A 115,343-nucleotide genomic window follows, 5' to 3' on the forward strand; every position below is an offset into this window, starting at 1 on the left:
AGCTGGTTATGTACTTGCGCCGACGACTGCCGATTACACTTAGCCGCTCACCACAACAAGGACAAGGATTCTGCTCCATGCTCCTAACAAAAAACACCGAGTTCGGTATTTTCAATCAGCTCATAATTTGTTACAATGATCATATCTTTTAGTTGGTGGACGTCCCTGGTGCTGCTGTTGGCGCAGTAGCACATTAACGGGGGCGTCTTTTCCTTTCTTATCAGATATGGTCATTATATCGAGCAACTTTCGATCAGGCAATCCCGTCAGCTTTCGGGCTTTTTATTTCAGCGCCAACAATAACGGTTTTTTTAAGAAGTAAACATTGAGAACCTAATAAGCTGTTTTTTACTTTGATTTCAGCCGCCTGCGGGGGTATTTTGTCATATATACCAATATATGCTGGAGAGATCGAATAGAATGTGAAGATAAGATTTTGTCGAAATTACTACTGCGATAAACAAAAAGATGTGTTATCCTATAAACAAGGTTAGGCTATTGTTGAAGCTAACTGCGCACGGAAATCGCGATGTGAGTTGGATATGAGATTCGTTATCCGCCGTCCGGTTTCTAACTTTTTACAGTGGGTAATCTTCAAGTATATAATTATTTAACAAAGATAAACTTACATTCTTTGACTGTGTGGGGGGGACTTCTAATGGCGAAACATAGCGAAATAATGAAACAAGTATTTGCGCATATGGCTGGTATGGTAGTAGTTGATCAGCAATCCCGAATTGTTTTTGTCGAGGAAACCTATGCAGCGTCAAGAGGGTTTGATCACCAGCAAGTCATAGGTCGTTATGTTAAAGATGTAATCCCAACAAGTAAGCTCCCGGTTGTTATTGAGTCAGGTAAACCAATTTTAGGTGACGTCTTTTACTATGAGGGGAAAACTGTAATATGCAATCGATACCCTCTGATAAAGGACGGGGTTATTATTGGTGCCATATCCTATCAGGTATTCGAAGGAGTTGACAAACTTTTTGAATCTATACAGGAATTGCGCACCCAACTTGACTACTATAAAGAAAAAATAAAGAAATATGCGGGAGTACGGTATTCCATAGGTGATATTATCGGCTCGAATCCTGCCACTGTTGCAATACGTACGGCAATATTAAAGACGGCGTGTACGAACGCTACGGTCCTGATACAAGGGGAAACGGGTACTGGCAAGGAGTTGGTTGCTCATGCTCTACATCAGGAAAGTCGCCGGTCGCCTTATCCTTTTGTAAAGCTCAATTGTGCTGCTATTCCACAAGAGCTTATTGAATCGGAATTATTTGGTTATGATGAAGGCGCCTTTACAGGAGCGCGTAGGGCGGGGAAAAAGGGTAAATTTGAACTGGCTGATAAAGGAACACTCTTTTTGGACGAGATAAGTCAATTGTCTATGTCGGCGCAGGCAAAACTACTTCGAGTACTGCAAGAAAAAGAGATCGAGCGGATTGGGGGAGCGGAACCAATCCCCGTTAATGTCAGAATAGTTGCAGCTACAAATGATGATCTTGAAGATATGGTAAAACAAGGTACTTTCCGGGCGGATTTGTACTACCGGTTGAACGTCATTCCAATTAAAGTTGCACCACTAAGAGAAAGAAAGTCAGATATACCTCTACTTGTAAATAAGTTTGCAGAAAAATATGGAGAGCAGGCGGGTTTAGGAACAGTTGCTGTAGATCCTGATGCTATGGCGTTGCTTATGGAGTACGAATGGCCGGGGAATATCCGGGAACTGGACCACGCTGTAGAAAGAGCGATTAATCTCTGTAGCTCCACCATACTTCAGCCAGTTCATTTTGAATGGTTGATGCCGAAGATACGAAACAAGGGAAAGTCAACTGCCGGAATGAGCATTCAAGATGCAAGGGCGGCGAGCGAAAAGGAAATTATTTTAAACGCTCTTCAAGCTACCAAGGGAAACAAAAAGAAGGCCGCAGAATTGCTGGGAATTGCGCGGCCATTACTGTACCAGAAAATGCATCGCCTTGGCATAACTAGTTGAATATATAATGTAAGCACAGAAGGACAGTGTAATTAATTACTTACACTGTCCTTCTGTGCTTTTAGGTACTGGAGAATGTAAGTATATAATGAATTTTCAAAAAAACAGTGTCATTATGCACTTACATCTCTGATTTTATTCTTATACTCATTATACTCGTAAGAATCGATCGGCCTGTACGCAATTTTTTCCTTACCGATTAGCTGCTTTTTAGGATGAAATAGTTAATGGTTTCCGCATGTTTACTCAATCCGAAGGATAGTGTATGTGTTTGTGTTTCATTCGACAGCCGGAATAAAAGTATGCTTACTTTACCTTCAAAATCGAGCACATTTAGTGCAGTTTAGGCTTTGGCACGCATTTTGCAATATAGTCTGATTGATCAGAAGAAAGGAGTAACGTGGAGTGAGGCCCAGACCTTAATCTGCGCTCCAGAGAGATCACTAAAATTACTACCTGGAGGAATTTACATGGCAAAGCAAAACAAAATCATTATCACTGCAGCGGTAACAGGAGCAACACATACGCCGAGTTTGAGTCCCTACTTCCCTTCTACACCGGACCAAATCATTGAGGATGCCGTAAAGGCTCACAAGGCAGGGGCTGCAGTGGTCCACGTTCATGCTAGAGATCCTAAGGATTGTAGTCCAACCCCAGACTTAGGCGTTATGAAGGAGATAGTTACCTCAATTAAACAACAATGTAACGCAGTGGTTTGTGTTACCACTGGCGGCGCAGTCTGGATGTCTTCGGAACAGCGTCTGGCCCCTGCAGTAGACTTACAGCCGGAGCTGGCGTCCTGTAATGCAGGATCGGTAAACTTTGTATTTGCTGATTTAGCAGCAAAGCTGGAAAACCCAAAATACGACTGGGAGATTCCTTACCTCAAGCGTACTAACGAGCTGGTTTTTACAAACACTTTTACAGGGTTAGAGTATTACTTGAATACTATGAATGAGCACGAAATACGTCCCGAGTTTGAGGTGTATGACGTAGGCATGATTAATAACATTGCCTATTTTATGAAAAAAGGATTAGTACAAAAACCAGTTTATCTACAATTTGTAATGGGAATATTGGGCGGAATTCCTGCGACTGTTGATAATCTCGTCTACTTGGTTAAGACAGCCCGTGAGCAGATTGGTGACTTTGTTTGGTCTTGTGCGGCAGCGGGTAAGGCTCAATTTCCTCTTGTTACTGCTGCCCTGACTATGGGTGGTAACGCACGAGTTGGGCTTGAGGATAACCTTTATCTAAAACCTGGGGTGCTGGCAAAATCAAGTGCAGAGCAAGTCCTTCAGATTAAGGAAATTGCCGAGCGACTTGGTTTGGAAATCGCCAGTTCTGATGAAGCTCGACAAATTCTTGATCTCAAAGGCATAGATAAAGTCAATTATTAATGTAGACTGGAGGAGATTTAATATGAGAACAGCTATTTTAGGAGCAGGAGCACTAGGTATTATTATTGGAGCAAGGATGACTGAAAAGGGCCAACAAGTAGATCTCATTGACTCTTTTAAAGAAAATGTGGATGCGCTTAATACCAATGGAGCTACCGTAACCGGTTTTCTTGAGATGCATCAAGCGGTTACAGCAGTAACACCTGAACAGATGGTCGGCACGTATGATCTAGTCTTGTTATTGACCAAGCAAACGGCTAACGAAACAGCCTTACCCAAGCTTCTACCCCATCTGCATAAAGATAGTATTGTTTGCACCTTGCAAAACGGCGTTCCGGAAGAAGCGGTAGCGGAGATCGTTGGGAAGGAGCGTACCATCGGCGGCGCAGTCGGATTTGGTGCAACTTGGCTTAAGCCAGGTGTGTCTGAGCTTACGTCAACCATGGAGGCAGTAGAAAAATTTGCCTTCGAGATTGGTGAGATAGATGGAGTGGTACGCCCACGACTGGAAAAGGTAAAAGAAGTTCTTAGTACTGCCGGTGGGACGACGATACTGACGAACCTGATGGGAATTCGTTACACTAAATTGTTGATGAATTCCACCTTCAGCGGCATGTCGGCTGCTCTTAATGGTAATTTTAGTGAGGTATTAGCTAATTCTAAGGCAATGGTTTGCGTTGCTCACATCGCTGATGAGGTTATCAAGGTTTGCCGCGGTCTGGGCTATCGTATGGTGGAGATGCAAGGGGTTGATTTCGAGTTCTTAGAGCTAAATAGTAAGGCTGATATTCCATCAAAGATGGATTTATACAAAAAAGTATGGGGCCGCCATAATAACAAAGCCAGCATGCTCCAGGACTTGGAGAAAGGTAAAAAGACAGAGATCGATTATATCAATGGTGTTGTATGCCGGGGCGGACGCAAGTGTGGTATACCTACGCCATTCAATGATAAGGTCGTTGAACTTGTCAAAGAAGCCGAGGCAAGAGGCGGAGTAAACGATTTTGGTTACCTCGATAGGTTTAATGATATTATTGACAGTGCGAAATAAATCGGACCGATAAAAGATTTGAATATAGGGAGGTAGAGTATTGATGGAAGTATTTGGTATTATCCTCAGTCTATTCTTATTAATGTTTATGGCATATCGTGGTTTTTCAGTAATTTTGTTTGCTCCGATTTTCGCAATATTGGCAGCAGCAAGTCAGGGTATGTCTCCAATGCCGACATATACGGAATTATTTATGGCCAAAACAGTATCTTATGTGAAGGTATATTTCCCAATCTTCATGCTGGGCGCTGTGTTTGGAAAACTGATGGAGGCAACTGGCTTCGCCAAGGCGATTGCGCTTAAAATACTGCAGATCGTAGGACAAGAGCGTGCTATCTTAGCAGTTGTCATTGCCGGCGGTGTTCTCGCCTATGGCGGCGTAAGCCTTTTCGTTATCGTATTCGTTCTCTATCCCTTCGCCGCAGCATTGTTCAAACAAGCCGGTATTCCTAAACGTTTGATACCGGCAATCGTTGTACTCGGCGGATGTACCTATACAATGGATGCCCTGCCTGGAACCCCGCAAATTCAAAATATCATTCCTACAAATTTTTACGGCACCGATGTTTATGCTGCACCTTTTATTGGCATCATTGGAGCTCTCCTGATCTTCTTCCCAGGTATGTATTATCTGGAATATCGTCGTAAGAAATTGAACGCCAAGGGTGAATTTTACGGCGATAACCGAGTCAATGAACCAATGGAAAGTGACGACAGCAATCTTCCCGACTGGAAACTGGCTTTATTACCGCTTGTTTCAGTACTTGTCATAAACTTCATAATGACTAACCTATTCCAGTGGAACCCTGATCTTCTCGCTCCGTTTATTGGTATGAAATTGCCTCTTGTATCTGCTGCCGTTAAAAACATTAAAGCAATCTGGGCTCTGATTATCGCAGTTGTCATCGGTATTACTCTGTGCGCTGCACTTGGCTACCGAAACTTGCAAAAAGGTGGTCTGGCTACAGCATTAAATGCAGGTGCTATCGGATCACTCTTGGCAATCATGAATACCGCTTCCGAGGTCGGTTACGGCAACGTAATCGCATCGTTGCCCGGATTTCGCTCGATCGCTGATGCGCTCTTGAGCATCAAAATCGGCGGCACACCGCTGGTTTCTGAAGCCGTAACTGTAACCACTCTGGCCGGCATCACTGGTTCCGCATCCGGTGGTATGTCAATAGCACTGGACCTGATGGCGAAAGATTGGCTGGCTTGGGCAAACTCTATCGGTATGTCACCAGAGATTCTTCACCGGGTAGCAGCTATGGCTTCTGGAGGTTTGGACAGCATGCCGCATAACGGCGCAGTAATAACTATACTGGCTGTATGTGGAATGACCCATAAGGAAGCGTATCCGGATATGTTTAGCATTGTTATTATTAAAACGGTAGCCGCGTTTGCTGTTATCGCTATTCATTTGGCAACAGGCATTCTATAAAGTGGCAGAAGCCGGAGCAATCCGGCTTTTCTTACCAATAAACATTGTGGAGGATATATATGTTCAAAGTTACTACGATTGCGCAAGCTTTGGAAACCGTACACGACGGTATAACTGTTATGATTGGTGGATTCCTTGCCGTAGGTACGCCTGAAATATTGGTAGATGCACTGGTAACTAAAGGAATAAAGGATCTCACCGTCATCGCCAACGACACGGCATTTCCTGATAAAGGCATCGGGAAACTTGTAGCTAACCGCCGCCTGAGAAAGGTAATAGTTTCCCATATCGGGACAAACCCTGAGACCTGGCAACAAATGAATGCCGGTGAGCTTCAAGTTGAACTTGTCCCACAAGGGACACTCGCCGAACAGATCCGCGCTGGGGGAGCAGGGCTTGGCGGTATACTTACGCCAACCGGGCTAGGGACGATTGTTGCCGAAGGTAAGAAAGTCATCAACGTTGACGGCAGGGAATTTCTCTTGGAAAAGCCTTTGCGGGCCGACGTGGCCTTGATTAAGGCGCATACAGCAGATACAGCCGGAAACCTGCTGTTTCACCGCTCAGCCCGTAATTTTAACCCATTAATGGCGATGTCTGCCAACGTCGTTATCGTTCAGGTGGAAAATATCGTTGAAGCGGGCCAGCTTGATCCCGATCAAGTAATGACGCCTGGAATATTAGTTGACTGGATTGTTCAGGAATAGGGGGATTAAAGATGGATGCAAAAACAATAATTGCTAAACGGGTTGCCCAGGAGTTCAAAGATGGTTATGTCGTTAATTTGGGTATTGGTATACCAACTTTGGCTGCGGATTTTCTGCCAGCTGGCGTGAGCGTTACCCTTCAGTCAGAGAATGGCTTTGTAGGCCTGACTCCCTTAGAAGGACGAGAAAATCCCGATCTCGTAAACGCGGGGGGCAAGCCTGTTTCGATTATCCCCGGCGGCGCGGTATTTGACAGTGCTATGTCTTTCGCTATCATCCGCGGTGGACATGTCGATGTGACCGTCCTTGGTGCGTTAGAAGTTGACCAGGAAGGAAATCTCGCTAACTGGATGGTTCCAGGCAAATTGGTGCCAGGTATGGGCGGCGCAATGGATCTTGTATCCGGAGCAAAGAAGGTCATTGTTGCAATGGAACACACCGCTAAAGACGGAGCACCCAAGATATTGAAAAAATGTACCCTGCCGTTGACCGGAAAAGGCGTCGTGAACTTAATTATCACCAATTTGTGTGTGTTTGAAGTGACGCCGGCAGGACTAATTCTTAAGGAGACCGAACCAGGCGTGACGGTGGACGAAGTGAGGGCCAAGACTGAGGCTGAATTTTTGGTTGGGTTAATAAGTGCATAAGGTCAACGTTAGGTGTTTGCCCAGGAGTTCTTTCTGCGGATTGGGGAGATGAGTATATGCGCTATGAGGAAAATTCCCTAATCTTCGAACAGCTTTTTTGTGTATTGCCATTGGTTAAGGACCTTATTCGTGGAGACGTTACAATCGGTGTTTGTGATCGGGAAAAGTATATTTAGTCTTATAAACCCGAAAATTGATACCGGGGTTAAAGCCGGAGTGTTGCTAAGGCCTGGTACAGCTATTGTTAAAGTAATGGAGGAAAAAAAGCTTATCCAGTTACGCGGCGACAAAGAAAAATTTGGAGTTCCCTATATTGGGGCTGCGGTCCCAATACTTGATGATAAAAAGGAAGTAATTGGAGCTATCGCTTTTGTAGAGTCAGTGGACACACAAGACGCCGTATACGAAATGGCCTCAGAACTGTCAGGTGCAATTAGCACCATAGCATCTACTACCGAGGAAGTATCGGCACAAACACAGGAAGTAGCTGTGATTTGCCGAGCACTTGGTCAGTTATCAGAGGATTCACGGGCGCGGGTCCGGGAAACTGGTCAGGTTTTAGAGTTAATAAAGCATGTTGCCGAGCAAACGAATTTATTGGGGCTAAATGCTGCCATTGAAGCCGCCCGAGTAGGTGCGCACGGGCGTGGTTTTGCGGTAGTCGCCGAGGAGATCAGAAAACTCGCAGACAGCTCAACTCTATCTGTAAAAAAGATCACCAAAATCATCCAGGGTGTTCAAGCTGATAGCGAACACAACCAACAGGAATTGAACCGTATCGGACAAATGACCTCGCAGATTGCCGAAGCTGTCACTCATGTTGCTGAAACTATACAGGCAATTGGTACAATGGCAGTCAAACTGGATCATATAGCAGAGCGACTTAGCAATAAATAAGGACGGTGTTTATTATGCGTGAAGCAGTTATTGTTAGTGCAGTTCGTACCGCCATTGGCAGTTTTAATGGTTCGCTGACGCCTTTGTCAGCGGCTGAACTAGGCGGTTTAGTTATTCAAGAGGCTCTTCAACGGGCCGGTATTGATGGCGCCGGTGTAAGTGAAGTTATTATGGGTAATGTTCTGCAAGCCGGTCTGGGGCAAAATCCGGCCCGTCAGGCAGCGTTAAAAGCTGGTATGCCGACAGAGGTTCCTGCGTTGACTATTAACAAAGTCTGTGGTTCTGGTCTGAAAGCAGTTAATTTAGCAGCACAGGCCATTCTTGCGGGGGATGCCGACATCGTTGTGGCTGGCGGCATGGAAAGTATGACAAATGCCCCTTATCTGCTGGAGAAAGCCCGTTCAGGGTATCGCATGGGCCATGGTAAATTAGTAGACTCCATGATTCAAGATGGGTTATGGTGTGCCTTTAATGATTATCATATGGGCATTACTGCTGAAAATGTTGCAGCCCAGTATGGAATTAGCCGCGAGGATCAAGACCAACTGGCGTTTGAATCTCAGGAAAAAGCCATTAAGGCTATTCAAAGCGGAGCTTTCAAGAAAGAAATAGTACCTGTAACCATAAAAGGAAAAAAAGGTGATAGTACCTTTGATACTGACGAATACGCAAAATCCGGTACAACTATCGAAAAGTTAGGCGGACTGAAAACGGCCTTTAAAAAAGAGGGTACCGTTACTGCCGGTAATGCTTCCGGTATTAATGATGGTGCTGCTGCGCTGGTCATTATGTCAGCAGACAAAGCCAAAGAATTGGGCATAAAACCGTTAGCCCGCATCCGTGGCTATGCAGCAGGCGGTGTTGATCCCAGCATCATGGGGATGGGGCCTGTACCTGCTGCCCGCAAAGCACTTGCTAAAGCTGGACTTACTGTCCAAGACCTTGATTTGATTGAAGCAAACGAAGCCTTTGCTGCTCAATTCCTGGCTGTAGGCAAACAGCTTGAGTTTGTTCGTGAAAAAGTGAATGTTCACGGTGGAGCGATCGCTTTAGGTCATCCTATTGGTGCCAGCGGCGCCCGGATTTTTGTAACCCTGCTGCATGCAATGGAGTTGCGCCAAGCAAAGATTGGTTTGGCCACGCTTTGCATTGGCGGCGGTCAAGGTGTTGCCACTATTGTCGAGCGTCTGTAATGCTGTTTTCCCACGCTCTGTGCTGGGATGCCTTTGACAGACCAATTAAATCAAATGGTAGGGAGGATTTTTATATGTTTTTTCAATTGAATGATGAACAAAAAATGATGCAAAAAATGGTCCGCGAGTTCGCTGAGAAAGAAGTGGCGCCAGGTGTTCTGACGCGGGATGAAGAGTGCTCGTTTGACCGCTCCCTGGCTGACGCCATGGGGGAAATAGGGCTAAACGGCATCTGTTTCCCCGAAAAATACGGCGGTGCCGGCAGCGATTATCTCAGCTACATTCTGGCAGTAGAAGAATTATCCAAGGTGGATGACGGTGTGGGCGTTACTCTTTCCGCTTCTGTATCTCTTTGCGCATGGCCTATTTATGCCTATGGTACAGAAGCGCAAAAAGAAAAATACCTGCGTCCCATTCTGGAGGGTACGCACATGGGCGCCTTTGGTCTTACTGAGCCTAATGCCGGTACTGATGCCGCCGCTCAGCAGACAGTGGCTGTGCTGGATGGTGATCATTATGTGCTCAATGGCAGCAAGATTTTTATTACTAACGCTGGTGAAGCAGAAACCTATATTGTTTTTGCTATGACCGACAAATCCAAAGGTCTGAAAGGCATAAGCGCGTTTATTTTGGAAAAGGGCATGCCAGGTTTTACCTTTGGTAAAAAAGAGCACAAAATGGGCATCCATTCCTCTATTACAATGGAGCTTGTTTTCCAAGAAGTGAAAGTACCCCAAGCCAACCTCTTAGGTAAAGAAGGCGAGGGGTTCAAAATAGCTATGACGACTCTTGATGGCGGCCGTATCGGTATTGCCGCGCAAGCTCTCGGCATTGCGCAAGCTGCCGTTGATCATGCCGTTAAATACTCCAAAGAGCGCGTTCAGTTTGGCAAGCCAATTGCTAGCAACCAAGCAATTGCTTTTATGATTGCTGATATGGGAACAAAAGTAGAAGCTGCCCGGCTGCTGGTGTACAAAGCTGCCTGGAACAAAGACCAAGGGCTGCCCTACTCCAAAGAAGCTGCTATGGCAAAAATGTATGCTTCTGATGTTGCCATGGAGGTTACTACCGACGCTGTCCAAATCTTTGGTGGTTATGGATATACCTCAGAATACCCTGTGGAACGACTGATGAGAAATGCTAAAATTACTCAAATCTATGAAGGCACAAATCAAGTTCAAAAAATGGTAATCTCCGGCGCGATGCTGCGCTAGCTGCAATTTACGCACTAACAATCAAACAGGAGGTATAAAGTATGGAGATTCTGGTATGTGTCAAGCAGGTGCCTGACACCACCGAGGTCAAAATTGACCCGAAGACCAATACCCTCATTCGTCAAGGGGTACCAAGTATTGTCAACCCTTTTGATAAGAATGCCGTTGAGGCAGCTATCCAATTAAAAGAAAAGCATGGCGGCAAGGTGACTGTCATCTCCATGGGGCCACCTCAGGCCAAAGATGCTTTAAAAGAATGTTTGGCCATGGGAGCCGATGAGGCGGCCTTGATCAGTGACCGTGCTTTCGGTGGCTCGGATACTCTGGCTACCAGCTATACGCTGGCAGCAGGCATCCGCAAGTTAGGTAAGTTTGATGTGATTATTTGTGGGAAACAGGCTATTGATGGCGACACCGCCCAAGTAGGTCCTGAGATTGCGGAATATCTGGACATTTCGCAAATTACTTATGTAGCTAAAGTAGAAGTAAACGGTGATACCGTCCGGGTTGAGCGGGAACACGAAGAAGGCTACGAGATCATTGAAACTCAAACACCGGTACTTTTGACCGTTGTAAAATCAATCAATGAGCCCCGGTTCCCTACTGTTAAAGGAACGATGAAAGCCAACCGTAAAGAGATTCCTGTAATTACTGTTAATGATGTGGACGTTGATCCTGACCGTCTTGGTCTAAAAGGCTCACCAACTCAGGTCCTCCGCATCTTTACCCCGCTGCAGCGGAAACAAGGCGAACTCATTCAAGCTGACAGCGCCCGCGAGTCAGTTACGGTACTAATCCGAAAATTATCTGAAGCAAAGATTGTCTAAGAGGGGGTAAACGACGATGGCAATTAAAATAATCCAAGATGAGTGTATCGGCTGCAGCGCCTGCGTCGCCGCCTGTCCTTTTGGTGCTATTACCATGCAAGACGACGCTAAAGCCTTTATTACTGAGGCTTGCACTGTCTGTGGGGCTTGTGTCGAAACTTGCCCGGTCAGCACCATTGTACGCGAAGAAGAAGAAAAAACAGTTGCAATGGACAAAGCAGAGTACAAAGGTGTTTGGGTCTTTATTGAACAAGTAGACGGTCACATTCGTGGCGTTTCTCATGAACTGCTTGGTGAAGGGCGTAAGCTGGCTGATGCAATGGGGCAGGAACTTGCTGGTGTTCTCATTGGCAATCATGTCGAAGATGTAAGCAAAGATTTGTTTGCCAGTGGTGCAGACAAGGTGTATCTGGTTGAAGGTGCTGAGTACAGCCACTATAATACCGATGGCTTTACCGTGACTTTAACGGATTTAATCAAAACATATAAACCAAATGTTATTCTAATCGGTGCAACTAACGATGGCCGTGATCTTGGTCCCCGGGTAGCCTGCCGTATTGGGACAGGTTTGACAGCTGACTGCACCAACTTGGATATTGATGCCGAGACTGGATTGGTAGCATGGACCCGCCCGGCCTTTGGCGGCAATATCATGGCGACAATTCTGTGTCCGGAGCACCGTCCACAAATGGGTACCGTTCGTCCGAAAGTATTTAAACGGCCTGTGCCTGACTTTACTCGGACCGGCGAAATTGTTCGCGTAGCAAGTAAAGTGAAGCCGGAAGATATTCGTACTAAATTTATTGAATTGCTGCAGGTATGCATCACTTCATGTAATCTGGAAGAAGCAGAGATTATTGTTTCCGGCGGACGGGGCATGTGTAAGCCGGAAAATTTCAAATTAATCGAGGACCTGGCTGAAGTGCTAGGCGGCACTGTCGGTGCTTCCCGGGCTGCTGTAGACGCAGGCTGGAAACCAGCCCTTCACCAGGTTGGCCAAACAGGCAAGACAGTAGGACCGAAAATTTATATTGCTTGTGGCATTTCCGGCGCCATTCAGCATTTGGCTGGGATGTCTTCTTCCGATAGTGTGATCGCTATCAACAAAGATGCTGATGCACCGATATTCAAAGTTGCCGACTATGGTATTGTCGGGGACGTCATGGAAGTATTACCGATCATGATTGAAGAATTTAAAAAATTGCGGCAGGCTTAATTCGATAAGCCGCGCTAAGAAGGAGGCATAAAGTAATGATTCAAGACGTGCAATTTGCTGACATACAAGTAGGTGACAAAGCCAGTATGACGAAAACGGTGACTGAATTCGACGTATATAGTTTTGCTGGGATAACCGGCGATTTCAACCCTGTTCACGTCAATGCCGAATTCGCTAAAACAACTATGTTTCAAGAGCGAATTGCTCATGGAATGTTATCAGCCGGGTTTATATCAGCTGTCTTAGGAACTACATTACCTGGGGCGAATACAATCTATCTGGGCCAGGAACTTGCATTCAAGGCACCGGTAAAAATTGGAGATACCGTAACAGCTACGGTTGAGGTTCTTGAAAAGATAGAAGCCAAAAACCACTTGCTTTTAAAAACTACTGTTACGAATCAAGCGGGTAAAGTGGTTACTGATGGTAAAGCCACCGTGATGAAGAAGTAACAGCATACACATATTTAGGAGGAAGAAAAATGCGGGGGTTAAAAGACAAAGTAGCTATTATCACAGGTGGAGCTGGCGGAATTGGGAAAGCAACTGCCCTGCGTTTGGCTGAAGAAGGTGCTAAAATTGTTGTTGCCGATTTTGCCAATGGCGCTGCTACAGTGGAAGAATTAAAGGCTAAAGGCGCTGAAGTTATTTACGTTCAAGTGGATGTAACTAACAGCGAAAGTGCCAAAGCTATGGTTAATAAAGTAGTGGAAGTATTTGGCCGTGTCGATGTGTTGATCAACAACGCCGGTATTACTAAAGATGCTATGATGAAAAAAATGAGCAAAGAAGCTTGGGATGCCGTTATTTCCGTAAACCTTACCGGAGTTTTCAATTGTACTTCAGCCGCCCTGCCGCAAATGCTTGAGCAGAAATCCGGCGTCGTATTGACAACCTCCTCGGTGGTTGGTATATACGGCAACCTGGGACAAACCAACTATGCTGCTGCTAAGTGGGGCGCTATTGGTATGACTAAATCCTGGGCAAAAGAGATGGCTAAAAATGGATTGCGCTTTAACTGCGTAGCACCTGGTTTCATTGGTACCGATATGGTGAAAAAGATTCCTGAGCAAGTGCTGAACGAAAAAATTCTTATTAAAGTTCCGACAGGCCGCCTGGGTGAACCGGAAGAGATAGCTGCAGCTTTCGCTTTCTTAGCTTCTGATGATGCCAAATACATCAATGGCACTGTCTTAAGTGTAGACGGAGCATGCACGCTGTAAGCTCACGCGCTCACGTCCGGCGCCGCTGACGCTTAGAGCCGTATCCTGCCAGGTGTATTCAGCAGCTTGCAGGGGTGCATTTAAATGATCAACTTTACGACACCATATTTTATGTGTTGACTTAGCCTAAGTTATGTGATAAGTTTTACTCATACCTTAGTGAAATTCTTGAAAGATGCCAATAATGTCTAGTGAGCACAAGCAATGATGCTGTAATAATTGCTTGTGCTTTTTGTTTTTTACTAAGATTGCAGCAGGCAATCGAATGCTACTGACGAAAGTTAAAAATACACCGTTGCTTTAAATAATGCTGTTAGCTGTGAGGAGTATGAGAAATATTTGTTGGCAATGCAGGACAAATGTAGTATCGTATCAATAAATACACGATTTGGAATATATTTCAAAAATAGCTAATCAGAAGACTGAAGGCTACAGCTTGGTTCCTTGTGGAGCTGTGCGGTAGCTTTTTCTGATGCCAGGTAATATTTACAGCAATTTTACTTGGAGATAACACTTAGATTCTAAAGTCGGTATACAATAAAATCAAATAGGAAAGAAAGGCCTGTGAAAACTATGGCGATTTGGCAAGTTAAACTCGACACTAGAGAAGCTGATCAACATCGGAAATGGTTAAAACGTAGGGGCTTTATTTCAGCAAATTATTTTTCTTCTAATGGTTTTTCCATAAACAAAATGAGACAGCTGGCCATGGATGGAAAGCTTCATGCCGTACAGTGTACTTATGGAAGTTCTGTCCGCTGGTACTACTTGGAAAGCCAAGCCGAGTTAGCTCGGATAAAAGGTGAGCTTTCATGATGGGCTAAGGCCTGGAGTTATATGGCTTCTCAGCTGCTTTTTAATCCTGTAAGAAAGTTAACTTTCTTACAGGATAAGGCAACATTGGCTTCCTCTGTCGCCAAAGGCTCGGCGCAAGCCGTGTTTTCTTTATAAAAAAAAGGCATATTCTAGAATAAACCGGCGATTATTGTAGATTTAGCAATTATTTACGAATAATGTGTGTTACAATAATAGTGTGGCAAGCATTATAGTAGCCTGGTTACATAGTGAACTGTTTGCTTGAGGTAGTAAAATAAACATTGACGAGGAGTGGAATATTATGTGCGATGAACAAGAGCTTGAAATGACTGATGAAATCCCGGTGCTATTTACCGATGACGTTGAACTCCTTGGAGACCGTTTGATGGACATTATTATTGCCATGGGCTTGCCGGAAGAGCAGACCAATGCAGTCCTCAGATTGATTAATGATGCAGTTGAAGATCATCATCAAAACATTCTCGATACCTTTGAGGATACTATCGAGATCGAAGATGAAGAAGAGAGTGAATAGTTTTCCTTAAAGCCGCGAAATTCGCGGCTTTTTGCTTTTTATATCATTCTCACAGATCCAATGATCTAAGGTTCAACCATAAGTCCAATTGTGTCTTAGGAAGATTAATTGGATATTTACCAATAGTACTTTTTCCTTTATCATAGGTTACATAGCAGTCCGAAATCATAATTCAGGAGGTTTGACTATGGCTACTTTTCCGGAGCCAATACTTAAATTGCCAGAAGCTGATATTCCGCTAAAGGGGATAAAGGCATATTTGTCCCAAAGTGAAACCCACCAAATTATCTTTATGGAATTTAGTGAAGATGTTGAACTACCCGAACATTCCCATGAAGGCCAATGGGGTATTGTCTTAGAAGGGAAAATTGAGCTTACCATTGATGGGGTGAAAAAAACATTTGTCAAAGGTGACCGTTATTTCATTCCCGAAGGTGTTAGGCATTCTGGTAAAATTTACGCTGGTTATGCCGATATGACGTACTTTGATCAAAAATCCCGATATAAAATAAAAGAACGATAAGCTAATTGCCGGTGGTATGTAAAAGGGCTAAGTTTACCTGTCTGAGGTGAACTTAGCCCTTTTACATGCTTATGCTAGATTGTCAGGATTAACCGGCCATTTACCATATTGTCGGGCGGCGTCCATCATAGCAATAACGTTTTTGGCCGGGGTGCCTACCGATAGTCCGCAGCCACTGGATAGAATGAACCCTTTCGGATTATTATAGGCTTTGCGTAAGCACTCTTTGACCTCCTCCAAAACTTCTTGAGGGGTTCCACGCCATAGGGTATAAGGTTTGACATTTCCGGCTAGACAGGCGCGGTGGCCTACTTTGTTTTTTGCCTCCGCCAAGTCAATCTGATTGTCTAAACTCAGTACTGTAGCGCCGGCATCAACCATATCATCCAAAATACTCATGGTATCACCGCAGATATGGACAAAAGGACCACTGCCACAGCGCTGAATAATACGATCTGAATATTGTTTCAGGTAGGGTTTAGCAAACTCCCGGAAATGTTTACTGCTGATCAAAGTACCGGATGCTGTCGGTTCGGCGATACTTGGTTTAATGCCCATATCGCATAGTACATCAATAAAGAGCAGGGCATTGTCGGTAACGTATTGTAATAGCCGATGCACCATTTCCGGATTGCGGTTCAGGTCCCTAAGAAGTTTGTCTGTGCCGCGGACAGCAGCAGCGGTTGTAATTGGACCGCCAAGTGAGCACCCTACAGCGGCGCGTTCTTTTACCGTTTCCTGGACAATCTTGAGAGCTTCGAGTATGATGGGCAATCGCCCTGACTGGTACGGGTTGATTAACTCTAACTTAGCGAGGTCTTGGTAACTTGAAATGGCTGGCGAGCAAACATAGGGAATGCCGTCATCAGGAAATGTTAACTTAGTACCAATGGCCTCAGCTATTCCAAACAGCCCTGGACCGGAACCGACCGAGTCTGTTTCGTAAGTCTCAAAAGCATTAATTTGAGCCTGCGCCATTAAGCGGGCTGAATGATAATACTGCGCCATTGGTCCACCTGCCAGGCTATAAGCATGGTCAGTAACTAAAGGCATGCAGGGTATCCGGTCTAACGGCTCACCGGCGGCAAAAGCTTTAAGCCGTTCTTTAGGCGTCATCTCATCTTTCCAATTGGTTTTCATGGCGATCCTCCCGACTCTCAACCACAGCAAACCAGTGTAGATAGAGAGTTTTTATATATTATCATTATAAATTATCTATATTTAATTAAAATCCTTCTGAAATTAAGAAGGGTTTTAGTTTATCTATATAGAAAATTTCGATACTATTAATATATTATTTAAAGGGAGAGTGCGGTTATGACAAATCAGCAGATTTTGGATGCATTAGCAGCTGCGGTTATCGAGATGGACGAAGAAGGGGCGAAAGTGGCAGCGCAAGCTGCGATTGACGTAGGTATAGGGGCATTTGAGGCTATTACCGAGGGCTTGGTTAAAGGCATGAATGTTGTTGGCGATAAGTATGAGGAGCAGGAATATTTTATACCCGAGGTTTTAATTTGCTCTGACGCCATGCTGGCAGGATTAGAAATTCTCAAACCTCATTTGCCTAAGGATTACAACCAGAGTGCGGAAAAAGTAGTCATTGGCGTTGTTCAGGGCGATACGCATGACATTGGCAAGAACATCGTTAAAATCATGCTGGAGGCAGGTGGTTTTGAGGTGTATGACTTGGGCCGGAACGTTCCCCTGATGTCTTTTGTTGATAAAGCTGAAGAGGTTGGGGCCACAGTAGTTGCCATGGCTACACTAATGACTACGACCATGGAGGGTATGCGTACCGTTGTCGAGGAATTAGAAAAACGTGGTATCCGGGATAAAGTTACGGTTATTATCGGCGGTGGGCCTATTTCGCAGGCTTTTGCTGATGAGATTAAGGCTGATCTGTATGCTTCAGATGCAAATGTTGCTGTACGGATATTAACTAACCGGCAGGAGGCAGTTGCGTGAGTGGGGTGATTAAAACTGACACAATGACGCCGAAAGAAAGAGTACTGGGTTGTTTGCAAGGTACTAAAATAGATAGATTACCTTCAGCCCCGCTTGTATTAAATCATTGCTCACGTGTAACAGGTGTTACTGTTTCACAGTTTAATAGTAATCCGCAAGTTATGGGGGAGGCCCAGGTGGCTGCGTGGAAGCGTTATGGTTATGACATTCCATTAATGTTTACAACTACCTCCAGTGTTGCCGAAGCCATGGGAACAGAACTCTTTTTTCCAGAAGATGACGCCCCCTGGGTAGAGCGACCGATTGCAGAAGACGCAAAAAATATTGACAAAGTTAAGGTGGCCGATCCGTGGAAGGATGGCCGTTTGCCTGTTTATCTTAACGCAGCAAAACACGTAGTGTCCGAAATCGGCGAGCAGGTTTTTGTTGGTTGTATCTATGCCGCTCCTTTTACTACAGCCTCCCACTTGCGTGGGACAGAAATGTTTATTCGTGAGACTTATAAAAATCCCGGTTTGGTCAATGAGCTGTTGGAACTTTCAAAAGCGAGTGCTTTGGCGATGATTGATGCCTTGGCAGAGATCGGTGTTGTACCGGTTATTGTAGATCCGGTAGCTAGCTCCAGTCTGATTAGTCCGCGTCAGTTCGAGAAGTATGCCATGCCCCATCTGACCGATATCGTTGCCCGCGCCCATGCAAAGGGGTTGCCAATATGCCTGCATATCTGCGGAAAGTCGACTCCGATCATCGAATTGATGGCCGAGACAGGTGCGGATATCCTTAGCATCGATATTATTGATTTGGCGCTGACAAAGAAACTGGTAGGTAGCAAAGCCTGTTTGCTAGGCAATATAAAACCAGCAGAGACAATGCTAAAAGGTACACCGGAAAAGGTTGCTGCTGAAGTAAGGGAAATTATCAAAAACGCGGGTGACAGTCCGCGCGGATTAATTGTTTCTACAGGTTGTGAGACACCTTTCAACGCACCGCCGGAAAATATTGACGCTATTATGACAGCCACTAGGCTGTACGGTCAATGCTAGAGGGAGGTTAATGTGAATTTCACTGAAAAGGCGCGGCTTAAAGCCGTATTGGCAAAGAAACAAGTTGATCGTCCACCGGTAATTTGTCCTGGAGGCATGATGAGTGCGGCAACGACAGCAATATTACGCAATTTTGCTGACGATTTCCACAGTAACCCAGTCGTAATGGCTGAAGTTGCTGAAGCTATCCGTTTAAATACTGGTTTTGAAAACCTGGGTGTTCCTTTTTGTATGACCGTGGAGGCTGAGGTTTTTGGCAGTGCAGTTGATTTGGGTAATGCTGGGGTTGAGCCATGCATCACCGAATATGGGGCAAAGGAATTAGCGGCCATAATCGCTCGCCCACTACCTGACCCAAGTAACGACGGCAGATCGCCGGTTATCCTTTCAGCAATTAGCGAATTGGCCTCACGCCATAGGGATGTACCCATCATTGGGAATATAACAGGTCCGATCAGTTTAGCTACTTCCATCATTGACCCCTTATGGTTTTTCCGACTCATGCGCAAAAAACCTGAAGAAGTATTGGCAGTACTTGATTATTTAACTACTTATCTGGTGAGATTCGCCCGTGAGCAGGTAGCGGCCGGAGCTGACGTCATTGCGATCGCCGATCCTACTGCTACCGGTGAGATTCTCGGCGGCGCAAACTTCCGTCGGTTTGTCATCCCGATGTTGTCGCGCCTGGTACAGGAGATCGGCCAGACGGGCGCAGGAGCCATTGTGCATATTTGCGGTGATGCTACTGTGCTGCTTGGTTCCTTGCAAGAGATACATGGTGCTACTCTCAGCTTTGACTCAATTGTGAATTTATCCAAGGCCAAAACTGTGTTAGGTAGCATACCGGTGATGGGGAATGTAAATACACAAATGCTGCATACTGGCGAGCCACAGCGGATTGTTCAAAATGCCGGCAATTTACTTGCACAAGGCATAGAAATTATCGCTCCGGCCTGTGGTATTAGTTTAGCAACCCCGCAGACCAATCTGATAGCCCTCACTAATGCCGTGAAAGGTTGGAGGTAGAGCAGCGTTGGCGTCTTGCTATGAAATAACTTTTTTGCCAGTGGGCAAAGCAATATCGGTAAATGAAGGTACAACCCTGCTGCAGGCAGCACGAGCTGCCGGTTTGCTTGTGGAGGCTCCTTGTGACGGACTCGGCACTTGTGGGAAATGCCAGGTTAAGATATTGGGAGAGCTTAATATCCCCGGAGAAATAGAAAGCAAGCAGTTGGGAAATCTACTTGCTGCTGGAGTAAGATTAGCCTGCCAGGCCAAGGTAATTGGTCCAGCACAGGTGGAACTATTGTCTAAGCATAATGATGGTTTTGTAACTTTAACAGAGGGTCAAAGTACTCAATGGCCACTTGACCCTCCTGTTCATAAGATTGTCTATAAGCGGCTTGACTCCGAGTACGATCAGAGTGACTTAGCAAAAGGCATTGAACCCCTGTTCCCGGGCAATTATCCGGGTATATTACAAGAACTGTCTGATCAGTATAAACAAGGAAGTTCGGCTAACGCGGCCATTGTCAAGAATGAAAAGCTATTAGATTGGCATTACCAACCCGGACAACCCTACTATGGTGTCGCATTAGATATTGGTACAACCAGTGTGGTAGCCGCGCTTTTTGACTTGGCAAGCGGCGAAAGTATGGGGGTATGTTCCTGTCTTAACCCGCAAACTGAATTTGGCGGCGATGTGCTGACAAGAATATCCTTCGCCAGTAAGCAAGCTGGTGGAACCCAGATACTTCAGGGCAAAATTATTGCAGGTATTAATCGGCTGCTTGAACAATTGACTACTGAAAATCAGCTGCACAGCGAAGATATTTATGAAGTTGTTGTAGCCGGTAATACCACTATGCAGCATTTACTGTTGGGAGTGGACCCTAGTTCGTTGGCCTATGCTCCCTACCAGCCAGTTTTTACTCAGCAAGTGGAAGTTAGTCCGGCTACACTTGGTCTTGCAATATCCCAGCGAGGGGTTGTTACTATCTTGCCTTCTGCCGCCGCCTTCGTTGGCGCCGATATTGTGGCAGGGCTGTTAGCTGTAGGCCTTCACCATGATAGCAAAACTACTTTGTTTATCGACATTGGTACCAACGGCGAGATTGTAGTCTGTAAAAATGGTTCACTGGTTGGGACATCTTCGGCGGCAGGGCCTGCACTAGAGGGGATGAATATTTCCTGTGGCTGCCGGGCCGAGCAAGGCGCAATTGAGAGTGTGTCAATAGCCGATGATGGCACTGTGGGGTTGAAGGTAATAGGGGAAGGCTTACCAAAAGGACTTTGTGGCAGCGGCCTAATTGATCTAATCTCAGAGCTTGCAAGGTGTGGAGTCATTACAGCAAGCGGGCGATTTGCGGCCCCGGAGAAGTTACCTGCGGCACTTGCGTCCCGCCTGAGCCATATTGATGGGCGGCCAGTTTTTGTAATCTCTAGCGATGAACACATTTGCCTAAGTCAAAAAGATGTGCGACAGGTCCAATTGGCAAAAGGAGCAATACATACGGCCATGAACCTGTTACTGAAAGAAATCGATATCTGTTTTGAAGATGTTGATGAGATTCTGGTGGCCGGTGCTTTTGGTTTTCATTTAAAGCCAAAGGCACTAGTCGGGATTGGGCTATTACCTCATTCTTGTCAACAAAGAATTCAATTTGTTGGTAATACAGCCAAAGAAGGAGCAAAGGCAGTTCTTTTGAATCGACACGCCAGTATTGAAGTACAAAAAATTGGACAAAAAATTAAGATTGTAGAGCTTTCTCTTCACCCGGAATTTCAGGACTATTTTGTCCAAGCTTTAGCATTTCCTGCTATTTCGCAATAAAGAGCAAATATATACGCCGCAGAAGAAGCCCAAGGCCCGCGCTAGCGGGTTTTCTTTATTTACCGTCGATTAGTAAAACGTAAAAAATTGACATAATTTAAAAGAAAGTATATATTTATGATAAAATAGTTTGTTGAACAATTATGTTTTCTAATGAGAGACATTATAACTGTAAAGGGGTATAACATGAGTAAGCAAACGGAAGCTGCCTATCATTATATTAAACAAAAAATAATAGACGGCTCCTACATGCCATATCAAAAGTTAACTGAGGCTCATCTTGCAGAAACAATTGGGGTCAGCAGAAATACAATAAAGAAAGCTCTGTTAAAGTTAGAGCAAGAAAAGCTTGTTACTATAGAGGAAAATAAAGGGGCCAGTATTAAGTCGTTTACTTTGGAAGAAGTCATGAATTATTTAGATATACGTGCGGTTCTAGAGGGGCTAGTAGCCAAATCGATTGCTAAAAATATAAGTAGTACTGAACTGGAAAAAATGAATGTTATTTTACAAGAAATGGCTATTCGGCTTGAGGCCAAAAAATATGATGAGTATGCAGACTTAAATAAAGATTTCCATAGCGTTATCTACAAAGCAACCAAGAATAATCAAGCGGTTGAACTTCTTGATATGATCAAAACCCAATTGAAAAGATTCCAATTTCGCATTATTCTAGTCCAAGGAAGAGTGCAAGAGTCCTATAAAGAACACATAAAAGTTTACGAAGCGTTAGCGGCTCATAATGAATTGGAAGCAGAAGAAGCTCTAAAAAATCATGTATTTAATATACGACGAACTATCTCCGAAAATTACCATTTGTTTCTATGACATAAAAGAGACTTGGCCACCATAACTCCCAATACCCTAAAGGGCACAGGTAGGTAGAAGATGGGAGTCTTAGATCGGCTTGGTCATCGGATAAACTAAATACAATGGATCTTTTCTGGCTACACCGCTTTTCGGAGGCAAGCCTAAAGGAGACTGCTGCTATCTCTTATGAGAAGCAGCTTTTTTTTACAGGTATAAATAGTGAATTATTTTAAAATTATGTGTATTAAAGGAGGAACTTTTAAATATTGACATATGTCTGACTTCAGTATAAATTAGTATGTATAGCAATATTGCTATACAATTATATTCAACAAAATTGAAATGCAATGTATCGCCGTCATTAAGGGAATTGTAAAAGAGGTGGAAAAATGTATGTATTGTGAACTCTTTGAAGAACGGGAGATTAGCCTTCAAAAAGAAAAAGAGGTGGTTGTGGTTAGGGAATTTCTTGCTCAGTTTGGGCTGTTACTTGATGCGGCGGTGGAGTATACCCTAGCGTTATACCGGGAAGGACGGATTATTGCCACTGGGTCCCTGGTTGGTGAAAAATTATGCTGTATCGCTGTTGATCCGGCTTTTCAAGGTAATGGGCTGGCCGCCAAGGTCGTTAGCAAGCTGATTCAAGAAGCCGGGCGTCGTGGGCACTATCATTATCTTATCTATGCTAACCTGGAAACGGAGCAGCTGTTCAGCTCTCTCGGCTTCATTGAAGTCACTCGGGTGGATCCGTGCACCGTTTTGTTGGAGTCAGGTCTAAATACTGCAGGGAGATAGCAGAAAAAGCAAAATATGACACTGGTTTACATAGAAATGAGAAGTTCAAAAGGTAAGGGAGGAGTATTTTTGAATAACAGTACGGGGCTCAATCGCCTCAGCCAGGAGAAGGGCGTATACATCATTGATACTACCTTGCGGGATGGGGAGCAAACGGCAGGAGTGGTATTCTCCAAAAAGGAGAAGGTATATATCGCAAAACTGCTAGACGAGATTGGGGTAGATCAGATTGAAGCTGGCACTCCTATCATGGGCGGTGACGAGGCGGAAAGCATTAAGGCTATTGCTAAGCTTGGATTGAAGGCTAGTATAATGGGATGGAACCGGGCTAATATCAATGACATCAAAGCATCGATAGACTGCGGCGTTGACGCGGTGGCTATCTCTATATCCACATCTGATATCCATATTAAGTATAAGCTGGGGACTACTCGGGAGAGAGTGCTGGAGAATATGGTCAAGGCGGCGGAGTACGCCAAAAGTCATGGATTATACATCTCGGTGAACGCCGAAGATGCCTCCCGCAGTGATGAAAATTTTTTGCTGGAGTTTGTCCGCGCAGCCAAACAAGCGGGAGCCAACCGAGTACGTTATTGTGATACCATTGGAATTCTAGATCCGTTATCCACCTTTCAGCGCATTCAACGCCTACGTCAGGCGTCAGATGTTGAAATCGAGATGCATACCCATAACGATTTCGGGATGGCTACAGCCAACACGGTCGCGGGAATGCAAGCTGGCGCCAGATTTCTTGGTGTGACGGTAAACGGCTTGGGAGAGCGGGCTGGCAATGCCGCATTGGAAGAGATAGTAATGGCACTGAAATACGTTTGTAATAACGTGATACCTTACGATACCGGGAAGCTAAAAGAGACCTGCGAATATGTCGCCCGGGCATCTGGTCGGATACTACCACCATGGAAAGCGGTTGTGGGCTCCAATATGTTCGCACATGAATCTGGTATCCATGCCGACGGGGCACTAAAGAATCCACAGACCTACGAGGTCTTCGATCCTGCGGAAGTTGGCCTGGAGCGCCAGATCGTCATTGGCAAGCATTCCGGCTCGGCGTCTATCATCAATAAGTTTAAGGGACTTGGTATTGAGCTTGACGAAGCGGTTGCCGGAGAACTGCTGATCAGGGTGCGAGCCTTGGCAGTTGACCTCAAGCGGACGCTGATTGATAAGGAACTCATTCACTTATACAATGAGTATTTGTATGAGAAAGTAAATGCAATATAGACAAGGAGAGGAAGCAGTATGTATAAAGTAACGTTAATCCCCGGTGATGGTATTGGGCCAGAAATATCGGAGGCCATGCAGAATGTTTTTGCTGCCGCCGGAGCACCAGTGACTTGGGAAATATGCTATGCCGGTCAGGCGGGAATCACCCAATATAGTGACCCGTTACCTGAACAAACACTAGCTAGTATTCGTCACAACAAGGTAGCGTTGAAAGGTCCACTCACTACTCAGGTGGGGGAGGGATATCGCAGTATCAATGTTTCGCTTAGGAAGACGTTCGATCTATATTGCAATTTGCGGCCGGTAAAGTCTTTGCCAGGCATTAAGACGCGCTACCCGGAAGGGGTAGATCTCGTGGTCTTTCGGGAAAACACGGAAGATTTATACAGCGGTGCTGAACACCGGATGGGAAGCCATGCCGCTGTTGGCCTCAAGATAATTACTGAGGACGCTTCCCGGCGTATTGCTCAGGCTGCTTTTGAATATGCCTCCGCTCACGGTCGTAAGAAAGTGACTGCTGTTCACAAGGCTAATATTATGAAGTTAACCGACGGCTTATTTTTGAACTGCACACGGGAAGTGGCAAAGAAGTTTCCGGATATACATTATGATGAAGTCATCATCGACAACCTTTGTATGCAGCTTGTGGTTCAACCCCAGAAATACGATGTGTTACTTGCCCCCAATCTGTATGGCGATATTATCTCCGATTTGTGCGCTGGATTGGTAGGGGGGCTGGGAGTTGTTCCTGGTGCCAATATCGGAACAGAATGCGCTATTTTCGAAGCTGTACATGGTACGGCGCCCGATATCGCCGGTAAGAATATTGCTAATCCCGCCGCGATGTTATTATCTGGGGGGATGATGCTGGATTATTTGGGTGAAAAGGTGGTAGCGAGTCGAATCAGGGCGGCTCTGGAAAAGGTGCTGGCTGATGGTGAAGTCCAGACTCCTGATTTAGGCGGAAAAGCGACCACTTCAGACATGGCGGCAGCCATTATCGCAAACTTGAAATAATGAAGGCGAGGTACTATCATGGTTGAATTAGTAAGAAAAGGGGTATTTCTTTTTAAGAGCCGGATGATTGTGGAGGCTGCAGATCAACTGAGTGAGTATGAAATCAATAATCGTCTGCTGAGTGCAGATCTTGGCCCTTTATCGGATTGCAGTATTTCCCAGGAAACTGCGCGTGCCAATACCATGGCATATCAAATTATGACTGCTCATAATTTGTCGGGGGATTGGCGTAAACTTAAGCTGCGTTTTGATTCCTTAGCCTCCCATGATATTACATATGTCGGTATCATCCAGACAGCTGCTGCCAGTGGCCTGAAAGAGTTTCCCGTTCCCTATGTTCTTACCAATTGCCATAACAGCCTATGTGCGGTAGGTGGAACTATTAACGAGGATGATCATGTTTATGGTGTTTCAGCGGCTCGTAAATATGGAGGAATTTTTGTTCCTGCTCATCAGGCGGTCATTCACCAGTATATGAGGGAAATGATGTCTGGTTGTGGCAAGATGATTCTTGGGTCAGACAGCCATACCCGTTATGGCGCTTTAGGCACGATGGCAATTGGCGAAGGCGGCCCTGAACTTGCAAAACAACTGCTCAATAAGACATATGATATGGATTATCCTGAAGTTGTGGCGGTTTACTTAGATGGTCACCCCATACCCGGAGTTGGACCACAAGACGTGGCCTTGGCGATAATCGGTGCTGTTTTTAAAGACGGGTTTGTAAAAAACAAAGTATTAGAGTTTGTTGGGCCAGGTGTTGGCAACCTTTCTGTTGATTTCAGAAACGGAATAGATGTTATGACAACCGAGACAACATGTCTTTCCTCAATTTGGTGTACCGATGAAAAAGTTTTGGAATTTTACAGGATTCACGGCCGACCGGATGCTTATCGTAAATTGGAACCAGGAGAAGTAAGCTATTATGATGGGCTGATAAAAGTGGATTTAGGCCGGATTGTGCCTATGATTGCGCTGCCGTTTCATCCCAGCAATGTGTGGTCTATCTCTGAACTTAATCAACACGCTGTTGAAATTCTTCGTGAAATTGAAATGATAGGAAAGAAACAGCTGGAAAACCCTAATGTAGAGTTACGTCTCAGCAATAAGGTGGTTAATGGGCGAGTAAAGGTAGATCAGGGAATCGTTGCGGGCTGTGCGGGTGGCACTTTTGAGAATATCGCAGCCATGGCGCAAATTTTAGAGGGGAAATCGACTGGCACAGATCAGTTTGCGTTAAGTATTTATCCTGCGAGTCAGCCTGTAAATGTTGAATTAATTAATAATCGCGCTATTGAAAAACTAATGATTGCCGGTGCTGTTTTAAGGTCTGCTTTTTGCGGGCCGTGCTTCGGGGCAGGTGATGTGCCGGCTAATAACGGTCTTAGCATTCGCCATACTACACGTAATTTCCCCAACCGGGAAGGATCCCGGCCGGGTGACGGACAGATTGCGTCAGTAGCCTTAATGGATGCCCGTTCAATAGCTGCTACTGCCTTGAATGGAGGCATACTAACTCCGGCAACTGAAATAGATTTTCCGGCGGAGATTCCTTCGTATCAATTTAATAAGCAAATCTATGATAATCGGGTTTATCAAGGGTTTGGCAAGGCTCAACCCAAGGAGGAACTAACCTTTGGTCCCAACATTGTAGCGTGGCCAAAAATTCGGGCACTTCCCCAAAATCTGCTCCTTAAGGTTGCGTCAGTTATCCATGACCCCGTTACTACGACTGATGAACTAATCCCTTCGGGTGAAGCTTCATCATACCGTTCCAATCCTCTGAAGCTTGCAGAGTTTACCCTTTCCAGAAAAGACCCCGGGTATGTTAATCGGGCTAAGGCGGTTCAGGCACTTGAACTTAAACGTCAAACACTATCCAATGGTGTAGTTATCCAAGAAGTGGAAGAGTTTTTTCGACCGGTTCTTAAAGATGAAAAACAAGATGTTAACCAATTGCAACAGATAATTAGAGATACCGGGATAGGCAGCGTAATTTTTGCAATCAAGCCTGGTGACGGCTCGGCGCGGGAGCAGGCCGCTTCATGTCAGAGAGTATTAGGGGGAGATGCTAATATTGCAATCGAATACGCCGCAAAGCGTTATCGCAGCAATCTGATTAACTGGGGAATGATTCCTTTTACTATTTCTACCGGAGATCAAGATAAACTTCGTGTTGATGATTATCTATATATACCGGGAATACGTCAAGCGATAATAAATGGTGAGGAAAAGGTTCAAGCCGTTGTTGTCGGGGCGAAGGGTACAACAATGCTTGAATTAAAATTAGAGGATATTTCCCAAGAGGAAAGAGATATTATTTTAGCTGGTTGTCTAATGAATTATTATGCCAACTAAAGGGCAATTTCTTTGGTCTACCAGAATTTATAACGCAATTCTGTTGACATAAGAACGACTAAGGCTTCTGCCGGCGTCCTGAAGGACTTGGCACAAGCCAAGTCTTTTCTTACAGAGATTCAGGTCATTTATTGACTTGACAGACGACTATCTGGATGATAAACTACTCACAACATCATTATAATGAAATAGCTGATCAGAGAACTGAAGGCTAAGTTAACCCCTGAGGGTTAACTTGGCCTTTTCTTTTTTTTCAATGGGTAGACAGCATGTACGGGAGGGAAATGTCAGTGAAGAAGGTATGGAATTTTATTACACGTGAAGTCAGGTTATTGGTGAAAAGTTTTGTTCAATATACAAAGATAGTTGAGTTATAAGAGGGAAAGCGGTTAGTGAACAAGTAGGATGTATTGCTCGAGTGACACCGGGCTGAAATAATAATAATTTATAAGGGGAGATTGGCATGTTTCAACTAAGTGCAAAACCAAGGTCAAAATCTGTAAAAATCTATCTTCTTATTATTGCGTTATCGCTCATAATAACCAGCCTTGCAGGCTGCGCTAAACAAGAGGCGACAGCCGATAAAGCTGGTAAACCAGCTGCTGAACCAGTTAAGCTGCTCAACGTTTCCTATGACCCGACCCGCGAACTGTACAAGGAATTTAATGAATCTTTTGCCACTCAATGGAAAAATAAAACAGGCCAAAGTGTTACCATTCAGCAGTCTCATGGTGGTTCGGGTGCTCAGGCGCGAGCGGTGCGTGAAGGTATTGAAGCCGATGTCGTGACATTAGCTTTAGCACAAGACATCGATGAACTGCAGAAGGCTGGGCTCATTTCTGCCGATTGGCAAAAGCGTTTGGCGCAGAACTCTACTCCCTATACTTCAACCATTGTTTTTCTGGTACGTAAGGGCAATCCCAAAAATATTAAAGACTGGGATGATTTAGTTAAACCAGGTGTAGCAGTCATTACCCCTAACCCGAAAACCTCGGGTGGTGCCCGCTGGAATCATCTAGCAGCCTGGGGCTACGCGTTGAAAAACAATAATAACGATGAAAGCCAGGCCAAAGATTTCATCGCCAAGCTATATCAAAATGTGCCGGTACTTGATACTGGAGCCAGGGGCTCAACAACTACTTTTGTTGAACGTGGTATTGGTGATGTACTACTGGCATGGGAAAACGAAGCCCTATTAGCAGAAAAAGAATTGGGCAAAGACAAATTTGAGATTGTAGCACCGTCATTAAGTATCCTGGCTGAGCCACCTGTCACTGTGGTTGATAAAGTAGTCGATAAAAAGGGAACCCGGCAGGTAGCTGAGGCGTATCTCCAATATCTCTATACCGACCAGGGCCAGGAGCTTGCTGCCAAGCACTACTACCGGCCGCGTGCTGAGGCGGTTGCTGCCAAATATGCTAACCAATTTCCTAAGCTAAACCTATTTACAATTGCTGAACTTGGTGGCTGGACGGAGGCTCATAACAAACACTTTAAAGATGGCGGTATCTTTGATCAAATCTATGCACCAAAAGCCAAACAATAACGAAGTGGGGAATAATCATGAGTCTTAAATCCCTTACAATAACTAAGCATAGTATACTGCCGGGCTTTGGACTCACTATGGGCTTTACCATGTTATACATTGGGCTCCTAGTATTGATTCCGCTATCTACCATTATTCTTAAAGCAGCTGGGCTAGGGTGGGCGCAATTTTGGGACATAATCACAGCTCCGCGACTGGTGGCTTCCTATAAACTCAGTTTTGGGGCATCGCTCATTGCCGCCGCCATTAACGCTGTATTTGGGTTACTGGTAGCTTGGGTACTGGTACGCTACTCGTTTCCCGGCAAACGAATTATTGATGGGCTTGTCGATCTGCCCTTTGCCCTCCCAACCGCTGTTGCAGGTATAACATTAACTACGCTGTATGCTCCCAATGGCTGGATTGGCAAGCATTTGGTGTTACTTGGCATCAAAGGCGCTTATTCGCCCCTGGGGGTTGTCATTGCTCTTACGTTTATCGGATTGCCGTTTGTGGTACGGATGGTTCAACCAGTCCTGCAAACATTAGACAAAGAAGTAGAAGAAGCGGCGGCCAGCCTGGGCGCTGGCCGCTTGCAAACCTTTACAAAGGTTATCTTTCCGGAAATATTCCCAGCCCTCTTAACCGGTTTTGCCTTGGCTTTTGCCCGGGCTCTGGGGGAGTATGGGTCGGTTGTGTTTATCTCAGGCAACATGCCGATGCAAACCGAGATTACACCACTGCTGATCATGACCAAGCTTGAGCAATATGACTACAGCGGTGCCAGCGCCATTGCCGCGGTTATGCTGTTTGTTTCATTCATCCTGCTGTTCTTAATTAATATTCTGCAGTGGTGGCAGGGGAGACGGCATGGCTAATTTTGAAAGGAGGCGATACTAATGGCCGGTAATATAGGACTACGGCAAGGGACAACAACTACACGGCAAACCCTGGGCTCAACAACCGAACTGCCGTTGGTTCGCTGGCTGCTTATTGCAATTGCCCTTGGGTTCCTAGGTTTAATGTTGATTGTCCCTGTTGTCGCCGTATTCATGAAGGCATTTGAACAAGGATTGGCACTTTATCTTAAAGCGATAACAGAACCAGATGCTTTGGCTGCTATCAAGCTTACTCTGCTGACAGTAGTCATTGCTGTACCGCTTAATACGCTGTTTGGGCTGGCGGCAGCCTGGGCAATAGCTAAGTTTGAGTTTAGGGGAAGAAACTTTCTAATTACATTGATTGACCTGCCGTTTGCCGTTTCGCCGGTTATCGCCGGCCTGATTTTTGTATTTTTGTTTGCTAAACCCGGTGTATTCGGTCCGTGGCTGGCTGCCCATGAAATCAAGATTATTTTTGCGGTGCCAGGGATTGTTTTGGCCACAGTTTTTGTTACTTTTCCATTTATTGCCCGTGAACTAATTCCACTGATGCAGGCTCAGGGAACAGCCGAGGAAGAGGCGGCGCTAACCTTGGGGGCGAGCGGTTGGAAAACTTTTTGGCATGTTACATTACCCAATATCAAGTGGGGCTTGATTTATGGCGTTATTCTTACAAGTGCCAGGGCAGTCGGTGAGTTTGGTGCCGTATCGGTCGTTTCGGGACATATTCGCGGCCTTACTAATACCCTGCCGTTGCATGTTGAGATTTTATATAATGAATACCAGTTTGTTGCGGCGTTTGCCGTGGCCTCCCTGATGACGCTGATGGCCATCATAACCCTAGTTGTAAAGAATATTGCCGAATGGAAAGTGCAGCAGCAAAGCCAGGAGTTAGAAGTTGAGTAGCGTACAGGGGGTTAAATCATGAGTATCGAGATTGTCAATATAAATAAGCAGTTTGGTTCGTTTACAGCCTTGAAAGATGTCAATCTAACAATTCCGACAGGAGAACTTGTGGCCCTTTTAGGGCCGTCTGGTTCAGGCAAGACAACGCTGCTCAGAATCATCGCCGGTTTAGAGTTAGCTGATCAGGGTTCAATACTCTTCAATGGGGAAGACACTTCTCAAAGAAATGTTCAGCAAAGGCAAGTAGGGTTTGTCTTTCAGCATTATGCATTATTTCGTCATATGACTGTTTTTGACAATGTCGCCTTTGGCTTAAACGTCCGTCCAAGCAAAGTACGTCCTTCAAAAAGCGAGATTCAGGAAAAAGTCCATAAATTATTGAGCCTGGTTAAGCTTGAAGGCCTGGCTAACCGCTATCCAACCCAGTTGTCAGGAGGGCAGCGGCAGCGGGTGGCGTTAGCCAGAGCGCTTGCTGTTGAACCACAGGTGCTGCTCTTGGATGAACCGTTTGGTGCGTTGGATGCCAAAGTCCGTAAAGAATTACGGCGTTGGCTCAGGCAATTGCATGATGAACTTCACGTTACCAGTGTGTTTGTTACCCATGACCAGGAAGAGGCGCTAGATGTTGCAGACCGCATCGTAATCCTTAGCAATGGCCGCATTGAACAAATGGGAACACCGGAAGAAGTGTATGAACATCCGAATAGTCCGTTTGTATACGACTTTTTAGGAAATGTAAACCTGTTCCGCGGGCGTATTCATAAAGGCCGGATCAGCCTTGGCTCGATTGAATTAGAAGCACCTGATCATGTTGATACACTGGATACACAGGCCGTAAGCTTTGTGCGTCCTTACAATATCGAGGTAGAACGGGAAGGCAAGGGGCAGGAATTTATTCCGGCACGTATCCTGTATATCCGGGCCGTAGGGCCAACTGTCCAGCTTGAGCTAAAGAGGGAAGATACCGGCGAGTTAGTCGAAGTAGAATTAAGTAAAGCGCGGTTTCGGGAGCTTGAGTTAAAATCCGGTGAAAAAGTATATGTCAAACCTAAAGACCTGCAAATATTCATTCCCGAAGATTATGTTATCTAATGTCAAGGGGACGGTTCTTTTGACATTAATTTTTGTCGCAGGGGGAAAGTAGTGTGAAGAAATGCATTTAGAGGAAAAACGCTTGGAGACAGATATTCTCATCATTGGCGGTGGGACAGCAGGCTGTTTTGCCGCCATAACCATTGCGGAGAATTCTGCGGCGAAGGTCATTATTGCTGAAAAGGCTAATATCAAACGCAGCGGCTGTCTGGCAGCAGGTGTGAATGCCCTCAACGCTTATATTGTCAAAGGTCAGACACCAGACACCTACCTTAATTATGTTAAAAATGATGCTGCCGGTGTGGTTAGGGAGGATCTTGTTTATACGGCGGCAGAGCGGCTTAATCAAGTCACCCGTAAAATGGAGAGCCTGGGGCTGGTCATCCAAAAAGATGAGAATGGCGAGTATGCTGCCCGGGGAACCAGAAATATCAAAATCAATGGTGAGAATATAAAACCGCTGCTGGCTGAGGCCGTGCTGAACAGCCCTAGCATTATAGTACTCAATCAAATCAATATTACTGATTACATGATCAAGGATGGCAAAGTAGTAGGAGCGTACGGTTTTTCCATCAACTCTCCTATCTTTTATGCTATCTCAGCCAAAGCTGTGATCTGTGCTACCGGTGGAGCGGCTGGTCTCTACCGACCCAATAACCCTGGTTTTTCCCGGCATAAAATGTGGTACAGCCCGTTTAATACCGGGGCAGGTTATGCCATGGGAATTAGGGCTGGCGCGGAAATGACCACATTTGAAATGCGGTTTATTGCCCTGCGATGTAAGGACACCATCGCTCCGACCGGCACCATTGCCCAGGGCGTTGGTGCGCAGCAGGTAAACAGTCAGGGTGAAGAATATGAGCAGAAATACGGTAGTATGAGCACAGCTAACCGCCTGTATTCTACTGTCATGGAAAACAAACACGGCCGGGGGCCTTGTTATTTAAAAACTGCAGGGATTAGCACAGAGCAAGAGGCCGAGTTATACAAAGCCTATCTCAATATGGCGCCGGCTCAGACGTTGCGCTGGTTTGAGCGCAAGGGTCCGGCGACAGAAAATGTAGAGATTGAGGGCACCGAGCCGTACATTGTCGGCGGACATACTGCTAGCGGTTATTGGGTAGACACGAAACGGGCGGCAACCATTGACGGACTTTATGCAGCAGGTGATGTGGCCGGCGGCAGCCCGCAAAAATTTGTGACAGGGTGTTTTGCCGAAGGAGAAATTGCCGCCTTTTCGGCCGTGGACTATAGTCAGGATAAAAGCAATTCCTGGCCTGAACCAAGTGAGATACACAAGCAAACGGCAAGAGTACAACAAATGTTGCAGGGAGATCCGGTACTGTATACTGCAGAAACTATCGAAGAGGCCATGCAAAAAGTTATGGATGACTATGCCGGAGGAATTTCATCAGGGTATGCCTATAATTATCAAAAGCTCCAGGTAGCAAAACAATGCATTGAAGAGTTGCTGGAAATGAGCAAGCACATAAGAGCAAAAGACATGCGCCAGTTAATGCATAACCAGGAAGTCATCGATCGGCTATATGTTTGTAAGGTCCTTATCTGTCATCTGGAGGCCAGACAGGAGACCCGCTGGCACTCATTTCAGGAAAACACCGATTATCCGGAAAAAAATGATAGCGACTGGCTAAAATACGTTAACTCCAGACTAGTAAACGGTGAAGTCAAGATTGTACTCCGAGACTTAGTAAAGAGGGATGAAATCTATGAGCATCAGGATTGATAGCCATAAGTGTATTGGGTGTGGCAAGTGCCGGGAGGTATGTCCCGGGAGTCTGCTCCTGGCGACAGATTCTGGTCAAACAGATATTAGCGAGCCGAAGGACTGTTGGGGATGTACCTCCTGTCTGAAGGAATGTAATTACAACGCAATTCAATATTACCTCGGTGCCGATATGGGCGGGCGGGGCAGCACACTGTATACCCGGCAGGAGGGGCAGCTCATGCACTGGGTTGTCACAGCGCCGAATGGCAGCGAGAAAACAATTACTATCGATACGAAGCAAGCCAATGCATACTAAGGAGGATTTTAACGATGGATCATTTGGATCGTTTGGAAGCGCAAAGTATATTTATCTTGAGAGAGGCATATAAGAAGTTTGGTAAGCTAGGTATGCTGTGGTCAATAGGTAAAGATTCAACTGTTTTATTATGGCTGGCCAAAAAAGCCTTTTTCGGGCACTGCCCGTTCCCGTTTATTCATGTGGATACGACCAACAAAATCCCTGAGATGATTGCCTTTAGAGACAACGTAGCCAAAGAATACAATCTGGATCTGATTGTACACACCAATGAAGAGGCTTTGCAGGCAGGGATGGGGCCGGAAAAAGGCCGGCTAGTGTGCTGCAAAGCCCTGAAAACTGACGGACTGCAGCAGGTGGTTACCAAATATGAGTTTGAAGGGCTGATATTAGGGATACGCCGCGATGAAGAGGGCTCACGCTCCAAAGAACGGGTTTTTAGTGAACGCAATAAAGACTCAGAGTGGGATTACACTAATCAACCGCCTGAACTTTGGAACCAATTTAAGACCGATTTCCCCAAAGGGAATCACATTCGCGTACATCCGATTTTGCATTGGAATGAGATTGATATCTGGTCATATATCGGCAGGGAAAAAATCCCCCTTGTTGATCTCTATTTTGCCAAAAACGGCAAAAGGTACCGCAGTCTTGGCTGTGCTCCCTGCACAGGACAAATTGATTCTAATGCAACTACTGTTGAGGAAATTATCGAGGAACTTAAAAACACTAAGCAAGGTGAAAGAGCTGGTCGTGCGCAAGATCAAGAGGATTCATATGCTATGCAAAAACTACGCAAAGACGGATATATGTAATACGGAGAATACATCGGAGATAGGGAGGCCGCTTACATGGGCGTTGAGAGAGAAGTACTAAATATCGTTGTTGTTGGCCATGTCGATCATGGGAAATCTACAGTGATTGGCAGGCTGCTGTATGACACCAAGTCTTTGCCAGAAGGTGCAATTGACCGGGTAAAACGAATTGCCAAAGAAAAGGGGAAACCCTTTGAATATGCGTATCTGTTAGACGCTTTTGAAGAAGAGCAGAAGCAAGGTATTACCATTGATACTACCCAGCTGCAATTTCGCACCGAACAAAGGGATTATGTCATTATTGATGCCCCTGGACATAAGGAATTTCTGAAAAACATGATTTCCGGAGCTGCCAGCGCTGAGGCCGCGCTCTTAATTATCGACGCAAATGAGGGGATTCAGGAACAATCCAAACGGCATGGCTATATACTGTCATTGCTCGGGATACAAAAAGCCTATGTACTTATTAATAAGATGGATTTAATCGATTATTCGGAAGCAAAGTTTAATGAGATTAAGCAGGAAATGAATGAGTTTTTGCATAATCTCCACGTGTTTCCCTTAAAATACATCCCGATTTCAGCCTTTTTTGGCGAGAATATGATTACACGTTCGGAAAAAATGCCCTGGTATAAAGGCGAGCCCATCCTTAAGGCAATCGACCTGTTCGAAAAAGACCGTGGTTTAGAATCAAAGCCGCTCCGATTCCCCATTCAAGACGTATACAAATTTGATAACCGGAGAATTATTGCCGGACGGATCGAATCCGGCACCCTGCATGTCGGGGACGAAGTTCTGATATCTCCCAGTAATAAGCTGACAAAGGTTAAGACAATAGAGTACTGGGCCGATAAGGATAAAACTGACAGTATCTATGCCGGCATGTCGGTGGGCATAACGGTTGAAGATGAGTTTTTTAACCAACGGGGAGAATTTATTGTTCATCCTGACCAGGCGCCACTAGTATCTGATACGTTCAAAGCCAACATCTTCTGGATGGGGAAGAAGCCTTTGGTGAAAGGAACAGACTATAAGCTCAAACTGGCTACTCAAGAATTAGAATGTGAAATCCACTCAATCGTCAAAGCCATTGATGCCACTACCTTGGAGACGATAGAAGATGCCGGACAGGTAAAAACCAATGACGTAGCCGAAGTCATTATCAGGACTAAAAAGCAGCTCTGTTTTGATGAATTTAAGAACAACCAGCTGACAGGCCGGTTTGTTATTGTTGACGGTTATGATGTAAGCGGCGGCGGGATTGTCTCAGGCCTTGTGAAAGCGTGGCAGGCTGTGAGCAAATTGACTGGCAATGGTTTGGAAATGATCGTAAATTGCTTTGATGATTATTTTTATGTGCTTGCCGAAGGTACTGTGAGAAAGCTGGATGCCAGGCCGCATACCTTTACCGTGGGGGATGTAGTCTCCGTGACCGGAAAAACCTACGAGTATCCAGAGGATTTCGATATTATTGACATCCAGACTAAAGTGGCTGCTAAAGTAAGAAAAGCCAAAGTGGCAGGTTTTGCAAAGTTAGGGGAATATACTTATGATGATGTACCTGTTATTGACTCCAAGGGGGCTTATCTAAGGCTAGAGGTCAAAAACTATGGCGAATTTATTCGTGAGCTCGAAGCCATCAACGACTGGCATAGCAAGCAGGCGTCAAGTTTCACCAATAAATGGCTTGCGTTCACCAAGTATCGGAATATCCCGGTTGTAGCAGTATTAGGGGCAGCAGGTACAGACTATCAGATTTAATAAAATCCATCATTTCTTTTAGGTTTCTTCATAAGTTCTTCACAATCTGCTGGTACAATTACTACAACAATGAAAGCGAGAAGGCCCGTGAATATCGCCTCGAATATAGGTGACACTCACGGGCCTTTCAAATTTTAAACTAGCTCCTAGATGTTTCGCGTTAAAGTTTGAATTTTGCTGTAATTCCATTAAGAGCAGTAGCCAGTTTAGCCAACGATTCGGAACTTGAGCTAACCTCATGGAGGCTGGCGCTTTGTTCTTCTGCCGATGCCGCTACTGTTTGGGCAGTTGCACCGGTTTCTTCCGCTACCGCACCAATATTTTGGACATTATTGACGACAGATTGCATGCCATGGGCAGTCTCGCCCACTGCCCGACTGATCTGTTCAATGCCGGTTTTAACTTGCGATAGTTTGCCAATGATTGCTTGGAAGCCTTGCTGGGTTTCGCCAGTTGCAGTCTTACCTGCTAGCACTTCCATATTGGCTTTAGTCATTACATCTACAGAGAATTGGATGTCTGTAGTCATTTTACCGATGATTTCTTCAATATGATTGGTGGCAGCGGCACTTTGCTCGGCAAGTTTGCGGACTTCTTCTGCTACTACTGCAAAGCCACGCCCGGCTTCGCCTGCTCTGGCTGCCTCTATGGCAGCGTTCAAGGCCAATAGATTGGTCTGGCCGGCAATACTGCGAATTGTGGTAACGATTTGTTGAATGTCACCTGACCCTTTCACGAGAGATTCAGATACTTTGGTAATATCAGACATTGATTTTTCGATAGTATTATTCTGCATCACAAGTTTATTAATGAGTTGCATACCTTGGTCGGCGTCGCCGACGGCATCCTGAGTTACGCTATTGACATGGGAAGCACTGGCGCTCATTTCTTCGGCGCCGGCACTAACCTCCTGGATAACGGCAGAAATCTCGGTGATATTGTTAGTATTTTGATCAACCCCAGTGGCGACATTGGTAATATTTTTAGCAATACTTTCTGAGACCTGAAGTTGCTCTTCCGCCGATGAAGATAGCTCTTCACTAGAAGCGGCCAAGGTTTCGGCGTTGTTTCTGAGCAACTGGACAATTTCGCGCAATGATCGCTTCATCTTAAGAATTGCTTCGGCCATGTCACCGATCTCATCGTTGCAGGCAGCATGAATATCTTGGTGCGATAAGTCTAACTCACTGACTTCTAGTAGGTCAGTTCGCAGTACACTCATCCTGCGAGCCAGCTGACGGCTATACCAAATCAGAATGGCTATGATAGTAAGGATACCTAATCCGCTGGAGGCAATGACTATAGTAAATACAGTGGTTTGTTTCTCAATGAGTTGGTGAAGGCGTTGTTGAAGAGCAGAATTCTGAGTTGACATGGCCTCATCAAACAATTTGTCGACTGATTCGGTTTTTTTGCGGGTTCCTGATAATACAGCGGCATAAGCGGGATCATTAGCCTGTTTTAAGGTGATCGCTTGTTTGATGTCCTCGATGTATGAGACCAGTGCTGTCTGCAACTTTTCGCTCACTTGTTTACTTTCCACTGCGGTCACCGCGGTAGTGAATGTCTTTACTGCTTCGTAGCTTTGGTTTAGCAAGGTTAAGGTATCGGCGGCATATTTGGGATCATTGTAAGCAACATAACCGCGCATATTGCTCAAGCCTTGATGAAAATCATCCTGGGATTTCTGCAGAGCCATAGTCCGTGGTACAGGGCCGGACAGCATAGTTTGATAAGCAGTACTGGTTTCCCTGAACTGATAGATGGTCATACCCAGGATGATGATCATGAGTAGCAGGGTAATTCCCATAAGAACACCTAATTGGGCGCCAATCGGTATACGTTGTCTCATTCTTTATGCCTCCTACTATAGTTGAAATAAGAATTACAATATAAATATTATCCTAATTAGTATTAAAGTCAATACTAATTAGGATAATATTTAGTGAAATTTAATATGCTACATTATGATATACAGATCCGTATAAGCGAGGAGCGATATTTATGAATGTAGGGCAAAAAATAAAAGAAATTCGGGAATCACAAAACGTAAGTATGAACAGTCTGGCCAAAAGATGTGAAGTGTCGCAGGCAAATTTAAGCCGTATTGAAAGTGGACAACAGCAACCGGCCTTTGATACTTTGGAACGTATTATAGCTGCATTAGGTTTTACTCTTATCGATTTTTTTTCAACAGACAACTCCGAATTAGAACCGGATCTCAAGCATTTGAGTATTATTATTCGAACATTAAGCATTGAACAGAGAAGAGCCTTGCTGGTATTTTTAGAACAGATGAAAAAATAACTTTGTCAAAAATAATTTGCTTTCGTACAAGCTTCTCAAAGTAGTTCACTGATAAAATGCGCAGTATTTTCCTAATTTTTGCAGGATTATGCTAAAGCTGCTAGAATAGTAAGAGTATGTAAAAAAAATAACATACTCCTGAAGGAGGCTTGCACATGTCGAAACAAATCTGTGAGTTGGCTTACCAGGGCGCTTCAACTGCTGTTAGTGTAGCAGAGAAACTCCTTAATGAGGCCATTGAGAAGCACGGTGCTGAAGCATCGGTAAAGTATCCTGACACAGCGTACAAGCTGCCCATGGTTACCGCTTTAAGCGGTGAAGAAGTAACGACTTTAGGTGATATTGTCCCAGTTTTACAGAGAATTAAGGAAAATAATTTGCGGCCTGAACCTGAGCTAGGTAACGCTTTGTTGTCCGGTGAAGCGACATTATATGCCGGTGAAATCATCGAGGCGCTGCGTTATGTTGGCGGTGTTAAGCCTGATGAACCCCCATATACCGGCTTTTTGCCTGACCCTATTCTGCGTAAATTCGGTGTGCCGTTGGTTGACGGTACCATTCCTGGCGTTGCTGTTGTTACTGGTAAAGCCAAGGATGCCAAAGCTGGGGCTGCGCTGATTAAAGACCTGCAGTCTAAAGGTATACTGGTGATGTTAGTTAATGACATCATTGAGCAATGTATTGAAGAAAACATCAAAGTCGGTGTTGACTACCTGACTTTTCCATTAGGAAAGTTTACCCAGATTATTCATGCTGTTAACTTTGCCGCTCGCGCTGGTTTGGCCTTTGGTGGTGTTCCTAAGGGCGCGCGGGAGCAAATGCTTGATTATCAAAAACGTCGTGTGCCAGCTTTCGTTATCGTCCTCGGTGATCTTGACCCTGTGACCATTGCTATCGGGGCGGGGGCCTTGTTTATGGGCTTCCCCATTGTTACAGATCAAGCTTTGCCGCCAGAATTGCAAATTCCCGGACTCTTGGAAGCACAGCCTGACTATGACAAAATTGTTAAGCTATCCCTGGAGCTTCGCGGTATAAAACTTAAAATTGTTGATATTCCTGTGCCGATTACTGTCGGTCCGGCTTTTGAAGGCGAAACCATCCGTAAGAAAGAGGCCTGGGTAGAATTTGGCGGCGGCCGGGCACCGGGCTTTGAGCTTGTGCGCATGTGTGATGCCGGCCAGGTGGAAGATGGTAAAATTGAAGTTGTCGGACCGGAGATTGATGAAATGCCTGAGGGCAGTGTGTTTCCACTAGGTATTATCGTTGATATTTATGGCCGTAAGATGCAGGATGACTTTGAAGGCGTGCTGGAACGCCGCATTCACTACTTTATCAACTATGGTGAAGGTCTGTGGCATGTTGCGCAGCGTGATTTGTGCTGGCTCCGGATTAGCAAGGGAGCACAAGCGGCTGGTTTCAAAATCCGCCATTTTGGCGAGTTGTTAATCGCCAAGTTTAAGTCTGACTATCCAGCTATTGTTGACAGGGTACAAGTAACGCTGATTACTGACTCAAAAGCTATTGAAGAAAAAATTGCCGCTGCCCGGGATAAATATCAGGCCCGTGATGCCAGATTAAAAGGCCTGACTGACGAATCAGTTGACACCTTCTACTCTTGCACCCTATGCCAGTCATTCGCGCCTAATCATGTATGCATCGTATCGCCTGAACGGGTCGGTTTGTGCGGGGCGGTAAGCTGGCTTGACGCTAAGGCTTCCAATGAAATTACCCCGACTGGTCCAAATCAGCCAATTGCCAAAGGTGAGTGTCTTGATGAACAAAAAGGTATGTGGCAGAATCTTAATGACTTCCTTCATACTTCTTCCAACCGGACACTAGAAGAGGTTAACCTGTACACCTTAATGGATAAGCCTATGACATCCTGTGGTTGCTTTGAAGCGATTATGGCTATTTTGCCGCAAACGAATGGTGTTATGATTACCACTCGCGAACACTCTGGCGATACACCTTGTGGGATGACCTTTTCGTCACTAGCCGGAACGTGCGGCGGCGGGGTACAAACACCTGGCTTTATGGGGATTGGCCGCCGCTATATCGTAAGTGCTAAGTTTATTCCGGCTGATGGCGGTCTGGGGCGTATTGTTTGGATGCCGAAAGAGCTTAAAGATTACCTGAAAGATGAACTCATTGAGCGTGCTGTCGCCCTTGGACTGGGTGCTGATTTTGTTAACAAAATCGCCGATGAGACAGTAGGCATCACCGAAGAAACCATCCTGCCTTTCCTGGAAGAAAAACAGCATCCGGCGTTGACAATGCCAGCGTTAATGTAAGAATGGATACTTAATATTGAAGTAAACCCACAGCGACTTGGCTGTGGGTTTATTTTTTAGGTAACTACTATTTTTAACAAGGAATTTCTTTAAAGACTATTGAATTTAAATCAAATCCTAATCACAGTGTAAGGAGGCTATCATTCTGACTACAGCTAATAAAGCTCAATCTGCGTGGCTGTTAATGGTAAGTGCTGCGGCCATATTAATGATTACGATGGGAGCCAGGCAGTCAGTAGGGCTTTTTGTTAACCCGCTGGATTCGGCTACAGGCCTGGGGATTGTTTCGATTAGTTTTGCGCTGGCAATTGGCCAGTTTATGTGGGGCTTAGCACAACCGATATTCGGGGCTATTGCCGATAAGAAGGGCTCTTATCATGTGCTTGTTTTTGGCACTCTGCTTCTGGCCGCAGGGTTGGCGCTGACACCCTTGGTTCAGTCCGAATGGGCGTTGATCTTAACCATGGGGATATTAAGTGCTGCAGGTGCGGGGGCGGGAAGTTTTTCTGTGCTGATTGGTGCGACATCAGGGCAGCTTCCCTTAGAGAAACGTGCTTTTGCCGGAGGCTTTATTAATGCTGGCGGTTCTTTGGGCCAATTTGTCTTTGCTCCATTACTCCAAGCCATCATTAGTATCTTTGGCTGGGTGGCGGCGATGCTGACTATGGCGGCAACAACACTGCTGACAATTCCCCTGGCCTCGGTGCTTTGTCGCGGCTCAGCATCCTCTAATGCCGCAGCCTCTCAGCCATCATCGGTGGGCTTATATCAGCAAGTCTGCCAAGCATTGCGCAATCCTAGTTATTTATGTCTGCATGCAGGTTTTTTTACTTGTGGATTCCATGTTGCTTTTCTGGTCACCCATCTTCCGGGTGAAGTTTCCTTATGTGGTCATTCAGCCAGTGTATCGGCTGCGTCATTAGCCCTTATTGGGCTATTTAATATTGGTGGCAGCCTAGCTGCCGGAGCGCTTGGCACACGTTACCGGATGAAGTACATACTTGCCGTTATGTACGGCAGTAGGGCTATTGTGATTGCCATGTATCTGCTTGCACCTAAGACACCACTTACCTTCTATATATTTGCGGCTAGCCTAGGATTTACCTGGCTTGCGACAGTGCCTCCGACTGCCGGTCTTGTGGGGAAGCTTTTTGGTACGAGGTACTTGGCTACTCTGTTTGGGCTGACACTCCTGACTCATCAAATCGGTGGATTCCTAGGCGCTTGGCTTGGCGGACTTGCAGTAGCCCATGATGGAAATTACCAGTGGATGTGGTATGCCGATATGCTGCTCGCGTCCGTAGCCGCATTAGTTAATCTGCCCATTAAGGAAGCAAAAGTTGGCGAAAAGCTGGCAACGGCATAACAGAGAATAAAGTTACATATAAAACTGTTAGTTAGACACAATATATTTGTTGCATCAAAAAACTAACAGGAGGCGATGTCACTATGACAGTACAAAGCGACTTAAAGAAGGCTCTGGCTGCTGCTGAATCTGCTAAAGGCTCCTATGCTTCCTTTGCCGAAGCAACTGATGACAACACCGCAAAAGCGATGTTTCAACAAATGTCTTCAGACATGGACCGGCATATCAGCCAACTGAACAGCCGCCTAGGGGTTACAGCACAAAATACGTTGAACCAGCAAGAACAGTAGAAGCGAATACAAATAGAAACATGGCTACTTCCGACACAGGCGGTAGCCATGTTTTTATTTGTAGGCTAAGGGTCTATTACTGTTTGTATTGGGGCTCTTGTTTCTCAACGTATTTTTGTCTACTTTTTAACGTTTCAATCGCATTGTCCAGGGTGGTTGCTAATTGCTCAAATGTTTGTTTTGCCTGCTGGTCCTGAGTCTCCAGTGAAAATGTCTTCATACTGGCTGCAGCACTTTGCACTGTTGCAATAGCCTGAGTCATTTGAGTACCTACTGTCATTTCTTCACCTCCTTTAAAGGAGCCTTACTATCCTTTTGGTTTACATAGTAAAGCTGACAAAAATCCAAAGATGATCGCCGCAGAAATGCCTGCGCTGGTAATTTTAAAAATACCTGTTAATACCCCGACAAGGCCGGTCTTTTCTGCCTCCTGGAGAGCACCCTTTACCAATGAATTACCAAAGCTGCTAATGGGAACTGAAGCTCCAGCACCTGCAAACTTAATTAAATCATCATATAGACCAAATCCGCCTAAAACAGCTCCTGTTACTACCAGTGTCACCATTGTATGTGCAGGGGTTAGTCTTAGCCCGTCCATCAGGAGTTGCCCAAGCACACAGATAGATCCGCCAACAACAAACGCTAAAATAAACTTCTCCAAATGTAAGCCTCCAATGTTACATTTCTATTGATACTGCATAGGCGATGCACGGTATGGTTTCTTTTTGCTGGTAAGACATAGGGGAGAGCAAAGCGCCTGTGGCGATCACCAAAATCCGCCTTAGCTCCCCTTTGCGCATCCGATTTAAAAGATGTCCGAAGGTAGTGGTTGCAACACAGGCACAGCCGCTGCCACCTGCGAAAACAGGCTGCTCCTCTTTGTACATCAAAATACCGCAGTCAGTCAACTTTTCTACAGGGATGTCAAGGCCATGCTTTGTAAGCAAGTCTCCGGCGATTCGGTGGCCTACCTTACCTAAATCTCCAGTCGTAATCAGGTCATAGTGCGAGGGGGTTATGTTCAGATCCCTGAAATGGGCTTCTATTGTGTCAACTGCAGCCGGAGCCATGGCTGCTCCCATATTAAAGGGATCGGATAGCCCCATGTCGATGACGCGTCCGATAGTAGCAGCTACAACCCGCGGGCCTACCCCCTGCTTTGCAACAACGGCAGCACCTGCTCCTGTGACAGTCCACTGGGCTGTGGGCGGTTTCTGTGCGCCATATTCAGTAGGATACCGGTATTGTTTTTCAGAGGCGGCGTTATGGCTGGATGTACCAATAAGTGCATTCTGTGCGAATCCACTATCGATCATCAATGAGGCTAAGGAAAGACCCTCCATCGAACTGGAGCATGCTCCATAAATACCTAAATATGGAACAGCAAGGGTACGGGCAGTAAAGCTGCTGGGCATAATCTGGTTAATCAGGTCACCACTGAGGAAAAACTGGATATCCTCTTTTTTGAGTCCAGCTTTTTTAATTGCAGTCTCACAAGCTTGTTCCAATAATTTTTTTTCTGCTTGTTCATAACTGTCCTGGCCAAGCCAGATATCACCGTGAAGCAGGTCAAAATCCTTTGCTAGATTGCCCTGTGACTCAAAAGGTCCGCCGATAGCTGCAGAGCCAATGATTACTGGTTTGGAGTTAAAAACCCATGTTTGATGACCTTGCAGCATTTACATTCCACCCAACGATGTAATGAGTACACTTACGATAGCAACAATGAAAGCGGAAAAGACGCCAAACACAATCACAGGTCCGGCGATTTTAAACATATTTCCACCGACACCTAATACAAACCCCTCACTTTTATGGTCAAGGGACGCTGATGCGATGGTATTCGCAAACCCTGTAACCGGAACGGCACTGCCAGCTCCCCCCCACTGAGCAATATGATCATATAATCCAAGGCTTGTAAGGGTCACAGACAACAAAATCAAAACCGCAACAGTAGGATCTCCTGCTGTCTTTTCGTCAAAGTTAAAATAGGTCATGAAAAACAACTGTATTCCCTGACCGATTGTACAGATAACGCCTCCGACAATAAAAGCTCGTATACAGTTTGTTAGTATGGGACGCTGTGGCTCTCTTGCCCGGGCAAAATCCTGGTATTGCTGCTGTACAGGGGTTAGATTCTTTCGTTTAATACTGGACAATATAATTCACCTTCTAGCGTAATAGATAGGGCTTAAGTTTTTTCATAAGCTGGCTTAGATTTTTTGCGTGCTCTGAATACATTGCTTTTGCTGCTTCATTCTTTGTTTCCAGAGCGAAGGTCGTGAGGTCCGCCTGGATCTTTTCGAAATTTGCATACAGCATTTCCTTAACTTTAGGCTGGGGGACTTGTACAGAGTCGTCAAATAGATCCAGGTATAAATCGCCTGACGAGTCAACCTGCCCGATAAAGACATTATCTAGTGACACACCTATGGTTTCCAACTGGATACCTAACCATTCTGTGTTAAACCCTAAAGAAAACAAGGACTCATTTAAAATGTTACCATCAAGTATAACTGTCTGCGGCTCTGCCAGTGGAGCTACTTTTTTTCCTAAATCATAAGAGGATACTGGTTTTTTGTCAGATTTCATCAAAACATTTATGTCGCCGGTATCTTCCATCACAGCAAATTCTACATCTGCTAGATTAAATGCATTTTTAGAACGAAGCTCCCGAAGAAGCTCTTCTCCTGTTAATCTTGTTTGCAGGAGATTCTCTTCCATAATTTTTCCATGCTTAATCAGCACGGTTTCCTTGCCGTTAATAAGGTCATGAACCCATTTGCTTTTTAAGGATAAATATTCCAATGCTATAGGAAACAGTCCCCAAACACCAAGCGCTATAAAGCCGAAGGCAGGGTTTTCAATCAAATTCAGTGACATTAACCCGGCAATTACTGCAATTACGATATAGCTTACTAACCTAAATGGTGTCATTCGGATAATATTTCTTTTGCCCATAAGTCTGGTCAAGAGGAGTAACAAAAAAAATAATGAAACTGAGCTAAATAAAATCTGTAGCCATGCCTGCATGTTTTCAATCTCCTGACTAGTTCCCTTTATATTGTGGCTCTTGATATTCTAAAGTCTGCATTCTTCGCTCAAGATCATTGATAATTATTCCGATAGCGTCCAGCGCTTCATTGTAAACTAACCTAGTTTCTTGATCCCTCGTCTGCATTGAATATAATCTCAATGTACCTTGATTACCTTTTAAAGTAGCTAACGTTTGTTTGACCTGAGAAGCAACTGTCATGTAGATTACCTCCATTTACCAAACTATTATTACATTTATCTTTGGGTTTAATTCAGCAAATTTATGGTAAATTGACCTGGAAAGCAGTTGGATATCTTTATTCCCGCTTGTGCATCCTATATAAGTACGAGTTCACGAAGGGGGAATAAATTATGGAATGGCAGGAATTTATTCGCGATACTTGGCAGACCTCGCTAGTATTCGTAGGCCTACTAGTTTTTACCCGGATACTTGGTAAAACGCAGGTCGGACAACTGACATTCTATGAATATGTGAGTGGTATTACAATTGGTTCGCTTGCTGCCAACATTGCAGCAGCTGATGCCAATAAAGTATGGAACCATTACTATGACCTTGTGTTATTTGTAGCACTCACCTATGCGGTATCACTTGTTACAATAAAAAGTCGTCCTCTCCGTAAATTAATTGATGGCTCCCCGACAATCGTGATAGAGAACGGACATATCATTGAAGAAAACATGCATAACCTGCGCTATGATATCGATGAGTTGAATGCACATTTGCGCCAGCAAGGAGTCTTAGATCCTGCCGAAGTACAATACGCTATTTTAGAAACTACAGGTGATTTAAGTGTAATTAAAAAGGCTGATAATCAGCCTTTAACTAAAAGTGATTTTAATATTCATCTGCCTGACCCTTCATTTCCGGTGGAACTAATCATGGATGGGGTAATCATTGAGCGCAATTTACGGAGAAAAAACCATTCTAAAGATTGGTTGAAAAAACAATTAGCAGAGAGGAACATCTCCGATATATCTGAGGTAACCTATGCGGGGATCGACTCTAAAGGGCAACTATTTATTAATCGTAAAACTCACTCAAATTATAGTAATAAGAGTAGTGAGGAATAACTTGCTGGTTTCAGTTACCTAATTCTCTAAAGAATACTTTCAGGTATGAAAGGCACTGATAAAATATAGCTAATAGAAGATTAATAGTGCAACCGATGGCCGGTAAAAATACTAACCGAATAATTATTGGATTTCTTGCCTTATCTTGTTTGTATATTCTATTCGCTTTTCAGTTTAAAGGTTATAGGAATGTACCACTTCTAGAGAGAACGGTCGACAACTATATGGATATAGCCTTGTCATTTTCACATGCGGCTTATGTACAAGAATGGGACAGGGCACCAGAAAGCTTTGATTTTGCTCCCAGCGATGCAGACGGCTCATACAAGCTGAATCTGCCAGGCTGGGATTCTTCAAAAGCATTTAATCGACTTGCCCGTAGCGGATGGAAACTGTACTTTAACTATAGTGGGGCTGATGTCCGGTTGCAGGATACTCAAATTTTAACTGGCAGCCGGGTAGATCCGAATAATAAACTAACCTTTGTTGTAGCTTTTCGCGGCAGTAATAACATTTTTGATTATTTGTTCACAAACTTGAAAAATGACCCTGTCAGTTTAACAGGGATAAGCGTGTCTGATAAATTCGAAGTAGAATATTGGCGACACGTGGTATGGGATCAACACGCCGTACCAAGTATTGTCGTAATGACCCGTAATGCTATGACCACCTGGCTAACCAACCTTACGTCAGTAGTACTTGTGTGTGTGCATCGGGGGTATATGGAACAGGTGCTATACAGTTTAGATGCTAAGGTAATAGACCCAGTAAGCGGCGGTTTATTGAGTGTGGTGGAAGCGCTAGATAAGTATCCTGATGCGGATTTTGTAATAACTGGACACAGTTCAGGCGGCGGTGCCGCGCAAATCTTATCCGCCCTGGTTCTCGAGAGGGGGGGGCGTGAGCAAAACATCCATATTCGAACGTTTGCGACGGCTGGCGCCTTCAACTACGCCGGGCAAGCTAAATATAGGAATCTTGACTCAATTAACTACTTCATTCCTAATGATCCCATACTGATTGTTAATACTCTTACTGGGTATGGCCCACTCGGCATACATATTATGGTACCACCAACACGACAGTTTTCTCAGAACAACAAAACAGTACACGAGATGACAGCGTACGAAGAACAGTTAAGGAAGGACGATTAGTAGGGACGTACCCTTTGCTTGGTTTCTAAAGTTTTGTGAAAAGACATCCTATTGTAGAAAGCAAAATTCTACAATAGGATGTCTTTTTCAATTAGCTGCTCCTTTTGACATGTTCGTTGATCATAAATAAAAAATGAGCCCAGTATACTCTGGGCTACTGGACAAAAAATGACTGACACTATATTTTAGTGGAACTCATCTTTTAAAAAAAACGGCGGCGGAAAAAAGGGAAGAAAGGGAAGAACGGAAAGAAGGGGAAAAAACCAAACCCAAATCTGCGTCTGCGGAATCGACCGAATCGACCGAATCCATCCGGATTACCGTCCGGATTACCATCTGGTGAATCGTCGTCGTCCGCTGGTGCACCACACATCGAGCATTCGTCATCACGGTCGTCATCATACTCGTGGCCACAGCAGGAACAAACTCTGCAAATTTCGCAAGAACAGTCATCATAAACTCTGTACTTCATGGTACAGGTTCCAATACACCTTCTTTTACATCTTGGCTCACAGTCACAGCTTGGCATATATTCATGGCTCATCATACAATCACGATTGGGCATATACCTAGCCCTCGACCTATATTTATCCATTATTATACCTCCACTATTTTTTAGGGTTGGTTTAGTGTATTTTATGCATAACTTTAGCAACATGTTACGTCTATTCGTTATTTAACTTGCATAAAAAATAACCATTGAAATTCCTCAAGGGAATTTCAATGGCAGAAACGGAGTGGGGGGATTACCTGTTTTTTTCTTCCAGTGCTTGCTCAATCAACCCGTCTATAAGCTGATGCAAGTGCATTACTGAATAATCAAATTTTTGCCCGGCCATAAAATAAGCAGCAATTTCTGGTATTTTCATCATCTCGTCAAAATTTTTTTCTAATTCTTCTTTTCGAAATTTTCCTCCGGCAGCTGGCCGCTTGCACGCCGCGGCATTATCCTGCATAAATTGTTCGACGCGTCTATTAAGCTGGCTGTTTCTTTCAAGGTTAGCTTTGACTTTTTGCAGCACCCTGAATTCATTAGTGTTTTTTAATACCTCTACGATTTCCCTAGCCTTCTTTTTGATCATGTGCGGTCTTCACCCCGATAACAGATTACTTTGGTACTCATCTCAGTATATTTCTGGTATGGAGAATTGTGATTTAAATGATTAAAATTTTTCGTCACAGCCCTTCACATAATCATATGTGGAGGCCTTAAACAAAGCCGAATTAGCATTAGTAGTGAAGTGCCCCCTTTATATACCAGGATAAAATGCTTTGTGCTGCAAAAAATACTATGGTCAGTTAAAGTTGCTAAAACCAGGCAGGAGGTAGAGCCTACCTTCTCATAAATTAAACTAAGATATTAAAAGGTGATACAGATGGGTGTTAAGGTCGGCATTCCACAAGCTTTACTGTACCATGAGTTTGGCGATTTCTGGTTGGACTTTTTTCAGAACACCGGGGTACCAGTAGCTCTTTCAGGTGAGACTAATAAAAAAATATTAGACCGGGGGACGTCACTCGCCATTGATGAATCTTGTATACCATTAAAGGTTTACTTAGGACATGTAGATTCCTTATTAGCTACATGCAGTCATATCTTTGTACCGCGCGTTGCCCAGTATTATCCTGATAACCATCTTTGTGCAAAGCTTGCCGGTTTACCGGATATTGTGCAAAACACGTTTAGGTTAGATAATCTAGAATTAATTAGTCCAAATATCGAAAATAAGTCCCATACCACAATGTTAAAAGCTATTCACACGATATGTCAGCCACTGGGCTTGTCTACCATTACCGGACATCGGGCATATCACAAGGCTCTCAAGGAATGGCAAAGTAAAATGCCTATCCAATCTGGTCACCCGGCAAAGGCCAGAATCGCGGTGATCGGTCATGCTTACATAATAAAAGATGTGTTTTTTAACAGTGATATTGAAAATTTTTTCAAGTCTCAAAAAGTAGGTATTACCACCCCTGATGATTTACCGAATAAAAGGGTTTATGAGGAAGCTAAAGCCTTTCAGCAGGATATCTATTGGCAGCTTTCAATAAAAATTGCCGGTGCTACCCGGTATTTCTGTCGACAACCCGATATTGCAGGTATTATTATGGTGTCAAGTTTTGGCTGTGGTCCCGACTCGCTTGTTAACGAATATTTAGAGCATCATATTCTCAAGCCAAGTACTAAACCATATATGGTGATTAGTATTGACGAGCATACTGGTAACGCTGGGCTTCTTACGCGAGTTGAGGCATTTTGGGATATGGTAGAAAGGAGGCTGAAGCTTGAAGGTAAGTTACCCTCACATGGGCTATCTTAGTATACCGGTCTTCAACATGCTGACAAACCTTGGTGTTGAGGTTGTTGAAGCTCCGGCAATTACCAAGAAGACGCTTGAATTGGGTTCGCTGTATTCTCCAGAAGGTGTATGTTTACCCTATAAAATAAACATGGGTAATTTTTTGGAGAGCATTGACAAGGGGGCAGACACATTTGTAACTGTATGTGGTGCGGGAAAATGCCGCTTAGGCTTTTATAATGCTGTGCAAAAAATTCAACTTTCCAAGACTAAGGATGTAGGATTCTATACTATTGATACCAACCATCTCTTTACCAGCTTATATCATTTTTTACAAACTGTGGCTCCTCAAGCCAGTCGTTTAGAAATAGTAAAACAAATTACTATGGCTATAAAAACATTGAAAGCTCTTGATGCCATAAACAATGCCAAGAATTTTTATGGATCACGATCTAATACGCCAGATGCAATCATTGATATAGCGAACAACTCAGCTAGAGCGTTTACCCATTGTCAGGCGCTTAGAGATATAAAGGATAAGCAGGATACGATTATTCAATTAATAAGACCAATGAGTGAGGATACTGCAAGCGAAACCCCTAAAATTGGTTTAGTTGGAGAATTTTATATGTTACTTGAACCTTATGTCAATTATAGGATTGAAGACGTATTGATTAAACGAGGTATCGAGGTTAAAAAGTTTGTTAATACAGGGGCGTGGGTCTATTCCAACACATTATTGAGCTCACTGGGGCTTTACAATGAGGAGAAGGCGTACCAGAAGCAGGCAAGCCCCTATCTTAATCATCATGTTGGCGGTGATGGGCTAAAGTCGGTCGGAACTACGTTATGGTGTGCCCGGAACGGATATGACGGGATTATCCATGTATATCCTTTCGGCTGTATGCCTGAAATAGTAGCCCAGTACGCACTCAAAAATATTGCCCACGACTTCAATTTACCATTACTATCATTAAGCGTTGATGAACACTCCAGCGATGTGGGGGTTCTAACCAGATTGGAGGCATTTGTCGACTGTATCAAACGAAAAAATAGTGCAAACAAAACGGCATCATATTCCTTGTGAGGGAATATGATGCCGTTTTAGTGTTAGCAAAGAGTGTCATTTGGGTTCCAGTATTCATATTATGTAGTAGCCGTGACGGCAATTTTCATAAGAAGGGATGATTACAGTGCCAAGAGATAAATGGGAATCTCCTGAAATTGAGGAATGGGATGAAGAAGAGGAATCTTCCGAATTACGACAATGTTATCCTATTGGTTGCTTTCCAACATTTTGTAACCCGCGGCGGTTTTGTTTCCCACGTCAATGTTTTCCCCGTCAATGCTTCCCTAGATTCTGCTTCCCCCGTCAATGTTTCCCTAGACAGTGCTTCCCCAGACAATGTTTCCCCAGACAGTGTTATCCCCGTCGATAAAGAAAACACGGCTTGTGCCGAGCCTTTGGCGACGGCGGAAGTCGATGTTGCCCTTATCCAGACGGAAAGTTATACTTTCTTACAGGATAAGAAAGGCAAGAGACCGGTACACTATAGACTGGTCTCTTTTCTTTGAACAGAGGTTACAAGTCATAGTATCAATTTTTCATTTCCGCCACCGCAGCAGGTAGCCTGTAAAACGCTGGTACAGGGTCATGAGTGTCAATACAACTACGCCGATGACAATGATTCCGGCAATGACTCTCGGGTAGTCGGCAAAGTCTGAGAAGTACTTTACATACCAGCCCAGGCCGGTTGTTGCACCAATCATCTCAGCTGCTGTTAACAAGATGAAGGCCAGTACCAGGCTGATAGCGCCGCCGCTGACAATATGCGGCATAGCTCCAGGTAAGAGAATGTTAGTGAGCATAGATCTCTGGCTGACGCCTATTGTTCTGGCTGAGTCAACAATACCCTTTTCTAGAGCCTCTACACCTGATATCGTATTGATGAACAGCGGCCAAAAAGCGCCGATAAATATGACAAATATTGAGGAGAGTGTAAAAGTCGGTAATATGGCAATCGCATAGGGAATATAGACAATGGGCGGGATGGGCCCGAGAATATTGGTGGCCGGTTCAATGGCTAGTTTTAGCCGGCGGTTCCAGCCAACAACAAGCCCAAGCGGTACAGCTAAGAGTACAGCCAATGCATAACCCCAAAATAGCAGATTGAACGAACTGATTAGACTTTTTATAAAGACCTGACGATCTTCGGCCAAGAGGCTAAGAACTTGCAAGGGCGTCGGGAAAAGCTGAGGATCTAATAGTTTTAACCACGCGGTACTTATTTGCCAGAGCAGCAGGGTTGCAATCCCCAGAATAAGGCGGTCGCGGCTGACTTGGCTCATATGCCTGCGCCTCCTTCCACTTGCTGCAACTCTTCCAGGATTTCTTTTTGCAGTAAGGAGAGAATTTCATTACGCAGTTCGGCATAGTGGGGATCTTGCACCAGAAAAAAACGCCGCCTGGGACGGGGAAAAGGAACATCAATGATTTTCAGCACTCGACCCGGTCCCGGACTAAATACGGCAATACGGTCAGCGAGATACAAAGCTTCGTCAATATCATGGGTTACCAGAAACACTGTTTTTTTGTTACCGTCTCCTGTCCATAGCTGGAGTAACAGTTCTTGTAGGCTTACCCGGTTTCTGGCGTCAACAGCGCCGAAGGGTTCATCCATGAGGTAGACTGGGGCGTCAAGCGCAAAGGCCCGGGCAATGGCGACCCGCTGCCGCATGCCGCCTGATAATTCAGCAGGGTACTTATGGCTGTAACTACTAAGGCCGACCATAGCCAGTAGTATTTGTGCTTCTTGTTTGGCTGCTTTACCTGTGGCACGGCCTGATTCTTTGAGGGCAAAAATAATGTTATCAAGGGCTGTCATCCAGGGGAACAGGGAGTAATCTTGAAATACTACCGCCCTGTCAGGGCCGGGGGCAAGAATGGGGCTCCCACTGAGAGTAAGCAGGCCGCTTGTGGCTGGCGTTAGTCCGGCTAAAAGCCCGATAGTCGAGCTCTTGCCGCAGCCGCTTGGGCCGACTACTGCCAAGAACTCACCTTGGTTAATGGTAAGTGACAGGTTAGCTATGGCCGGGCATTCGTCGCCTGGATAAACAAGAGAGACAGAGTCGAGATTTAATAAGGCCACCACAAAGCATCCTCCTTCCGGTCTAAGCTATTGATTGTTTATCACAAAATCTTTGTCTAGTTTTTGATAAGTGGCATTCTGTGGTTCCCGTTGTCTCAGCTGGTCAAGTGCAGTTTTATAAATATCGGTATTAATATGTTTGGTGATATCAATATCACTTTGGATATAACCGGCAGCTTTCATAGCCTCCCAAAAAGCAACAAAACGTTTTTTGTCAGGATCAGGAATGCTGTGAATGTGGCCGCTATAGGTGGCTTTTTTGAGCAGTTCTTTATCCAGCTTGACATATTGACTGAGGATATCCAGGGTTTCAGCCTGGTTATTAATATAGAAGTCATAGGCGCGAATGTTAGCGCGGGAAAACCGGACATAAGCCTCTTTGTTAGTTTTTAGCTTATCATTAAGGGCGACTACCCGGCAGCACACATGACCATCCATGTGCTCTGCCGACCAGGAAACAAGTTTTAGCCCTTGTTGTTCAGCCATCTCAGAAAATGGAACCCATACCAGGCCGGCATCAGCTGCGCCTTTTTTTACTGCCTCAAGTACGGCAGCGGGAGAGTCAAGTTCCTGGATGGTTACCTGGGTTTTCCAATCAATGCCGGCTTTGGACATAGCCGAGCGCCAGACAGCATCACCGGTTGCCAGGCGAACAGTCGCCACTTTTTTGCCGACAAAACTCTTGATGTCGGTAAACTGCCCGGCATTTTCAGGTTTGGTAACAACGGCATGGCCCTCGCTTTGCATGCCGCCGATGTCTACGAATGGTGTCCCCTTAGAGATGAAGACTTGGGGTGCTGCTGTGCCAAAAGAACCGGCATCCAATTTCCCAGCTTTAATGGCGTTGAGGCCTTCGCCCGAGTTCGTGAACTGAAATAAATCGACATCCAGCCCTTCCTGTTCGTAGAAGCCCTTTTCTTTGGCAACAAAATACAATACATGGCCAACAGCTGGTAAATAGCCGATGTTGAATTTGATTTTATCAGCTGGGGTAGCTGACTGCGTAGCAGCAGGTGTTGATTGCTGAGTCTTTTGCTGCCCGCACCCAGTGAGCAGTAGACTAAGAATTAGGGAAACTGCGAGGCTTGCAATAATCAGTCGATGCTTAAACACTTGTTTCACTCCTTTTCTTCTTGTAGAAGCCGTTTGTAATAAAAGCCGCTGGTATACAGTGCTGCGGCCGGATTGTGTCCTAGGACTCGATCTTTGGTGATCAGGGTAGTAACCGGAGCATTTGAGTGTTTGATGAACAAAGAGTCATGACCGACACACAGCCCCACAATAATATTAAGGTCAGTGCCAGCCTGATTGAGTAGTCGTGCCTGAAGAATCGGATTGCATAAGGATTCATGGCAGCCCTGCTGCACTTTATATTCAGGCGGCACGCCGATTTCTGTTTTGTCAAGAGAACCTACTTTGCAGAGGACACTGTAGCTGTCAAGGCCTTTAGCGGCAAGTACTCGGACGAAGACACGCGTTTCTTCAATGAGGCCGATGCAGGTAGCAATACCAATTTTTTTAGCACCAATTCTTTTGGCAAAAGCAATGATTTCTTCTACCCGCGTAAGTTTTCCATAGTATACTCCCTCAATTTCGGCTGCCGCCAAGGCCATACTGCGGTCAGGGCCATCTTGGGTATAGTGTGCTTTGGCGTTCTCTATTTGGGTATCAATAGCGGTCTCACCGCGCGATGTCACACTCAAGCAAAAGTCAGGAAACCGTTTGTCACGGCGATAGCAGTTTAGTTGGTGGCAATCGGCGCAGCTTAGATGGTCAAGAGCATGTTGATCACTCATTTGCAATACCTCCTAGAAATTTAGGGAACTAACAAAGGTCTTCTCGAAGTCGCTGTAGGTGGCCAGCTCTAAAACCTCTACTTTTTTAATTAAAGCGGCAATGGTTTGCCTGGCTCCTTGATTTAAGAGCAGAGCCTGCCCGCCTGTTTTGGCAGTATTGCCGAGGAAACTGATTTTGCCCCGAAACTGATTGGGGAGCATACCAATGTTGACTAGACTATCGGCATTAAGATGAAAGCCAAACGAACCGGCGATAAACACACGGTCAACATCGGCCGTGCTAAGACCATTAGCATCAAGCAGGCATTCAATTCCTGCGCGGATGGCGCCTTTGGCAAGCTGGACCTGCCGAATGTCTCTTTGTGACAGATAGACTGATGGGTGAATCGAAAAAACTGTTTTACCATTCTCTTTTTGTAGTCGCTGTTGTAAAGGCTGGGAATCGTCATTTTCTGATCCGGAAAATTTACCAGTCTTGTTGATCATCTTAGTTCTGACAAGCTCACCGACAATGTCTAGCAGGCCACTGCCGCAAATGCCGACAGCCGGAGCATCGGAAATTGTTTTTAAGGCCACTGTGCCGCCTGAGTCAACTTTGAATTTTTCAATGGCTCCCGGAGCAGCCCGCATGCCGCAGGCGATATTCATACCTTCAAAGGCCGGTCCGGCTGCCGTTGATGTTACCGAGAGGCGTCCGTCGACAGCTAATGCCATTTCGCCGTTGGTACCGATATCGACAAACAGGGTAGTGCCTTTGAGATTTGCCAAGTCGGCAGCCAAAATTCCAGCAGTGATATCTGCGCCTACATATGCGGACATAACGGGTGGCAGGTAGACCTGCGCGAAAGGGGCAGTAACAAGACTAATCTCTGATGCAGCATGATAACTGTCACCCCAGAGCAGTGGGATATAAGGATATTTACCTAACGAGACAGGGTCAGCCGCCATTGCCAGATGCAGCATGCAGGTATTGCCGCTGAACACGACTTCATAGATTGTGGTTGGACTGACGGCGGTGTCTTGTGCAAGTTGGCCAATCATGGCATTGATTGCGTTGATTATATCAGTATGCAGGGTTGCCAAACCCTCGGCTGTTGCCCCAAACTTTATCCGGGATAAGACATCCTGGGCATGGAGACTCTGTGGATTAAGCGCCGATACTGAGGCTAACTCTCGGCCAGTGGTAAGGTTAAATAATGCAGCTACCAGGGTAGTGGTGCCAATATCAACAACAATTCCGTGGGCTATCCCAGTAGAATCGCCAGGTTCTTTTCCGAGTACCAATTCCCCGGATAATACTTCAGTCGCACTAGCACCTGGAAGGTACCGTTTTTTTATGAGGGGATCAAGCGCTATGTCAAGCTGTCGTCCCTGGCTCAGTATTTGCACATTGGCTTTGTCTTGGCGTTCGATGATAAAGATGTCGATATAGGGGGCGGCAGATGAAACTGGTTGTGCCTGAATCTCGGTCATGCAACCGAGAAAGATTCCTTGACTTACTTCCTCAGGTGTCAGCGTGTGGTGGCATCCGTCCAGGCTACGGAGAGCAGCCTGAGAATGGTCAGGAATTCTCACCTTGCATTTGCCGCAAGTACCGGCACCATTGCATGGTGACTCTACCAGGACACCGGCTGCTCTGGCGGCGGCAAGAACAGTGGTATTGTCAAGCAATTCGAGACAAACTGCAGCAGCGTCCGCTTGGCCTGTTTCCTGCCAGAAGCGTACTATGGACACGGCATTCACGTCCTTTCGTTAGAAGAAATTCCTTTGACGGTATGAGTCATAGCCTGGATATTGGCGATGGGGCTTGAGGTGCTGAGACCGCAGGCCGGTGCGATAATATCAATACCTTGGGTCAGCAGATTTCTGGTTTGCAGTGCCACTTTTTCCGGCGGGCCATATTCCAAGAGGTAGGTGCTGATATTTCCCATGGTAGTAAGCTGGGGGAACTCGTCTTTTAGCTGTTTTAAGTTGACGATGGCATCAGTGCTGATGGCGTTGGCATTAAGGCTGGCTATAAGTGATTTTACACTATTCAAATTGCCGCAAATATGGACAATCACCGGCACATTCCTTTGATGCACAGCAGCAATTAATTTGTTAATGTAGGTAACGGCGTATTCACCAAACATCTTGGGTCCGAGGATTTCTCCTGTTGCCGTTGGATCACCAATGGCAATCACCGAAACTCCATGGTCAATCAGTTTATGGGCAAAGCCGATTAACAGGGCGGTCACATAGTCAAAGACGCGGTGCGCAGCCGAGGGGTCTTTGCGCAATTCCTTTAGAAACGGGATCGGATCGACGATAGAAGCCGCCGTGCTTACTGGGCCGGTTAGACTGCCGATGACCGGAATATCCGAATGTTGTGTAGATAGAATCGAGGCCGCTTGGCAGACTATAGGGATTCTTCCCGCATTCAATAGTGAGGGGATATCTTTATACTCCACCTGAGCGGCTGATGCAAATACTTCTCTGCTTATTTTAGGTTCACACTCCAAGGTGCCTAAATCAATCTTGCTTCCCAGTACTTCGGCTTCTACTGTCATGCAAAAGGGTAAGCCAAAGTTCTCAAACCCTGTAAGGTTGTGCACGGCATAGGCCAGGTTTGCCATTAAAGTTGCAGCAGAGTGGGCAGCAGGCAGAGTTTGACCGCTATTTTTCATGACGTCGACAATGGCGGCATTCATCATTCCGCCAGGGCAGATGACTGGGGGGCGGTCTAGAGGTTGCTTGCTCAGTACAGCCAGTAAGCGCTCTCTTTCAGTTAGAACTGTCATTCTGACCACCTCTGTTCCAGATAATTCAGCTTTTCCTCGGTGATTGGATAGCCGATCTCACGTACGGCATCAAGCATGGCAGCAATGTTAGCAAATGGAGTTTCTGTGGGCAAACTGCAGCCTGAGGCAACAATATAACCTCTAGGATTGTCATAGGCTTCGCGGACACCGCTCAGAACGGCCAGGCGAACGTCTGATAGGGAGCCTTGCAACATGACTTCTGATGGTTTAACATTACCCATCAGGCGCAGCCTGTTTCCAACCTTACCTTTAGCCTCTGTCAGACTGGCGGCATTATCGATGCTGATACAATCAGCACCGGCATTGGCCATGAGTTCCCATATCTTGGCCGTCTTGCCGCAAATATGCAGGGTTACAGATTTACCCCTGGAGTGAATATAATCGATCAGCTGTTTTAGGTATGGGTAGGAAAATTCTTCGAACTTTTTTGGACTGATAATGGTGGCCGATGACATGGGGTCTGTAAGGCTGGGGGTGCAGCCAATGTCAATGATTGCTTTGGCGTAGTTTAAAGAGGTTTCTAGTGATAGGCGGCATAAGCGGTGTACGGCTTCTGGATTTTTGGCGACAAGCCTGGTTAGAGTTTCAGCTCCAATCAGAAAGGAAGCATTGGTAAAGGGGCAGGTGAGTGCCCCGGTAACAACGACCTCTTTTCCTACCTCAGCCACTGCAATCTTCATGGCCTCCAATTGGTGGGGGAGATTGCCGTCCCGGTAAGGGTCTGCTGGCGATAAGCGGTCAATTTGGCTGATATCGGCAAGGGCTGGTTGATCGAGATAGGCTGTTTCATCTTTGGGATAGCGAATGGCAGCGCCCATAGCTTCGGCCTGACCATACAGGTCGGTAAAGATACGAATAATATCGTAGCCAAATCGGCGGTAAGCGGCAATTTGTGCCTCAGCCAGCAGTTTTCCGCTTACCGGCAATTCGCTGACTTTTACTCCGATTACGCGGGCCGCCGTGTTGCCGACAATGGGAACACAGGGCAGGCGGTCAACTGATTTTCCCTGGCTGTAGGCTGTCAGCCGTTCAATCGGTGTCATTTGGTCTTTAGCCATTTAATGGTACCTCCCTGCTAATATTCATTTGCTGTTTCCCCTTTCAATGGCTGAACTTAGTTTGAAAAATAAAAAAAAGGCCAAAAGAAACGGTACCGTTTCTTTTGGCCTTCAGTATGTCTGATCAGCCTTAAATTTTGTTAATGTATTGTGGCAATTATATGATAAGAAGTAAAATAGTGTCAAGGATAATTTTGTAAAAATAAAAAATAATGGTATTGCCCATTTATGTCAGCATTAATCCGAGCACAGGAGTGGTCTATCTTCCAGTACTCATGATGTTCTTGCATTATTTTTGCTGAAGGAACCATCATTATCCATAAACCTTTGACTTTATTTTAAAATTTAGATATCATTAAAGATATAATTGAAAAATTTTACAGTTGTTAAGCTGTTTTATTTTTTTGTTGGTTTCATCAATACTCTCTACGGGAGATACCAAGAAGCTGTATTTACCCGTACTACCGGCAAAGGAGAAATCCGATTGTACCTGGTAACCCATTATACTGGAGGAGGGGGAATTTAATGAACATCAAGGCAAACTCGATACCCATGACCGCGGTAGAAGGGGAAAAATTAATGGATACATTGCTTAGGCATCACCAATTGGTGTCTAATGACTGCAATGGGCGAGGAACATGTGGGAAATGCAAAGTCAAAATTACAAAACTGGCGCCAGAGCCGTTAGACAATGAATATAAAAAACTAAGCGCTGGTGAGCTTGCTGACGGAGTGCGTTTGGCTTGCCTGGTCACAGCTTGCGAAGGTATGGAAGTCATCTTTGGGCCAACTGGTAATGTTGACCGGAAGGAGAGCCTCTTATTCATGCCAGAGCAAACAAGTGGACAGCATTCTAGTGTAAGCCAGGTAAGTATTGACATAGATGTGCCTTCGCTTGCTGACGAGCGTAGCGACTGGGAACGATTGACGCATAAACTTCAGGAGATGTGTTCCCTTACTAAGCCGACTATTGGCTTGCCGTTGCTTCAAACCCTAGCGCCGGTAATACGACAGGAGAATTTTGCGGTTAATGTGGTATTGCATAATAATGAGGTGTTGGACGTTCGGCCAGGAAAGGGAATTATACCCATCTATGGCGTTGCTGTGGATATCGGCACAACAAATATAGCTGTTGCTATTTTTGACTTGGAGACAGGCCGGATGGTGCGACTGGCGGCAGCGGAAAATGGACAGACTCGTTTTGGTTCTGACGTCATTTCGCGAATTGAGTTCTCAAATGCAAGCCCGCACAACCGTACTTTGTTACGACAAGCAGTAATTGACACAATTAATGGACTGTTAGCTAAGGTATGTACGGCTGCAGAGATTGGGAGTAAGGATCTATTCAAAGCCGTTATCGTCGGTAATACCACTATGCACCATTTATTCCTTGGTTTGGACGTCTCTTATCTAGCGCTTTCACCTTTCGTCTCGGTAAGTAACGCCTATTTACAATTAAGCGGGACTGAGGCAAAACTAGCGATACACCCTCAGGCTAAGGTTCAAATATTCCCCAATATTGCCGGCTTTGTTGGGGGCGATACCCTGGGCGCTATCTTCGGGGCGGAAGAGCTCTTAGTTAGTGGTCGTCACTTATTGCTTGATATTGGTACTAACTGCGAGTTATATCTACAAGACGGCGCGCGGAGGTGGGCTTGCTCCACAGCTGCTGGTCCGGCCTTTGAAGGTGCTGGAATTACCTATGGCATGAGGGCTCAGCCAGGCGCCATTGAACGAGTAACAATTGACGAGAAGGGGCTGGCAATAACGGTAATCGGTGGTGGCGAGGCTACCGGTATTTGCGGTTCAGGGCTTATTGAAGCTATACAGCAAATGCGGCAGGCGGGAGTCCTTAACGAGCAGGGCAGAATTGTAGATCCAGAAGATCCTGAAATTCAACTATCCTCTGAAATTAGTAGCCGTATCCGCGCAGGAGAGAAGGGGCGGGAGTTTATCTTATCCTATAGTTCCACTGGCAATGACATTGTTTTGACTCAGCGGGATATCAGCCAGTTACAATTTGCCAAGGGGGCAGTTTGTGCGGGAATTAGGACTTTGCTGGATATCGCCGGCATGACCATGGAGGATTTGGATAGCGTAGTTTTGGCAGGTACATTTGCTTCTCATCTTAATCTAGCAAGCACATTAGATATTGGACTTATTCCGCAAATTGCTTTGAAAAAGCTTAAGACGGCTGGTAATGCGGCTCATGCTGGGGCGGTTAAGGCGTTATTGGACCAGCGAGCTTTCGATGGCATAATAACACAGGCAAGTAATATAACCCATGTCGAACTGGGCGGAAGCCCTACGTTCAGTATGTATTTTATGGATAGTATGTACATTGATCCGTGTGAAATTTAGGTATTGTGCTTGAGAGAATCTGGATAGAGGAGAAAATATGATGGAAGGTAGCTTGATTAACATCCAATATCTGCAAGATATATTGGATAATTTTTGTAAAGCAACTGGATTGCATGTGGAAATGGTAAACAACAAAGGGGAGCCCTTTGGTTTGGTTGATATAGCTGAGCGCTGTGAGTTTTGTGAATATATCCGAAGCCAGCCTAACGGGCTGAAAAAATGCCAAGCTTCTTACATACAGGCAAGTTCGGAAGCAACCAAGTGGGAAGAACCCTACTTCTTCCGCTGCCGTGCCGGTTTGGTTATCTGGGTGGTGCCTATCATCATCAACGGAGCTTCGCTCGGAAGTATTATTTGTGGGCAGGTTCTACTATGGAAACCGGACCACTTTTTCTATCATGAACTACGTAAGCTCAATCCTGAGGTAGAGGATTTCGAAGAACTTGAAAGAATGGTGAAACAGTTAACCATCGTAACACCTGATCGTTTTCAGGCCGCTGCGGATGTATTGTTTATGATCGTTAATCAGCTAATGAAACACGATTTGCACATTTTAGAGAAAATCGGCGAAAATAAAATGAAACAGCAAATCCACGAGGCATTGGAGGAACGCAAAAAACAAAAGGCCACCACTGTAAGAGCTGATATTGATTATGGAATATATTTCAAGAGGGAACGTAGCTTTCTTCGCTTTATTCGGTTGGGGGATAAGCCTCAGGCCGAAAAGAGTCTCCAAAGTCTCTTACCGCTCTTGTTTATTAAAACGATTGGTGATCAGGTAACGATTAAAAGGCGGATTATCGAGCTGGCAAGCATAACTTCACGGGCTGCGGTTGAGGGTGGTGCAGAGGCAGAAAGAGTAACGACTTTGCTGCAGCAATTTTACCAGAGAGTCGACAATTCCCAGCAAATGGAGGAGTTTTTCTTCCACTTACAACAACTAGTTGCAGCTTTTTTAAACCATGGTCAATCTCTAGTTGATAAAAAATACAATGGATTGGTAAGTGACGCAAAAAAAATTATCATGGAAAGTTATTCACAAAATATCAAAATTGAGGATGTAGCGGCTCACCTGTTTATAAGCCCATCTCACCTATCACGGCTTTTTCGGCAAGAACTCGGTTGTACTGTCAATGACTATATCACCCGAGTAAGGGTAGAACATGCCGTCGAGTTAATGAAAAATCCAGGGCTAAGTGTTGCTCAGGTCTCTCAATCAGTCGGATTTCAAAGTCAAAGTTATTTTGCCAAAGTATTTAGTAAATATATTGGCGTTGCCCCATTGATTTACCGTAATAGTTTATCATAGCGGGAGGTTCTATATGATCTACATGGAGATTATTGAAGGCGTCAAACGTGGTGAGGCGGAAAGAGTGCTGGAACTTTGCCTCAAAGCTTTTTCTTTAGGGTATCCTGCCCTCTCCATACTAGAGAAAGGACTCATTGTGGGCATGGATGAGGTAGCAAATAAATATAGTCATCGACGGGTTATTGTACCTGAGGTACTAATGTCTGCCAGAGCTATACATGCTGGCCTATCTATCTTAGAACCGCATTTAAAAAACAAGGCTAAGCGACGAACAGGTACCATTGTAATCGGCACTGTAGCGGGGGACTTGCATGATATCGGGAAGAATCTGGTGAAACTAATGGTGAAAAGTACGGGAGCTCTTGTTGTTGATTTGGGAATTGATGTTACGCCACAGAAATTTGTCCAGACAGTAGAAAAAACAAACGCAGAGATACTGATGATGGCTGCTTTGTTAACTACCACTATGCCGGTAATGAGACGAGTCATTGTTGCTTTGGAAGAGGCGGGGCTGCGGAAAGGCATGTTAGTTGCCATCGGCGGTGCTCCGGTGGACGAGAGCTTTGCCCGGGAAATCGGCGCTGATTGTTATTTCAAGTGTGCCACAGATGCAAAACAGTTCTTAGAGCTCAACTTAAATAAAATTGTGTTACGACGGAAACAGGCATTGCTCGAAAATTACAAAAAACCTGCAAGTGTAGAGTGTTAAATTAAGCGATAGCCGACCCTTCAAAACAAAGGGGCGGCTATTTAGTTTTTGTAGGGAAGACTGTGAGCTTTAGCAGACTGAAAAGAACTATATATGTATCCACTTTTTGGCTGTGAAGAGGTAGTTGTATTTTTCTTCACGTATTTACTGATGCACGGAATGTATCCAAAAGAGCAGAACTGTAATGCATTCTTAAGTGCCCTTTGATGATATAATGAAACCAGTAAAGGAAATATATGGGATTGACATGGGGGTTGAAGGAGGTGGATATGCCTATTCAAAAAGCAAAATATTGGGTTTTATCATCCGAATAACCTAAATGTATTAGCAAAAAGGAATTAAGAGGGGGAAGCGAAATGGATTTAAGTCAACTTTCACTTGCTGTTCAAAAGGGTAGTGCTGCAAAAGCAAAACAAATGGTTACTGAGGCTCTTGCTGAGAAAGTAGAACCGTCAGAAATATTAAATAATGGCTTAATTGCTGCTATGGCCGCTGTTGGAGAGAAGTTTAAAAATAACGAAATGTATGTACCTGAAATGCTTATGGCCGCTAAAGCCATGAATACGTGCATGCTGGTATTGGAGCCTGTACTGACTGCTACGGGTGTTAAACCGATCGGTAAGGCTGTAATCGGTACTGTAAAAGGCGATTTACACGATATCGGGAAAAACCTGGTTCGTATGATGTTAAAAGGCGCTGGTATTGAAATGTATGATCTTGGTATCGACGTTTCTGCTGAAGCCTTCTTGAATAAAGCCAAAGAGGTTAACGCTGATATGGTTTGCCTTTCAGCGCTGCTTACTACCACAATGCCTTACATGAAGAGTGTTGTCGAGGAATTTGAAAAAGCAGGATATCGGGATAAAGTTGTATTTTTGATCGGCGGCGCTCCAGTCAGCGAAAACTATTGCAAGAGTATTAAGGCAGATTATTATGCTGACGATGCTGTCGCTGCGGTTGACGTTGCTAAAAAAATCCTAGCTAAATAAAGGAGGCGTGTACAAATGGCAAAATCTTTTGATAAATTAGCTTATAACTCCCTTAACGATTTTGTATATGGGAGCGCACCTTATCCAGTTACGTGCAAGAACGGAATGGTCATCGGCGGCGGTATTATTTATCCGGAACTGAATATTACCCTGCCGCCTATCGAAGTTAGTGCAAGTACTATGCCCGAAATCAAAGAAATATATACCGAAATAATTAATGGTGCTTTAAAACGCGCTGTGGAGTTATATGCACCAGGTGTTGTTGTTGAGTTTGAGATGTTGCCAGAAATGACACTTGTTCCTGAATGGGGCATTGAAATTAATAATCTATTGCGCAACACCATGTGGGAGTATGAAGCGAAATACGGATTGAAAAGTGCTTTACGCGCTACTCCTGGTGATGTACGTGAATTTAAGCGCCCGCCGCTTATGCGTCAAGGAGAAATCCTGGATAATCTGCTCAGAACTATCGAAGGATCTGCCAAAGGTGGAGCTGATTTCATTGCTATCGAATCTACTGGCGGTAAAGAAATTCACGATGATGCTCTTGTTAATGCTGATCTTACCAAAGTTATCTTTGCACTAGGCGTCATGGGTTGCAGAGATATGAAATTCCTCTGGGAAAAAATCGTAGATGTTTCAAGAGAAAACGGTTCTATTCCATCTGGTGATACAGCGTGCGGTTTTGCCAATACTGCCTTTGCTCTCGCCCATAAAAACTTTATTCCCAATTCTTTTGCCGCTGTTGTAAGGGTGGCTAGTGTTGCTAGAACGCTTGCCGCTGTAGAAGCAGGGGCAGTTGGCCCGGACAAAGACTGTGGTTATGAAGGTGTTTACCTAAAAGCGATCACTGGTACACCGATTTCTATGGAAGGTAAGTCGGCAGCTTGTGCTCATCTGAGTTCGATGGGGAACGTCGCGGCTTCGGTTGCTGACCTATGGAGCAACGAATCAGTACATCCTGTTCGCCTCTTATCAGATATTGCAACTACTGTTTCCATGGAGCAGTTAATTTATGATTGCCGTCTAATGAATAAAGCCAAAGAAAGAGGCTATGGAACCACAATGCGGGACTTACTGGCTGATTCAGATTCAAAATATGATCCTCAAGCTTATGTAATCAGTCCTAAGGTAGTTTTCGAAATTAGCCAAGAGTTAGTAAAAGCCAAGACTCCTTTCCTAAGAACCAAAGCAGGTGCTAAGTTGGCAGTTGAGGCCATTCGAAAAGGCGTTGACAAAGGCGAATTATGCATAGCTGAACGTGAAAAAGCCTGGTTAGATATCATGGATGAGCAAATCGCTGCTATTCCAGACGATGAAGAGAAATTCTGGCATGAAATCAAAGGCGAACTAGAACTGGATAAATTCATACCTTCCGAGTATGGGCTCGATTAACCTGCAAAAGATCTGGGAATTTGAGCAAATATACGGAGAAGGAGGTAGCCGTTATGCTAGTAGTAGGTGAACTGATCAATTCCAGCCGTAAGGCTATTACTGCGGCTATTGAGACTCAGGATGTAAAATATATTCAAAATATTGCAAAAGAACAATTGGAGGCCGGTGCCAATTATATTGACGTTAATGCTGGGATATTCGTTGGCAAAGAAGCCGAATATCTCACATGGCTGGTCAAAGTAGTGCAGGAAGCTGTGGACGCGCCCTGCTGCATTGACAGTCCGGACCCCAAATGTGTGGAAGCTGCGCTAAAAGTACATAAAGGTGTAGCAATGGTCAATTCCATCTCTCTAGAAAAAGAGCGTTATGATGCGTTGATGCCGGTGATAGCTGGAACGAACCTAAAAGTAGTTGCCTTATGCATGGGTGATGAAGGAATGCCGGAAACAACAGAGGCTAGATTGAAAATTGCCGATAAGTTGATCAATGATTTAACCAAAAATAACGTGCCTTTGGACAACATTTATGTAGACGCCTTGGTTCAGCCGATAGCGACTAGTGACTCTTTTGGAATTGAGTTTTTGGATGCTATCCAGGCTGTTACCACCAATTATCCAGGAGTACACACTATTTGCGGTCTATCTAATATTTCCTACGGACTGCCTAATCGCAAATTTATGAATCAAATGTTTGCGGTTATGGGCATAGCCAAGGGGTTAGACGGGCTAATTATTAATCCGTTGGATAAGGCGATGATGGCAAGTATAATAACGGCAGAAACATTGGCCGGTCGGGACAACTTCTGCTGCAATTACCTTGAGGCTTTTCGACGGGACGCATTTGTTTGGTAGCTTAGGCAGTGGCAAAGGGGGTTGTCTCCAGCATTATGGTGATAGCCCTCTATGCCTAATAATATGCATATCACTTGTATTTATTCCGGAATTTTCCCAGCAACAAGGAGGGTAACAATGCGTATTATACTTTTCGGCGGTTTTCTAGGTTCCGGAAAGACTACAACTATGTTGCAGGTAGCAAAATATCTGACAACGACTCGACAAGAGACGGTCGCTATTATTGAAAATGAAATCGGTGCAGCTGGTATTGATGATAAACTTTTTTCTGATAGTGGTTTAAAAGTAAAAAAGTTATTTGGGGGATGCGTTTGCTGCCAAATAACTAGTGACCTACTAAGAGCTGTTGAGAGTATTCATACGTCACTTAGTCCGGACTGGCTTATGATCGAAATGACTGGTTTGGCGTACCCCTCCAAGACAGCTAAAATACTTAAAACGCATAGTAAGAGTTACTCAGCTTTCAAGATAGTTACTATCGTTGACCGTGGACGATGGTCTGAACTAATAGCTATGCTAAAGCCGCTTGTTATTGGACAGGTGTCAGGGAGTGATCTAATTGTGCTTAATAAAGCGGACATTGCCGGTGAAGAGTTGCAGAAGATTGAAAGCGAGTTACGGGAAATTGACGCACACATAAAGGTTGTAGCGACTAGTGCTGTCAGCAAGTTACCTAGTGACGTGCTTGAGGAGGTCATATATTGTGAATAGTGAGGCCACTGTATATAGCCAAAGTCGTTATATCATTTTTAGAAACAATATTACAACTCTAGAAGCTGAACGGTTATTACGAGAGCTTGTGATGTCAATTGGAAGAGAGCTCGCCTATAACGAGGTTATTCTAGGTCATATAAAAGTTCTTGCCAAGTTATTGCAACCTGTGGCAGAACATTTTCTCTTTTTGTCCCTGACTAGATTAGACCAGATAGATGTAGTCCCTTCGGAGTGTTGGCCTAAGGAAGGTGACGTTATTATAGATCGCTTGAAAGTATATGTGAATGTCCTCGTCTTTGGACATACAATGAGTAAAGTTGAAGAAGTGGTAAATAACGCTCTAAAGAGTTCAGGAGGATGTGCTTATAGAGCTCTTATCAGCGATTTTCATTCAGGGATTGGGCGGGGAATAAATCTTTAGTGCAAGATGAGTTGAACTGATTTGATTCTAATTAACAATTTCCTGAATTTATAAAAATTATAGCATAAATTCCAAAGAATGTAAAAGAATTATCTGCAGTCCTATCGCGAAAAAAATGTTGAATTTTAGGATGCAAAATACTTCATGGGCTGTCAAAAGCTGATAAATGCTTATTGATGGCTCTTTTCTAGAGTATTCGCTAATTGACGATATATAACAAGGGAAGGTAGCGGAATAGGAGGGCCTATCTATGAATTTTGGTGATAAGGTACGATATATTCGTGAAAAGTTCTCATTAACTACCACACAGTTGGCAAAGTTATTAAACGTGACGCAGTCGTACGTATCACACGTAGAAAACAACCGCCGACAGTTTGGTCGCGACAAAATTGTTGTATTAGCCAAGGAACTACAAATCCCTGTTGAATTTTTTCTGCGTGAAGATGTGGATACGTTAGAGCAAATCAGAGTTTCTGATGGGTTGGAAGCATTATTTAATGATGAAAGGTACCCCAACTATTTCGGTGTAGTGGACTATGCAGTCAAGGCTGGCATTCGCCCCGAAGAATTGGAACAGGCGATAGAATTTATAAAGAATATAAGACACAAGACGAGATGAAGTTTGCCGTAATCTTTAGGAGTTCATTGAAAAGAATAAGCGTCCGAGTTGGTCCGCTATTGTAACGCAATTAACAGTGAAACCAAGGATAATTTTGTAAAAATAAAGAATAAAGTTGCATTTAGGGGTTGACACCCATTTATACTTTGTGCTAACATGAGCCTAATCAATTAAATCGTATATCGCTGACCGGAATACCGGAGGCAATCGGTGGCTGTAACCCCAGCCGCGATTGCCTCTTTTTTATTTGATTGTGGTCACAATTGAGATGAGTATTGCTGACTGGGAATATCCAGAGGCAACTGAAGTTCTACCTGAAAATAGAATTTTGGTTGTCTCTTTTTTGACTAATTTAAGTAGGAGATGAGGATATGACGGCTATGGTCATAGGTGCTGATTACCTGGGGGCAATTGAAGGAAAAATGCGGGATATGGGCATAACCGAGATCGCTCATATTAAGGGCCGGAACCCTGGCGAGGTAAAAAAGTTCAATATACCCAAGAGTGCTGCTTTCGTCTTAGTGTTTACCGATTATATCAATCACAACATGGCTAAAGTGGTAAAAAGTCATGCGAAAGCTCAGTCGGTTCCGTTGGTTTATGCAAAACGGTCATGGTGTGCCGTTGAGCGCAAACTGGCTGGGCTAGGCCTGTAGTAGCTGAAATTTACTGAAGAATGCATTGCTTACGTTGAGACATGAGACAGTGCAAGATGACAAAACGTATATTCATAAACTGGTCAATGGTCCTTGGCATTAAGACGAATTTATCCACATTGCTCCGTATAAAACAGTTCAGGAGGAAGAATTCGGGATTGGCGTCAAGTAAATTAAATATCATGGGAGGGCTTGAAATGCCGGTAAACAAGGAAGAATTACTCAAAAAGTTATCAGAGGCTGTTGTGGACATGAATGAGGATGAGGCTGTAAGTTTGGCACAGGAAATTGTGTCAGCGCAAATTGATGCCTATGAAGCTGTTGAGAAAGGGCTGTCTGATGGCATGGACCGGGCAGGAAAACTATTCGAAGAAGAAGAGTATTTTATTCCTGAGCTGCTGCTGTGCTCTGATGCCATGTACGCTGGGCTGGATGTGTTAAAAGGGCATATCAAAGTTGCCGAACAAGGGGAAAAACGCAAAGTAGTCATTGGGGTTGTAGAAGGTGACACCCATGATATTGGTAAGAACCTGGTGAAGATTATGCTGGAGACTTCCGGATTTGACGTTTACGATTTGGGTAGAGATATTGCACCATTAGCCTTTGTTGAAAAGGCTAACGAAGTGAAGGCTGATATTATTGCCCTAGCTACCCTAATGACCACCACGATGGATGGGATGGCCGAGGTTGTGCGAATTTTGCAGGAACAAGACATCAAAGACCGCTACAAGGTGATTATTGGCGGCGGACCGATTTCGCAGAGCTTTGCCGATAAAATCGGCGCTAATGGCTATGCCGTTAATGCTGCAGATGCTGTAAGGATTTCTAAGCGGCTTCTAGGAGCAGCAGGGTAGAAAGAATAGAAGAATTATTGATGGATGGAGGTTCAATATGAGTGTAGTACAAATTAAGGAACACAACTAACCTCATCCGAAATAACGGCGCAGGCTTTATATTATCAACAGGCTGCGCGTTTCCACCGATGGCAATTTACTGAGTAGAAGCTATATCAAGCCGGAGTTGTCACTGGGCACTCCGGCTTGATATAGCTTTTTAGTAGGGGATGCAGGAAATTGATAGTTAGCAGCTAAATGAGTATATATCGATAGTAATTAAGTCGGTTAGTTTTGTAGGTAGTACTGTTTGGTGGAACAATAAGGCGGTGATGTTTTGGGTACAGCAAATCAGAGATCAACGCTAAAGTCAGACAGTGAGGTTATTCCGCTGTGGCGGCTATTCCTCATTTATATAGTCATTGGCTCGACTGGTTTTGGGCCGACGCTTGCCGCTGAAACCAAGAAACGATTAGTACAGAAAGAGCAATGGATTAAAGAAGAAGATTTTGTTAACGGACTATCATTGGCGCAGCTTTTGCCTGGTGCAATTTTTGTCAATCTTACTGTATATGTTGGTTATAAACTAAGAGGGATTAGCGGTGCACTGACAGCCTTCTTGGCGTTTTTACTCGTGCCATTCGCTACCGTGCTGATTTTATCACATGTCTATTTTACATATCAGACCATTGAAGTAGTAAGCATTTTATTTAAAGGAGTCGCCGTTGTTATCGTGGGAGTCATTGCGCACGCTGTTATTGAAGTGGGGCGTTCTACTGTTGTTGATATGGCGGCAGGTATTATTGCTTTAGTCTCTGCGGGATTGATGCTCTTCTCGGGAAGTCCTTTTACTGTATTGCTGATAGCGGCCTTAGCCGGCATTCTGGCTTATTATCGCTCACTTCAGAGGCAAACAGAGGTATTATTGGAAGCCCGTAGCACGGCACCAAAAAATGATTGCTTTTTGGCTGTTCGCGTTTGGCGGTTTATTGCGCTTGGCACAATAGCTGCAATCGCTTTGTACGCGGCACCAGTTCAGCCTATACTGATGCAGCTTGGCTGGGTTTTCTTTCGGATGGGAGCTGTTTTATTTGGTGGTGGATTATCGATGATCCCGTTTATTCAGCAGGAAGTAGTCTCCCATTATGGCTGGATGACACTTGAGGAATTTGCTGTCGGTATCGCCCTCAGCCAGATGACGCCTGGCCCTGTCTTAATTATTGCTACATTTGTCGGGTATAAAGTTGCGGCTATCAGCGGGGCAATTGCTGCGACTATGGGTATTTTTCTTCCTTCATTATTTTTGGTTATGGGGACTGCCCAAATACACCAAAAAATTAGAAATACCACTTGGGTTCAGGCCGCTCTCAAAGGCATTGCAGCCTCATTTACCGGTATGATGGCTGTTTTGGTTGTTGGTTTGGCCCGGCATTCACTGACAGATATACCTTCGTTTATTGTGGCAATGATGGCTTTCCTGGCAATGCGGTTTGGCAAGTTAGATATCATTGTGACAATTGTCAGCGGAACCATAGTGTACTGGTTGCTGGCATTGATGGGGATTGTAATGTAGACGCTATTATAAATACACTATATAAATGACTATATAATACTACGAAAAAAAGATGGCCTCTCCCAGCAGTTTTCTGGGATTGAGGCCATTTAGCACCTTTATTGGTGTAAATTCCGAATGTAACTACGTATTGGACAGGATCCCGATATATTAATTGATATAATAATGCCCATATAAGCAGCTAGAAATATCTAACTTCTAAGTCAATGCCACAAACGCCCACTTGCTTACTTTACAAATGGATTTGAAAAAACGAGAACAATCGCAATAACGGCAGCGATAATCGGAATTGATTCGATTAACCCTACCGAAATTAACATGGATACAAGAATTGAATTTTTCGCTTCAGGCTGACGGGCAATACTTTCGACAGCTTTTGCCGTTACTTGCCCGTCACCGGTCGCAGCGCCAAATGCTGCTAAGCCAACTACAATCGCAGCGGCCAGTACTGAAGCAGCAATGATGATAGCTTGTTCCAATGTACTTTCCTCCTTTCCTGCCAAGCATAATTTAATAGTCTCAAAGTCTGGAATAACTAACCTCAAGCGAGGTTGTTTCAATTTACCTCCAAATAAAATGGAAGGGTAAAATTATGAATTGATGGGCCGGCGTTTAATCATGATGGTCTTGTAAAGCACCTGCCAGATAAGACATGGACAGCATTGTAAAAATTAGCGCCTGAATGATGCCAACAAATACACTGAAGGCTAACCACAAAGTCGGCACAACATAGGGAACTAAAATACCCAAAATAACGATTAATATTTCGCCAGCCAGGATGTTGCCAAAAAGACGAAACGATAAGGTAACCGGTTTAGCCAATTCCTCAACTACAGTGATAGGAAAGAACAATACATGCGGTTGGAAGAAATGCTTTATATAGGGCACGATTCCCTTGGTATGAATACTTAGGCCGTGTACCAGCACAAGAACCGCCAATGCTAAGCCAAGTGTTGTATTAATATCATTCGTCGGTGATGTAAAACCAGGAACTAAACCCAACCAATTCGATACAAGCAAAAATAGAAATAAGGTCATAATAAATGGAGCAAATATTTTACCCTTTGGCCCCATAGTAGCTTCGATCTGCGTGAGCAACTCTTCGATTACCATCTCTACGAAATTTTGCCAGCCCCGTGGTACAATTTCTTTTCCTCTTCGCGCTATTACTGCACCCACAATAATAATTGCCATGGTAAGCCAAGTCATATATAGAGTATCTAGATGAAATATCATCCCAGCAAAATTTACCAGCTTATGCCCCCCGATTTCCTCTCCACCATGCCCCAAGGTTTATGCCCTCCCGTCTTCTTATGGTTCTTCTTAGCTTCTAATATTTGTTGTCCAATTAAGAACGACGCATTTAAAAACAAGATGGTAGGCGTCGTAAAAAAGCCTACGACAAAAGCAGAATAGCCACCATCTAAGTGACGACCCAGAAAAATAAGTATAATGATCAGTAAGCTAAACCTCGCCATCCAGCCCCAGCGTAAATCGGCCGGCGCCGTTTTCTTCGGCGAATTAGTCAGCCTCTCAATCTGATAGTACAGGTGGAAAAAGTACATAACTCCTGCAATAATTCCCAAAATTAGTCCTGGAATCAGGGTAATGCCGCCATAATTATAAGCCATCCCGCAAAGTAATAAGCTGCTGAAACCAATATGTGATAAAATAACCATTATTCTAAATTCATGGTTTTTCATCTTAGCTGGCTAATACGCCATCCCTCCCTAAAATTGCATTCTGATTTTCCACTGACACCAAGCTACTTATTTACCTATAAAACGAGAATATATAAGTATTTGTTATATAATATTGCAAGTTTCGTACCAACCCGAAAAGCCTGCTACTTCGGACAAGCCTTACTACTAACTGTTGCAAAACGCAGCAAAGAGCCTGTTGCATTTTGCAATGCAACAGGCTCTTTAACAAAGCTTATGAAGTTTACGCCACAAAGTAGTGCGGTTAATTCCTAATCGGTTTGCTGTCTTGGTATAGTTGAATCCTTCCTCAGCCAGAATTTTGGTGATAGTATGATGTTCCAGGTTAGACAAAATATTTGTATCCATCGTTTCTGCTTCATCATGCATCACATCATGGTCATGAAATAATGCTTGTCGGATGCAACTTTCTCCAATCATATTTCCGGTAGCCAGCAGAACTGCTCTTTCTATACTATTTGCAAATTCCCGGACATTACCGGGCCAGCGATGTTTTTTAAGTATTTTTTGTATTCCGGCGCTAATAGTCACATCTTTCTTATGCTGTTTGTTAAATTTTTTTATAAAATATTCAGCCAGAGCCGGTATATCAGAAGTCCTTTCTCTAAGCGGAGGAACATGCACGCGAAGAATGTTTAGACGATAATATAGGTCTTGTCGAAATTGTTTATTTGCAACGAGTTCATCTAAGTTCTGATTAGTCGCCGCGATATACCTTACATCAATAGGTATTACCCGGTCGCCGCCTAGCCGCATTACCTCTTTCTCTTGCAGTACCCTGAGTAGCCTGGATTGTAATATTAAATGCATCTCGCTGATTTCGTCCAGAAACACCGTTCCATTATGGGCAAGTTCAAGCAATCCCGGTTTACCGCCTTTACGAGCTCCGGTAAATGCCCCTTCCTCATAACCAAACAACTCGCTCTCTAGTAAATTATCTGGTAATGCAGCACAGTTGATGGCGACAAAAGGGCCATTCTTGCGTTTGCTCAAATTATGAATGCTCTGAGCAAACATTTCTTTTCCAGTTCCTGATTCTCCGGTAATCAGTATTGTCGAATCGGTTGCTCCATATAGGCGGGCTCGTTCTTTGGTTATCGTTAGCGCTGCCGATGTACCAATAATTTCGTCGATAGATACTTTCGCGGTCAGGCCTTTGGCATAAAGCTTTTGGCGTATATCTTGTTCATAACGCTGCAACTGCGTGATATCTTGGAAATTTGCAACCGCTCCCACCACTTCATTCCCAATCTTAATGGGAATACGTTTGGTAGCAATAACCTTACTGCCAATATACTGGATGTCGCCAATTTCCGATATTCCGTGGGCGATAACTTGCGGTAGTCGGGTATTGGGTATAATCGCGGTCACCGGTTGCGCGATTGCCTGAGCTGCAGGCATTTGAAATATTTCTTCTGCCATCGGATTGAATATATTAATGCGATTATTTGAATCAATAGAAATTATACCATCTGTCGAACTTTCAATAATTATTTTCAATAACTGGAATCTCTCTTGCTCGTTGCGGCGTACCCCAACAATTAATTGGGCTTCTTTTATCGCCTGGGAAATACTGTTTTTATCAGACTGAATGAGGATTCCCTGCAAGCCAAGCTGGATTGCTGTTTCCACAGAAATTGAATCGCCAACAATCACACGAATACCCTGGTGCGCGGCGGTGAGAATCTTTTCTTTTGCCTCGCTGTGATTCTCTAGATTAATTACCTGAAGAGGCATCTTACAGAAATTTAGTAGTTTTTCACAGCCGTAAATAACATTGGGAAACCCGGCTATCCCGACTAGACTTTTCTTAGGCTTTACCTTTCCTAAAGCGTTCAGCACATCAAGTACGGTAACCTTAATCTCAACTACTGGTACGTTAATTGCCGCGGCAATTAATTGCGCGGTTCCACCGCAGCTGATTATCATCTCTGCTCCTTTATCTACGGCCTCTTTCGCGGCGATTACTCCAGCTTCAAAACTGCCTGATACGACCATGACACCCTCGGGGCCCGCGCCGGCCCATTCATCCACCATCTCTTGCGCTATTTGATAGATATTCGGCGTAGGCGCAACTAAGACAATTTTTGCATCTTAATACCTCCTCGTTCTGTCGGATACGTAGAAATTGGTACTAATTAAAGTAAAAATGCATACCTATCTCGACAAATTCGAACTATTCGCTCAATAGTATTATACCTGTTTCCCTAAAATCCTCCTAAATTTCCAAATATTTTTTATTTTGGAAATTTATTGTTTTTTTTCAAACCTCCAGGTCAACCATCTTAAGAATTGTTGTACGCCTCGCCTCCACCAATTAAATCCGAAATAATGAGAACCCGCGAATTTTTCGCGGGTTTTTTGTTATTGTTTAACCTCAGTTTTAGCGAGATTATAAATTTTTTGAGTTCCCCATTTGGTAATCAGTCCGATGGCTACGTAGATTGGAAATCCGTAAGCAGGAACCCATTTTAAAGGGACGTAGAGATCCAGCCATATCAGTATGGGCTCACAGATCCAGGTGAATGTACCTGCAGCAATTACTATTACTAGTAAATATTTTTTCCAATCTTTATAAGTTTGATAGATAAGCATGTATGTAACTGGTAGGACTGAAAAATTCACCTCTTCAAATCGCGGGAAGAGTGGAAAAATCTCGACTAAATATGTCCACATGCCGAGTTCGTATCCGATATGATCAAATGTTTCAGAAATAATCATTATCCATGAGCCGAACAGTAGCGTTTCGGGTAAGCGCTTTTTATCAACCATTTTTATAAAAACAATCCAGGGTAGGATTAGTATTGCTAGCAGCAGCCACCATTGCCAGGTAAACAGGTCGAGGTATCGCCATTCATAGATATCAAGACGGGTGATTTCCAAGGTTAATTCAAGGACTCGATTTGCGATTTCCCGATTATCCAAGCAACGATCCACTCCTTAGGATAAATGATTATTTACTATCGTTTCTTTTATCTTTTCCAAAATCCTAATATATATTTTCCAAAATCGCGACAAGCGGCTAGTCGTGTTACAAGGGAAGGGACACCGGGACAGGTTCCTTGTCCCGACAAATAATATACGAAGTTGCAAAAGACTATTGAAACTTCAGATTTGGGGAGTTTAGGGAAAGTGAAATGGTTTATTTAAATATAATTGGGAGGAAGTACCTGCCCCCGCGTCCCACCCTAGCACGCTATATATACTTAATTGGTGCGGCACATGTCTAAGCAAGGCAAACCCCTCCATTCCGGTAAATATCTACAGTTAGATTTTACCATAGTAGAGGGGGTTTGCTGTTTATTTATTGACTTTTTCAGTGGTTTCGGACGGTTCGCGTTGATTCTTTCGTTTGAGTATGAGAGTATGGAAATATGAGTCATCGAGAACTGTCCCTAGCGACTCTGCGGGTATATACAGAATGGTCAAAAGGAATGGTGTTTAGAAGATGAGTGTAGTTGCAGAAGAACTAGATGCACTTTATCACAAGGTTAATTGTGAAGGCGAAGAGGCTATCCGAAATGAGCGAGAAGTTCTAGATCAGTTCTTGGATAATATAGACGCGGATAAGAGATCTGGGTTAACCTTACAAATAGATATACATGGGGCGACTAACGAGTTATATAAAAAGGCTATTAAGAGTATACAAGAAATTGAACCAAATATTTATATTTATCCAGATTCAGATTTGCACGTTACAGTAATTGATTTTATAAGTGCTAATCTTAAGTATGTGAAGGATGATGACCAGAATAATAAAATAATGGAGCTTATCGAAAAAGCCTTGTGCGGTATAACCAAGTTTGATTTGGTGTTCCAAGGATTGATTGTAAGTGATGCCGCAGTTTTGGGGAAAGGCTACTATATACAAGGCCTGAATCAAATCCGAAACAACATACGTAAATTAGCCAGAGAACAAAATATCAATTTAGAGCAGCGTTATCAGCGTACATCCGCTCATTTTACAGGTTTGAGATTTAAGTCACCACTTAGAAATAGAAGTGAGTTCGTAAAAGTGGTTCAAGAATATAATTTCTCAGAGGTTGGGGCATTCAGAGTCAATGAACTCGAGTTGGTCATTCATGATTGGTATAACCGTAGAAAAGCGGTAATCAAAAAATTCATCTTACCCTAATCATAATAGAGACTGTTGTTCATGGGGAAGGGACACCGGGACAGGTTCCTTGTCCCGGCAAATAATATACGAAGTTGCAAAAGACTATTGAAACTTCAGATTTGGGGAGTTTAGGGATAGTGAAATGGTTTATTTAAATAGAATTGGGACGAAGTACCTGTCCCCGCGTCCCTTCCCTTTCTGAACAATTACCGGAGGTTGCACTACTTAGGAGCATCCCCGATATCGGTGATACACTGGCACCTATTATTTTTGGTGAGATCGGTGATGTTGATAGATTTATGAACGCTAAGCAGTTGGTAGCCTTTAGTGGCATTGACCCATCGGTTAGGCAATCGGGTAATTTTGTAGGTACAAAAAACAAGGTAACCAAACGAGGTCGCCATTTTTGCGGCATGCGCTCTATATTGCCGCTACTACGTCTATTCGTAAGGAATCTAAAGGATAACAGGTTAACTCGGTAATTTATGAGTATTTCCAGCGGAAACAAAACCAAGAAACGAGCTTTAGGGGCTGTCATAAATAAGCTGCTGCGCATCATATTCTCGGTATTGAAGAACAAGCAGCCATTCCGATTGATTTCCCCTGATCAGCAAGTCGAAATGTATCGAAAACGCCTGCAAAGGGCAGCTTAGCCAAGAATCGAATGAACATTGTTTGTGCCTTTCTCGATTAACGTTCGCGTTTGAGAAAGGCTTGTTTCCTATGCTCATTTTTACTTTGATCAAAAATTGTATTTAGGGCTTGACTTTAATTAGCTGGTCTTTGACACCACTTGCATATAGCACCAGAAGTTAACAAATGCTCTTTATTTCTCGGCATTATCTTCGTTATTATTAAATGGTTTCAAAGCGGGTTGTAAATTTAATGATCTGGAGGGGTGCATTGTCTCAGACCGAACGAAAATACCTTCTTGCCATATCTGATATGCGTATATTATAACTCCTAGTGCGGAGGTCATAAAAACATCTAGCATAGGGCTAACACTTTGAAATTGAATTACACCTCTATTACCTAGAAAATAATTTTCAAATACTAGAGTATAGAGCAAATTTAATAAAAAATCGGCACCTACGTACAACCAAAATCGCCCATACGTAAATTTAAAAAGCCACATTGTAGCTACTGGTATGGGACCATACAGATATGGGACGTTCTGGAGAGGATAAAGCTTTACTGGATATACCCACCATCCAAACGTAATACCCGCTTCAAGAATCATTGCACTCGTAACCGTGGCAAATAGGCCAACAGGCATGAAGCGCTTGATATCCGCTTTTTTCATGAAAAGAAGAGTGAGCCACGAAAGGATAAATATAGCTGATAGGATCGTTTGGTTGCTCAAGGGAGTAAATCCTCCTTTAAAAAACTTAACTGCTTTATCGTACTGTTTGTGTGTTAGTATATGCTTCACCTAGATTTTTATTAGGAGATGTAAGTGGTCAAGTACTTTGGATAAAAAATGGTCAATAAATTTGGATGTTTTTCGGCAACTAAAGAATAGTGTTACGGTGAGTTAAGCGTTAGCTGTCGCCAACCATATTTAAAATTTCGCTATGGTGTACAAGGCGGTCAAGTATGACAGTTGCAATTACCGGGTCGCCAAGAAACTCTGGCCATTCATCAAACCCCTTGTTTGATGTCACAATCATAGATGTTTTTCATATAGGCTCGAAACAAATTAAAATCTTTAAAGACTGAATTTGAGAATGTTGTTATATTAAGCATTTTGCTTACAGCGCAAGATGCTTTAATAAAAAAATGGCAAATCCTATCGAAATTTATATAGATTTAGCAGGAGTTTAATACTTTAGTAGGAATAATAACAAATAGAGAATGTAAATTTTTGCTTTATGGCTTTGTATAATAAAGATAGATAAAGAGATTTTCACAATAACATCAAATCACCGTGAAAATATAGGAGTGAACGGTCATGAATTTATTTAAAAAAGCACCATGCAATGAAGCTCTTTGTATAATAAAAAATGTTGAGGATCGACTTAAAGGGAAAGTAGCTGATAATCTTCAGGTTGAGTATCCCATTCACAAAACATTGCTGAAAAATTTTGATAAACTATTTGCAAGTGAAGAGAAGATGTCTACAAATTCTAAACACATGTTAAATGTTATATCTTCTTTAAGTGAATTTGATGTCAAAATGACACATTCTTCGTATAAAATGATTGATTTTGCACAAGAAATGTCAGTTTTAAGTGAATCTAATCTTTCTATAGTAGAGGAAATCACTGCAAGTATGAATGATGTGAATCAGACAATAGGTCATACTTCTGCTACGATGACTCAATTATCCAGATCATCGGAAGATTTAATCCAAAAGAATGATGAGAGTATGCTCCAGTTAGATGAACTTAATACATTAAAAGAAAGTGTTGTAAAAGATACAACTACCATGAGTGAACAAATCGAACATTTAGTAGACATGGCTACTAAAGTAAATGAAATAGTCAACGGAGTTCAAGCGATAGCAGAACAGACCAACTTATTAGCACTTAATGCTTCCATTGAGGCTGCTCGGGCAGGTGAATTTGGCAGAGGGTTTGCTGTTGTGGCTGATGAAATTAGAAAATTAGCAGATAGTACTAAAGCAAATTTAGGTGATATGAGGGTTTTTGTAAATAACATACATCAAGCAGCTAATGATGGTAGGCAAAGTATGGCTAGTACGATGAAATCTACTAACAACATGAACGAAAAGCTCGATAGCATTTCTGCCACAATAAAAGGCAATGTATTAATGCTAAGAGATACAGTTAAAGATATTAATACAATATCAAAAGCAATGATAGATATTAACGAAACATCAAAACAAGTAAATCAAGCAATGGATTTATCAGCCCAAGATGCAGAAAAGTTACTCAATATGACACAGATTATACATGAGGATGCTTCCCAAAGTGCTGCAAATGCAAAACACATATCAAAGATTGATGAAGAACTTAGTGATATTGTTCGAGATATGCTCTCGGCTCTGAATGGCGGAATACATGCAATTACGAATGATGATTTAATTAAGAATCTTTTGAAGGCAAAAGAAGCGCATGGTAATTGGATGAAAAACTTGAAAAGAATAGTAGATGAAATGAAGAGTTATCCTATACAGACTAACTCCAAAAGATGCGCATTTGGACACTTTTATCATTCCATTAATATAGAACATCCAGATATAATCAAAGAGTGGATGGCCATTGATGGAGTACATCATGAATTACATAGTATGGGTGAAAAGATAATTAATACAATAAGTACCAAGAACTCAACACAAGCTAACACACTATACCTACAAGCTGAAGAATTATCAAAGAAGATATTTATCCACATAGATAACACTATTAAAGCAATTGAAAAGAATTCTAAATTAGGCATAGAAGTTCTTAATTTATGACGGATCACCTCCACCTATTCGGGTGGAGGTTTTGTCTTGATGGAAAACTGTTGACCTGTCTATAACTTTATACTTTAGAATTTCATCAAAGCCTATTATTGCTAGGAGGAATGTTGATGTTTAAAGGGAAAAGACTTATAAAAAGGCATACTATGCGGATTGGGGCTGCGGTAGATATCGTTTATCCTCTTCTTTGTCCCGAGCGGGAGAAGGAATGGGTTGACGGATGGTCCTATGAAATGATTTATTCCCAATCGGGATTTGCGGAACATGGCTGTGTTTGGAAGACGAATTTTCCGGAAGAAGGGGAAGCGTTCTGGGTTATGGTAAAAAATAATCCACCCTGTGAAGGGACGTATGTCAAATTTGTACCGGGCTTAATGGTTACCGAGTTATCTTTTGTATTGACGAATACACAAAGTAATTGTACTTTGATTGATGCAACATATACCTTTACGGGCTTGACCGAACAGGGCAATCAGCTCATTGATATGACATTACCAACAAGCTGCGAGCAGAAATTAGTTGGACTTGAACGATCTCTTGATGACTATGTTCGGAAGGGTAATTTACTGACAAAAAATCGTTAAGGTGATTTTACATATGTACAGCATTGGGCAAATAGCAAAAAAATTTAAATTATCGCGAAGTACCTTACTCTATTATGAGTCTATCGGATTACTTGCTTCTTCAGGAAGGACAAAGTCCAACTATCGAGAGTATTCGGAGGATGAAGCTCAGCACCTTGAACAGATCTGTGCTTACCGTGAGACCGGGTTGCCGCTTGAAACAATTAAGAAAATATTACTCGGTACGCGGAACACTGCAGCAATGCTTTTGGAAAAGCGCATATATGAACTGAATGATGAAATCAAGGACTTACGTGAGCAACAGAAAGTCGCAATCAGATTACTACTTAACAGCCAGATGCATTATACAACAGAACCTATAGATAGATTGGCATGGGTGCAACTATTTCATGATGCTGGATTTGGCGATTATGATCAGTGGTGTTGGCACCGAGACTTCGAGATGACTAATCCTGATTCACACCAGCTTTTTTTAGAGAAGGTGGGTTTTTCAGCAGATGAAATCACCCGGGTTAGAACTTGGGTTCATGAGGATTATCAGGAAACCACAAAATGAATATAGCTATATTTAGAATTGTTAGCCATCAGAATTACTCTTGACAAGCACTGATTTATGGTTTATATTAAATTCAAAATAATTGCTGTTATTCTAATATTATAAGAAAAGGCAATGACGCCTAAGCTGGTCTTTCAGTCCAGAATGGGCTTTTTTTTGCCGTCGAATGTAGGCGGATTACTAACTTATTTTTCTTCAAAAATAAGTAGTACTTATTACTTATTTGAACAAGGATACAGGAGGGAAATCGTGCCCACTATTGTAAAAGTCGATACAGAAGAGCTTTCTTCCAAAGTACGCAAGGCTTTGCTGAATATGTTACGTGAGGGGCTCTTCGAAAAAACCGGGCGGCTGCCGGCGGAGGAAACACTGGCCCGGGAAATGGGAATTAGCCGCACCGTGCTGAGGGATGTACTGGCCGCGCTGGAGAGTGAAGGCTTCGTTTCCCGTCGAAGAGGTGTTGGCACCATTGTGAATAAACATGTGCTAAAGGTTACTTCCCGAATGGACTTAGAAAAAGAGTTTATGGAAGATTACGCCGATGCCGGCTACACACCGGCCATCAAAGAAGTACGGGTATACCGAACCGAGGCAAATGAAGAAGCGTGCCAGCGTCTGCATCTATCACCAGGGCAGCCACTGCTGGTGGTGGAGCGAATTGTATTGGCAGATGACCGCGAAGCGGTATATTGCATCGACTACATTCCGGCCTCACTCATCGTGGAATCTGATTACCAAGAGGATGAGATGTATGCTCCGATTTTCGAATTCCTAAAAAACCGCTGTAAGACCACCGTTCACATGGGGCTGACAGGCATTGAAGCCTGCCAGACAGATGAGAAGCTGGCAAAAGAACTTGCACTCCCGGAAGGGGTAGCAATATTATATCTGGATCAGGTTGGGTACGATTTTGACCAGAATCCCGTTCTTTGGTCCAAAGAATACTATACACCTGGTATTTTGCACTTTACTGTACTAAGACGAAAAGTCTGGTAACTTAATATCAATAGGAAATCAATGTTGATTCCCGCAAACCGCCATCGGCGATTTTGCGGGAGTTTTATTTTTCATAAGAGAGGAACGATGAGTATGTTACTACACCAACTTTTGCTCCAGGGTGCGGCCCGGCAACCGGATAAAACAGCATTTTGCTGGGTTGATCGCAAAACTAGTTTGACGTATGCCGAGGCAGCCAGGCAGATGGACCATTTTGCTGGTGCCTTGCACCATTTGAGAGTGGTTAAAGGCGACCGGGTAACCATTTTTGCCCACAACGGTATGGACTACCTGCTCGGCATGTTTGCGTGCTGGCGCATTGGCGCGATTGCTGCTCTGGTTAATGTACGCTTTGCCGGTGAACTCGAGTATTACTTACATGATCACCAGCCAACCGTCGTGATCTACACCCACGATATGGCGGAAGCTGTTCGTCAGGCGGCAGCGACGACCCCGAGTATCAGGCATCTTGTGTGCATGGACGGCCCGCAGCCGGGCGCGGAAAGCCTACCCGCCTTGCTGGCTGCCGGGTTGACCGCCCCGGCTGATCCAGGCGACGAAGCCGCAATCGCCCATCTTTCCTATACCTCAGGCACCACCGGACGCCCTAAAGGGGCCTGCCTTATGCATGAACCGACCATGCGGGCGACCAATTGCATTGCCGAGCGTTTGCGTATAGCCTCTGAAGATATATCGTTCGGGCCAACAGCGTTATCAAGCTCCTATCAGTTAGTAGGCAATCTGCTGCCGCCGCTCCACCGGATGGCCACAGTGAATGTCATGTCCCAGTGGACGCAGCAAGCTGGCTGGCTAGCGCTGGATGTCACCCAATCCTCTCTGTTTGTCGCTAATCCTACCCTGTTGGCCGAGGTGCTGGAAGAATCCAAACTGCAAGGCCGTATCCCGGGTTCACTCCGTTTGGGACTGTCAGGCGGCGGCCCTGTCCCCACGGCATTAAAAAAAGCGTGGCGAGATGAATTGGGCATCCCGCTTGTAGAGAGCTATGGTCAAAGTGAGTTGGGCGGTTTTGTTGCTATGGGCTTCCCGGCCAAAGAACCTGATCACCGGCTTGGCGCCGTTGGGCTGGCTCAGCCTGATAAAGAGGTTGCGATACTGGACAAGGCCGGCAAAGCACTCCCGGTTGGTGAAGTCGGAGAAATCTGTCTGCGCGGTGGCTTTATGCATGGTTATTGGGGCAAACCGGATAAAACCGCCGAGGCTCTAAAGGATGGCTGGCTTCATACGGGTGATGCCGGCTGGATCGATACTGAAGGCTACGTAACTATGCGTGGTCGCTTCTCTGAACTGCTTACCGTTGCCGAAAAAATCTGGTTCCCCCGGGATGTCGAAGAAGCTTTGGCCGACCTGCCTGAGGTGAAAGCCGCTGCAGTTGTGGCAATTCCGGATCACTTATTAGGTCAGCGCCCGGTTGCCTATGTAATGCTGCAGGACGAAACGATAGCTCCGGACACGCTAAAACGGCTTATTGAACATAAAGTCCCCTATAATATCGAACCACTGCTAATGAAATCAATAGCCGAATTCCCCATGACCCCCACCGGCAAAATAGCTAAGGCTGAATTACGGGAGCTTGCTATATTAACAGCGCTATAGCACAGAAAGGGCTGATTTTCATGGAACGCCACGTTAGCCGATTGACATGGGAAGAGGTCCGAGATCTTGACAAACACACCGGGGCCTTGATCTTGCCAATTGGCTCCCTGGAACAGCACGGTCCTCATCTTCCGGTAGACACAGACCTCTTTTTCACTGAACAACTCCTGGACTTGACCTTGGCTAAACTGCCGGATCAAGTCACCTTATGGCGTCTGCCTGTTCTGCCAATCTCGAAAAGTAATGAACATGCAAGTTACCCCGGTACATTGAGCCTTTCGGCTACAACCATGATGGCTGTGCTGCACGATATCGCCCAGGGAGTCGTCAACGCCGGTTTCCGCCGTCTGGTATTTTGGACTTGTCATGGCGGCAATCGTGCCCTCCTGGAGGTCATAGCCAGAGAAGTGAGAATTGCCACCGGGCTGATGACTTTTGTTGTATTTCCACCTGCAGTAGCAGCTGATCCGGTTCAGCTTGATGAGCAGGAGCAAGCTCTGGGCATTCATGCCGGCGACTGGGAAACCAGTGTTATGTTGGCATTGGCAAGAGATAAAGTCCGGTTAGACAAACTAGACTGTTCTTATCCGGAACTCCCCGCCTCCTCGCTGCAACTTGAGTTAGCAGGAGCCACATTTGCCTGGACAACCAGCGACTGGAGTCCTAGCGGCACCTGGGGGAATGCCCGGAGGGCGACAGCCGAACGTGGTACACTGCGGTTATCAGCAATTCTGCCCCGGCTTGTCACGATCCTTACAGATATCTGTCACTTCGAGGTTTCTCGTTAACCACCGACCATGTTGTTTGTCGCCTATTTACGTGGGCGATTTGCATAATAAGCAAAAAATAAGCAGGGGGATTAGTGATGAAAAGTTTTAGTTTGCTCAAAAAGTTTTTCGTATTCGGGCTCATTTTGATGATGGCTGCACTGGTCATTGCCGGTTGCGGGGAAAAACCCAAACCGGCTGCGGAAAAGACAGCGGCCCCGGCCAAGATGAAGATTGCCATGCTGTTGCCCGGACCTGCCAATGACGCAGGCTGGAATACCGCTGCCTATCAGGGTTTGATGAAGCTAAAAGATAGCGGCTATGAAGTTGCTTTCACCGAAAGTGTACCTGTTGCCAATATCGAAGAAGCTTTTCGTAACTATGCGGAAAAGGGCTACGGCCTGATTGTCGGGCATGGTTTCCAGTTTGGTGACCCTGCGCTTAAGGTTGCCGGCCAGTTTGCCAATACAAAAATCTTCGTAAGCGGCAAAAATCCAACCAATGCAAAAATGCTGCCTAATGTCGGTTTTATTGACCAAAGCGAGTTTGAAGGGGCTTATTTGTGCGGCATTGTTGCCGGTATGACCACCAAGACCAATAAGATAGGCTATGTCGCCGGTATGGAAATCCCCGGACAACTGGCCAATCTGGCTGCCTTTACCAAAGCAGTGGAAGCCGTCAATCCTCAGGCCAAGGTATTTGGTATTATCACCGGTTCTTTTAGCGATCCAGCCAAAGGCAAGGAGGCAGCTACCGCTCAGATCGAAAACGGCGCCGATATTATCATGCACGCAGCCGACTCTACCGGCCTTGGCGTCATCGAAGCGGCCAAAGCCAAGAATGTTATGCTGATCGGCTATGGTGCCGATCAATCAGCACTAGCACCTGAGCTTATGCTGACCAGTCTGATTCCCGATTTGAGTAAAGCCATTACGCAACAGACCGAGCGCATTGATAAAGGCACTTTCGGCGGTGTTTGGAAAGCCGGTATTAAAGACGGCATCATTGATATCGCCCCACTTTCAGCCAAAGTTCCACAGGCTGCCAAAGACAAAGTCGCCCAGGTTCGTAAGGACATTGTGGAAGGAAAATTCAGCGTGCCGGAAATTTATGAACGGATTGACAAAAAATAGTTCAATGGTGGAGCGGCGGGGAATCAACCCCCCGCCGTCCCATTGAGGGAGGTAAGAATATGCAGGCGTGTCTGTCGTTGCGGGGTATTACCAAGTGCTTTGGCTCTTTTTCTGCTCTCAATCATATCAGCCTTGATGTACAGCCCGGTGAGGTACTTGCTTTGCTGGGCGAAAACGGCGCAGGTAAAAGTACTTTAATGAATATTATCTATGGCTTGTACCAGCCAACGGCAGGTCAGATTTTGTTAAACGGTCAGCCGGTAACCTTCTCCAGCCCACTGGCGGCAATCAGTCACGGCATTGGCATGGTTCATCAGCACTTTATGCTGGTACCGGCTTTCACCGTGGCTGAGAATGTTGCTATTGGTCAGGGGAAAGCACGCCTGACCTTGAGGCTTGATCAGATCGCAAAAGAACTGCAGCAATTGGCGGCGCGCTATCATTTACAGGTTGATCCTTTTGCCAGGGTGGCGGATTTGCCTGTCGGCCTGCAACAGCAGGTAGAAATCCTAAAGGCGCTCCATCATGGTGCAAAAATATTGATCCTGGACGAACCAACCGGGGTACTTACCCCCAAAGAGATTACAGGCTTGATTCAGACCGTCCGCAGCCTCGCTGCCCAGGGCACGTCAGTGATCTTTATCTCTCACAAATTAAATGAAGTCCTGGAGATCAGCGATCGCATTGTGGTTTTGCGGCAGGGGCAATGTGTTGGAGAAGTTTCTCCTCAAGGCACGACACCTGGTGATTTAGCCCGGATGATGGTAGGCAGGGACGTTAGTTTTCAGCCAGACCGTCAAGCAAGCCCCCGAGGCGAGGCGATTCTTGTTATGGATTCTGTCCGGGCCATCAATGACAGAGGCGTAGCAGCACTGCAAGATATTTCCCTGGCTGTACATGCCGGAGAAATCGTTGGTATTGCAGGGGTAGATGGTAATGGTCAGACAGAGTTGGCTGAGATCGTAACCGGCTTACGTCTGCTTACTGCCGGTGAGGTAGTCATTGCCGGTGAGAATCTCACCAATCAAACCCCACTGGATTTTATTAACCAGAAAGTAGGGCATGTGCCTGAAGACCGGAAAAAAAACGGTTCAATAAAAGGCTTCTCATTATGGGAAACTGCCGTAATGAAGAACCATGGCAACTTCCCGTTCAGCCATAGCGGCATACTAAACCATGAAAAAATGATTGACCATACCCAGAAGCTAGTCCGGCAATATGACGTGCGGATGGCAACCATCCATCAGTCGGCCCACTCACTTTCCGGCGGCAATTTACAAAAACTTATTTTAGCAAGGGAAATCACAGCCACTCCGAAGTTTATCGTTGTCATGCATCCCACCCGGGGTCTGGACGTAGGGGCCATAGAGTTTGTTCACTCGCAACTACTGGAAGCCCGGCGGCAGGGAGCAGCTATTTTGCTAATTTCGAGCGAATTGGAAGAAGTTATGAGTCTTGCAGACAGGATACTAATACTTTACGAGGGAAAAATAGTTGGCCAATTGCTGCCAGACGAATATGATCCCAACCACATTGGGTTGTTAATGGCTGGCGCGAGGGAGGCTGGATGATGTTTATAGATTTTGTACAGCAACACATAGTCAAAAAGTGTACCGGAACATCGGCAACGGTGATTTTAGCAGCCGTCATCCTGAGCTTGCTTTGTGGCGCTGTCTTTATCGCTCTGGCAGGGGCAAACCCGCTAGAGGCCTATTATGATATGCTTAAGAGTACATTAGGACGCTACTATGGCGTGGGCGAAGTGATCAGCAAATCAATCCCGTTAGTGCTTATTGCCGCCGGGGTGGCCATTGGCTTCTATGGCGGTCAAACTAATCTGGGCGGTGATGGGCAGTTCTATCTCGGAGCCATCGCTGCCGTCTGGACAGGCTTACTATTTGCAGAACTGCCCTGGCCGCTGGTTTTTATCTTGTCGTGGATAGCGGCCTGTTTGGCAGGCGGTGCCTGGGGGGCTATAGCCGGTGTACTCAAGGCCTATTTAAACACCAGTGAAATTATTGTTACCATTATGCTCAACTATGTATCGGTTTTATTTGTCAGCTTTCTTGTCCACGGTCCACTCAAAGAAAAAGGCGGGTTCATTCCCCAGACAGCGACGTTGCCAGAAGAGCTGCATCTGCCGATTATTTTGGAGGCAACCCGCGCTCACGCTGGTATCCTGGTGGCCCTGATTGCCCTCCTGACCTTATGGTTTGTCATCCACAAAACAGTATTAGGCTACCGTATCCGGGCGGTCGGTCAAGGGCTTGCCGGGGCCAGATATGCAGGGATTCATTGCGGCCGGTATATTACGCTATCGCTATTTTTAAGCGGAGCGCTGGCTGGATTGGCCGGTGCCATCGAAGTATTCGGCATTCATCACCGTGTCCTGGAAGGCATCTCGTCCGACTTTGGTTTTACGGCGGTAATTGTGGCCTTACTGGGCAGGCTAAAGCCGCTCGGTATTCTCGGTTCAGCTTTGCTTTTATCCGGTTTAGTGGTTGGGGCTAATGCTATGCAAGTGTCGCAAGGGGTGCCTGTTTCAGTTGTATTAATGCTGGAAAGTATGATGGTTGCGTTTGTCCTGTTAGGTGAAAGTTATCGCCAAACGGCAGCAAAATAGAGAAAGGGAGCATAAGGTATGGATGTAGATATTTTGACAGGTTCGATGTTTTGGACCAGTGTAATCGCCGCAACCGTCCGGATGGCAGTCCCAATCTACCTTGCCGGTTTGGGTGAGATATTTTGTGAACGAGCCGGGGTTTTAAATATTGGCATTGAAGGACAAATGCTGACAGGTGCCCTGGCTGCCTTTTTCGCCACCTACTATAGCGGCAGTGTACTCACCGGAATGCTGGCCGGTGCCCTGGCCGGTTTGGCGATGGCCCTGCTGCTTGGTTTTCTCTGTATTAAACGGCAGCTTGATCAGACCACTATAGGGGTACTGCTGAATATCTTCTGCCTCGGCCTGACTAGTTTTTCCTACCGGGTCATTTTCGGCATTTCTGCGACCCCGCCTACGATACCGCCTTTAGCGGCTGTGTCAATCCCCTTTTTGAGCAATATCCCAGTGCTTGGGCCGGCCTTGTTTCAACAAAACCTATTTGTCTATGCCGCGCTTATTTCTGTGCCGGCAGCTTACTGGTTGCTGTTTCGCACGTCACTTGGTCTGGATTTGCGGGCTGCCGGCGAGAACCCCAGAGCTGCTGAAACCATGGGTGTAAATGTTGTCGCCATGCGCTATCTGGGCCTATGCCTCTGCGGCGCGTTAGCTGGATTAGCCGGTGCTTTTCTCTCCCTGGCATTATTAGGCCGGTTTGTTGACAACATCACCGCCGGTAGAGGTTTTATTGCTTTAGCCATTGTTATTTTTGGCTGCTGGAAACCGCACCGGGTATTGGGAGCCGCGCTCCTGTTCGGTTTTGCCGAAGCACTCCAATTGCGCCTGCAGGCAGTAGGTATGAACATTCCATATCAGTTTATGCTCATGTTCCCCTATGTACTGACTATCATTGTTCTGGCTATGACCAGCCGCCGCACATTTGCCCCCGCCGCCCTTGGTCAGCCTTATGCCCGGGAAAACGAATAGCCATGAGAAAAAGCCCGGATTTTCCGGGCTTTTTTCTCATGGTCTTTCATGAACACTTGGATTCATTTTATGCGGAGGGGTTTACTTCTAGTTAAACTGATCATGCTTTGTACGATTTTGTGGGCAATCTCTGGGTGAGAGTGGAAAAACCTTTGGAAAGCCAAACCGGACAATACTAATATTTCTACGGAATCCATGGCAGCAATATCTTCAGTGTGCTTAGTGAGCTCGGTTAATCCGTTTGCGCCGAAGTGCTGTCCAGGTATGGTGTACTCTTTTACCGGGCGATGGAAAGTTAATGATTTTAGCCTGCCGGAGATCAATATATTATAGGAATAACTAACATCACTTTGGTTGGTAATTATATCGCCTGAATCACACTGGACATAGGCGCCGCAGCAATGGATGAATTTTTTTGCTTCTGATACTGATAATTTGTGCAGTATAGCTATAGCCTCAGTTGGTGGACTAGCCAAACGCTTACACAAAACTGTCCATAGTTCTTCTTCTGTAACGATTTGACTATTGATAACAGGTGAATTCTTAGTGAAATTGGCATGGAACCATTCGACTGCTTGCATATTTACTGCTCCTCTTTTACGAGCTATACGAAAAAAGGGGGAACGTACTGTACGGAAATGGTCAATATCATTTACAACCAAGATAAAAGGGGTCAATAGACCGTAACCTGATTCAACAAAATTTTTGCTGTAACGGCGGAATCCCATCTGCTCATAGAGACGCAGCAAATGAAAATTAGAAGAGCCAAAGGCGAATTGTATTTGGTTACTGCAGAAAACCTCGTAACCTTTCACCATAAGCAGATAAAGTGCTGACGAGCTTCGATAAGCGGGAGCAATCATTAACTTTCCAGTATAGGCAAATTTATGATCACTATGTTCAGTATAAAAATCTTGAAATGTATCCAGAGATAGAAAGTCTACTATTTCCTGGGGAAATTGTGCAAGAGTGCCAATGTTGATCCGTGCAGTGCCGATTAGCTCTGAGCCAATTTTTGCATATAGCAGAACGGTCCATTCATCAAGTTCATCATACAATAGCTTATTAACATAGTCTGTATTCCCAAGCTGTTTGGACATTTCTTCTATATAGATTTGGTAACGTAAATGGTATACTTCCCTTTTTTCTGATGGAGTGATGGCTATGCCAATCTCAATAGAGTTTTCAGATGATTCTGCTGCGCAGGACATTGCTTTTTGATAGTTGTTTATCATTTTATTATCTCTCCTTCATATAGTTATTGACGTAAGAATTCTTGCAGAAAACGTTACGTTGTCATAACTATCACCCCCTTAATAGGGAATACGGAGAGATTCTACATAATCCTTGTAAAAAAATGTTAAATCATAGTGTAATAGGTAGAAAAATATAATATTTAGGTAAATAAAAAGCCCTTTTTCAGGAGTATTGCTGTACTCCCTGAAAAAGGGCCGGAGTGATTTGGAATTTTATGATACTGGCAGAGTAAAATAAACAAAAAACGTAGTTCCTTCATCGCTGGTATTGATTCTAATAACAGCATTGTGTCGGTGTGCTATTTGGTAACAGATTGGAAGCCCCAAACCTGTGCCTGTATCTTTGGTAGTAATAAACGGTGTACCCAATTTATCAAGTACATGTGTGGGTATTCCAGAGCCCTGATCGCTGATGGATAAAACAACTTTGGTATCTTCCACGAAGGTGCGAATAATCAGGTTCCCCCCTGTCGGCATTGCTTCAATACTATTACGTATTAGATTCAGCAGTAACTGGCGAATCTCATTTTCGTCTAGCAGTAATTCAGGAATATCAGTAAGATCAATATGTGCAAATATTTTTGAAGTAGTAGCATCTGCCTGAATTAGGGGGAACAATGCTTCGATAATATTGTTTAAAGAGCATATTTTAAAGTTAATTGCCCTGTTCTGGGACAAAGAAAGATATTCCCGAATAATGGTATTGGCTCTATCTATTTCCTCAATCATTAATTTGAATTTTTCTTTATCGGCTTGATATTTTTCTTTTCTTCCCAGAACCTGCAAGTAACCGCGTACAGTAGTCAGCGGATTTCTAATTTCATGAGCGACAGTTGCAGCCATACTACCTACCATATTCATCTTATCAAACATTGAGGTCATTTGTTCCAGCTTTTTTCGCACCGTGATGTCGCGAATAATACCTTCTAATGCTATGAGATGACCGTTTCCATCATAAATAGGGACACATTTCTGTTCGATCCAAAGGGAAGTTTTATCTTTGCGAATCAGGCGTAATGTTAGTGGAAATTCAATAGAGAGTGGTAGATTACTGATAAAATTGTCAAGCAGAGAATGATCATCAGGATGTATCAAATTGAGAACTAATTTATTGTCGGCGTAATATTCTTCGGGGGTATAACCAGTGAGGGTTAGAACAGAGGGGGTTATATATTCGATTTTTCGTTCAGGCAGTAGTTGATAATGAAAGATTACGTCAACAGCATTCTCCGCTAATAGCCGGTATTGAGTTTCCTTGTTTACCAGATCTGTTCTGGTCTTTTCAAAGTATACCATTAGTGTACCCATAGCGATAACCAGGCGCAATATCCCACCCAATAAGTAACCCCAAGGAGCAAACCATGATCCGCCAAGTGAAAAAGGCAGAGCTAAACTGAGTAAACTCCATAGAATGAATGCATATCCGGTAATTAAGCGGCCAATTCCTGGTAGTTCCAAGTGCCGTATAAAAGTTAAACCTATCCATATGATTGCAGAGCAGCAGATAAAGATGGTGGGTAACAATTTGTAAGCTAAGGATGAGTATAGGCCGTTTAACGCAACACTTAGGATGAAAATGCTGACAACTCCATATAACCACCATTTATTAAGCTTTTTGTTTACAAAATTGCAAGTGCCCCATACAAACATTAGAGCACTGATCATATTTAGCATTTGATATGTAGTCACGCCTAAGTCGGATTGTTTCCAAGAGAGTAGTCCTGAATCGAAAATCGCAAACCGTGAGAGAAGGATGAGCCAGCTTAGTGCCCATATACCCATGTAGCGTTCGCGATACAGTGCATACAAATAAATGTAAACAAGAACTATGGAAACCGTGCCAATCGATGATCCAATTACTGATAGTTGAATATAATCCATAATTACTCCTGGCGAAAGTTAATTTATTACATGAAATATTTGTTCTACATAAGGACAAATTTTCCTTCTTAAGGATCATTTGGCGTTTTTTGGTAGGCGCATTCAGGTTAAGAACATCCACTGAGAGTTCGCGCGCGTTTTTGTTACCTCTGCAAGGTGTTTTCCTCGACGGTAATAAAAGGAAAGAGACCAGTATTACATATAACTGGCCTCTTTCCTTTTATTTATTGCAGAGCGATCGAGGCTTATTATTAAGCCATTTTATTTATGATTCGCTGCAATTCACTGATCGCATTATTTAGACTGAGCACATCTTGATCGTCTAAATGTTCGATTTTCTTCTCTAATATCAGCATTGCTTTTTCTTTGACGTTCTCAACAATGTTCAATCCAGACGAGGTTATGCCTATTCGGATAATTCTCCTATCGAGGTTATCATATTCTCTCTGGGCAAAGCCTTCTGAAACCAGTTTATCAATAATCGGTGTCATCTGCTGCTTGGACATGAGCATTTCCTGGGAGAGTGCTGTCATGGTGGCTTTTTTTTCTCTTAAAATTACTAGTACATGAATTTGTATCGAACTAAGAATGACTTTAAATTGTTGTTCAACAGGTCGTACAAACTCCTTATCAAGGAGCGGAATTAAATGAAACATCATTTCAGCGGTTTTTACACGATCCAAAAAAAAGCACTCCTTATTTTTTATTGACAGTATACCATGAAACGGTTAACATATGTATATAGTAAATAAAAATTTACTATATACATATGTTGATTATATTCAAATATTAATAGTATATTAATATTTATATTATATCATGAGTACTACTACAAATCCAAGATAGCATTCAAAACGTCGATTGAGCTGATGCGAATCCCTGGAGGGGGCGCATTTCAAAATATTAATGCTTAAAGGAGAAATACATGACTACAGCTTCCGTTCATACCACTGATGTAAAAACTCTTCCGATTATGATTTCCTTGTTGGTTAGCGCCTTTCTCGGCATGTTTAGTGAAATGTCATTAAATGTTGCGTTAGGCAGTCTGATGAAGGAGTTAAGTGTTTCAACAACGACAGTTCAATGGTTAACCACTGGGTATATGCTTGTTATTAGTATACTAGTGCCAGTTTCAGCATTGCTGTTGCAATTGTTTACCACTAGGCAATTATTTATAACAGCACTTTCCTTATTTACGTTAGGCACGTTGGTGGCAGCAATCTCGCCAAGTTTTGCCGTGCTATTAATGGGAAGATTGATTCAAGCTGCAGGAACAGGGCTGTTGATACCATTAATGATTAATACGATATTGCTTATTACCCCGGCAGAAAAGCGTGGTTCGGTAATGGGGCTGATAGGATTGATCGTGATGTTCGCTCCAGCTATTGCACCGACTGTAGCTGGTTTAATTTTGCAATATCTGGATTGGCACTGGTTATTCTGGGTTCTTATTCCGTTTCTGATTTTAGATATAGGATTTGGTTGTAGATCCATGCAGAATGTATCCGAAGTCCGGAAAATCAAAATTGATTTTTTATCCATTCTATTGTCGACGATAGGCTTTGGCGGTCTGGTGTACGGACTTAGTAGTGCGGGAGAAGGGGTTGATGGTTGGTCTCATCCTACCACAATCATTGCACTGGTCACTGGGTTAGTAGTAGTTATTCTTTTTGTTTGGCGCCAATTAACAATGAAAGAACCAATGCTAGACTTGCGGGTGCTGAAATATCCAATGTTCTCACTTGGGATGGTGTTAGTAATAATTACGATGCTGATCATATTCTCATTCCTGCTGCTTACACCCTTGTACCTTCAAAATGGACTTAAATATTCTACCTATATTATTGGACTGGTACTTTTGCCAGGGGGAGTTCTTAACGGTCTGATATCTCCGGTTACCGGCCGGTTATTTGATAAATTTGGACCAACACGGATGGTTATTCCTGGCATGATCATTGTAGCAGTAACTTTATGGTTCTTTTCGCGAGTTACACTAACATCAACGATGCCGAATATTATTATCCTTCATTGCTTTTTAATGATTGGCGTGTCCATGATCATGATGCCTGCACAAACGAACGGGCTTAATCAGTTGCCGCGCAGACTATATCCGCATGGAACCGCGGTTATGAATACCGTTCAGCAACTGGCAGGGGCGGTTGGGACTGCGTTATGTGTTACTACCATGAATGCAGGACAACGCAGTTATCTGGCAGGCTTAGGAACCCCAGGGGCGTCCGAATTAACGAACGCGCTAATTGCTGGGATACAAAATTCTTTTACGTTAGGCTTTGATTTAGCTGTTATTGGGCTGTTAATGGCTTTGCTTATCAAACGAGCGTATAGTTCACAATCAGAATAATTTATCAGGAGGTTAGTATGAACAGATACCAGCGGTATTTCCTAGCAATTATCCCGATCGCCATGCTAATGACGTTAGCCCAGCCGGCGTTTGCCACGGCGGTAGAGCTATCGGTAGAAGACAGTATTGCTTTGGCTTTAAAGAATAACTATGATATAAAATATGCAAAATCTGCCAGGGAAAAATCCTATTGGGCCATGAAAGAAGCCAAGAAAAATAAAGGCATTTCCATCGATTTCACCCACACCGACCAGCGATATAACACTCCTCCGGCGGAGACCGGAACATCTGCATATGAATATACGACAAATTTTGATAACCAGATCGCCCTTACATTACCACTGTATTCTGGTGGAAAGCTGGAAAATCAAATTAAACAGGCTAAACTTGATCTCAAGGTAGCAGAACTGGATGTGGAGGCAGCCAAACAACAACTTAAACTGACAGTGGTTACTGAGTACCTTACCGTGCTTGAATACCTTAATGAAGTACGAGTGAATCAGGAGACGGTCAAAAATTATGAAGAACATTTGAAGCAGGTTAAGGATAAATTCGACTTGGGCCTAGTTGCTAAGACTGATGTGTTGTCAAGCCAGGTAGATCTAGCAAGTTCTCAGGATAATTTGGTAAAAGCCAAAAATAATTATACAAATGCAGTAGCTGCACTGAACAATGCTATTGGTTTACCCCATGCTACTGAAGTTACGCTAAAAGATGAGTTTGCTTACGAAAAATATCCAAAGACGCTGGAGGAATGTCTTCAATACGCTGTGGAGCACCGGCCCGAACTTATCCAATATGAGGCCAAAATCGCCAGTGCCAATTATGATGTGGATATTGCCAAAAGCGGCCGGCGGCCGACTGTTAATTTGACTGCCGAGCAGGACTGGTATGACAGCCATTTAATTGGCTCAAAAAATAGCAATTGGCTATTAAAATTAACCACATCGATCAATGTATTTGATACCGGTTTAACCAATTCTAACGTAAAGCAAGCCCAGCATAATGTGGATATGGTGCTGGATAAGGCCGGGCAGCAGCGTGATACGATCCTTTTGAATGTACGTGAGTATTATTTGAGTATGCATGAAGCCGAGAAGCGGATTGATTCCAATAAGGTATCTGTTGAATATGCCGAAGAAAGTTTAATGATCCAGAAAGCTCGTTATGAGGTCGGAATTGGAACTAACCTTGATTTGCGTGATGCGGTATTATCGCTGGACTCCGCTAAAAAGGATTATATCCAGGCATTGTATGATTATAATACGAACAAAGTTAAACTGGAACAGGCCATGGGTTTACCAGTGCAATAGCAGTGAAAGGTGGAGGGATGACAATTGAGTATCAAGGGTTCAAAAAAATTGTACATTGGATTGTTTGTTGTAGTTATTTTGCTTGGCATTGTTGTTGCACGCAGCGGGATATTGCCCACAACACAGATGAATAAAGCCCCGCAGGCTGTAGTGGTAAAGGCTATGCAAGTAGTAACGCGTGATACACCTATCAGCCGTGAATTTGTGGGTCAGGTAAAAGCAAAAAGTGAAGTAAAAATCATGTCAAAAGTAGCTGGGAATGTTGTTGCGAAGATGGTGAATGGCGGCGATACTGTCTATAAAGGCCAGCCTTTGTTCCAAATCGATAATAAGCAATACCGGTCAGCGATTAATTCAGCCAGGGCTGCGTTGCTAAAATCGCAGGCAACACTTAATAATACACAGAAAGACTTGGAGCGCTACCGTAAATTGGCAGATCTAAAAGGAATTTCCCAGCAAACGTTAGACTCCTACATATCCCAGGCTGAAGAAGAAGCGGCTACGGTTGAGGTTAGCCGGGCAACCTTGCAGCAGGCCATCGAGGATGAGCAGGATACCTTAATTGTTTCGCCAGTTGATGGCCGCATCGATGTGAATGATGTAAGTCTTGGTTATTATGTGGCAGCCGGTTCGACAACAATGGCTACCGTTTCCACAATAAATCCGGTTTGGGTACAGTTCAGCATGAGCGAAACTGAGTACCTGAATTTTATCCAAAAAGGCAATGGATCACTGCCTGCCAGCTTTAAGGATCATCTGAACCTTGTACTAAGTGACGGAACGGAATATCCACTCATAGGTCGGGTGGAGCAAATCGATCGGGGAATCAGCGATACAACAGGCACGATTACGATCAAAGCTCGTTTTGATAATCCGCAAAATTACTTGTTGCCAGGGATGTTTGCCCGGGTAGTTGCTCAAGAAACTGTGAGGCAGGGAGCTTTACTGATTCCACAAAAGGCGGTTAAGGAAGTGTTGGATAATACCTTTGTTATGATCGTAACCGACGCTAACAAGGCCGAAAGCAGGCAAGTGAAACTTGGCGATAGAATTGGCGATATGTGGTTGGTGGAAGAAGGTCTCAGCGGCACTGATCGTGTTGTTGTGGACGGTATCGACAAGGTAAAACAAGGAAATGATGTACAAATAACAATGATACAACCGGATGCACAGACTCCGGCTAAGCTATAGGGGGCGTTGTTATTATGGCCAATTTCTTTATTAACCGCCCTATTTTCGCCATCGTTTTGTCGATTATTATTACCTTATTGGGCACAACTGCCGCCTTTACTCTGCCGGTAGCACAGTACCCGCAAATTTCGCCACCAACAATTTCAGTAAGCACTACATACCAAGGGGCTAATGCAGATGTTGTTGATCAAACTGTAGCCCAGGTCATTGAAGAACAGGTAAATGGTGTCGAGGACATGGTTTATATGTCTTCCACCAGTACAGATTCCGGTTCTTATTCATTGAATATACAGTTTGAAACAGAAAAAAATTCTGATACGGCATCAGTACAAGCACAGAACCGAGTAGCGCAGGCCAATGCATCTTTACCCAGTACGGTGCAAACAACTGGTGTTACAACCCGCAAATCCTCGCAGGATATGTCGCTTATTTTTACCCTCTGGTCGCCCAATGACAATTATGATGCTAATTTCTTAAAAAACTATGGTAGTATTTATCTGATTGATGATATCAAACGGGTCAGCGGTGTTGGCGAAGTAACGGCATTTGGCTCGGATTACAGCATGCGGATCTGGCTGCAGCCAGAAAAGATGGCGCAATTATCGATTTCAGTCGGTGAAGTGACTTCAGCGATTGAATCACAAAATATTCAGGCGGCTGCAGGTGCTTTTGGTAAAATGCCTACGGCGTCTGATCAGCAATTCCAGTATACAGCCAAGGTAAAAGGCCGCCTCACTGATCAGAAAGAGTTTGAAAATATTATAGTTCGTTCGAAAGCAGACGGTTCATTTGTTCGGATTAAGGATATCGCTCGGGTGGAGTTGGGCAGTAAGGAATATAATTTTAACGGCTTGCTGAATAATCATGTGGCAGGTGGGTTTGCCGTTAAGCTAACCAGTGATGCCAATGCCTTAGAGACGATTAGCAATGTAAAAAAGGTGCTGGAAAAATCGTCGAAGAATTTTCCCGGCGATATGGAATATAAACTTGTGGTTGATAATACTGAATTCGTACGCGAATCAATGGTGGAGGTAGTTAAAACCTTTGCCGAAGCACTACTGCTTGTTGTAATTGTGGTGTTTGTGTTCCTGCAGAGCTGGCGGGCCACGTTGATTCCTTTGCTGGCAATTCCGGTATCCTTGCTGGGCACCTTTGCTGCTTTTAGTACACTAGGCTTTACTATCAACACACTTACGTTATTTGCGATGGTACTGGCCATAGGGCTTGTTGTTGATGATGCGATTGTTGTTATAGAGGCAGTCGAGCATCATATGCGGTATTCTAGCCTTTCCCCCCTTGAGGCCACCAAGCGAGCAATGAGTGAGGTGTCCGGCCCAGTAATTGCCATTGCGTTTGTACTGGCGTCAGTATTTATCCCAGTTGCTTTTTTGGATGGTACTACGGGAATTTTGTACAAGCAATTTGCATTAACCATTGTGGTATCGATGGCTTTGTCGGCTATTGTTGCTTTATCACTTACGCCGGCCCTGTGTGTATTGCTGCTTAAACCCCATGATCCACAGGCGCACAGTGGTTTATTGGCTAGATTTTTCAGCGCTTTCAATAATTGGTTTGAAAGAAGTATTGTGCGGTATGGCAGCGGGCTCTGCAAACTTATTCCTAAAGCCCGACTGTGCCTAGTTTTATTGGCAGTCTTACTCATCTTGACCGGTGGGTTATATAAAATGGTACCGTCTTCCTTTGTGCCAGAGGAAGATCAGGGCTACTATATAACGGCTATCACTTTGCCGGAAGCGTCCAGCCTGAACCGAACCATTGATGTGATGAGGCAATTTACCGAAAAAGTAAGTGCTCAGTCCGGCGTTCACAATATCATGGCGCTATCAGGATTGGATATAATGGGGGGCGGTACTAAGACGAATGCTGGAGCTATGTTTGTTACCCTGGATTCCTGGGACAAGCGGCAAATGCCCCAATTACAGCTAAAAGCTCAAATAGGTCAGACTTTCACGAGTGGAGCTCAGTTTCCTGAAGCCACGGCGATTGCGTTTGCTCCGCCTAGTTTACCAGGGTTGGGAACGGTCGGCGGCTTTTCTCTGATGCTGCAAGATCGGAGCGGCGGTTCACTGAATGATTTGGACAGTATGGCCCAAAAGTTCGTGGCGGCTGCGAAAGAGCGTCCGGAGATTGCCTCGGTTATGTCTACCTTTAAAACCAATACCCCGAGCTATGAATTTGAGGTAGACCGAGAGAAGGCCGAACAACTTGGTGTAGCTGTTGATGACGTATTCACGGCGTTGCAGGTATTCCTGGGCGGTACTGAGGTAAATGATTTTAATAAATTTGGTCGTTCCTACAAGGTTACGGTGCAGGCAGAAAATTCATTTCGTGGTGATGTGAACGCGACGCGGTTCCTTAATGTAAAAAGTTCTAATGATACAATGGTGCCATTGAATACTCTGCTTAAACCGAAAAAGATTAACGCACCAACGATCATTACTCGGTTTAATGGGGTGAAAGCTGTTCAAATCAGCGGTACACCGGCCTCTGGGTACAGCTCCGGTCAGGCCATGACTGCCCTGGAAGAAGTGGCAGAGCAAACCTTATCTAATGGTTATACCTATGAGTGGTCTGGGCAAAGTCGTGAGGAAAAACTTTCCGGATCGCGGACGCCGATTGTGTTTGGTATGGCGATTATCTTTGTCTTTTTGTGTCTGGCTGCTCTCTATGAAAGCTGGAGTGTTCCTTTTGCGGTATTGCTAACAGTACCAACTGGTGTTTTTGGAGCCTTCCTCTTCCAGTATGTGCGGAATTTGGAAAATAGCGTATATATGCAAATCGGGTTAATCATGCTCATTGGTCTGGCTGCGAAGAATGCAATATTAATAGTTGAGTTCGCCAAAGTCAGGGTTGACCAGGGAATGAATCCAGTTCAAGCTGCCATTGAAGCGGCAAAAACCCGTCTGCGTCCGATCATTATGACATCACTCGCCTTTATTATTGGCTGCATTCCATTAGCGATAGCCACTGGTGCCGGTGCCGGTGCCAGAAATTCTATGGGAACAGCAGTTGTTGGCGGTATGTTTACAGCGACAGCGATGGGAATATTCTTAATCCCTGTTCTTTTTGTTGTGGTAGAAATTATAACAGAAAAGGTTACTAGCTGGCGTAAAGGTGGAAGCAAGTCTGTAAATGTACATTAAGTTATTTGGGAAAAAGCCTCTTTACCAGATAACTTGCAGAAAATATATAATAAAATGAAATTTCCATGTAGGTATAGCAGGAATTTTCAAGATAGTGAAGAAACAGTATAGAAAAGATTTCCAATTAATGAGGCGATGCAGCCTTTCAGGCAGGTAAAACTGCTTGAAAGGTTTTTTTATTCTCAATATAAATCTTTGCATGGCATATTGAAGCCAGCAGTTTTGTCAGTAGGCCATGAAAAGATTTATTTTATATAGTAAAGCATTATTTGAAATGGGGGGAAAGCATGAAAAAGTTAAGTTATCTGATGGTGCTGGTGTTACTGGTCATGGTTCTGGGCGGCTGTGGCAGCAGCAAACCGGCAGAGCAAGCCAGCAAAAAGGTACCCAATGATGTTTTGGTTGTCGGTATGTCTCTGGATTTGGCAACTTTAGATCCGGCTGCAACAATGGACAATGCTTCTTGGAAAATTACCTATCCCTGTTATGACCGTCTTGTCCAATATAAAACCAATAATGGTAAAAGCAGCACTGAGGTTGAACCAATGGCAGCAGAATCCTGGTCGGTAAGCCCTGATGGCAAGGAGTGGATATTTAAACTCCGTAAAAATATTAAATTTCATGATGGCAGCCCACTGACGGCACAGGCGGTAAAGTTCAGTTTCGATAGGGTCATGAAAATTAAGAAAGGACCTGCCGACTATTTCCCGACACTGAAAGCAGTGGAAGTTGTTGATGATTATACAGTAAAATTTGTAATGGAAAAACCCTTTCCGCCGTTTTTATATACGCTGGCAACAAACGCGGCCAGCATCATCAATCCCAAGGTTATGGCACATGAAAAGAACGGCGATTTAGCTTCCGGTTATCTTGTCGATCATACCATGGGCAGCGGCGCTTACGATCTGAAGGAGTGGAATCTGGGCCAGAATATTAAGCTCCAGGCAGTGAATGACTATTGGGGCGGCGCGCCTGCACTGAAGACGGTACTCATCCAGTTTATTAAAGATCCATCGGCTCAGCGCCTGCAACTGGAAAATGGCGATATCGACATTGCGGAGAGTATTCCCACTGAACAACTCGATCAGTTGAAAACCAAACCGGATCTCCAGATTGTTGAAAGTCCCAGTCTGCTGGTCAGTTATGTGTATCTGAACAACAAGAAGGCGCCGCTTGATAATGTCAAGGTCCGGCAGGCCCTAAACTATGCCATTGATCATAATGCCATCATCCAGGGAGCGATCAAAGGCAAAGGCATTCAATTGAAAGGACCAATTCCCGAAGGATTGTGGGGATATGATCCCAATGCAAAAGGATATAACCTTAACATTGAAAAAGGCAAACAACTTCTGGCAGAGGCCGGTTTTGCTCAGGGGCTGACGTTGAAGCTACTTTATTCCGATTACAAGAGCTTCTGGGAAAGTGAGGCTTTGCTGCTGCAGGACAATCTGGCGAAAATTGGGGTAAAAGTTGAACTGGAAAAAATAGCATGGGCTACGTTAAGAGACAAGGTGGATCGGGCTGATTACGATCTGTGTCTTGGAGCCTGGAGCCCGGATTACGCCGATCCCCAGATGTTCATGACATATTGGTACGACTCCCGGATGTTCGGTCTGGCCGGTAACCGGGCATTTTATAAAAACGATGCGGTAGACGCACTGCTGCGTGAGGCCGAACAGATCAGTGACCAGGGGGCACGCACCAAGCTCTACCAGCAAGCTCAGGCGATTGTCCTGGAAGAGGCTCCGTATATTTTACTGTTCCAGAGCAACAGTATGGTCGCCATGCGCAAAAACGTGCAGGGCTACGTGTACAACCCTATGTTGGAATCCATGTACAACTTTGAAAGCATGAAGAAGAACTGATAGTAGTATGAGTGTTTGGGGATATGGATATGTTGCGGCATATCCATATCTGCGCTTTGGAGGGAGAAGATGTTTGTTTTACGCTACTTAATTAAACGTTTACCTCATTTGCTGGTAGTATTTCTGGGGGTATCTATCATTACCTTTGCCATATCCCATGTGATTCCGGGCGATCCGGCGCGGATGCTGGTGGGACAGCGGGCGAGCCAGGAAACGCTGGAAAAGGTTAGGGTAGAGCTGGGGCTGGATAAACCTGTCCCTATTCAATATCTCCGGTATATGACAGATTTGCTACAGGGGGATATGGGCACCTCCATTCGTACTCAGCAACCGATTGCCAAGGAGCTAAAGAAGTATTTTCCGGCTACGCTGGAGCTTACGCTGGTTAGCATGCTGCTTGCTTTGGTTTTCGGGATCTTGCTGGGGGTAGCTGCCGCTGTCCGGCGTGACCGGTGGGTTGACCATATAAGCCGTATTATTTCCCTCATCGGCGTTTCCACTCCCTTATTCTGGTCCGGTCTGGTGGTCATGATTATCTTTTATAAATGGCTGCAATGGTTTCCGGCTTCCGGGCGGCTGGACTCCTTCATCAGTCCACCGGCCTATGTAACCGGGATGTATATTATTGATGGCATATTGGCAGGCAATTGGCAGGTAGTGGTGAGCGCTGCCGAGCATCTGGTGCTGCCTGCCAGTTGTCTGGCTTATATCCAACTGGCGGTTATCGCGCGGCAGGTGCGCTCCAGCATGATCGATGCGTTGGCGCAGGACTATATTCGTACAGCCAGAGCCTGTGGTCTTGCTGAATGGAAGATTATTTATCAGTATGCATTGAAAAATGCCTTATTGCCGACAGTGACGGTAGCCGGGTTAATTCTCGGCGAATTGCTGGGTGGCGCTATTATTACCGAAACTATTTTCGGTTGGCCCGGTATGGGGAAATATGTCGTGGACTCAGTGGCTTTTCTTGATTTTCCCGCCATCATGGGGTTTACGCTGGTGGTTTCTGTCGGGTATGTTCTGATCAATCTGTTGGTTGATTTGCTATACCGGGTGCTTGACCCTCAGATCAGGGAGGCCGACTAATATGATGAGTGCCTGCAAAACATTTGCTATTTTACGTCGCAATTCCTTGACCCTCATGGGTTCAATTATTGTGTTACTGATGCTGGTCATTGGTCTTGGTGCGCCGGTGATTGCTCCCTACGATCCTGTTGCTATCGATGTGCCGGCCAGATTACAGCCACCCGGGGCGCAGCACTGGTTCGGCACTGACGAAATGGGGCGGGATATCCTGAGCCGGGTGATTTACGGCTGCCGAATATCGGTACAAGTTGGTCTGGCTATTGTTGTCATTGCGGCGGTGACCGGAACGATCATCGGCAGTGCTGCTGGCTATCAGGGCGGCAAAACAGATCAGGCTGTCATGGCGTTGACTGATATTGTCTTGTCCTTTCCCTCCATGGTTTTAGCCATGGCGTTGGCGGCCGCACTCGGCCCCAGCTTGTTTAATACTATGCTGGCTGTAGCAGTTGTGAAGATTCCTGTTTACATTCGTTTGGTGCGGGGACAGGTATTGTCATTGAAAGAACGGCAATATGTCCGGGCCGCGCGTACCTTTGGCGCCACGCCGCTGTGGATCATTCCCCGGCATATTATTCCAAACTGTATTGCTCCTGTACTGATTCAGATGACGCTCGGCATTGGGGAAGCCATTTTGACTGCGGCGTCGCTGAGCTTTATCGGGCTGGGCGCCCAGCCGCCGACTCCTGAATGGGGTGCCATGATCAGCACGGCCCGTTCGTATGCGATTGATCAGTGGTGGTATGCCGGTTTTCCCGGAGTGGCTATCTTCATTACTGTTGTAGGGTTTAATTTGCTGGGCGACGGGATTCGTGACATATTGGACCCGCGGGCCAAAAACTAATCAGGGAGAATGCACATGGAGAATTCAGTACTGTCTATCTGTGATCTCGCGGTCGATCTCACTATTGGTCGCGAGAAAGCGCGGGTTTTGCATGAGGTATCGTTAACGGTGACTGGTGGCGAAATTCTGGGTCTGGTTGGCGAGTCCGGCTCCGGCAAGTCGATTACGGCGGCGGCTATTATGCAACTTCTGCCAGGCGGGAAAGCAGCTATTACCGGCGGAAGCATTAGTTTCCGCGGTCAGGAATTGACGCGGAAAACGCCGGCAGAAATGAGGAAAATTAGGGGTAAAGAGATGGCAATGATCTTTCAGGAGCCCATGACCAGCCTGAATCCGGTGTTTACCATTGGCCGACAGCTGACCGATGTGATCATGACACATCAGGATATGAGTAAAAGGCAGGCCGAAGCACATGCGACAGCCATGCTGGAAGCTGTTCACATTCGGGAGCCAGAACGCATTTTACGGAGTTATCCTCACGAGTTGAGTGGCGGGATGCGGCAGCGGGTCATGATTGCCATTGCGTTGTCATGCTCGCCGGCGCTCTTAATCGCCGACGAGCCGACCACTGCGCTTGATGTTACCATTCAGGCGCAGATATTACGGCTGCTGCAGGAGGCTGTCAAACAAACCGGCGCTGCCGTAATTTTTATTTCCCATGACCTGGGCGTGGTTTCGCAAATCTGTGACCGGGTGGCGGTCATGTATGCCGGCGAGGTTGTGGAATGTGGCGGGACGGCTCAATTATTGCACACACCCCGGCACCCCTATACCCAAGCGCTGCTTGCTGCTATTCCAGACTTTTCCACAATGGCCGGACAACTGTCAGCCATTCCCGGAACGGTTCCGGATGTGCGCAGTATTTTGCCAGGCTGCCGGTTTCAGCCGCGTTGTTCCTGTACCCAGGATATTTGTACAGGCAAGAAACCGGAGAATATAACCGTGCGGGCCGGACATACTGTTCGCTGCTGGTTGGTAGCAGAGGAGGAAGCTGGAGATGCAGCCGTTGCTAAAACTGGATGCTGTTGAAAAACATTTTGTAAAGAAAACATATCTGGGCAAAGAAAGTATCTTCCGGGCGGTCGACGGGGTAACACTTGCTGTCAATAAAGGCGATACCCTTGGCATTGTCGGGGAATCCGGCTGCGGGAAAAGTACGCTGGCCAATTTGATCGTCCGTTTGGAAGAGCCTACAGGCGGGCGGATCTTTCTGGAGGGGGTAGAAATATCTCATCTGCCGGAAGCCAGGCTGCGACCTTTACGTCCGCGCATACAGATTATTTTTCAGGATCCTTACTCTTCCCTAAATCCGCGAATGAATGTTGAACAAATCATTACCGAGCCGATGCGTGTTCTGGGAAAATGGACTCAGGACGACATGCGCGGCAAAGCGGTATCACTGCTAAACCTTGTCGGACTGACCAGTGATCATTTGCGCAGGTACCCGCATGAATTCAGTGGCGGACAGCGTCAGCGGCTGTCTATTGCGCGGGCTTTAACGACTGAACCGGAAATATTGATTCTGGATGAGCCAACATCGGCTCTGGACGTATCGGTACAGGCACAGGTTTTGAATCTGTTGCAGCAGTTGCAAAAAAAGCTGGGATTGACTTATGTTTTTATATCCCATAATTTGGCAGTGGTAAAATATGTAGCCAATCGCGCGGCAGTCATGTACCTGGGTAAGATCCTTGAAACAGGCAAGGCTGATGACATCATGCTCAATCCGGTTCATCCGTACACCCAGGAGTTAATCAGTGCTGTACCTGCCATCGGCAAACCTTTAGCCTCAAATCGTCCGGATTGCGGGAACGAAAGCAATAAAAAACAGGTAAGTTCCGGTTGTTTGTACCGCTTACGGTGCAGGCAGGCGTCCAGTGTTTGCAGTCAGGTTATGCCTGAGCTTCAGGATTGCGGTCCCGATCATCAGGTTGCTTGTTGGGAGGTTGGAAGAAATGCGTAAATTACGGGAGAATCTGGTTGCATCCTTGCAAGGGGGCGGCGTTCCGGTAGGGCGGGTAGCTGTCTGTTATCAAAGCCAAAAAGCATTGGCCCAAACCATAGCCGGTTTGCTGCCTTATCCCACACTGTTAATCAACAGCCTGGCCAGTTTTAACGAAGAATCCGGTCTGGATGGTGTTAGTCACGCCATTGAACTGTACGAGCCAGAGGCACCCGGATATGATCTGTGCCGCCGGCAACGCAACCGGATGCAAAGCGCCGGTTGCCGGATCGTGTCCTTGTTTGACTGGCGTGATGACTATTTGCAGGATGACTTCTGGGGTATCACCGATTATAATATTCTGGCGCAGCAACTGGAGATAATAAAACGGGAACTTAGTAAAGTGGATTCCTTCCATATTACATCTGAATTAGGTACCGACATCACTTTTTCGGTCAGAGGGCGTTCCTGGATTATTGCCAATGGCTTTTGCCGCAATGACGGGCTGGCGCAGATGCCTGACGGAGAGATTTATACCTGTCCTGTTGAGGATACCTTTACGGGAGTTATCGTCATTGATGGTACTGTCAGCCGTTCCTGGCTGCCCCGGGAGCCACAGCGCCTTGAATTTAAGTGTGGCAAACTTGTTGATTGTTCACCGCAGTTTGCAGAATATATTAAGCCGCACGGTCCGGACATTTATCTCATCGGCGAATTCGCCCTTGGGCTCAACCCGGACCACCGACAGGTCGTTCGCAATATTTCCGTCGATGAGAAAGCTGCAGGCACTGTGCATTTTGCTCTTGGTGACAGCTATAATCTGGGGAAGAACAAGTGTATTTGTCATGTCGATATGGTAGTTCGCAATCCCCGTATTGAAACCACACCTTATGTTAAGTTGCCTTATTTTGAAAGCAATGCGTGAAGTGAAGCAGCGCATACCATGATGCCTGAAGCCGCGGGAAAATGGTATGCGCCAAATAAAACTAGCTAGTGGGTGAAGGCTTTGCAACTAGGGGAAAAAATACGGAATCTGCGCAAGGAACAAAAGTGCACTATCGAGCAGCTTGCTCAGATGGCAGACCTGAGCTCCGGTTTGATCAGCCAAATGGAACGGGATATTATTGTACCCTCAGTATGGTCGCTCTGGAAGGTAGCAAAGGCATTGAATGTTCATATTAACTACTTTTTTGACGAGTATGAGATGGATAATCCGGTTGTTCGCAAAGATGAGAGAAAAAAAATCATCCTGCCTAAATCCAATGTTACTTATGAATTGCTGAGTCCCCATTTAAACAGAAAGATGGAATTCTTACTGATAAAAATCGAGCCAGGAATGGAAAATTTTGATGAGCTAATTTGCCATGAGGGTGAGGAATGCGGCTATATGCTGCAAGGAATCATGAAAATTCGCTGGGGCAGTAAAGAATATATCCTGCATGAAGGGGACAGTATTTATCTGGACAGCACCGTGCCACACCGCTTTATCAATATCGGCGATGTGACCGCAATTTCCATATGGACCATGACGCCGCCGACTTTCTAATGACCCACACTCCTTTTCTTTACGCTTCCAGCGCCTGCGCTAAATCTGCGATAATATCATCAACATCTTCTATGCCTACCGACAAACGCAGCAGACAATCACTGATGCCTAACCGCTGAAGGATTTCGGCTGGAATATCGGCATGGGTTTGCACCGCCGGGAAGGTAATTAAGGATTCGACACCGCCTAAGCTTTCGGCAAATTGGAGAATTTTTACTTTACGCAGCACTTGTTCAGGCAGACGAGGATGATCTACGACAAAAGACAGCATGCCGCCGTAGCCTGTGGCCTGGGCGTCCTGTATTTCTTTGCCTGGATGATCTGGCAGTCCCGGGTAATAAACTTTGGTAACGCTTGGATGAGAGGTAAGCCATTTGGCGACAGCCAGCGCGTTTTCTTCATGCTGGCGTAATCTAAGGGCCAGGGTTTTCAGGCCGCGCAGCAGCAGCCAACTGTCCTGCGGCCCAAGAACAGCGCCAACAGCATTCTGGACAAAGCCAATTCTTTCACAGAGAGCAGCATCTTTGGCTACAACAAGGCCACAGATGACATCGTTATGGCCTGATAAATATTTGGAACCGCTGTGAACTACTATGTCAGCGCCAAGGGGTAGAGGACGTTGAAAATAGGGAGACAAAAAGGTGTTGTCAACAATAACATGAATGGGAGTTTCACTGCTTTTCCGGGCGAGAGCAACAATGGCTTTTATATCAGCGATTTTCATCAGTGGATTTGTCGGAGTTTCAAGCAGAATGGCTTTGGTTGCTGGCAGAATTGCCTGTTGTACTTGGGTGATGTCGCCGGTATCGACAAAAGTAGCAGTGAGGCCAAACTGGGTAAATATTTTGTCCAGAATACGGTATGTCCCGCCATAACAGTCTTCTGTTATGATGATGTGATCGCCAGGACGATAAAGCATAAGTATGGACGTAATGGCCGCCATGCCAGAGGCAAAGGCAAAGCCGGCGTGGCCTTCTTCAAGATTCGCTACAGCTTCTTCTACTGCTTTACGGGTTGGATTTTGACTACGGGAATAGTCATAGCCTGTGCTCCGGCCAAGCTCAGGGTGACGGAAGGTAGCTGTCTGGTAAATAGGAGTGCTGATGGCACCTGTTGTTTTGTCAGTAACCAGACCGGCTTGAACGACTTTAGTTGCAAATTTCATAATGATCATCTCCTCGTATAATAATGGCAGACAAAAAGCAGCTCTTCCACAAGAAGAGCTGCTTATATACGCTGATAACTCATCTTCCGGATTGCTCCGCTGGATTTAGCACCTTGCGTAAACGCTGGTTGCTGGGTATCATAGGGCCAGTCCCTCTACCACTCTTGATAAGTTTGTATTCAATTATTGGATATCATTTTGTCATAATTATTAACATTTGTCAATATACATTTGGTCGTGGTGGATTATGTTCTTCTTATTGACGCCAGTTCGAAAACCATATATCATAATTTCAAAAGGAAACATCTGTTTTGGGGAATATAGGAGGCCGTGATACTATGACTGATGTGACAGATATTCAGGCGTTAATCAAAAAAGCCGAAACAACCCATGAACTTTCTAAGAGTGAAATTGTTACGCTATTAACAGATAATCAATATGTAGATGAGTTTTTTGCGGCCGCGGATCGGGTGCGGCGAAAATATGTGGGTGATGAAGTCCACCTGCGCGGCCTGATTGAGTTTTCGAATATTTGTAAACAGAACTGCCTATATTGTGGACTTAGGCGTGATAATAAAAAGGTAGATCGTTACCGGCTGGACACTGATACTATTCTTGATTTTGCCGTCAAAGCTAAATCCTACGGCTACCGCACAGTAGTACTCCAGTCTGGTGAAGATGAATGTTTTGACGTTGATACTATGGTCAACATTATTAAGAAAATTAAAGAGCTTGGCTTAGCGATAACCCTTAGTGTGGGTGAAAAGCCCCGAGAAGTGTACCAGGCATATCGCGAAGCTGGCGCTGATCGATATCTTCTCAGAATTGAGACTACAGACAAAGGCCTTTACGAAAAATTAGATCCGGGTATGAGCTGGGATAACCGGGTGCGGTGTCTGAAGGATATCAAAGAACTGGGTTTTGAATTGGGTACAGGCTGCTTGGTCGGTATTCCGGGACAAACAATTGAGTCATTGGCTGACGATATTCTTTTCTTTAAAAAGATGGACGCTGATATGATAGGGGTAGGACCGTTTATTCCTAATCCTGATACGCCGCTTGCTGCTGAAATTGGTGGTACTTTTGAGCTAAGCACCAAAGTTATGGCGATGACCCGCCTGCTATTGCCTGATATTAATATTCCGGCGACTACGGCGATGGAATCGCTCAATCCCCAGGGCCGGGTGCTAGCGCTGCAGCGTGGCGCCAATGTGGTAATGCCTAATGTTACTGAGGGTGAGTATCGCCAAATGTATCTTTTGTATCCTGGAAAGATATGTATTAATGACACGCCAGCTCACTGCCGGTCTTGCATTACCGGCAAAATTCAGGGCATTGGTCGAAAAGTCTCTGAGACGCATGGATTCAGGGAAAAACGCGCGTAGTAGAGCAAATGGAGGAAATATCTTAATGACTAAACAGGAAACTGTGAGCATAAGCAAGCATTTTACTGAAGCCGGACTTGAGCTTATTGAGCAAGCGGTGCAAGATATTACTTTTGGCTCGCTTACTTTAGTAGTCCAAGACTCCAAAGTAATTCAAATTGAGAAGCTGGAAAAAATCCGGATTTGTGACCAACAGCCTAAAGCGGCCAGCAAAACAGTCACGCAAGTGGCAGTTGGGGCCGCTTTGCGGACACGGATTTTACAATCTGTAAGCGGCATGGAGTATGGCAAGGTTGCGATCCAAATTCAGTCTGGCCAAATTACACAGGTTGAGCGAACAGAAAAATATCGAGTAGGTAAATTTATGGGGCTTAACGGTGAAGGAATCTAAAACTGTATATTAGAGGGCTGATTGGTTATTACATTAGAGGCCGAGGACTGTTTTTTCACAACAGCCTCGGTCTTTTGGCTATTTAGAGGAGGTATTAGAGTTTTTGCAGTTGAAGAGTATACCAAATAGATTTTGACACTAAAGGTCATCATGGCGGTATAATTAAAGCATAGAAACTATAAACAAGTGAGGAATTCGGGTATGGAAAATAAGAAAACGGTATTTGACTTCGATACAATCATCCCCCGCCGGGGAACTGGCAGCAGTAAATGGGATGCGGTGGAAAAAGTATTTGGCAGTCGGGATGTGCTACCACTATGGGTCGCCGATATGGATTTTGCCACGCCCGCTGCTGTAACAACCAAGTTGCTGGAGCGGGCGCAGCATCCTATCTATGCTTATAATACACATGAGGCACCGCTCTATCAGTCATTTATTGACTGGGTCAAACATCGGCATCATTGGGAGATTGAACAAGACTGGATTTTACTGGCTCCGGGCGTTGTTCCGTCAATCATCCTGTCTATTTTAGCCTTGTCAGATCCAGGAGATGGCGTTATTATTCAACCACCAGTATATCCACCATTTTTTGCTTCCATCAAGGATAATGACCGGAAGATTGTGGAGAATCCGCTGATTGTTAAGAATGGCCGTTATGAGATTGATTTTGATGATCTGGAGCAGAAGCTGGCCGATCCCCAAAATAAGTTATTGCTGTTCTGCAGCCCGCATAATCCGGTTGGCCGGGTATGGAGCAAGGCAGAACTGGAAAAAATATATGAACTCTGCCAAAAATACCAGGTCAATATCCTGTCAGATGAAATCCACAATGATCTGGTTTACGGGGAGCAGCAGCATACTGTTTTTGCCTCACTTGGCATGCCGGTGGCTAAAGAGACTGTTACTTTTATGGCTGCCAGTAAAACATTTAATATCGCGGGGCTTAATTTCTCGTTTATCGTCGTTCCCTGCAAGCGCAGACGGGCTTTAATCAGTTCCTGGTTTGCCAAATTGCATATTAACCGCAACAATCTTTTTGGTGCAGTTGCCACCGAAACCGCCTACAGGGAAGGTGAGGCATGGCTGGATTCTTTGTTGCAGTATCTTGAGGGGAACGCTGACACTGTAGTCGAGTTTGTCCGGAACCGGCTGCCTGGTGTCAAAGTAGTCAAACCTGAGGGTACTTTTTTGGCATGGCTGGATTTTCGCGACTATTTTACCAATGCCAAAGATCTTGAAGAGTTTCTTGTACATAAAGCAAGAGTGGGACTTAATCCAGGCAAAAATTTTGGGAGCCAGGGAGAAGGCTTTGCCAGGCTAAACTTTGCTACCCAGCGCAGTGTGCTGCTGGAGGGATTAACTAGGATAGAAAAGGCGCTTCAGGCAATTAAATAGCCAACCAGGTAGTATACAAACCGATACTATGGCACAAATTAGTGCGTACTTGTGCATTGAAATCCGAAAGGATAAGATGATAATAGGGATTTATTTCCTATAAGTAAGTACAACGAGGGAGGTTTCTGGATGCCCTATTTACTGGAACCATTACAGATCGGGTCTTTAAACTTGACCAACCGCCTGGTTATGCCGCCAATGGCTACTTCCAAGGCTGCACCGGATGGTAAGATCAGCCCAGCCATCCTTGAGTATTATAATGAAAAGACAGCCGGTGGTTATCTCTCGCTGGTCATCATTGAGCACAGTTTTATACAGCAGGCAGGGAAAGCCAGTGAGAATCAGCTGTCTGTCGCTGACGACAGTGTCGTTGAAGGCTTAAAAGAACTGGCAGCCGTTATCCATCGTAATGGGGCCACAGCTGTAATGCAAATCAATCACGCCGGGAGTGCGGCAGACAAGGCAGTAACCGGTGTTACTCCGGTTGGGCCATCGGCTGTGAAGAATCCCCGTAAGGGTGGAGTGCCTCATGAGCTTACCCGGGAGGAGATTGGCGCGATTGTTGCAGACTTTGGTGCCGCAGCAGGGCGGGTAAAGGAAGCAGGCTTTGACGGCGTGGAAATCCACTCAGCGCATGGCTATTTTCTCAATCAGTTTTTCTCACCACTGACTAACAGGCGCTCTGATGAATATGGCGGAGATGTGTTAGGGCGAATCAGGATTCACCTGCAAGTTATCGAAGCTGTCCGAGCGGCTGTTGGTCAGGATTTCCCCATTCTCCTCAGGCTGGGAGCTTCTGACTATGTAGACGGAGGAACCACCGCTGCCGACAGTCAAATTGCCGCCAGGGCCTTTGCCGAAGCCAGTGTCAATGTCATTGATATTTCCGGCGGCTTCTCGGGCTATATTGTCCCGGGAAACAATGAACAGGGCTATTTCGCTCCACTCAGTACAGCGGTTAAAGAAGTTGTCTCGATCCCGGTAATACTTACCGGCGGTATTACTGAAGCACAGGCGGCAGAACAATTACTGGCAGCGGGCAAAGCAGACCTCATCGGTGTCGGCAGGGCAGTTTTTCAGGACTCCTTATGGGCGCAAAAGGCTGTTAATTTGATAAGCAGGGGGTATTCAGATGGCAACAAATGAGGTTTTAACAACAATTAAAAAGCGGCGAAGCATACGTGGTTTTAAAGAAGACCAAATAACAGATGAGGAGTTGCAGACTGTCTTGGAAGCTGGGATTTACGCCCCCAGTGCGGGGAACCAGCAACTTTGGCATTTTACAGTCATTCAAGACAAGCAATTGCTGGATCAATTAAATGTTAGTGCTAAAGCAGGTGCGGCTCAAATCGATAATGAGCATATTCAACAGATTGCAAAAAATGAAAAGTTTAATATATTCTACGGAGCTCCAACCGTAGTGCTTGTTTCCGGCAAGGAGGATGGTATGGTCATTGAAGCCGATTGTGCGGCGGCTACTCAAAATATGTTGTTAGCCGCTGAATCCATCGGTCTTGGCGCATGCTGGGTCAATCTCATTTTATTCGCCTTCAGCGGCGAGCAAGGGGAACAATATAAACAGAAGCTAGGTGTTCCGGCGGGATATAAATCATTTTCTTCGGTGGTGCTGGGCTATAAGAAAATCGAACCGGTAAATGCACCCCCCAGAAAAGAAAATGTGATAAATTATATCAAATAGCCTAGTTTTGAATATATGGCTAATGGAAACTCGAATATCATCAAATGGACATGTAAGCTGACTGCCAAAAAGCAGAGACTGCGAGTATAGAGCGTTCTACTCGCAGTCTCTGCTTTTTTGATAGTTGTTATAAAAATAAACTTCAGGAGTGATTAATGATAATTGTACTTGAACGTATTGGGTTTGGGGGCAGACCGTCCAATTTTGCATTAACGAGCAGGACATTTAAACGAACAGTAGTATATTAACTATTAATCATTATTAGAAAATCGGGAATTATTTTTAAACGCAAACAGATAAATTTGGGAGGGTTATTGATGTTCAGTGATATTGTAAAAGCAAATCGCAGTTACCGGCGGTTTTTTGAACAGGAAGCAGTTACGAGAGATACTTTGCTTACTCTTGTGGATTATGCCAGGCTGGTTCCCTCAGGTGCCAATAAACAGGCGCTTAGATATTATATCGCTTGTGAGCAACCACTTAACGGTCAAATCTT

At 44.8% G+C, this 115,343-nt stretch carries 112 protein-coding genes and 1 riboswitch (1 of these 113 running past the window's edge); of the genes, 84 read left to right on the plus strand and 28 right to left on the minus strand.

Annotation, left to right across the window (positions count from 1 at the left end; all coding sequences use genetic code 11):
- The first annotated feature begins 658 nt into the window (after window positions 1–658).
- From B9A22_RS00005 to B9A22_RS00080, 16 genes are all read left to right on the plus strand, one after another.
- Complete coding sequence (locus tag B9A22_RS00005) at window positions 659–2,008, plus strand: sigma-54 interaction domain-containing protein (RefSeq protein WP_084573544.1); 1,350 nt, start codon at window positions 659–661, stop codon at window positions 2,006–2,008.
- Between the two features lie 470 nt (window positions 2,009–2,478).
- Window positions 2,479–3,408: a 3,5-dioxohexanoate:acetyl-CoA acetone transferase gene (gene kce / locus B9A22_RS00010; protein ID WP_084573545.1), complete on the plus strand. Its 930-nt coding sequence runs from the start codon at window positions 2,479–2,481 to the stop codon at window positions 3,406–3,408.
- 22 nt (window positions 3,409–3,430) lie between these two features.
- Window positions 3,431–4,459 carry a ketopantoate reductase family protein gene (locus tag B9A22_RS00015; protein WP_084573546.1) on the plus strand — a complete coding sequence of 343 codons (1,029 nt, stop codon included), beginning with the start codon at window positions 3,431–3,433 and terminating at the stop codon, window positions 4,457–4,459.
- 43 nt (window positions 4,460–4,502) lie between these two features.
- On the plus strand, window positions 4,503–5,900 hold the full coding sequence (locus B9A22_RS00020; protein ID WP_084573547.1) for a GntP family permease: 1,398 nt from the start codon (window positions 4,503–4,505) through the stop codon (window positions 5,898–5,900).
- A gap of 59 nt (window positions 5,901–5,959) precedes the next feature.
- Entirely contained in the window at window positions 5,960–6,607 is a 648-nt protein-coding gene (gene atoD, locus B9A22_RS00025) for an acetate CoA-transferase subunit alpha (RefSeq protein WP_084573548.1), read from the plus strand.
- An 11-nt stretch (window positions 6,608–6,618) separates the two neighbouring features.
- Entirely contained in the window at window positions 6,619–7,254 is a 636-nt protein-coding gene (locus B9A22_RS00030) for a CoA transferase subunit B (protein WP_084573549.1), read from the plus strand.
- A 129-nt stretch (window positions 7,255–7,383) separates the two neighbouring features.
- On the plus strand, window positions 7,384–8,151 hold the full coding sequence (locus B9A22_RS26205; RefSeq protein WP_139796108.1) for a methyl-accepting chemotaxis protein: 768 nt from the start codon (window positions 7,384–7,386) through the stop codon (window positions 8,149–8,151).
- Between the two features lie 14 nt (window positions 8,152–8,165).
- Window positions 8,166–9,344, plus strand: a complete 1,179-nt coding sequence (locus B9A22_RS00040) for an acetyl-CoA C-acetyltransferase (protein ID WP_084573551.1) — start codon at window positions 8,166–8,168, stop codon at window positions 9,342–9,344.
- 74 nt (window positions 9,345–9,418) lie between these two features.
- On the plus strand, window positions 9,419–10,558 hold the full coding sequence (locus tag B9A22_RS00045; RefSeq protein ID WP_084573552.1) for an acyl-CoA dehydrogenase: 1,140 nt from the start codon (window positions 9,419–9,421) through the stop codon (window positions 10,556–10,558).
- A gap of 41 nt (window positions 10,559–10,599) precedes the next feature.
- A complete protein-coding gene (locus tag B9A22_RS00050) occupies window positions 10,600–11,385 on the plus strand; it encodes an electron transfer flavoprotein subunit beta/FixA family protein (RefSeq protein WP_084573553.1) in 786 nt (261 codons plus the stop codon).
- Window positions 11,386–11,401: 16 nt separating this feature from the next.
- Window positions 11,402–12,601, plus strand: a complete 1,200-nt coding sequence (locus B9A22_RS00055; protein ID WP_084573554.1) for an electron transfer flavoprotein subunit alpha — start codon at window positions 11,402–11,404, stop codon at window positions 12,599–12,601.
- A 35-nt stretch (window positions 12,602–12,636) separates the two neighbouring features.
- Window positions 12,637–13,053 (plus strand): MaoC family dehydratase, encoded by a 417-nt coding sequence (locus B9A22_RS00060; protein WP_084573555.1) that lies wholly within the window; start codon window positions 12,637–12,639, stop codon window positions 13,051–13,053.
- Between the two features lie 29 nt (window positions 13,054–13,082).
- Window positions 13,083–13,823 carry a 3-oxoacyl-ACP reductase FabG gene (gene fabG, locus B9A22_RS00065; protein WP_084573556.1) on the plus strand — a complete coding sequence of 247 codons (741 nt, stop codon included), beginning with the start codon at window positions 13,083–13,085 and terminating at the stop codon, window positions 13,821–13,823.
- Window positions 13,824–14,396: 573 nt separating this feature from the next.
- A complete protein-coding gene (locus B9A22_RS00070) occupies window positions 14,397–14,639 on the plus strand; it encodes a hypothetical protein (RefSeq protein ID WP_084573904.1) in 243 nt (80 codons plus the stop codon).
- 301 nt (window positions 14,640–14,940) lie between these two features.
- Window positions 14,941–15,174, plus strand: coding sequence for a hypothetical protein (locus B9A22_RS00075; protein WP_084573557.1), 234 nt, complete (start codon window positions 14,941–14,943; stop codon window positions 15,172–15,174).
- A gap of 187 nt (window positions 15,175–15,361) precedes the next feature.
- A complete protein-coding gene (locus B9A22_RS00080; RefSeq protein ID WP_084573558.1) occupies window positions 15,362–15,697 on the plus strand; it encodes a cupin domain-containing protein in 336 nt (111 codons plus the stop codon).
- Window positions 15,698–15,766: 69 nt separating this feature from the next.
- Here B9A22_RS00080 and B9A22_RS00085 read toward each other — a convergent pair whose 3' ends face one another.
- On the minus strand, window positions 15,767–16,837 hold the full coding sequence (locus B9A22_RS00085) for a uroporphyrinogen decarboxylase family protein (RefSeq protein WP_084573559.1): 1,071 nt from the start codon (window positions 16,835–16,837) through the stop codon (window positions 15,767–15,769).
- Window positions 16,838–17,014: 177 nt separating this feature from the next.
- Here B9A22_RS00085 and B9A22_RS00090 point away from each other — a divergent pair, with 177 nt between their 5' ends.
- The 17 genes from B9A22_RS00090 (at window position 17,015) to B9A22_RS00170 (ending at window position 36,791) form a co-directional block, all read left to right on the plus strand.
- Window positions 17,015–17,665 (plus strand): corrinoid protein, encoded by a 651-nt coding sequence (locus B9A22_RS00090; RefSeq protein WP_084573560.1) that lies wholly within the window; start codon window positions 17,015–17,017, stop codon window positions 17,663–17,665.
- Entirely contained in the window at window positions 17,662–18,708 is a 1,047-nt protein-coding gene (locus B9A22_RS00095; protein WP_084573561.1) for a uroporphyrinogen decarboxylase family protein, read from the plus strand. The genes B9A22_RS00090 and B9A22_RS00095 overlap by 4 nt, the downstream gene beginning before the upstream one ends.
- Before the next feature lie 12 nt (window positions 18,709–18,720).
- On the plus strand, window positions 18,721–19,734 hold the full coding sequence (locus B9A22_RS00100; protein WP_084573562.1) for a uroporphyrinogen decarboxylase family protein: 1,014 nt from the start codon (window positions 18,721–18,723) through the stop codon (window positions 19,732–19,734).
- Between the two features lie 40 nt (window positions 19,735–19,774).
- Window positions 19,775–21,541, plus strand: coding sequence for an ASKHA domain-containing protein (locus B9A22_RS00105; RefSeq protein WP_176215321.1), 1,767 nt, complete (start codon window positions 19,775–19,777; stop codon window positions 21,539–21,541).
- A 186-nt stretch (window positions 21,542–21,727) separates the two neighbouring features.
- Entirely contained in the window at window positions 21,728–22,369 is a 642-nt protein-coding gene (locus tag B9A22_RS00110; RefSeq protein WP_084573564.1) for a GntR family transcriptional regulator, read from the plus strand.
- A gap of 375 nt (window positions 22,370–22,744) precedes the next feature.
- Entirely contained in the window at window positions 22,745–23,146 is a 402-nt protein-coding gene (locus B9A22_RS00115) for a GNAT family N-acetyltransferase (RefSeq protein WP_176215322.1), read from the plus strand.
- Window positions 23,147–23,215: 69 nt separating this feature from the next.
- The gene (gene nifV, locus B9A22_RS00120) at window positions 23,216–24,388 is read left to right on the plus strand and encodes a homocitrate synthase (RefSeq protein WP_217805830.1); all 1,173 of its coding nucleotides are present in this window, start codon (window positions 23,216–23,218) and stop codon (window positions 24,386–24,388) included.
- Between the two features lie 18 nt (window positions 24,389–24,406).
- Entirely contained in the window at window positions 24,407–25,408 is a 1,002-nt protein-coding gene (locus B9A22_RS00125; RefSeq protein WP_084573566.1) for an isocitrate/isopropylmalate dehydrogenase family protein, read from the plus strand.
- An 18-nt stretch (window positions 25,409–25,426) separates the two neighbouring features.
- A complete protein-coding gene (locus B9A22_RS00130) occupies window positions 25,427–27,766 on the plus strand; it encodes a hydratase (RefSeq protein WP_084573567.1) in 2,340 nt (779 codons plus the stop codon).
- Window positions 27,767–28,229: 463 nt separating this feature from the next.
- Window positions 28,230–29,312 (plus strand): sulfate ABC transporter substrate-binding protein, encoded by a 1,083-nt coding sequence (locus B9A22_RS00135; RefSeq protein WP_084573568.1) that lies wholly within the window; start codon window positions 28,230–28,232, stop codon window positions 29,310–29,312.
- Window positions 29,313–29,329: 17 nt separating this feature from the next.
- A complete protein-coding gene (gene cysT / locus B9A22_RS00140) occupies window positions 29,330–30,169 on the plus strand; it encodes a sulfate ABC transporter permease subunit CysT (protein ID WP_084573569.1) in 840 nt (279 codons plus the stop codon).
- A 21-nt stretch (window positions 30,170–30,190) separates the two neighbouring features.
- Window positions 30,191–31,078 carry a sulfate ABC transporter permease subunit CysW gene (cysW, locus tag B9A22_RS00145; RefSeq protein ID WP_084573570.1) on the plus strand — a complete coding sequence of 296 codons (888 nt, stop codon included), beginning with the start codon at window positions 30,191–30,193 and terminating at the stop codon, window positions 31,076–31,078.
- Window positions 31,079–31,096: 18 nt separating this feature from the next.
- Window positions 31,097–32,170, plus strand: coding sequence for a sulfate/molybdate ABC transporter ATP-binding protein (locus tag B9A22_RS00150; protein ID WP_084573571.1), 1,074 nt, complete (start codon window positions 31,097–31,099; stop codon window positions 32,168–32,170).
- 61 nt (window positions 32,171–32,231) lie between these two features.
- Entirely contained in the window at window positions 32,232–33,917 is a 1,686-nt protein-coding gene (locus B9A22_RS00155; RefSeq protein WP_084573572.1) for an adenylyl-sulfate reductase subunit alpha, read from the plus strand.
- Window positions 33,901–34,215 (plus strand): 4Fe-4S dicluster domain-containing protein, encoded by a 315-nt coding sequence (locus B9A22_RS00160; RefSeq protein ID WP_084573573.1) that lies wholly within the window; start codon window positions 33,901–33,903, stop codon window positions 34,213–34,215. The genes B9A22_RS00155 and B9A22_RS00160 overlap by 17 nt, the downstream gene beginning before the upstream one ends.
- A 14-nt stretch (window positions 34,216–34,229) precedes the next feature.
- On the plus strand, window positions 34,230–35,030 hold the full coding sequence (cysD, locus tag B9A22_RS00165) for a sulfate adenylyltransferase subunit CysD (protein WP_084573574.1): 801 nt from the start codon (window positions 34,230–34,232) through the stop codon (window positions 35,028–35,030).
- Window positions 35,031–35,066: 36 nt separating this feature from the next.
- Complete coding sequence (locus B9A22_RS00170) at window positions 35,067–36,791, plus strand: GTP-binding protein (RefSeq protein WP_084573575.1); 1,725 nt, start codon at window positions 35,067–35,069, stop codon at window positions 36,789–36,791.
- A gap of 160 nt (window positions 36,792–36,951) precedes the next feature.
- Here the strand turns inward: B9A22_RS00170 and B9A22_RS00175 are convergent, their stop codons facing one another.
- Window positions 36,952–38,643 carry a methyl-accepting chemotaxis protein gene (locus B9A22_RS00175; protein ID WP_084573576.1) on the minus strand — a complete coding sequence of 564 codons (1,692 nt, stop codon included), beginning with the start codon at window positions 38,641–38,643 and terminating at the stop codon, window positions 36,952–36,954.
- A 152-nt stretch (window positions 38,644–38,795) separates the two neighbouring features.
- Here B9A22_RS00175 and B9A22_RS00180 point away from each other — a divergent pair, with 152 nt between their 5' ends.
- From B9A22_RS00180 to B9A22_RS00195, 4 genes are all read left to right on the plus strand, one after another.
- Window positions 38,796–39,098, plus strand: a complete 303-nt coding sequence (locus B9A22_RS00180; protein ID WP_084573577.1) for a helix-turn-helix domain-containing protein — start codon at window positions 38,796–38,798, stop codon at window positions 39,096–39,098.
- A 155-nt stretch (window positions 39,099–39,253) separates the two neighbouring features.
- Window positions 39,254–41,389, plus strand: a complete 2,136-nt coding sequence (gene acsB / locus B9A22_RS00185) for an acetyl-CoA decarbonylase/synthase complex subunit alpha/beta (protein WP_084573578.1) — start codon at window positions 39,254–39,256, stop codon at window positions 41,387–41,389.
- 208 nt (window positions 41,390–41,597) lie between these two features.
- On the plus strand, window positions 41,598–42,755 hold the full coding sequence (locus B9A22_RS00190) for an MFS transporter (protein ID WP_245823719.1): 1,158 nt from the start codon (window positions 41,598–41,600) through the stop codon (window positions 42,753–42,755).
- Between the two features lie 83 nt (window positions 42,756–42,838).
- Window positions 42,839–43,045, plus strand: coding sequence for a DUF1657 domain-containing protein (locus tag B9A22_RS00195; protein ID WP_084573580.1), 207 nt, complete (start codon window positions 42,839–42,841; stop codon window positions 43,043–43,045).
- Window positions 43,046–43,121: 76 nt separating this feature from the next.
- On the opposite strand, the gene B9A22_RS00200 is transcribed toward B9A22_RS00195, so the two are convergent.
- From B9A22_RS00200 to B9A22_RS00225, 6 genes are read right to left on the minus strand one after another with little or no spacing between them, the layout of a single operon-like run.
- Window positions 43,122–43,325 (minus strand): DUF1657 domain-containing protein, encoded by a 204-nt coding sequence (locus B9A22_RS00200; protein ID WP_084573581.1) that lies wholly within the window; start codon window positions 43,323–43,325, stop codon window positions 43,122–43,124.
- A 27-nt stretch (window positions 43,326–43,352) separates the two neighbouring features.
- Window positions 43,353–43,706: a stage V sporulation protein AE gene (gene spoVAE, locus B9A22_RS00205; protein ID WP_084573582.1), complete on the minus strand. Its 354-nt coding sequence runs from the start codon at window positions 43,704–43,706 to the stop codon at window positions 43,353–43,355.
- 16 nt (window positions 43,707–43,722) lie between these two features.
- Window positions 43,723–44,724 (minus strand): stage V sporulation protein AD, encoded by a 1,002-nt coding sequence (spoVAD, locus tag B9A22_RS00210; protein WP_084573583.1) that lies wholly within the window; start codon window positions 44,722–44,724, stop codon window positions 43,723–43,725.
- On the minus strand, window positions 44,725–45,204 hold the full coding sequence (spoVAC, locus tag B9A22_RS00215) for a stage V sporulation protein AC (protein ID WP_084573584.1): 480 nt from the start codon (window positions 45,202–45,204) through the stop codon (window positions 44,725–44,727).
- Window positions 45,205–45,217: 13 nt separating this feature from the next.
- Window positions 45,218–46,078, minus strand: coding sequence for a DUF421 domain-containing protein (locus tag B9A22_RS00220; protein WP_084573585.1), 861 nt, complete (start codon window positions 46,076–46,078; stop codon window positions 45,218–45,220).
- 16 nt (window positions 46,079–46,094) lie between these two features.
- Window positions 46,095–46,301 (minus strand): DUF1657 domain-containing protein, encoded by a 207-nt coding sequence (locus tag B9A22_RS00225; RefSeq protein ID WP_084573586.1) that lies wholly within the window; start codon window positions 46,299–46,301, stop codon window positions 46,095–46,097.
- Window positions 46,302–46,453: 152 nt separating this feature from the next.
- Between B9A22_RS00225 and B9A22_RS00230 the strand changes: the two genes are divergently transcribed.
- Entirely contained in the window at window positions 46,454–47,173 is a 720-nt protein-coding gene (locus B9A22_RS00230; RefSeq protein ID WP_084573587.1) for a DUF421 domain-containing protein, read from the plus strand.
- A gap of 224 nt (window positions 47,174–47,397) precedes the next feature.
- Window positions 47,398–48,327, plus strand: coding sequence for a lipase family protein (locus B9A22_RS00235; protein WP_176215324.1), 930 nt, complete (start codon window positions 47,398–47,400; stop codon window positions 48,325–48,327).
- Window positions 48,328–48,522: 195 nt separating this feature from the next.
- Here B9A22_RS00235 and B9A22_RS25150 read toward each other — a convergent pair whose 3' ends face one another.
- Both B9A22_RS25150 and B9A22_RS00240 read right to left on the minus strand, forming a co-directional pair.
- Entirely contained in the window at window positions 48,523–48,783 is a 261-nt protein-coding gene (locus B9A22_RS25150; RefSeq protein WP_176215325.1) for a hypothetical protein, read from the minus strand.
- Between the two features lie 290 nt (window positions 48,784–49,073).
- The gene (locus tag B9A22_RS00240; RefSeq protein ID WP_084573589.1) at window positions 49,074–49,409 is read right to left on the minus strand and encodes a YlbF family regulator; all 336 of its coding nucleotides are present in this window, start codon (window positions 49,407–49,409) and stop codon (window positions 49,074–49,076) included.
- A 294-nt stretch (window positions 49,410–49,703) separates the two neighbouring features.
- Between B9A22_RS00240 and B9A22_RS00245 the strand changes: the two genes are divergently transcribed.
- From B9A22_RS00245 to B9A22_RS25155, 3 genes are all read left to right on the plus strand, one after another.
- A complete protein-coding gene (locus tag B9A22_RS00245; protein ID WP_084573590.1) occupies window positions 49,704–50,648 on the plus strand; it encodes an acyl-CoA dehydratase activase-related protein in 945 nt (314 codons plus the stop codon).
- Window positions 50,635–51,714 (plus strand): hypothetical protein, encoded by a 1,080-nt coding sequence (locus tag B9A22_RS00250; RefSeq protein WP_245823722.1) that lies wholly within the window; start codon window positions 50,635–50,637, stop codon window positions 51,712–51,714. The genes B9A22_RS00245 and B9A22_RS00250 overlap by 14 nt, the downstream gene beginning before the upstream one ends.
- Before the next feature lie 149 nt (window positions 51,715–51,863).
- Window positions 51,864–52,202, plus strand: coding sequence for a hypothetical protein (locus B9A22_RS25155; RefSeq protein WP_176215326.1), 339 nt, complete (start codon window positions 51,864–51,866; stop codon window positions 52,200–52,202).
- A gap of 30 nt (window positions 52,203–52,232) precedes the next feature.
- Here the strand turns inward: B9A22_RS25155 and B9A22_RS00260 are convergent, their stop codons facing one another.
- Genes B9A22_RS00260 through B9A22_RS00290 form a run of 7 tightly spaced genes read right to left on the minus strand, consistent with a single transcriptional unit; the run spans window position 52,233 to window position 59,431 of the window.
- Window positions 52,233–52,976: an ABC transporter permease gene (locus tag B9A22_RS00260; protein WP_084573593.1), complete on the minus strand. Its 744-nt coding sequence runs from the start codon at window positions 52,974–52,976 to the stop codon at window positions 52,233–52,235.
- Window positions 52,973–53,779: an ABC transporter ATP-binding protein gene (locus B9A22_RS00265; protein ID WP_217805831.1), complete on the minus strand. Its 807-nt coding sequence runs from the start codon at window positions 53,777–53,779 to the stop codon at window positions 52,973–52,975. Before B9A22_RS00265 ends, B9A22_RS00260 begins: the two co-directional genes overlap by 4 nt.
- Window positions 53,780–53,803: 24 nt before the next feature.
- Window positions 53,804–54,889 carry an ABC transporter substrate-binding protein gene (locus B9A22_RS00270; RefSeq protein ID WP_217805832.1) on the minus strand — a complete coding sequence of 362 codons (1,086 nt, stop codon included), beginning with the start codon at window positions 54,887–54,889 and terminating at the stop codon, window positions 53,804–53,806.
- Between the two features lie 5 nt (window positions 54,890–54,894).
- The gene (locus B9A22_RS00275; RefSeq protein WP_084573595.1) at window positions 54,895–55,572 is read right to left on the minus strand and encodes a DUF1847 domain-containing protein; all 678 of its coding nucleotides are present in this window, start codon (window positions 55,570–55,572) and stop codon (window positions 54,895–54,897) included.
- Window positions 55,573–55,584: 12 nt separating this feature from the next.
- On the minus strand, window positions 55,585–57,306 hold the full coding sequence (locus B9A22_RS00280; RefSeq protein WP_245823727.1) for an ASKHA domain-containing protein: 1,722 nt from the start codon (window positions 57,304–57,306) through the stop codon (window positions 55,585–55,587).
- 5 nt (window positions 57,307–57,311) lie between these two features.
- On the minus strand, window positions 57,312–58,352 hold the full coding sequence (locus B9A22_RS00285; protein WP_084573596.1) for a uroporphyrinogen decarboxylase family protein: 1,041 nt from the start codon (window positions 58,350–58,352) through the stop codon (window positions 57,312–57,314).
- Complete coding sequence (locus B9A22_RS00290) at window positions 58,349–59,431, minus strand: uroporphyrinogen decarboxylase family protein (RefSeq protein WP_084573597.1); 1,083 nt, start codon at window positions 59,429–59,431, stop codon at window positions 58,349–58,351. The genes B9A22_RS00285 and B9A22_RS00290 overlap by 4 nt, the downstream gene beginning before the upstream one ends.
- 525 nt (window positions 59,432–59,956) lie before the next feature.
- Between B9A22_RS00290 and B9A22_RS00295 the strand changes: the two genes are divergently transcribed.
- The 12 genes from B9A22_RS00295 to chrA all read left to right on the plus strand — a co-directional run bounded on the left by B9A22_RS00295 (window position 59,957) and on the right by chrA (window position 71,861).
- Window positions 59,957–61,792, plus strand: coding sequence for an ASKHA domain-containing protein (locus B9A22_RS00295; protein ID WP_084573598.1), 1,836 nt, complete (start codon window positions 59,957–59,959; stop codon window positions 61,790–61,792).
- Window positions 61,793–61,829: 37 nt separating this feature from the next.
- Window positions 61,830–63,101 carry a PocR ligand-binding domain-containing protein gene (locus B9A22_RS00300; protein ID WP_084573599.1) on the plus strand — a complete coding sequence of 424 codons (1,272 nt, stop codon included), beginning with the start codon at window positions 61,830–61,832 and terminating at the stop codon, window positions 63,099–63,101.
- Between the two features lie 13 nt (window positions 63,102–63,114).
- The gene (locus tag B9A22_RS00305; protein WP_084573600.1) at window positions 63,115–63,810 is read left to right on the plus strand and encodes a corrinoid protein; all 696 of its coding nucleotides are present in this window, start codon (window positions 63,115–63,117) and stop codon (window positions 63,808–63,810) included.
- Between the two features lie 356 nt (window positions 63,811–64,166).
- Window positions 64,167–64,799 carry a cobalamin B12-binding domain-containing protein gene (locus tag B9A22_RS00310; RefSeq protein ID WP_084573601.1) on the plus strand — a complete coding sequence of 211 codons (633 nt, stop codon included), beginning with the start codon at window positions 64,167–64,169 and terminating at the stop codon, window positions 64,797–64,799.
- A 15-nt stretch (window positions 64,800–64,814) separates the two neighbouring features.
- Entirely contained in the window at window positions 64,815–66,194 is a 1,380-nt protein-coding gene (locus tag B9A22_RS00315; RefSeq protein WP_084573602.1) for a methyltransferase MtaB domain-containing protein, read from the plus strand.
- Between the two features lie 53 nt (window positions 66,195–66,247).
- Window positions 66,248–67,045: a methyltetrahydrofolate cobalamin methyltransferase gene (locus tag B9A22_RS00320; protein WP_084573603.1), complete on the plus strand. Its 798-nt coding sequence runs from the start codon at window positions 66,248–66,250 to the stop codon at window positions 67,043–67,045.
- Between the two features lie 117 nt (window positions 67,046–67,162).
- Window positions 67,163–67,756, plus strand: a complete 594-nt coding sequence (locus B9A22_RS00325) for a GTP-binding protein (protein WP_176215327.1) — start codon at window positions 67,163–67,165, stop codon at window positions 67,754–67,756.
- A complete protein-coding gene (locus B9A22_RS00330) occupies window positions 67,749–68,180 on the plus strand; it encodes a hypothetical protein (protein WP_084573605.1) in 432 nt (143 codons plus the stop codon). Before B9A22_RS00325 ends, B9A22_RS00330 begins: the two co-directional genes overlap by 8 nt.
- A gap of 250 nt (window positions 68,181–68,430) precedes the next feature.
- Window positions 68,431–68,799, plus strand: coding sequence for a helix-turn-helix domain-containing protein (locus B9A22_RS00335; protein WP_084573606.1), 369 nt, complete (start codon window positions 68,431–68,433; stop codon window positions 68,797–68,799).
- 371 nt (window positions 68,800–69,170) lie between these two features.
- Window positions 69,171–69,455, plus strand: a complete 285-nt coding sequence (locus tag B9A22_RS00340) for a DUF2325 domain-containing protein (protein ID WP_084573607.1) — start codon at window positions 69,171–69,173, stop codon at window positions 69,453–69,455.
- Window positions 69,456–69,652: 197 nt separating this feature from the next.
- The gene (locus tag B9A22_RS00345) at window positions 69,653–70,309 is read left to right on the plus strand and encodes a corrinoid protein (RefSeq protein WP_084573908.1); all 657 of its coding nucleotides are present in this window, start codon (window positions 69,653–69,655) and stop codon (window positions 70,307–70,309) included.
- Window positions 70,310–70,625: 316 nt separating this feature from the next.
- Window positions 70,626–71,861, plus strand: a complete 1,236-nt coding sequence (gene chrA / locus B9A22_RS00350) for a chromate efflux transporter (protein ID WP_084573608.1) — start codon at window positions 70,626–70,628, stop codon at window positions 71,859–71,861.
- 227 nt (window positions 71,862–72,088) lie between these two features.
- Here chrA and atpE read toward each other — a convergent pair whose 3' ends face one another.
- The 5 genes from atpE to B9A22_RS00375 form a co-directional block, all read right to left on the minus strand.
- Window positions 72,089–72,340, minus strand: a complete 252-nt coding sequence (gene atpE, locus B9A22_RS00355; protein WP_084573609.1) for a F0F1 ATP synthase subunit C — start codon at window positions 72,338–72,340, stop codon at window positions 72,089–72,091.
- Window positions 72,341–72,473: 133 nt separating this feature from the next.
- Window positions 72,474–73,097: a F0F1 ATP synthase subunit A gene (gene atpB, locus B9A22_RS00360; protein WP_371361039.1), complete on the minus strand. Its 624-nt coding sequence runs from the start codon at window positions 73,095–73,097 to the stop codon at window positions 72,474–72,476.
- A gap of 11 nt (window positions 73,098–73,108) precedes the next feature.
- Window positions 73,109–73,564 carry a hypothetical protein gene (locus tag B9A22_RS00365; RefSeq protein WP_084573611.1) on the minus strand — a complete coding sequence of 152 codons (456 nt, stop codon included), beginning with the start codon at window positions 73,562–73,564 and terminating at the stop codon, window positions 73,109–73,111.
- Window positions 73,565–73,786: 222 nt separating this feature from the next.
- Entirely contained in the window at window positions 73,787–75,619 is a 1,833-nt protein-coding gene (locus tag B9A22_RS00370; protein ID WP_084573612.1) for a sigma 54-interacting transcriptional regulator, read from the minus strand.
- A 327-nt stretch (window positions 75,620–75,946) separates the two neighbouring features.
- Entirely contained in the window at window positions 75,947–76,507 is a 561-nt protein-coding gene (locus B9A22_RS00375) for a CBO0543 family protein (RefSeq protein WP_084573613.1), read from the minus strand.
- A 523-nt stretch (window positions 76,508–77,030) separates the two neighbouring features.
- Here B9A22_RS00375 and B9A22_RS00380 point away from each other — a divergent pair.
- The 3 genes from B9A22_RS00380 (at window position 77,031) to B9A22_RS25160 (ending at window position 78,352) form a co-directional block, all read left to right on the plus strand.
- Window positions 77,031–77,717 carry a 2'-5' RNA ligase family protein gene (locus tag B9A22_RS00380; protein ID WP_084573614.1) on the plus strand — a complete coding sequence of 229 codons (687 nt, stop codon included), beginning with the start codon at window positions 77,031–77,033 and terminating at the stop codon, window positions 77,715–77,717.
- Window positions 77,718–77,860: 143 nt separating this feature from the next.
- Window positions 77,861–78,181 (plus strand): transposase, encoded by a 321-nt coding sequence (locus tag B9A22_RS00385; protein ID WP_176215328.1) that lies wholly within the window; start codon window positions 77,861–77,863, stop codon window positions 78,179–78,181.
- 3 nt (window positions 78,182–78,184) lie between these two features.
- Window positions 78,185–78,352 carry a hypothetical protein gene (locus B9A22_RS25160; protein ID WP_176215329.1) on the plus strand — a complete coding sequence of 56 codons (168 nt, stop codon included), beginning with the start codon at window positions 78,185–78,187 and terminating at the stop codon, window positions 78,350–78,352.
- Between the two features lie 173 nt (window positions 78,353–78,525).
- On the opposite strand, the gene B9A22_RS00390 is transcribed toward B9A22_RS25160, so the two are convergent.
- Window positions 78,526–79,062, minus strand: coding sequence for a hypothetical protein (locus B9A22_RS00390; RefSeq protein WP_176215330.1), 537 nt, complete (start codon window positions 79,060–79,062; stop codon window positions 78,526–78,528).
- Between the two features lie 178 nt (window positions 79,063–79,240).
- Window positions 79,241–79,369, minus strand: coding sequence for an ATP-binding protein (locus tag B9A22_RS00395; RefSeq protein ID WP_084573616.1), 129 nt, complete (start codon window positions 79,367–79,369; stop codon window positions 79,241–79,243).
- Window positions 79,370–79,650: 281 nt separating this feature from the next.
- On the opposite strand from B9A22_RS00395, the gene B9A22_RS00400 reads away from it, so the two are divergent.
- The 10 genes from B9A22_RS00400 to B9A22_RS00445 all read left to right on the plus strand — a co-directional run bounded on the left by B9A22_RS00400 (window position 79,651) and on the right by B9A22_RS00445 (window position 90,365).
- Complete coding sequence (locus B9A22_RS00400; protein ID WP_084573617.1) at window positions 79,651–81,120, plus strand: methyl-accepting chemotaxis protein; 1,470 nt, start codon at window positions 79,651–79,653, stop codon at window positions 81,118–81,120.
- Window positions 81,121–81,236: 116 nt separating this feature from the next.
- Window positions 81,237–81,710 carry a hypothetical protein gene (locus tag B9A22_RS00405; RefSeq protein ID WP_084573618.1) on the plus strand — a complete coding sequence of 158 codons (474 nt, stop codon included), beginning with the start codon at window positions 81,237–81,239 and terminating at the stop codon, window positions 81,708–81,710.
- A gap of 13 nt (window positions 81,711–81,723) precedes the next feature.
- Complete coding sequence (locus B9A22_RS00410) at window positions 81,724–82,266, plus strand: MerR family transcriptional regulator (RefSeq protein ID WP_084573619.1); 543 nt, start codon at window positions 81,724–81,726, stop codon at window positions 82,264–82,266.
- Window positions 82,267–82,515: 249 nt separating this feature from the next.
- Window positions 82,516–83,262 carry a GntR family transcriptional regulator gene (locus B9A22_RS00415; protein ID WP_176215331.1) on the plus strand — a complete coding sequence of 249 codons (747 nt, stop codon included), beginning with the start codon at window positions 82,516–82,518 and terminating at the stop codon, window positions 83,260–83,262.
- Window positions 83,263–83,349: 87 nt separating this feature from the next.
- Complete coding sequence (locus B9A22_RS00420; RefSeq protein WP_217805833.1) at window positions 83,350–84,876, plus strand: class I adenylate-forming enzyme family protein; 1,527 nt, start codon at window positions 83,350–83,352, stop codon at window positions 84,874–84,876.
- Between the two features lie 20 nt (window positions 84,877–84,896).
- Window positions 84,897–85,664 (plus strand): creatininase family protein, encoded by a 768-nt coding sequence (locus B9A22_RS00425; protein WP_084573622.1) that lies wholly within the window; start codon window positions 84,897–84,899, stop codon window positions 85,662–85,664.
- A 77-nt stretch (window positions 85,665–85,741) separates the two neighbouring features.
- Window positions 85,742–86,776 carry a BMP family protein gene (locus B9A22_RS00430; protein ID WP_084573623.1) on the plus strand — a complete coding sequence of 345 codons (1,035 nt, stop codon included), beginning with the start codon at window positions 85,742–85,744 and terminating at the stop codon, window positions 86,774–86,776.
- A gap of 59 nt (window positions 86,777–86,835) precedes the next feature.
- Window positions 86,836–88,347, plus strand: coding sequence for an ABC transporter ATP-binding protein (locus B9A22_RS00435; protein WP_084573624.1), 1,512 nt, complete (start codon window positions 86,836–86,838; stop codon window positions 88,345–88,347).
- Complete coding sequence (locus B9A22_RS00440; protein ID WP_084573625.1) at window positions 88,344–89,399, plus strand: ABC transporter permease; 1,056 nt, start codon at window positions 88,344–88,346, stop codon at window positions 89,397–89,399. The genes B9A22_RS00435 and B9A22_RS00440 overlap by 4 nt, the downstream gene beginning before the upstream one ends.
- 18 nt (window positions 89,400–89,417) lie before the next feature.
- A complete protein-coding gene (locus B9A22_RS00445; RefSeq protein WP_084573626.1) occupies window positions 89,418–90,365 on the plus strand; it encodes an ABC transporter permease in 948 nt (315 codons plus the stop codon).
- 62 nt (window positions 90,366–90,427) lie between these two features.
- Here B9A22_RS00445 and B9A22_RS00450 read toward each other — a convergent pair whose 3' ends face one another.
- The 3 genes from B9A22_RS00450 to B9A22_RS00460 all read right to left on the minus strand — a co-directional run bounded on the left by B9A22_RS00450 (window position 90,428) and on the right by B9A22_RS00460 (window position 94,185).
- Complete coding sequence (locus B9A22_RS00450) at window positions 90,428–91,600, minus strand: GNAT family N-acyltransferase (protein ID WP_084573627.1); 1,173 nt, start codon at window positions 91,598–91,600, stop codon at window positions 90,428–90,430.
- Between the two features lie 234 nt (window positions 91,601–91,834).
- The gene (locus B9A22_RS00455) at window positions 91,835–93,079 is read right to left on the minus strand and encodes an ATP-binding protein (protein ID WP_245823729.1); all 1,245 of its coding nucleotides are present in this window, start codon (window positions 93,077–93,079) and stop codon (window positions 91,835–91,837) included.
- A 674-nt stretch (window positions 93,080–93,753) separates the two neighbouring features.
- Window positions 93,754–94,185, minus strand: coding sequence for a MarR family winged helix-turn-helix transcriptional regulator (locus B9A22_RS00460; protein ID WP_245823731.1), 432 nt, complete (start codon window positions 94,183–94,185; stop codon window positions 93,754–93,756).
- Between the two features lie 242 nt (window positions 94,186–94,427).
- On the opposite strand from B9A22_RS00460, the gene B9A22_RS00465 reads away from it, so the two are divergent.
- The 11 genes from B9A22_RS00465 to B9A22_RS00515 all read left to right on the plus strand — a co-directional run bounded on the left by B9A22_RS00465 (window position 94,428) and on the right by B9A22_RS00515 (window position 108,812).
- The gene (locus B9A22_RS00465; RefSeq protein ID WP_084573629.1) at window positions 94,428–95,864 is read left to right on the plus strand and encodes an MDR family MFS transporter; all 1,437 of its coding nucleotides are present in this window, start codon (window positions 94,428–94,430) and stop codon (window positions 95,862–95,864) included.
- 17 nt (window positions 95,865–95,881) lie between these two features.
- Window positions 95,882–97,177, plus strand: a complete 1,296-nt coding sequence (locus B9A22_RS00470; RefSeq protein ID WP_084573630.1) for a TolC family protein — start codon at window positions 95,882–95,884, stop codon at window positions 97,175–97,177.
- A 24-nt stretch (window positions 97,178–97,201) separates the two neighbouring features.
- Window positions 97,202–98,368, plus strand: coding sequence for an efflux RND transporter periplasmic adaptor subunit (locus B9A22_RS00475; protein ID WP_084573631.1), 1,167 nt, complete (start codon window positions 97,202–97,204; stop codon window positions 98,366–98,368).
- Between the two features lie 14 nt (window positions 98,369–98,382).
- Window positions 98,383–101,532, plus strand: coding sequence for an efflux RND transporter permease subunit (locus B9A22_RS00480; RefSeq protein WP_084573632.1), 3,150 nt, complete (start codon window positions 98,383–98,385; stop codon window positions 101,530–101,532).
- 287 nt (window positions 101,533–101,819) lie between these two features.
- Window positions 101,820–103,397, plus strand: coding sequence for an ABC transporter substrate-binding protein (locus B9A22_RS00485; RefSeq protein WP_084573633.1), 1,578 nt, complete (start codon window positions 101,820–101,822; stop codon window positions 103,395–103,397).
- Window positions 103,398–103,466: 69 nt separating this feature from the next.
- Window positions 103,467–104,483 (plus strand): ABC transporter permease, encoded by a 1,017-nt coding sequence (locus B9A22_RS00490; protein WP_084573634.1) that lies wholly within the window; start codon window positions 103,467–103,469, stop codon window positions 104,481–104,483.
- Window position 104,484: 1 nt separating this feature from the next.
- Window positions 104,485–105,324 (plus strand): ABC transporter permease, encoded by an 840-nt coding sequence (locus B9A22_RS00495; protein ID WP_139796110.1) that lies wholly within the window; start codon window positions 104,485–104,487, stop codon window positions 105,322–105,324.
- A gap of 15 nt (window positions 105,325–105,339) precedes the next feature.
- Complete coding sequence (locus tag B9A22_RS00500) at window positions 105,340–106,353, plus strand: ABC transporter ATP-binding protein (protein WP_084573635.1); 1,014 nt, start codon at window positions 105,340–105,342, stop codon at window positions 106,351–106,353.
- Window positions 106,322–107,287 carry an oligopeptide/dipeptide ABC transporter ATP-binding protein gene (locus B9A22_RS00505; protein ID WP_084573911.1) on the plus strand — a complete coding sequence of 322 codons (966 nt, stop codon included), beginning with the start codon at window positions 106,322–106,324 and terminating at the stop codon, window positions 107,285–107,287. The genes B9A22_RS00500 and B9A22_RS00505 overlap by 32 nt, the downstream gene beginning before the upstream one ends.
- The gene (locus B9A22_RS00510; RefSeq protein WP_084573636.1) at window positions 107,280–108,191 is read left to right on the plus strand and encodes an aminopeptidase; all 912 of its coding nucleotides are present in this window, start codon (window positions 107,280–107,282) and stop codon (window positions 108,189–108,191) included. The genes B9A22_RS00505 and B9A22_RS00510 overlap by 8 nt, the downstream gene beginning before the upstream one ends.
- Before the next feature lie 72 nt (window positions 108,192–108,263).
- Window positions 108,264–108,812 carry a cupin domain-containing protein gene (locus tag B9A22_RS00515; RefSeq protein WP_217805834.1) on the plus strand — a complete coding sequence of 183 codons (549 nt, stop codon included), beginning with the start codon at window positions 108,264–108,266 and terminating at the stop codon, window positions 108,810–108,812.
- 19 nt (window positions 108,813–108,831) lie between these two features.
- Here B9A22_RS00515 and B9A22_RS00520 read toward each other — a convergent pair whose 3' ends face one another.
- Window positions 108,832–109,977: a trans-sulfuration enzyme family protein gene (locus B9A22_RS00520; protein ID WP_084573638.1), complete on the minus strand. Its 1,146-nt coding sequence runs from the start codon at window positions 109,975–109,977 to the stop codon at window positions 108,832–108,834.
- A 76-nt stretch (window positions 109,978–110,053) separates the two neighbouring features.
- Window positions 110,054–110,151: riboswitch (SAM riboswitch) on the minus strand.
- A 164-nt stretch (window positions 110,152–110,315) separates the two neighbouring features.
- On the opposite strand from B9A22_RS00520, the gene hydE reads away from it, so the two are divergent.
- The 6 genes from hydE to B9A22_RS00550 form a co-directional block, all read left to right on the plus strand.
- A complete protein-coding gene (gene hydE / locus B9A22_RS00525; RefSeq protein ID WP_084573639.1) occupies window positions 110,316–111,362 on the plus strand; it encodes a [FeFe] hydrogenase H-cluster radical SAM maturase HydE in 1,047 nt (348 codons plus the stop codon).
- Between the two features lie 25 nt (window positions 111,363–111,387).
- The gene (locus tag B9A22_RS25760; protein ID WP_084573640.1) at window positions 111,388–111,753 is read left to right on the plus strand and encodes a YezD family protein; all 366 of its coding nucleotides are present in this window, start codon (window positions 111,388–111,390) and stop codon (window positions 111,751–111,753) included.
- A gap of 201 nt (window positions 111,754–111,954) precedes the next feature.
- Window positions 111,955–113,148 (plus strand): MalY/PatB family protein, encoded by a 1,194-nt coding sequence (locus B9A22_RS00535; RefSeq protein ID WP_084573641.1) that lies wholly within the window; start codon window positions 111,955–111,957, stop codon window positions 113,146–113,148.
- A 129-nt stretch (window positions 113,149–113,277) separates the two neighbouring features.
- Complete coding sequence (locus B9A22_RS00540) at window positions 113,278–114,294, plus strand: NADH:flavin oxidoreductase (protein ID WP_084573642.1); 1,017 nt, start codon at window positions 113,278–113,280, stop codon at window positions 114,292–114,294.
- Window positions 114,281–114,847, plus strand: coding sequence for a nitroreductase family protein (locus B9A22_RS00545; RefSeq protein WP_084573643.1), 567 nt, complete (start codon window positions 114,281–114,283; stop codon window positions 114,845–114,847). The genes B9A22_RS00540 and B9A22_RS00545 overlap by 14 nt, the downstream gene beginning before the upstream one ends.
- A gap of 317 nt (window positions 114,848–115,164) precedes the next feature.
- A protein-coding gene (locus tag B9A22_RS00550) for a nitroreductase family protein (RefSeq protein WP_084573644.1) crosses the window boundary here: on the plus strand, window positions 115,165–115,343 show its 5' portion. The gene runs 391 nt beyond the window's last position; the window shows 179 of its 570 coding nt (coding positions 1–179); the start codon lies at window positions 115,165–115,167; its stop codon lies off the right edge, out of view.

Source organism: Sporomusa malonica (assembly GCF_900176355.1).
GTDB lineage: Bacteria > Bacillota > Negativicutes > Sporomusales > Sporomusaceae > Sporomusa > Sporomusa malonica.

Bases quoted from the DNA above. Each gene is read 5' to 3' on its own strand.
- B9A22_RS00005 (WP_084573544.1), top strand. From the start codon at position 659: ATGGCGAAACATAGCGAAATAATGAAACAAGTATTTGCGCATATGGCT.
- kce (WP_084573545.1), top strand. From the start codon at position 2,479: ATGGCAAAGCAAAACAAAATCATTATCACTGCAGCGGTAACAGGAGCA.
- B9A22_RS00015 (WP_084573546.1), top strand. From the start codon at position 3,431: ATGAGAACAGCTATTTTAGGAGCAGGAGCACTAGGTATTATTATTGGA.
- B9A22_RS00020 (WP_084573547.1), top strand. From the start codon at position 4,503: ATGGAAGTATTTGGTATTATCCTCAGTCTATTCTTATTAATGTTTATG.
- atoD (WP_084573548.1), top strand. From the start codon at position 5,960: ATGTTCAAAGTTACTACGATTGCGCAAGCTTTGGAAACCGTACACGAC.
- B9A22_RS00030 (WP_084573549.1), top strand. From the start codon at position 6,619: ATGGATGCAAAAACAATAATTGCTAAACGGGTTGCCCAGGAGTTCAAA.
- B9A22_RS00040 (WP_084573551.1), top strand. From the start codon at position 8,166: ATGCGTGAAGCAGTTATTGTTAGTGCAGTTCGTACCGCCATTGGCAGT.
- B9A22_RS00045 (WP_084573552.1), top strand. From the start codon at position 9,419: ATGTTTTTTCAATTGAATGATGAACAAAAAATGATGCAAAAAATGGTC.
- B9A22_RS00050 (WP_084573553.1), top strand. From the start codon at position 10,600: ATGGAGATTCTGGTATGTGTCAAGCAGGTGCCTGACACCACCGAGGTC.
- B9A22_RS00055 (WP_084573554.1), top strand. From the start codon at position 11,402: ATGGCAATTAAAATAATCCAAGATGAGTGTATCGGCTGCAGCGCCTGC.
- B9A22_RS00060 (WP_084573555.1), top strand. From the start codon at position 12,637: ATGATTCAAGACGTGCAATTTGCTGACATACAAGTAGGTGACAAAGCC.
- fabG (WP_084573556.1), top strand. From the start codon at position 13,083: ATGCGGGGGTTAAAAGACAAAGTAGCTATTATCACAGGTGGAGCTGGC.
- B9A22_RS00070 (WP_084573904.1), top strand. From the start codon at position 14,397: ATGGCGATTTGGCAAGTTAAACTCGACACTAGAGAAGCTGATCAACAT.
- B9A22_RS00075 (WP_084573557.1), top strand. From the start codon at position 14,941: ATGTGCGATGAACAAGAGCTTGAAATGACTGATGAAATCCCGGTGCTA.
- B9A22_RS00080 (WP_084573558.1), top strand. From the start codon at position 15,362: ATGGCTACTTTTCCGGAGCCAATACTTAAATTGCCAGAAGCTGATATT.
- B9A22_RS00085 (WP_084573559.1), bottom strand. From the start codon at position 16,837: ATGAAAACCAATTGGAAAGATGAGATGACGCCTAAAGAACGGCTTAAA.
- B9A22_RS00090 (WP_084573560.1), top strand. From the start codon at position 17,015: ATGACAAATCAGCAGATTTTGGATGCATTAGCAGCTGCGGTTATCGAG.
- B9A22_RS00110 (WP_084573564.1), top strand. From the start codon at position 21,728: ATGAGTAAGCAAACGGAAGCTGCCTATCATTATATTAAACAAAAAATA.
- B9A22_RS00115 (WP_176215322.1), top strand. From the start codon at position 22,745: ATGTATTGTGAACTCTTTGAAGAACGGGAGATTAGCCTTCAAAAAGAA.
- B9A22_RS00125 (WP_084573566.1), top strand. From the start codon at position 24,407: ATGTATAAAGTAACGTTAATCCCCGGTGATGGTATTGGGCCAGAAATA.
- B9A22_RS00130 (WP_084573567.1), top strand. From the start codon at position 25,427: ATGGTTGAATTAGTAAGAAAAGGGGTATTTCTTTTTAAGAGCCGGATG.
- B9A22_RS00135 (WP_084573568.1), top strand. From the start codon at position 28,230: ATGTTTCAACTAAGTGCAAAACCAAGGTCAAAATCTGTAAAAATCTAT.
- cysT (WP_084573569.1), top strand. From the start codon at position 29,330: ATGAGTCTTAAATCCCTTACAATAACTAAGCATAGTATACTGCCGGGC.
- cysW (WP_084573570.1), top strand. From the start codon at position 30,191: ATGGCCGGTAATATAGGACTACGGCAAGGGACAACAACTACACGGCAA.
- B9A22_RS00150 (WP_084573571.1), top strand. From the start codon at position 31,097: ATGAGTATCGAGATTGTCAATATAAATAAGCAGTTTGGTTCGTTTACA.
- B9A22_RS00155 (WP_084573572.1), top strand. From the start codon at position 32,232: ATGCATTTAGAGGAAAAACGCTTGGAGACAGATATTCTCATCATTGGC.
- B9A22_RS00160 (WP_084573573.1), top strand. From the start codon at position 33,901: ATGAGCATCAGGATTGATAGCCATAAGTGTATTGGGTGTGGCAAGTGC.
- cysD (WP_084573574.1), top strand. From the start codon at position 34,230: ATGGATCATTTGGATCGTTTGGAAGCGCAAAGTATATTTATCTTGAGA.
- B9A22_RS00170 (WP_084573575.1), top strand. From the start codon at position 35,067: ATGGGCGTTGAGAGAGAAGTACTAAATATCGTTGTTGTTGGCCATGTC.
- B9A22_RS00175 (WP_084573576.1), bottom strand. From the start codon at position 38,643: ATGAGACAACGTATACCGATTGGCGCCCAATTAGGTGTTCTTATGGGA.
- B9A22_RS00180 (WP_084573577.1), top strand. From the start codon at position 38,796: ATGAATGTAGGGCAAAAAATAAAAGAAATTCGGGAATCACAAAACGTA.
- acsB (WP_084573578.1), top strand. From the start codon at position 39,254: ATGTCGAAACAAATCTGTGAGTTGGCTTACCAGGGCGCTTCAACTGCT.
- B9A22_RS00190 (WP_245823719.1), top strand. From the start codon at position 41,598: ATGATTACGATGGGAGCCAGGCAGTCAGTAGGGCTTTTTGTTAACCCG.
- B9A22_RS00195 (WP_084573580.1), top strand. From the start codon at position 42,839: ATGACAGTACAAAGCGACTTAAAGAAGGCTCTGGCTGCTGCTGAATCT.
- B9A22_RS00200 (WP_084573581.1), bottom strand. From the start codon at position 43,325: ATGACAGTAGGTACTCAAATGACTCAGGCTATTGCAACAGTGCAAAGT.
- spoVAD (WP_084573583.1), bottom strand. From the start codon at position 44,724: ATGCTGCAAGGTCATCAAACATGGGTTTTTAACTCCAAACCAGTAATC.
- B9A22_RS00220 (WP_084573585.1), bottom strand. From the start codon at position 46,078: ATGCAGGCATGGCTACAGATTTTATTTAGCTCAGTTTCATTATTTTTT.
- B9A22_RS00225 (WP_084573586.1), bottom strand. From the start codon at position 46,301: ATGACAGTTGCTTCTCAGGTCAAACAAACGTTAGCTACTTTAAAAGGT.
- B9A22_RS00230 (WP_084573587.1), top strand. From the start codon at position 46,454: ATGGAATGGCAGGAATTTATTCGCGATACTTGGCAGACCTCGCTAGTA.
- B9A22_RS00235 (WP_176215324.1), top strand. From the start codon at position 47,398: ATGGATATAGCCTTGTCATTTTCACATGCGGCTTATGTACAAGAATGG.
- B9A22_RS25150 (WP_176215325.1), bottom strand. From the start codon at position 48,783: ATGATGACTGTTCTTGCGAAATTTGCAGAGTTTGTTCCTGCTGTGGCC.
- B9A22_RS00240 (WP_084573589.1), bottom strand. From the start codon at position 49,409: ATGATCAAAAAGAAGGCTAGGGAAATCGTAGAGGTATTAAAAAACACT.
- B9A22_RS00245 (WP_084573590.1), top strand. From the start codon at position 49,704: ATGGGTGTTAAGGTCGGCATTCCACAAGCTTTACTGTACCATGAGTTT.
- B9A22_RS00250 (WP_245823722.1), top strand. From the start codon at position 50,635: ATGGGCTATCTTAGTATACCGGTCTTCAACATGCTGACAAACCTTGGT.
- B9A22_RS25155 (WP_176215326.1), top strand. From the start codon at position 51,864: ATGAAGAAGAGGAATCTTCCGAATTACGACAATGTTATCCTATTGGTT.
- B9A22_RS00260 (WP_084573593.1), bottom strand. From the start codon at position 52,976: ATGAGCCAAGTCAGCCGCGACCGCCTTATTCTGGGGATTGCAACCCTG.
- B9A22_RS00275 (WP_084573595.1), bottom strand. From the start codon at position 55,572: ATGAGTGATCAACATGCTCTTGACCATCTAAGCTGCGCCGATTGCCAC.
- B9A22_RS00285 (WP_084573596.1), bottom strand. From the start codon at position 58,352: ATGACAGTTCTAACTGAAAGAGAGCGCTTACTGGCTGTACTGAGCAAG.
- B9A22_RS00290 (WP_084573597.1), bottom strand. From the start codon at position 59,431: ATGGCTAAAGACCAAATGACACCGATTGAACGGCTGACAGCCTACAGC.
- B9A22_RS00295 (WP_084573598.1), top strand. From the start codon at position 59,957: ATGAACATCAAGGCAAACTCGATACCCATGACCGCGGTAGAAGGGGAA.
- B9A22_RS00300 (WP_084573599.1), top strand. From the start codon at position 61,830: ATGATGGAAGGTAGCTTGATTAACATCCAATATCTGCAAGATATATTG.
- B9A22_RS00305 (WP_084573600.1), top strand. From the start codon at position 63,115: ATGATCTACATGGAGATTATTGAAGGCGTCAAACGTGGTGAGGCGGAA.
- B9A22_RS00310 (WP_084573601.1), top strand. From the start codon at position 64,167: ATGGATTTAAGTCAACTTTCACTTGCTGTTCAAAAGGGTAGTGCTGCA.
- B9A22_RS00315 (WP_084573602.1), top strand. From the start codon at position 64,815: ATGGCAAAATCTTTTGATAAATTAGCTTATAACTCCCTTAACGATTTT.
- B9A22_RS00320 (WP_084573603.1), top strand. From the start codon at position 66,248: ATGCTAGTAGTAGGTGAACTGATCAATTCCAGCCGTAAGGCTATTACT.
- B9A22_RS00325 (WP_176215327.1), top strand. From the start codon at position 67,163: ATGCGTATTATACTTTTCGGCGGTTTTCTAGGTTCCGGAAAGACTACA.
- B9A22_RS00335 (WP_084573606.1), top strand. From the start codon at position 68,431: ATGAATTTTGGTGATAAGGTACGATATATTCGTGAAAAGTTCTCATTA.
- B9A22_RS00340 (WP_084573607.1), top strand. From the start codon at position 69,171: ATGACGGCTATGGTCATAGGTGCTGATTACCTGGGGGCAATTGAAGGA.
- B9A22_RS00345 (WP_084573908.1), top strand. From the start codon at position 69,653: ATGCCGGTAAACAAGGAAGAATTACTCAAAAAGTTATCAGAGGCTGTT.
- atpB (WP_371361039.1), bottom strand. From the start codon at position 73,097: ATGATATTTCATCTAGATACTCTATATATGACTTGGCTTACCATGGCA.
- B9A22_RS00365 (WP_084573611.1), bottom strand. From the start codon at position 73,564: ATGAAAAACCATGAATTTAGAATAATGGTTATTTTATCACATATTGGT.
- B9A22_RS00370 (WP_084573612.1), bottom strand. From the start codon at position 75,619: ATGGTGGATGAATGGGCCGGCGCGGGCCCCGAGGGTGTCATGGTCGTA.
- B9A22_RS00380 (WP_084573614.1), top strand. From the start codon at position 77,031: ATGAGTGTAGTTGCAGAAGAACTAGATGCACTTTATCACAAGGTTAAT.
- B9A22_RS25160 (WP_176215329.1), top strand. From the start codon at position 78,185: ATGAGTATTTCCAGCGGAAACAAAACCAAGAAACGAGCTTTAGGGGCT.
- B9A22_RS00395 (WP_084573616.1), bottom strand. From the start codon at position 79,369: ATGATTGTGACATCAAACAAGGGGTTTGATGAATGGCCAGAGTTTCTT.
- B9A22_RS00400 (WP_084573617.1), top strand. From the start codon at position 79,651: ATGAATTTATTTAAAAAAGCACCATGCAATGAAGCTCTTTGTATAATA.
- B9A22_RS00405 (WP_084573618.1), top strand. From the start codon at position 81,237: ATGTTTAAAGGGAAAAGACTTATAAAAAGGCATACTATGCGGATTGGG.
- B9A22_RS00410 (WP_084573619.1), top strand. From the start codon at position 81,724: ATGTACAGCATTGGGCAAATAGCAAAAAAATTTAAATTATCGCGAAGT.
- B9A22_RS00420 (WP_217805833.1), top strand. From the start codon at position 83,350: ATGAGTATGTTACTACACCAACTTTTGCTCCAGGGTGCGGCCCGGCAA.
- B9A22_RS00425 (WP_084573622.1), top strand. From the start codon at position 84,897: ATGGAACGCCACGTTAGCCGATTGACATGGGAAGAGGTCCGAGATCTT.
- B9A22_RS00430 (WP_084573623.1), top strand. From the start codon at position 85,742: ATGAAAAGTTTTAGTTTGCTCAAAAAGTTTTTCGTATTCGGGCTCATT.
- B9A22_RS00435 (WP_084573624.1), top strand. From the start codon at position 86,836: ATGCAGGCGTGTCTGTCGTTGCGGGGTATTACCAAGTGCTTTGGCTCT.
- B9A22_RS00440 (WP_084573625.1), top strand. From the start codon at position 88,344: ATGATGTTTATAGATTTTGTACAGCAACACATAGTCAAAAAGTGTACC.
- B9A22_RS00445 (WP_084573626.1), top strand. From the start codon at position 89,418: ATGGATGTAGATATTTTGACAGGTTCGATGTTTTGGACCAGTGTAATC.
- B9A22_RS00450 (WP_084573627.1), bottom strand. From the start codon at position 91,600: ATGATAAACAACTATCAAAAAGCAATGTCCTGCGCAGCAGAATCATCT.
- B9A22_RS00465 (WP_084573629.1), top strand. From the start codon at position 94,428: ATGACTACAGCTTCCGTTCATACCACTGATGTAAAAACTCTTCCGATT.
- B9A22_RS00470 (WP_084573630.1), top strand. From the start codon at position 95,882: ATGAACAGATACCAGCGGTATTTCCTAGCAATTATCCCGATCGCCATG.
- B9A22_RS00480 (WP_084573632.1), top strand. From the start codon at position 98,383: ATGGCCAATTTCTTTATTAACCGCCCTATTTTCGCCATCGTTTTGTCG.
- B9A22_RS00485 (WP_084573633.1), top strand. From the start codon at position 101,820: ATGAAAAAGTTAAGTTATCTGATGGTGCTGGTGTTACTGGTCATGGTT.
- B9A22_RS00490 (WP_084573634.1), top strand. From the start codon at position 103,467: ATGTTTGTTTTACGCTACTTAATTAAACGTTTACCTCATTTGCTGGTA.
- B9A22_RS00495 (WP_139796110.1), top strand. From the start codon at position 104,485: ATGATGAGTGCCTGCAAAACATTTGCTATTTTACGTCGCAATTCCTTG.
- B9A22_RS00500 (WP_084573635.1), top strand. From the start codon at position 105,340: ATGGAGAATTCAGTACTGTCTATCTGTGATCTCGCGGTCGATCTCACT.
- B9A22_RS00505 (WP_084573911.1), top strand. From the start codon at position 106,322: ATGCAGCCGTTGCTAAAACTGGATGCTGTTGAAAAACATTTTGTAAAG.
- B9A22_RS00510 (WP_084573636.1), top strand. From the start codon at position 107,280: ATGCGTAAATTACGGGAGAATCTGGTTGCATCCTTGCAAGGGGGCGGC.
- B9A22_RS00520 (WP_084573638.1), bottom strand. From the start codon at position 109,977: ATGAAATTTGCAACTAAAGTCGTTCAAGCCGGTCTGGTTACTGACAAA.
- hydE (WP_084573639.1), top strand. From the start codon at position 110,316: ATGACTGATGTGACAGATATTCAGGCGTTAATCAAAAAAGCCGAAACA.
- B9A22_RS25760 (WP_084573640.1), top strand. From the start codon at position 111,388: ATGACTAAACAGGAAACTGTGAGCATAAGCAAGCATTTTACTGAAGCC.
- B9A22_RS00535 (WP_084573641.1), top strand. From the start codon at position 111,955: ATGGAAAATAAGAAAACGGTATTTGACTTCGATACAATCATCCCCCGC.
- B9A22_RS00540 (WP_084573642.1), top strand. From the start codon at position 113,278: ATGCCCTATTTACTGGAACCATTACAGATCGGGTCTTTAAACTTGACC.
- B9A22_RS00545 (WP_084573643.1), top strand. From the start codon at position 114,281: ATGGCAACAAATGAGGTTTTAACAACAATTAAAAAGCGGCGAAGCATA.